The sequence below is a fragment of the Sinorhizobium sp. P24N7 genome, assembly GCF_042436655.1.
Lineage (GTDB): Bacteria > Pseudomonadota > Alphaproteobacteria > Rhizobiales > Rhizobiaceae > Sinorhizobium > Sinorhizobium meliloti_A.
This window is the reverse complement of the sequence record NZ_JBHMIW010000018.1, coordinates 1-112,125: the sequence shown is the minus strand read 5'-3', so window position 1 is coordinate 112,125 and position 112,125 is coordinate 1. Positions and strand designations below refer to the sequence as shown.

At 62.1% G+C, this 112,125-nt stretch carries 112 protein-coding genes and 4 tRNA genes (1 of these 116 only partly in view); 41 read left to right on the top strand and 75 right to left on the bottom strand.

Translation table 11 applies throughout. From position 1 onward, the window contains the following. The 7 genes from rplD to rpsL form a co-directional block, all read right to left on the bottom strand. Window positions 1-379, bottom strand: the 5' portion of a protein-coding gene (gene rplD / locus ACFHWW_RS27560; RefSeq protein ID WP_029964936.1) for a 50S ribosomal protein L4. It extends 242 nt beyond the left edge of the window; only the first 379 of its 621 coding nucleotides appear in the window; it begins with the start codon at window positions 377-379; its stop codon lies beyond the left edge, outside the window. 12 nt (window positions 380-391) lie between these two features. Continuing rightward, window positions 392-1,078, bottom strand: coding sequence for a 50S ribosomal protein L3 (rplC, locus tag ACFHWW_RS27555; RefSeq protein WP_010969195.1), 687 nt, complete (start codon window positions 1,076-1,078; stop codon window positions 392-394). A 122-nt stretch (window positions 1,079-1,200) separates the two neighbouring features. Further along, entirely contained in the window at window positions 1,201-1,509 is a 309-nt protein-coding gene (gene rpsJ, locus ACFHWW_RS27550; RefSeq protein WP_003507767.1) for a 30S ribosomal protein S10, read from the bottom strand. 142 nt (window positions 1,510-1,651) lie between these two features. Continuing rightward, window positions 1,652-2,827, bottom strand: a complete 1,176-nt coding sequence (gene tuf / locus ACFHWW_RS27545; protein ID WP_100672242.1) for an elongation factor Tu — start codon at window positions 2,825-2,827, stop codon at window positions 1,652-1,654. Window positions 2,828-2,898: 71 nt separating this feature from the next. Beyond that, window positions 2,899-4,998 (bottom strand): elongation factor G, encoded by a 2,100-nt coding sequence (gene fusA, locus ACFHWW_RS27540; RefSeq protein WP_018099708.1) that lies wholly within the window; start codon window positions 4,996-4,998, stop codon window positions 2,899-2,901. Between the two features lie 29 nt (window positions 4,999-5,027). Then, entirely contained in the window at window positions 5,028-5,498 is a 471-nt protein-coding gene (gene rpsG, locus ACFHWW_RS27535) for a 30S ribosomal protein S7 (RefSeq protein WP_003536198.1), read from the bottom strand. 57 nt (window positions 5,499-5,555) lie between these two features. Beyond that, window positions 5,556-5,927, bottom strand: coding sequence for a 30S ribosomal protein S12 (gene rpsL, locus ACFHWW_RS27530; RefSeq protein ID WP_003507760.1), 372 nt, complete (start codon window positions 5,925-5,927; stop codon window positions 5,556-5,558). 707 nt (window positions 5,928-6,634) lie between these two features. On the opposite strand from rpsL, the gene ACFHWW_RS27525 reads away from it, so the two are divergent. Next, window positions 6,635-6,931 (top strand): hypothetical protein, encoded by a 297-nt coding sequence (locus ACFHWW_RS27525; RefSeq protein ID WP_010969192.1) that lies wholly within the window; start codon window positions 6,635-6,637, stop codon window positions 6,929-6,931. A 121-nt stretch (window positions 6,932-7,052) separates the two neighbouring features. Here ACFHWW_RS27525 and rpoC read toward each other — a convergent pair whose 3' ends face one another. The 14 genes from rpoC to ACFHWW_RS27455 all read right to left on the bottom strand — a co-directional run bounded on the left by rpoC (window position 7,053) and on the right by ACFHWW_RS27455 (window position 23,347). After that, entirely contained in the window at window positions 7,053-11,258 is a 4,206-nt protein-coding gene (rpoC, locus tag ACFHWW_RS27520) for a DNA-directed RNA polymerase subunit beta' (protein ID WP_018099707.1), read from the bottom strand. Between the two features lie 184 nt (window positions 11,259-11,442). Beyond that, entirely contained in the window at window positions 11,443-15,585 is a 4,143-nt protein-coding gene (gene rpoB, locus ACFHWW_RS27515; protein ID WP_018099706.1) for a DNA-directed RNA polymerase subunit beta, read from the bottom strand. A gap of 265 nt (window positions 15,586-15,850) precedes the next feature. Next, the gene (gene rplL / locus ACFHWW_RS27510) at window positions 15,851-16,231 is read right to left on the bottom strand and encodes a 50S ribosomal protein L7/L12 (protein WP_014328058.1); all 381 of its coding nucleotides are present in this window, start codon (window positions 16,229-16,231) and stop codon (window positions 15,851-15,853) included. Between the two features lie 58 nt (window positions 16,232-16,289). After that, window positions 16,290-16,808 carry a 50S ribosomal protein L10 gene (rplJ, locus tag ACFHWW_RS27505; protein WP_026169172.1) on the bottom strand — a complete coding sequence of 173 codons (519 nt, stop codon included), beginning with the start codon at window positions 16,806-16,808 and terminating at the stop codon, window positions 16,290-16,292. A 332-nt stretch (window positions 16,809-17,140) separates the two neighbouring features. Next, window positions 17,141-17,839 carry a 50S ribosomal protein L1 gene (gene rplA, locus ACFHWW_RS27500; protein ID WP_018099704.1) on the bottom strand — a complete coding sequence of 233 codons (699 nt, stop codon included), beginning with the start codon at window positions 17,837-17,839 and terminating at the stop codon, window positions 17,141-17,143. A 4-nt stretch (window positions 17,840-17,843) separates the two neighbouring features. Next, window positions 17,844-18,272, bottom strand: coding sequence for a 50S ribosomal protein L11 (gene rplK / locus ACFHWW_RS27495; protein WP_018099703.1), 429 nt, complete (start codon window positions 18,270-18,272; stop codon window positions 17,844-17,846). 216 nt (window positions 18,273-18,488) lie between these two features. Then, window positions 18,489-19,019: a transcription termination/antitermination protein NusG gene (gene nusG / locus ACFHWW_RS27490; protein ID WP_003536182.1), complete on the bottom strand. Its 531-nt coding sequence runs from the start codon at window positions 19,017-19,019 to the stop codon at window positions 18,489-18,491. Between the two features lie 16 nt (window positions 19,020-19,035). Beyond that, the gene (secE, locus tag ACFHWW_RS27485; RefSeq protein ID WP_003536180.1) at window positions 19,036-19,236 is read right to left on the bottom strand and encodes a preprotein translocase subunit SecE; all 201 of its coding nucleotides are present in this window, start codon (window positions 19,234-19,236) and stop codon (window positions 19,036-19,038) included. A 183-nt stretch (window positions 19,237-19,419) separates the two neighbouring features. Then, window positions 19,420-19,495 (bottom strand) — tRNA-Trp (locus tag ACFHWW_RS27480). Window positions 19,496-19,719: 224 nt separating this feature from the next. Then, window positions 19,720-20,613, bottom strand: a complete 894-nt coding sequence (locus tag ACFHWW_RS27475; protein WP_379942272.1) for an NAD-dependent epimerase/dehydratase family protein — start codon at window positions 20,611-20,613, stop codon at window positions 19,720-19,722. Window positions 20,614-20,737: 124 nt separating this feature from the next. Continuing rightward, window positions 20,738-21,403 carry a hypothetical protein gene (locus tag ACFHWW_RS27470; protein ID WP_379942270.1) on the bottom strand — a complete coding sequence of 222 codons (666 nt, stop codon included), beginning with the start codon at window positions 21,401-21,403 and terminating at the stop codon, window positions 20,738-20,740. 325 nt (window positions 21,404-21,728) lie between these two features. Beyond that, window positions 21,729-22,904 (bottom strand): elongation factor Tu, encoded by a 1,176-nt coding sequence (gene tuf, locus ACFHWW_RS27465; protein ID WP_100672242.1) that lies wholly within the window; start codon window positions 22,902-22,904, stop codon window positions 21,729-21,731. A gap of 261 nt (window positions 22,905-23,165) precedes the next feature. After that, window positions 23,166-23,239: transfer RNA gene (locus ACFHWW_RS27460), tRNA-Gly, on the bottom strand. Window positions 23,240-23,262: 23 nt separating this feature from the next. Then, window positions 23,263-23,347, bottom strand: a tRNA-Tyr gene (locus tag ACFHWW_RS27455). 215 nt (window positions 23,348-23,562) lie between these two features. Here ACFHWW_RS27455 and ACFHWW_RS27450 point away from each other — a divergent pair. Continuing rightward, window positions 23,563-24,438, top strand: a complete 876-nt coding sequence (locus tag ACFHWW_RS27450) for a TrmH family RNA methyltransferase (RefSeq protein WP_379942268.1) — start codon at window positions 23,563-23,565, stop codon at window positions 24,436-24,438. Here ACFHWW_RS27450 and ACFHWW_RS27445 read toward each other — a convergent pair. Both ACFHWW_RS27445 and ACFHWW_RS27440 read right to left on the bottom strand, forming a co-directional pair. Further along, a complete protein-coding gene (locus ACFHWW_RS27445; RefSeq protein ID WP_100672240.1) occupies window positions 24,428-24,712 on the bottom strand; it encodes a hypothetical protein in 285 nt (94 codons plus the stop codon). The genes ACFHWW_RS27450 and ACFHWW_RS27445 overlap by 11 nt on opposite strands. A gap of 108 nt (window positions 24,713-24,820) precedes the next feature. Beyond that, window positions 24,821-25,441 carry an FMN-dependent NADH-azoreductase gene (locus ACFHWW_RS27440; protein WP_379942266.1) on the bottom strand — a complete coding sequence of 207 codons (621 nt, stop codon included), beginning with the start codon at window positions 25,439-25,441 and terminating at the stop codon, window positions 24,821-24,823. 206 nt (window positions 25,442-25,647) lie between these two features. Between ACFHWW_RS27440 and ACFHWW_RS27435 the strand changes: the two genes are divergently transcribed. Next, the gene (locus tag ACFHWW_RS27435; RefSeq protein ID WP_379942264.1) at window positions 25,648-26,589 is read left to right on the top strand and encodes a LysR family transcriptional regulator; all 942 of its coding nucleotides are present in this window, start codon (window positions 25,648-25,650) and stop codon (window positions 26,587-26,589) included. 230 nt (window positions 26,590-26,819) lie between these two features. Here ACFHWW_RS27435 and ACFHWW_RS27430 read toward each other — a convergent pair whose 3' ends face one another. The 5 genes from ACFHWW_RS27430 to ACFHWW_RS27410 all read right to left on the bottom strand — a co-directional run bounded on the left by ACFHWW_RS27430 (window position 26,820) and on the right by ACFHWW_RS27410 (window position 32,120). Continuing rightward, window positions 26,820-27,110: a hypothetical protein gene (locus tag ACFHWW_RS27430; RefSeq protein ID WP_379942262.1), complete on the bottom strand. Its 291-nt coding sequence runs from the start codon at window positions 27,108-27,110 to the stop codon at window positions 26,820-26,822. 144 nt (window positions 27,111-27,254) lie between these two features. Next, window positions 27,255-27,494: a hypothetical protein gene (locus tag ACFHWW_RS27425; RefSeq protein ID WP_379942260.1), complete on the bottom strand. Its 240-nt coding sequence runs from the start codon at window positions 27,492-27,494 to the stop codon at window positions 27,255-27,257. Beyond that, window positions 27,491-27,721: a hypothetical protein gene (locus ACFHWW_RS27420; protein ID WP_379942258.1), complete on the bottom strand. Its 231-nt coding sequence runs from the start codon at window positions 27,719-27,721 to the stop codon at window positions 27,491-27,493. Before ACFHWW_RS27420 ends, ACFHWW_RS27425 begins: the two co-directional genes overlap by 4 nt. After that, a complete protein-coding gene (locus tag ACFHWW_RS27415) occupies window positions 27,718-28,431 on the bottom strand; it encodes a hypothetical protein (protein WP_379942256.1) in 714 nt (237 codons plus the stop codon). Before ACFHWW_RS27415 ends, ACFHWW_RS27420 begins: the two co-directional genes overlap by 4 nt. Before the next feature lie 182 nt (window positions 28,432-28,613). Beyond that, the gene (locus ACFHWW_RS27410) at window positions 28,614-32,120 is read right to left on the bottom strand and encodes a hypothetical protein (RefSeq protein ID WP_379942254.1); all 3,507 of its coding nucleotides are present in this window, start codon (window positions 32,118-32,120) and stop codon (window positions 28,614-28,616) included. 167 nt (window positions 32,121-32,287) lie between these two features. Here ACFHWW_RS27410 and ACFHWW_RS27405 point away from each other — a divergent pair, with 167 nt between their 5' ends. After that, a complete protein-coding gene (locus ACFHWW_RS27405; protein ID WP_379942252.1) occupies window positions 32,288-32,512 on the top strand; it encodes a hypothetical protein in 225 nt (74 codons plus the stop codon). 231 nt (window positions 32,513-32,743) lie between these two features. Here the strand turns inward: ACFHWW_RS27405 and ACFHWW_RS27400 are convergent, their stop codons facing one another. The 14 genes from ACFHWW_RS27400 to ACFHWW_RS27335 all read right to left on the bottom strand — a co-directional run bounded on the left by ACFHWW_RS27400 (window position 32,744) and on the right by ACFHWW_RS27335 (window position 50,808). Further along, window positions 32,744-32,983, bottom strand: coding sequence for a hypothetical protein (locus ACFHWW_RS27400; protein WP_379942250.1), 240 nt, complete (start codon window positions 32,981-32,983; stop codon window positions 32,744-32,746). 12 nt (window positions 32,984-32,995) lie between these two features. Continuing rightward, window positions 32,996-35,830 carry a hypothetical protein gene (locus ACFHWW_RS27395; protein ID WP_379942248.1) on the bottom strand — a complete coding sequence of 945 codons (2,835 nt, stop codon included), beginning with the start codon at window positions 35,828-35,830 and terminating at the stop codon, window positions 32,996-32,998. A 66-nt stretch (window positions 35,831-35,896) separates the two neighbouring features. Continuing rightward, the gene (locus ACFHWW_RS27390; RefSeq protein ID WP_379942246.1) at window positions 35,897-38,395 is read right to left on the bottom strand and encodes a hypothetical protein; all 2,499 of its coding nucleotides are present in this window, start codon (window positions 38,393-38,395) and stop codon (window positions 35,897-35,899) included. Then, window positions 38,392-40,083, bottom strand: a complete 1,692-nt coding sequence (locus ACFHWW_RS27385; RefSeq protein WP_379942244.1) for a hypothetical protein — start codon at window positions 40,081-40,083, stop codon at window positions 38,392-38,394. Before ACFHWW_RS27385 ends, ACFHWW_RS27390 begins: the two co-directional genes overlap by 4 nt. Continuing rightward, a complete protein-coding gene (locus ACFHWW_RS27380; protein ID WP_379942242.1) occupies window positions 40,080-42,878 on the bottom strand; it encodes a glycoside hydrolase family protein in 2,799 nt (932 codons plus the stop codon). The genes ACFHWW_RS27385 and ACFHWW_RS27380 overlap by 4 nt, the downstream gene beginning before the upstream one ends. Window position 42,879: 1 nt before the next feature. Next, window positions 42,880-43,437 (bottom strand): hypothetical protein, encoded by a 558-nt coding sequence (locus ACFHWW_RS27375; protein WP_379942240.1) that lies wholly within the window; start codon window positions 43,435-43,437, stop codon window positions 42,880-42,882. Further along, window positions 43,434-45,521 (bottom strand): hypothetical protein, encoded by a 2,088-nt coding sequence (locus ACFHWW_RS27370; RefSeq protein WP_379942238.1) that lies wholly within the window; start codon window positions 45,519-45,521, stop codon window positions 43,434-43,436. Before ACFHWW_RS27370 ends, ACFHWW_RS27375 begins: the two co-directional genes overlap by 4 nt. Next, window positions 45,514-46,167 (bottom strand): hypothetical protein, encoded by a 654-nt coding sequence (locus tag ACFHWW_RS27365; RefSeq protein ID WP_379942236.1) that lies wholly within the window; start codon window positions 46,165-46,167, stop codon window positions 45,514-45,516. Before ACFHWW_RS27365 ends, ACFHWW_RS27370 begins: the two co-directional genes overlap by 8 nt. Before the next feature lie 75 nt (window positions 46,168-46,242). Then, window positions 46,243-46,524, bottom strand: a complete 282-nt coding sequence (locus ACFHWW_RS27360) for a hypothetical protein (RefSeq protein ID WP_379942234.1) — start codon at window positions 46,522-46,524, stop codon at window positions 46,243-46,245. 69 nt (window positions 46,525-46,593) lie between these two features. After that, entirely contained in the window at window positions 46,594-47,523 is a 930-nt protein-coding gene (locus ACFHWW_RS27355) for a phage capsid protein (protein ID WP_379942232.1), read from the bottom strand. Window positions 47,524-47,684: 161 nt separating this feature from the next. Next, a complete protein-coding gene (locus ACFHWW_RS27350) occupies window positions 47,685-48,602 on the bottom strand; it encodes a hypothetical protein (protein ID WP_379942230.1) in 918 nt (305 codons plus the stop codon). Next, window positions 48,599-48,979: a hypothetical protein gene (locus ACFHWW_RS27345; protein ID WP_379942228.1), complete on the bottom strand. Its 381-nt coding sequence runs from the start codon at window positions 48,977-48,979 to the stop codon at window positions 48,599-48,601. The genes ACFHWW_RS27350 and ACFHWW_RS27345 overlap by 4 nt, the downstream gene beginning before the upstream one ends. Beyond that, window positions 48,980-50,596, bottom strand: a complete 1,617-nt coding sequence (locus ACFHWW_RS27340; RefSeq protein WP_379942226.1) for a portal protein — start codon at window positions 50,594-50,596, stop codon at window positions 48,980-48,982. Further along, entirely contained in the window at window positions 50,596-50,808 is a 213-nt protein-coding gene (locus ACFHWW_RS27335) for a hypothetical protein (protein ID WP_379942224.1), read from the bottom strand. The genes ACFHWW_RS27340 and ACFHWW_RS27335 overlap by 1 nt, the downstream gene beginning before the upstream one ends. On the opposite strand from ACFHWW_RS27335, the gene ACFHWW_RS27330 reads away from it, so the two are divergent. Further along, the gene (locus ACFHWW_RS27330; protein ID WP_379942222.1) at window positions 50,807-50,947 is read left to right on the top strand and encodes a hypothetical protein; all 141 of its coding nucleotides are present in this window, start codon (window positions 50,807-50,809) and stop codon (window positions 50,945-50,947) included. The two genes, ACFHWW_RS27335 and ACFHWW_RS27330, sit on opposite strands and share 2 nt — an antisense overlap. Window positions 50,948-51,183: 236 nt before the next feature. Here the strand turns inward: ACFHWW_RS27330 and ACFHWW_RS27325 are convergent, their stop codons facing one another. From ACFHWW_RS27325 to ACFHWW_RS27250, 16 genes are all read right to left on the bottom strand, one after another. Further along, a complete protein-coding gene (locus tag ACFHWW_RS27325) occupies window positions 51,184-52,785 on the bottom strand; it encodes a hypothetical protein (protein WP_379942220.1) in 1,602 nt (533 codons plus the stop codon). Window positions 52,786-53,140: 355 nt separating this feature from the next. Beyond that, window positions 53,141-53,860, bottom strand: a complete 720-nt coding sequence (locus tag ACFHWW_RS27320; protein WP_379942218.1) for a hypothetical protein — start codon at window positions 53,858-53,860, stop codon at window positions 53,141-53,143. 541 nt (window positions 53,861-54,401) lie between these two features. Then, a complete protein-coding gene (locus tag ACFHWW_RS27315) occupies window positions 54,402-54,641 on the bottom strand; it encodes a hypothetical protein (protein ID WP_379942216.1) in 240 nt (79 codons plus the stop codon). 388 nt (window positions 54,642-55,029) lie between these two features. Then, window positions 55,030-55,317, bottom strand: coding sequence for a hypothetical protein (locus tag ACFHWW_RS27310; protein ID WP_379942214.1), 288 nt, complete (start codon window positions 55,315-55,317; stop codon window positions 55,030-55,032). Continuing rightward, entirely contained in the window at window positions 55,314-57,227 is a 1,914-nt protein-coding gene (locus ACFHWW_RS27305; RefSeq protein WP_379942212.1) for a hypothetical protein, read from the bottom strand. Before ACFHWW_RS27305 ends, ACFHWW_RS27310 begins: the two co-directional genes overlap by 4 nt. Window positions 57,228-57,288: 61 nt before the next feature. Continuing rightward, a complete protein-coding gene (locus tag ACFHWW_RS27300) occupies window positions 57,289-57,684 on the bottom strand; it encodes a hypothetical protein (RefSeq protein WP_379942210.1) in 396 nt (131 codons plus the stop codon). A 46-nt stretch (window positions 57,685-57,730) separates the two neighbouring features. Further along, window positions 57,731-58,021: a DUF2158 domain-containing protein gene (locus ACFHWW_RS27295; RefSeq protein ID WP_379942208.1), complete on the bottom strand. Its 291-nt coding sequence runs from the start codon at window positions 58,019-58,021 to the stop codon at window positions 57,731-57,733. After that, on the bottom strand, window positions 58,021-58,299 hold the full coding sequence (locus ACFHWW_RS27290) for a hypothetical protein (protein WP_379942206.1): 279 nt from the start codon (window positions 58,297-58,299) through the stop codon (window positions 58,021-58,023). The genes ACFHWW_RS27295 and ACFHWW_RS27290 overlap by 1 nt, the downstream gene beginning before the upstream one ends. Before the next feature lie 173 nt (window positions 58,300-58,472). Further along, window positions 58,473-59,141, bottom strand: a complete 669-nt coding sequence (locus ACFHWW_RS27285) for a hypothetical protein (protein WP_379942204.1) — start codon at window positions 59,139-59,141, stop codon at window positions 58,473-58,475. After that, window positions 59,142-59,357: a hypothetical protein gene (locus ACFHWW_RS27280; protein WP_379942202.1), complete on the bottom strand. Its 216-nt coding sequence runs from the start codon at window positions 59,355-59,357 to the stop codon at window positions 59,142-59,144. Window positions 59,358-59,386: 29 nt separating this feature from the next. Then, window positions 59,387-59,674 carry a DUF2312 domain-containing protein gene (locus ACFHWW_RS27275; RefSeq protein ID WP_379942200.1) on the bottom strand — a complete coding sequence of 96 codons (288 nt, stop codon included), beginning with the start codon at window positions 59,672-59,674 and terminating at the stop codon, window positions 59,387-59,389. Further along, on the bottom strand, window positions 59,671-59,961 hold the full coding sequence (locus ACFHWW_RS27270) for a hypothetical protein (RefSeq protein ID WP_379942198.1): 291 nt from the start codon (window positions 59,959-59,961) through the stop codon (window positions 59,671-59,673). Before ACFHWW_RS27270 ends, ACFHWW_RS27275 begins: the two co-directional genes overlap by 4 nt. 1 nt (window position 59,962) lies before the next feature. Then, window positions 59,963-61,072, bottom strand: a complete 1,110-nt coding sequence (locus ACFHWW_RS27265) for a toprim domain-containing protein (RefSeq protein WP_379942196.1) — start codon at window positions 61,070-61,072, stop codon at window positions 59,963-59,965. Then, on the bottom strand, window positions 61,072-61,389 hold the full coding sequence (locus ACFHWW_RS27260) for a hypothetical protein (RefSeq protein ID WP_379942194.1): 318 nt from the start codon (window positions 61,387-61,389) through the stop codon (window positions 61,072-61,074). Before ACFHWW_RS27260 ends, ACFHWW_RS27265 begins: the two co-directional genes overlap by 1 nt. Then, window positions 61,386-61,937: a hypothetical protein gene (locus ACFHWW_RS27255; RefSeq protein ID WP_379942192.1), complete on the bottom strand. Its 552-nt coding sequence runs from the start codon at window positions 61,935-61,937 to the stop codon at window positions 61,386-61,388. Before ACFHWW_RS27255 ends, ACFHWW_RS27260 begins: the two co-directional genes overlap by 4 nt. Before the next feature lie 81 nt (window positions 61,938-62,018). Then, complete coding sequence (locus ACFHWW_RS27250) at window positions 62,019-62,228, bottom strand: hypothetical protein (RefSeq protein WP_379942190.1); 210 nt, start codon at window positions 62,226-62,228, stop codon at window positions 62,019-62,021. 139 nt (window positions 62,229-62,367) lie between these two features. Here ACFHWW_RS27250 and ACFHWW_RS27245 point away from each other — a divergent pair, with 139 nt between their 5' ends. From ACFHWW_RS27245 to ACFHWW_RS27195, 11 genes are all read left to right on the top strand, one after another. Beyond that, window positions 62,368-62,943 (top strand): hypothetical protein, encoded by a 576-nt coding sequence (locus tag ACFHWW_RS27245; RefSeq protein ID WP_379942188.1) that lies wholly within the window; start codon window positions 62,368-62,370, stop codon window positions 62,941-62,943. A 308-nt stretch (window positions 62,944-63,251) separates the two neighbouring features. Further along, a complete protein-coding gene (locus ACFHWW_RS27240; protein WP_379942186.1) occupies window positions 63,252-63,548 on the top strand; it encodes a hypothetical protein in 297 nt (98 codons plus the stop codon). Beyond that, on the top strand, window positions 63,545-63,721 hold the full coding sequence (locus ACFHWW_RS27235) for a hypothetical protein (protein WP_379942184.1): 177 nt from the start codon (window positions 63,545-63,547) through the stop codon (window positions 63,719-63,721). The genes ACFHWW_RS27240 and ACFHWW_RS27235 overlap by 4 nt, the downstream gene beginning before the upstream one ends. Beyond that, the gene (locus ACFHWW_RS27230; protein ID WP_379942182.1) at window positions 63,718-63,981 is read left to right on the top strand and encodes a hypothetical protein; all 264 of its coding nucleotides are present in this window, start codon (window positions 63,718-63,720) and stop codon (window positions 63,979-63,981) included. Before ACFHWW_RS27235 ends, ACFHWW_RS27230 begins: the two co-directional genes overlap by 4 nt. Beyond that, window positions 63,978-64,256, top strand: coding sequence for a hypothetical protein (locus tag ACFHWW_RS27225; protein WP_379942180.1), 279 nt, complete (start codon window positions 63,978-63,980; stop codon window positions 64,254-64,256). Before ACFHWW_RS27230 ends, ACFHWW_RS27225 begins: the two co-directional genes overlap by 4 nt. After that, window positions 64,253-64,426 carry a hypothetical protein gene (locus ACFHWW_RS27220; protein ID WP_379942178.1) on the top strand — a complete coding sequence of 58 codons (174 nt, stop codon included), beginning with the start codon at window positions 64,253-64,255 and terminating at the stop codon, window positions 64,424-64,426. The genes ACFHWW_RS27225 and ACFHWW_RS27220 overlap by 4 nt, the downstream gene beginning before the upstream one ends. Window positions 64,427-64,526: 100 nt before the next feature. After that, window positions 64,527-65,723 carry a tyrosine-type recombinase/integrase gene (locus tag ACFHWW_RS27215; protein ID WP_379942176.1) on the top strand — a complete coding sequence of 399 codons (1,197 nt, stop codon included), beginning with the start codon at window positions 64,527-64,529 and terminating at the stop codon, window positions 65,721-65,723. After that, window positions 65,720-66,133 carry a hypothetical protein gene (locus tag ACFHWW_RS27210; protein ID WP_379942174.1) on the top strand — a complete coding sequence of 138 codons (414 nt, stop codon included), beginning with the start codon at window positions 65,720-65,722 and terminating at the stop codon, window positions 66,131-66,133. Before ACFHWW_RS27215 ends, ACFHWW_RS27210 begins: the two co-directional genes overlap by 4 nt. Further along, window positions 66,133-66,552 (top strand): hypothetical protein, encoded by a 420-nt coding sequence (locus ACFHWW_RS27205; protein WP_379942172.1) that lies wholly within the window; start codon window positions 66,133-66,135, stop codon window positions 66,550-66,552. Before ACFHWW_RS27210 ends, ACFHWW_RS27205 begins: the two co-directional genes overlap by 1 nt. Then, on the top strand, window positions 66,549-66,743 hold the full coding sequence (locus ACFHWW_RS27200; RefSeq protein ID WP_379942170.1) for a hypothetical protein: 195 nt from the start codon (window positions 66,549-66,551) through the stop codon (window positions 66,741-66,743). The genes ACFHWW_RS27205 and ACFHWW_RS27200 overlap by 4 nt, the downstream gene beginning before the upstream one ends. Continuing rightward, on the top strand, window positions 66,743-66,946 hold the full coding sequence (locus ACFHWW_RS27195; protein WP_379942168.1) for a hypothetical protein: 204 nt from the start codon (window positions 66,743-66,745) through the stop codon (window positions 66,944-66,946). Before ACFHWW_RS27200 ends, ACFHWW_RS27195 begins: the two co-directional genes overlap by 1 nt. 78 nt (window positions 66,947-67,024) lie before the next feature. On the opposite strand, the gene ACFHWW_RS27190 is transcribed toward ACFHWW_RS27195, so the two are convergent. After that, window positions 67,025-67,100, bottom strand: a tRNA-Thr gene (locus ACFHWW_RS27190). A gap of 194 nt (window positions 67,101-67,294) precedes the next feature. Here ACFHWW_RS27190 and ACFHWW_RS27185 point away from each other — a divergent pair. Beyond that, complete coding sequence (locus tag ACFHWW_RS27185; RefSeq protein WP_018094900.1) at window positions 67,295-68,068, top strand: NAD kinase; 774 nt, start codon at window positions 67,295-67,297, stop codon at window positions 68,066-68,068. A gap of 87 nt (window positions 68,069-68,155) precedes the next feature. Beyond that, complete coding sequence (locus ACFHWW_RS27180; protein ID WP_324763264.1) at window positions 68,156-68,656, top strand: hypothetical protein; 501 nt, start codon at window positions 68,156-68,158, stop codon at window positions 68,654-68,656. Window positions 68,657-68,901: 245 nt separating this feature from the next. On the opposite strand, the gene prfB is transcribed toward ACFHWW_RS27180, so the two are convergent. The 3 genes from prfB to ACFHWW_RS27165 form a co-directional block, all read right to left on the bottom strand. Continuing rightward, window positions 68,902-70,033 (bottom strand): peptide chain release factor 2 gene (gene prfB / locus ACFHWW_RS27175; protein WP_100672234.1). Its coding sequence is split into 2 segments (ribosomal slippage): window positions 68,902-69,963 and window positions 69,965-70,033, totalling 1,131 coding nucleotides; the frame shifts between segments, so codons are not numbered across the junction. Between the two features lie 97 nt (window positions 70,034-70,130). Further along, window positions 70,131-72,584, bottom strand: a complete 2,454-nt coding sequence (locus ACFHWW_RS27170) for a penicillin-binding protein 1A (RefSeq protein WP_379942165.1) — start codon at window positions 72,582-72,584, stop codon at window positions 70,131-70,133. A 364-nt stretch (window positions 72,585-72,948) separates the two neighbouring features. Continuing rightward, window positions 72,949-74,181, bottom strand: coding sequence for an N-acetylmuramoyl-L-alanine amidase (locus ACFHWW_RS27165; protein ID WP_379942163.1), 1,233 nt, complete (start codon window positions 74,179-74,181; stop codon window positions 72,949-72,951). A gap of 758 nt (window positions 74,182-74,939) precedes the next feature. Here ACFHWW_RS27165 and ACFHWW_RS27160 point away from each other — a divergent pair. Then, a complete protein-coding gene (locus tag ACFHWW_RS27160; protein WP_100672231.1) occupies window positions 74,940-77,723 on the top strand; it encodes a ribonuclease E/G in 2,784 nt (927 codons plus the stop codon). Window positions 77,724-77,886: 163 nt separating this feature from the next. Next, window positions 77,887-78,102 (top strand): hypothetical protein, encoded by a 216-nt coding sequence (locus ACFHWW_RS27155; RefSeq protein ID WP_100672230.1) that lies wholly within the window; start codon window positions 77,887-77,889, stop codon window positions 78,100-78,102. Window positions 78,103-78,521: 419 nt separating this feature from the next. Here ACFHWW_RS27155 and ACFHWW_RS27150 read toward each other — a convergent pair whose 3' ends face one another. Then, window positions 78,522-79,679 carry a pyridoxal phosphate-dependent aminotransferase gene (locus tag ACFHWW_RS27150; protein ID WP_379942160.1) on the bottom strand — a complete coding sequence of 386 codons (1,158 nt, stop codon included), beginning with the start codon at window positions 79,677-79,679 and terminating at the stop codon, window positions 78,522-78,524. Between the two features lie 227 nt (window positions 79,680-79,906). Between ACFHWW_RS27150 and ACFHWW_RS27145 the strand changes: the two genes are divergently transcribed. The 5 genes from ACFHWW_RS27145 to aat all read left to right on the top strand — a co-directional run bounded on the left by ACFHWW_RS27145 (window position 79,907) and on the right by aat (window position 83,730). Beyond that, window positions 79,907-80,674, top strand: coding sequence for a DsbA family protein (locus ACFHWW_RS27145; protein WP_379942158.1), 768 nt, complete (start codon window positions 79,907-79,909; stop codon window positions 80,672-80,674). A 129-nt stretch (window positions 80,675-80,803) separates the two neighbouring features. Beyond that, window positions 80,804-81,250, top strand: a complete 447-nt coding sequence (gene aroQ / locus ACFHWW_RS27140; protein ID WP_018094891.1) for a type II 3-dehydroquinate dehydratase — start codon at window positions 80,804-80,806, stop codon at window positions 81,248-81,250. A gap of 23 nt (window positions 81,251-81,273) precedes the next feature. Next, window positions 81,274-81,750 carry an acetyl-CoA carboxylase biotin carboxyl carrier protein gene (gene accB, locus ACFHWW_RS27135; RefSeq protein WP_379942156.1) on the top strand — a complete coding sequence of 159 codons (477 nt, stop codon included), beginning with the start codon at window positions 81,274-81,276 and terminating at the stop codon, window positions 81,748-81,750. A 12-nt stretch (window positions 81,751-81,762) separates the two neighbouring features. Further along, window positions 81,763-83,106 carry an acetyl-CoA carboxylase biotin carboxylase subunit gene (accC, locus tag ACFHWW_RS27130; RefSeq protein WP_100672224.1) on the top strand — a complete coding sequence of 448 codons (1,344 nt, stop codon included), beginning with the start codon at window positions 81,763-81,765 and terminating at the stop codon, window positions 83,104-83,106. A 9-nt stretch (window positions 83,107-83,115) separates the two neighbouring features. Further along, window positions 83,116-83,730, top strand: coding sequence for a leucyl/phenylalanyl-tRNA--protein transferase (gene aat / locus ACFHWW_RS27125; protein ID WP_018094889.1), 615 nt, complete (start codon window positions 83,116-83,118; stop codon window positions 83,728-83,730). Window positions 83,731-83,827: 97 nt separating this feature from the next. Here the strand turns inward: aat and ACFHWW_RS27120 are convergent, their stop codons facing one another. The 4 genes from ACFHWW_RS27120 to gatB form a co-directional block, all read right to left on the bottom strand. Further along, window positions 83,828-84,280, bottom strand: coding sequence for a DUF2155 domain-containing protein (locus ACFHWW_RS27120; RefSeq protein WP_018094888.1), 453 nt, complete (start codon window positions 84,278-84,280; stop codon window positions 83,828-83,830). A 119-nt stretch (window positions 84,281-84,399) separates the two neighbouring features. Further along, window positions 84,400-84,795, bottom strand: coding sequence for an NADH:ubiquinone oxidoreductase subunit NDUFA12 (locus ACFHWW_RS27115; protein WP_018094887.1), 396 nt, complete (start codon window positions 84,793-84,795; stop codon window positions 84,400-84,402). Between the two features lie 172 nt (window positions 84,796-84,967). Beyond that, window positions 84,968-85,465 carry a GNAT family N-acetyltransferase gene (locus tag ACFHWW_RS27110; RefSeq protein ID WP_275596406.1) on the bottom strand — a complete coding sequence of 166 codons (498 nt, stop codon included), beginning with the start codon at window positions 85,463-85,465 and terminating at the stop codon, window positions 84,968-84,970. 2 nt (window positions 85,466-85,467) lie between these two features. Further along, entirely contained in the window at window positions 85,468-86,970 is a 1,503-nt protein-coding gene (gatB, locus tag ACFHWW_RS27105; RefSeq protein ID WP_018094885.1) for an Asp-tRNA(Asn)/Glu-tRNA(Gln) amidotransferase subunit GatB, read from the bottom strand. A gap of 332 nt (window positions 86,971-87,302) precedes the next feature. On the opposite strand from gatB, the gene ACFHWW_RS27100 reads away from it, so the two are divergent. Further along, the gene (locus ACFHWW_RS27100; RefSeq protein ID WP_018094884.1) at window positions 87,303-87,557 is read left to right on the top strand and encodes a YjhX family toxin; all 255 of its coding nucleotides are present in this window, start codon (window positions 87,303-87,305) and stop codon (window positions 87,555-87,557) included. A gap of 102 nt (window positions 87,558-87,659) precedes the next feature. Here the strand turns inward: ACFHWW_RS27100 and gatA are convergent, their stop codons facing one another. The 3 genes from gatA to ACFHWW_RS27085 form a co-directional block, all read right to left on the bottom strand. Beyond that, the gene (gene gatA, locus ACFHWW_RS27095) at window positions 87,660-89,141 is read right to left on the bottom strand and encodes an Asp-tRNA(Asn)/Glu-tRNA(Gln) amidotransferase subunit GatA (protein WP_379942152.1); all 1,482 of its coding nucleotides are present in this window, start codon (window positions 89,139-89,141) and stop codon (window positions 87,660-87,662) included. Window positions 89,142-89,190: 49 nt separating this feature from the next. Further along, window positions 89,191-89,478, bottom strand: coding sequence for an Asp-tRNA(Asn)/Glu-tRNA(Gln) amidotransferase subunit GatC (gatC, locus tag ACFHWW_RS27090; RefSeq protein ID WP_003533050.1), 288 nt, complete (start codon window positions 89,476-89,478; stop codon window positions 89,191-89,193). Between the two features lie 104 nt (window positions 89,479-89,582). Continuing rightward, window positions 89,583-90,287, bottom strand: a complete 705-nt coding sequence (locus ACFHWW_RS27085) for a metal-dependent hydrolase (protein WP_379942149.1) — start codon at window positions 90,285-90,287, stop codon at window positions 89,583-89,585. A 123-nt stretch (window positions 90,288-90,410) separates the two neighbouring features. Here ACFHWW_RS27085 and ruvX point away from each other — a divergent pair, with 123 nt between their 5' ends. Beyond that, the gene (ruvX, locus tag ACFHWW_RS27080; RefSeq protein WP_018094881.1) at window positions 90,411-90,908 is read left to right on the top strand and encodes a Holliday junction resolvase RuvX; all 498 of its coding nucleotides are present in this window, start codon (window positions 90,411-90,413) and stop codon (window positions 90,906-90,908) included. Here the strand turns inward: ruvX and ACFHWW_RS27075 are convergent. After that, entirely contained in the window at window positions 90,842-91,177 is a 336-nt protein-coding gene (locus ACFHWW_RS27075; protein ID WP_275596409.1) for a DUF6105 family protein, read from the bottom strand. The genes ruvX and ACFHWW_RS27075 overlap by 67 nt on opposite strands. Further along, on the bottom strand, window positions 91,174-91,329 hold the full coding sequence (locus tag ACFHWW_RS27070; RefSeq protein ID WP_080636428.1) for a hypothetical protein: 156 nt from the start codon (window positions 91,327-91,329) through the stop codon (window positions 91,174-91,176). Before ACFHWW_RS27070 ends, ACFHWW_RS27075 begins: the two co-directional genes overlap by 4 nt. Before the next feature lie 201 nt (window positions 91,330-91,530). On the opposite strand from ACFHWW_RS27070, the gene ACFHWW_RS27065 reads away from it, so the two are divergent. Then, window positions 91,531-92,466: an AEC family transporter gene (locus ACFHWW_RS27065; RefSeq protein ID WP_100672217.1), complete on the top strand. Its 936-nt coding sequence runs from the start codon at window positions 91,531-91,533 to the stop codon at window positions 92,464-92,466. On the opposite strand, the gene ACFHWW_RS27060 is transcribed toward ACFHWW_RS27065, so the two are convergent. Further along, window positions 92,448-94,100, bottom strand: a complete 1,653-nt coding sequence (locus ACFHWW_RS27060) for an acyl-CoA dehydrogenase family protein (RefSeq protein ID WP_018094879.1) — start codon at window positions 94,098-94,100, stop codon at window positions 92,448-92,450. The two genes, ACFHWW_RS27065 and ACFHWW_RS27060, sit on opposite strands and share 19 nt — an antisense overlap. A gap of 142 nt (window positions 94,101-94,242) precedes the next feature. Here ACFHWW_RS27060 and ACFHWW_RS27055 point away from each other — a divergent pair, with 142 nt between their 5' ends. From ACFHWW_RS27055 to rpmG, 10 genes are all read left to right on the top strand, one after another. Then, the gene (locus ACFHWW_RS27055) at window positions 94,243-95,184 is read left to right on the top strand and encodes an aspartate carbamoyltransferase catalytic subunit (RefSeq protein ID WP_003533035.1); all 942 of its coding nucleotides are present in this window, start codon (window positions 94,243-94,245) and stop codon (window positions 95,182-95,184) included. Further along, window positions 95,181-96,473 carry a dihydroorotase gene (locus ACFHWW_RS27050; protein WP_379942145.1) on the top strand — a complete coding sequence of 431 codons (1,293 nt, stop codon included), beginning with the start codon at window positions 95,181-95,183 and terminating at the stop codon, window positions 96,471-96,473. Before ACFHWW_RS27055 ends, ACFHWW_RS27050 begins: the two co-directional genes overlap by 4 nt. A gap of 29 nt (window positions 96,474-96,502) precedes the next feature. Next, window positions 96,503-97,114 carry a glycerol-3-phosphate 1-O-acyltransferase PlsY gene (plsY, locus tag ACFHWW_RS27045; RefSeq protein WP_100672215.1) on the top strand — a complete coding sequence of 204 codons (612 nt, stop codon included), beginning with the start codon at window positions 96,503-96,505 and terminating at the stop codon, window positions 97,112-97,114. Next, a complete protein-coding gene (dprA, locus tag ACFHWW_RS27040) occupies window positions 97,114-98,262 on the top strand; it encodes a DNA-processing protein DprA (RefSeq protein ID WP_379942143.1) in 1,149 nt (382 codons plus the stop codon). The genes plsY and dprA overlap by 1 nt, the downstream gene beginning before the upstream one ends. Window positions 98,263-98,472: 210 nt before the next feature. Beyond that, a complete protein-coding gene (gene topA, locus ACFHWW_RS27035; RefSeq protein WP_379942141.1) occupies window positions 98,473-101,157 on the top strand; it encodes a type I DNA topoisomerase in 2,685 nt (894 codons plus the stop codon). 2 nt (window positions 101,158-101,159) lie between these two features. After that, window positions 101,160-103,529, top strand: a complete 2,370-nt coding sequence (gene rnr / locus ACFHWW_RS27030; protein ID WP_275596415.1) for a ribonuclease R — start codon at window positions 101,160-101,162, stop codon at window positions 103,527-103,529. 36 nt (window positions 103,530-103,565) lie between these two features. Then, window positions 103,566-104,021: a DUF983 domain-containing protein gene (locus ACFHWW_RS27025; protein ID WP_275596416.1), complete on the top strand. Its 456-nt coding sequence runs from the start codon at window positions 103,566-103,568 to the stop codon at window positions 104,019-104,021. Continuing rightward, entirely contained in the window at window positions 104,018-104,734 is a 717-nt protein-coding gene (locus tag ACFHWW_RS27020) for an NUDIX hydrolase (RefSeq protein ID WP_275596417.1), read from the top strand. Before ACFHWW_RS27025 ends, ACFHWW_RS27020 begins: the two co-directional genes overlap by 4 nt. A gap of 12 nt (window positions 104,735-104,746) precedes the next feature. Then, window positions 104,747-105,931: an MFS transporter gene (locus ACFHWW_RS27015; RefSeq protein ID WP_100672209.1), complete on the top strand. Its 1,185-nt coding sequence runs from the start codon at window positions 104,747-104,749 to the stop codon at window positions 105,929-105,931. Between the two features lie 94 nt (window positions 105,932-106,025). After that, on the top strand, window positions 106,026-106,193 hold the full coding sequence (gene rpmG, locus ACFHWW_RS27010) for a 50S ribosomal protein L33 (protein ID WP_003537640.1): 168 nt from the start codon (window positions 106,026-106,028) through the stop codon (window positions 106,191-106,193). 458 nt (window positions 106,194-106,651) lie between these two features. On the opposite strand, the gene ACFHWW_RS27005 is transcribed toward rpmG, so the two are convergent. Both ACFHWW_RS27005 and ACFHWW_RS27000 read right to left on the bottom strand, forming a co-directional pair. Continuing rightward, window positions 106,652-108,019, bottom strand: coding sequence for a PleD family two-component system response regulator (locus ACFHWW_RS27005; RefSeq protein ID WP_100672208.1), 1,368 nt, complete (start codon window positions 108,017-108,019; stop codon window positions 106,652-106,654). A 17-nt stretch (window positions 108,020-108,036) separates the two neighbouring features. After that, entirely contained in the window at window positions 108,037-108,408 is a 372-nt protein-coding gene (locus ACFHWW_RS27000; protein WP_003537642.1) for a response regulator, read from the bottom strand. Window positions 108,409-108,564: 156 nt separating this feature from the next. On the opposite strand from ACFHWW_RS27000, the gene ACFHWW_RS26995 reads away from it, so the two are divergent. The 3 genes from ACFHWW_RS26995 (at window position 108,565) to ACFHWW_RS26985 (ending at window position 111,684) form a co-directional block, all read left to right on the top strand. Further along, window positions 108,565-108,837: a DUF3572 domain-containing protein gene (locus tag ACFHWW_RS26995; RefSeq protein WP_026168581.1), complete on the top strand. Its 273-nt coding sequence runs from the start codon at window positions 108,565-108,567 to the stop codon at window positions 108,835-108,837. A 206-nt stretch (window positions 108,838-109,043) separates the two neighbouring features. Further along, window positions 109,044-110,336 carry a DNA polymerase IV gene (locus ACFHWW_RS26990; protein ID WP_379942135.1) on the top strand — a complete coding sequence of 431 codons (1,293 nt, stop codon included), beginning with the start codon at window positions 109,044-109,046 and terminating at the stop codon, window positions 110,334-110,336. A 130-nt stretch (window positions 110,337-110,466) separates the two neighbouring features. Next, on the top strand, window positions 110,467-111,684 hold the full coding sequence (locus tag ACFHWW_RS26985; RefSeq protein WP_379942133.1) for a L,D-transpeptidase family protein: 1,218 nt from the start codon (window positions 110,467-110,469) through the stop codon (window positions 111,682-111,684). The last annotated feature ends 441 nt before the right edge of the window (window positions 111,685-112,125 follow it).

The window sequence follows — 112,125 nt, the reverse complement described above, 5'->3', positions numbered from 1 at the left end:
CGTCGATGACGATGATGTCCTCGGCCTTCAGCTTGGCAGACAGCGCATGGCGCAGGCCCAGTGCGCGGATCTTCTTCGGAAGATCGTGCGCATGGCTGCGGACGACCGGCCCGTGAGCCTTGCCGCCGCCGCGGAACTGCGGAGCACGAGCCGAATGGTGGCGGGCGCGGCCCGTACCCTTCTGCTTGTACATCTTGGCGCCGGTGCGGGAGACTTCCGCACGGCCCTTGGCCTTGTGCGTACCCTGCTGGCGCTTTGCGAGCTGCCAGCGAACGACGCGGGCAATGATGTCTTCACGAGGCTCGAGACCGAAAATGGCGTCGGAAAGGGAAACCTTTCCCGCGTCCTTGCCCTCGAGGGTTTTGACGGTGAGATCCATTATTCGGCTCCCTTACTTCGATTCTGCGGCGCGCACTGCGGCAGGGCGCGGTGCGCCTTCCGGAGTGCCCGACTTGATGGCGTCACGGACGACGATCCAGGAACCCTTGGAGCCGGGAACTGCACCCTTGACCAGGATCAGACCGCGGTCTTCATCGGTCGATACGACTTCGAGGTTCTGCGTGGTGACGCGCGTCTGGCCCATGTGACCAGCCATGCGCTTGCCCTTCCAGACGCGGCCCGGGTCCTGGTTGGAACCGGTCGAACCATGCGAACGGTGCGATACGGACACGCCGTGCGTTGCACGCAGGCCGCCGAAGTTGTGGCGCTTGATCGCGCCGGCAAAACCCTTGCCGATGGTGGTGCCGGTAACGTCCACGAGCTGCCCGGCGACGAAATGGCCCGCCGTAAGCTCGGCGCCAATGTCGATCAGGTTGTCGGCGCTCACGCGGAACTCGACGAGCTTTGCCTTCGGCTCAACGCTGGCAGCGGCAAAATGGCCGCGCATGGCCTTCGGCGTATTCTTGACCTTCGAACGGCCGGCACCCAGCTGAACTGCGGTATAACCGTTCTTCTCTTCCGTGCGGTGGGACACTACCTGGCAGTTCTCCAGCCGCAATACTGTTACCGGGATATGCTCGCCGGCGTCGTTGTAGACGCGGGTCATTCCCACCTTCTGTGCAATCACACCTGAACGCATCGGTTCACGCCTCTTGTTTAGGGTTCCCGTCCGGCGCTTCACACACCTTCCGGTTTCCTGTTCCTGGAAGCCGTTGGAGAAACTCCACGTACCTTCCTTGTTATTTCGGCTTGCGCCGGGTCTTACAGCTTGATCTCGACGTCTACGCCGGCGGCCAGATCGAGCTTCATCAGCGCGTCCACCGTCTGCGGGGTCGGATCAACGATATCGAGAAGACGCTTGTGCGTGCGCATCTCGAACTGTTCGCGGCTCTTCTTGTCGACGTGGGGCGACCGGTTGACCGTGAATTTCTCAATCCGGGTCGGAAGCGGCACGGGCCCGCGCACACTCGCACCGGTGCGCTTGGCCGTCGACACGATTTCGCGCGTGGAGGCATCGAGGATCCGGTGATCAAACGCCTTGAGGCGGATGCGGATATTCTGGCCGTTCATTCGACTTGTCCTTGCTCGTGTTTTCCGGTGTGCTCACGAAGCACACACTTGAAGTATTCGTTTCGCTTAGCCGCTTCTTTTCAAAAATCGCAGGGACATGGCCGACCATGTCCCTGCCGAAACGGCTCAAGCCGTTTTCTTGTTACTCGACGATGGAGGCGACGATGCCTGCGCCAACGGTGCGGCCGCCTTCGCGGATAGCGAAGCGCAGCTTTTCTTCCATCGCGATCGGCACGATCAGCTCGACGTCAACCGTGACGTTGTCGCCCGGCATGACCATTTCCGTGCCTTCCGGAAGCGTCACGATGCCGGTCACGTCCGTCGTGCGGAAGTAGAACTGCGGACGGTAGTTGGTGAAGAACGGCGTGTGACGGCCACCCTCTTCCTTCGTCAGGATGTAGGCTTCGGCCTTGAACTTGCGGTGCGGCTTGACCGAACCCGGCTTGCACAGAATCTGACCGCGCTCGACGCCGTTGCGGTCGACACCGCGAAGCAGCGCGCCGATGTTGTCGCCGGCCTGGCCCTGGTCGAGCAGCTTGCGGAACATTTCAACGCCCGTGCAGGTCGTCTTCGTCGTCGGACGGATGCCGACGATCTCGATTTCCTCACCGACCTTGACGATGCCGCGCTCGACGCGACCGGTCACGACCGTACCGCGGCCCGAGATCGAGAACACGTCTTCGATCGGCATCAGGAACGGCTGGTCGATCGGACGCTCAGGCGTCGGGATGTAGGCGTCAACCGCAGCCATCAGCTCGCGGATCGCGTCTTCGCCGATCTTCTTGTCGGAATCCTCAAGCGCGGCCAGAGCCGAACCCTTGATGATCGGAATGTCGTCGCCCGGGAATTCGTAGGACGACAGCAGTTCGCGCACTTCCAGCTCGACCAGCTCGAGCAGTTCAGCGTCGTCGACCTGGTCGACCTTGTTCAGGAACACCACGATCGCCGGAACGCCGACCTGGCGAGCGAGCAGGATGTGCTCGCGCGTCTGCGGCATCGGGCCGTCAGCGGCCGAAACAACCAGGATCGCGCCGTCCATCTGCGCCGCACCGGTGATCATGTTCTTGACGTAGTCGGCGTGGCCGGGGCAGTCGACGTGCGCATAGTGACGGTTCGGCGTCTCGTATTCGACGTGCGCCGTCGAAATGGTGATGCCGCGCGCCTTTTCTTCCGGCGCAGCGTCGATCTGGTCATACGCCTTGAACTCGCCGAAATACTTCGTGATCGCTGCCGTCAGCGACGTCTTGCCATGGTCAACGTGGCCAATCGTGCCAATGTTGACGTGCGGCTTATTGCGCTCAAATTTGCTCTTTGCCATTTCCGGCTCTCCGTTTCCTGTCCCCTAGAGGGGAAATCTTTTCATTCTGTTTCAGCGCGAGGCTATTCCGGTCACTTCTGACCGGAATATTTCGCCTGGATTTCCTGCGCGACGTTCGACGGAACCGGCGCGTAGTGATCGAACAGCATCGTGTACTGAGCGCGGCCCTGCGACATCGAGCGCAGGTTGTCCACGTACTTGAACATGTTCGCGAGCGGCACGTGGGCATTGATCACCACGGCGACGCCGCGTGCTTCCTGACCCTGGATCTGGCCACGGCGAGAGTTCAGGTCACCGATAACGTCACCGACGTAATCTTCCGGCGTCACGACCTCGACCTTCATGATCGGCTCGAGGAGCTGAGCTCCAGCCTTCTTCGCGGCTTCACGGAAGCATGCACGGGAAGCGATTTCGAAGGCCAGGACCGACGAGTCGACGTCGTGGAACGCACCGTCGATCAGCGTCGCCTTGACGCCGAGCATCGGGAAGCCCGCGAGCGGACCCGAGGACAGGACGCTTTCGATACCCTTCTGAACGCCGGGGATATATTCCTTCGGAACAGCACCACCGACAATCTTCGATTCGAATGCGAAGTCTTCGCCTTCCGGGTTCGGTTCGAAGACGATCTTGACGCGCGCGAACTGGCCGGTACCACCGGACTGCTTCTTGTGCGTGTAATCTTCTTCGTGCTTGCGCGTAATGGTCTCGCGGTAGGCAACCTGCGGAGCACCGACCGAAGCTTCGACCTTGAACTCGCGACGCATGCGGTCGACGATGATGTCCAGGTGAAGTTCGCCCATGCCGGCGATGATCGTCTGGCCGGACTCCTCGTCGGTCTTGACGCGGAAGGACGGATCCTCGGCAGCCAGGCGGTTGAGCGCGAGGCCCATCTTTTCCTGGTCGCCCTTGGTCTTCGGCTCGATCGCGATCTGGATGACCGGCTCGGGGAATTCCATGCGCTCGAGGATAACCGGCTTCAGCGGATCGCAAAGCGTATCGCCCGTGGTGGTTTCCTTGAGGCCGGCCAGAGCAACGATGTCGCCGGCGAAGGCTTCTTCGATGTCTTCACGCGAGTTGGAATGCATCTGCAGCATGCGGCCGACGCGCTCGCGCTTTTCCTTGACCGTGTTCATCACCGACGTGCCCTTTTCGAGCTTGCCGGAATAGATGCGCGCGAAGGTAAGCGAACCGACGAAGGGGTCGTTCATGATCTTGAACGCGAGCATCGAAAGCGGCTCGTTGTCGTCGGCCTTACGGGTGATCTCGCCTTCGGTCTTGACGTCGATACCCTTGATCGCCGGAATGTCGATCGGCGACGGCAGGTAATCGACAACGGCGTCGAGCAGAGGCTGAACGCCCTTGTTCTTGAAGGCGGTGCCGCAGAACATGGGGTGGAACTTGACGTCGATCGTACCGCGACGGACCAGTTCACGGATCTTGTCGTTATCCGGATAGGTACCTTCCAGGTAGGCTTCCATCGCCGCTTCGTCGATCTCGACAACCGTCTCGATCAGCTTTTCGCGGTATTCTTCCGCCTTTTCCTTCATGTCGGCCGGAATTTCGACGACGTCCCACTGGGCGCCGAGCGATTCGTCGCGCCATACGAGAGCATTCATCTCGATCAGATCGACAACACCCTTGAAGTCGCTTTCAGCGCCGATCGGCAGCTGCATAACGACGGCCGTCGCGCCGAGGCGCGTCTTGATCATCTCGACCGAGCGGTAGAAGTCCGCACCGGTCTTGTCCATCTTGTTGCAGAAGATCATGCGCGGAACATGATACTTCTCGGCCTGGCGCCAGACGGTTTCCGTCTGCGGCTCGACACCGGCGTTGGCGTCGAGAAGCGCGATCGCACCGTCGAGAACGCGCAGCGAGCGCTCGACTTCGATGGTGAAGTCGACGTGGCCGGGAGTGTCGATGATGTTGAAGCGCCGCGTCTTGCCGTCGCGACCTTTCCAGAAGGTCGTGGTCGCAGCAGACGTGATCGTGATGCCGCGCTCCTGCTCCTGCTCCATCCAGTCCATCGTCGCGGCGCCGTCATGGACTTCGCCGATCTTGTGGGACTTGCCGGTGTAGTAGAGGATACGTTCGGTCGTCGTCGTCTTGCCGGCGTCGATGTGCGCCATGATACCGAAGTTTCGGTAGTCTTCGATTTTATATTCGCGAGCCATGAGAGACTGCCTTTCGGAACCTGTTCTGATTACCAGCGGTAGTGCGAGAACGCACGGTTGGCATCAGCCATCTTGTGGGTGTCTTCGCGCTTCTTCACTGCGCTGCCGCGATTGTTCGCTGCGTCCATGAGTTCGCCGCACAGGCGATCGACCATGGTCGTTTCATTGCGCTTACGGGCAGCTGCGATCAGCCAGCGGATAGCGAGAGCCTGACGGCGCTCCGGACGAACGTCGACCGGCACCTGGTAGGTAGCACCACCGACGCGGCGCGAACGCACTTCGACATGCGGAGCGATGTTGTCGAGCGCGGAGTGGAACACGGCGACCGGCTCCTGCTTCAGCTTCGACTGGACCGCATCGAACGCACCGTAGACGATGCTTTCCGCAACGGACTTCTTGCCGTGCAGCATGATTGCGTTCATGAACTTCGTGACGACCAGATCACCGAACTTCGGATCCGGGTTGATCTCACGCTTTTCTGCTCTGTGACGTCGGGACATACTTCTCGTCTCTCAACTTTAAATCTTATGACCAGCGAAATGGCGCCGGTTGCGATGTTATTTCGGACGCTTCGCGCCGTACTTCGAGCGGCGCTGCTTACGGTTCTTCACACCCTGCGTATCGAGAACGCCGCGGATGATGTGGTAACGAACACCCGGAAGGTCCTTCACGCGGCCGCCGCGGATCATGACCACGGAGTGCTCCTGAAGGTTGTGGCCTTCACCCGGAATGTAGCCGATCACTTCGAAGCCATTCGTCAGGCGGATCTTGGCGACCTTACGGAGAGCCGAGTTCGGCTTCTTCGGGGTCGTCGTGTAGACGCGGGTGCAAACGCCGCGCTTCTGCGGGTTCTCCTGCAGTGCAGGAACCTTGTTGCGCTTTACCTGTGCCTGACGCGGCTTGCGGATCAGCTGGTTTACGGTAGGCATCTAACCATCCCTTACAAAAACTTGTCTCGTTACCCTTTCGGGCGGATCGCTTGCCGTCGCCGGCAACAACGAACGCCTATGAAATGCGCAAAACGAGGGCCGATCCGCTTTTTCGCAGATGGCCCCACAAAAAGCAGAGGACGCACTATCTCGCGCGTCTTGCGTGCAGCATTATGTCGTCAGCGTGCGTTTTGAACCTTGTTTGAGGCGAACTCCAGAACGCGTCGTTCCGAACCAGCCAGCCTCACATGGGCTCTGATGCGGCGGGGTGTACTGATTTCGGGGCGATCCGTCAAGGGCAATTAAGAAATATCTGGGCGTTGCAGCCCTGATATGCCCGAGAAACAAGGCTTTGAGCGCTTGCCGTGCCCTAGGTCCGGCCGAATGTCGGCCCGCGTCGTCGCATAGTCGTTCCCACTTAAGGAATCAGCAACCTCTTTCTGTCGTTTTCCACGACCGCGAGTCGCGCCGTGCCCGATATTCTGTCTCGACGTCATCCCTGACCAAAAATGTTTCGGGCCATCGTACGATTCGTGGAACGGGTTTCGGTCTGGCGCAATATGCAGTAGAGCAGGATGAGGCAAAGTGTATCCGGTTTCCCCGCATCCCGCGTCTCAACGCTTGAGAATCGATCGCGCCGGTTTCGGCCTCTTTCGACTTAAAAGAAACGCGATCGCCCGTTACTATTCTTCAAAGAGGATGTTTCCATGTCTGTCACACCGGATAACGACAACGCACCCGACGAACCGCTGATCTTCATCGTTATCGGCAAGGCCTACGAGACCGACGGCGATGCCGAGGGCGTCGACATCCATGTGATGCTGCGGGCGCCCGATGACGATACGGCCGTGCGCGAGGCGCTGAACGCACTCGCCGAGGAAGGCTTCCTTGAAGCCGATCTCGACCAGATCGGCACCTTGGACGGCATACCGGACGAGGAGCCGCACGCTTCCGCCTATCAGGGCGCCCTCGAGGGCGAAGTCGCCATCATTCGCTTCGGTTGAGAGATCGCGCGGCATCTGGAGCCGCATCGACGCCAAACACATCGACCTGAAAAAGCCGCCCGGATCGCTCCGGGCGGCTTTTTTGTTTCGCCAGGGAGGGCAGATACCCTCCCCTTTTCGCTTATTCCGCCGCGGCGGGATCGTTTGCCATGTCGGCGAGCATCGGCGTGGCGCTTTCCGCACCGGTGCCCTTGCGGCGCTCTTCGAGGATCAACTCGTCGCGGGCCGTAGCGATACGGCGGATCTGCGTCATCGTGCCGCCCGTACCGGCCGGGATGAGACGACCGACAATGACGTTCTCCTTCAGACCCTGCAGATTGTCCGTCTTGCCTGCGACCGCAGCTTCGGTGAGGACCTTGGTGGTCTCCTGGAACGAAGCGGCCGAGATGAAGGACGGCGTCTGCAGCGATGCCTTGGTGATACCCAGCAGCACCGGCTCGCCAAAGGCGGGCTTCTTGCCTTCGGCAAGCAGAGAGTCGTTGACGTCCTCGAGTTCGATGCGGTCGACGTTGTCGCCGACGATATAGGTCGAGTCACCGGCGTCGGTGATTTCGACCTTCTGAAGCATCTGCCGGACGATCACCTCGATGTGCTTGTCGTTGATGACAACGCCCTGCAGTCGGTAGACTTCCTGGATTTCGTTCACGAGATAGGAAGCAAGTGCTTCCACGCCCTTGATTGCCAGGATGTCGTGCGGCGCCGGATTGCCGTCGAGGATGTAGTCGCCCTTCTCGATGTAGTCGCCATCCTGAAGATGGAAGGGCTTGCCCTTCGGGATCAGGTATTCGACCGGTTCGACACCGTCTTCCGCCGGCTCGATCATCACGCGACGCTTGTTCTTGTAATCGCGGCCGAAACGGATCGTTCCATCGATCTCCGCGATGATGGCGTGATCCTTCGGACGACGTGCCTCGAACAGTTCGGCAACACGCGGCAGACCACCGGTGATGTCCTTGGTCTTGGCGCTTTCGAGCGGCGAACGGGCAAGAACGTCGCCCTGGCTGACCTTTTGTCCCGGCTCGACCGAAAGGATCGCGTCGACCGAGAGCATGAAGCGGGCTTCGCCGCCGCGGGCAAGCTTGGCGATGTTGCCATTCTTGTCCTTGATGACGATCGCCGGCTTCAGGTCGGTACCGCGTGGCGTCGAACGCCAGTCGATAACCTGGCGCTTGGTGATGCCGGTCGACTCGTCGGTCGATTCCAGAACCGAGATGCCGTCGACGACGTCTTCGAAGTGAACGGTACCTTCCACTTCCGTCATCATCGGACGGGTGTAGGGATCCCACTCGGCGAAACGCTGTCCGCGCTTCACCTTGTCGCCATCGTCGACGAAGATCTTCGAACCGTAGGCAACGCGCTGCGAGGAGCGCTCGACACCGCGTTCGTCGAGGATCTGGATCGCCATGTTGCGGCCCATGGCGACGAGTACGCCATCGGAGTTGCGCAGCATGTTGCGGTTCTTGATCTGAACCGTGCCCTCATAAGAGGCTTCCAGGAACGACTGGTCGACCACCGTTGCCGTACCACCAAGGTGGAACGTACGCATGGTCAACTGCGTGCCCGGCTCGCCGATCGACTGAGCCGCGATGACGCCGACGGCTTCGCCCATGTTGACAGGCGTGCCGCGGGCGAGGTCCCGGCCGTAGCAAACGCCGCAGACGCCGGTCTGGATCTCGCAGGTCAGTGCCGAACGAATGCGGACGGACTGGATACCGGCCTTCTCGATCGCGACGACGTCCGGCTCGAGAATCATCTTGCCGGCATCGACGATGCGTTCACCGGTGACCGGGTTGTCGATGTTGTCGAGCGCCGTACGGCCGAGGATACGCTGGCCGATCGAGGCTACGACCTGCCCGGCATCGACGATCGCAGTCATGGTGAGGCCCTTGTCGGTGCCGCAATCCGTATGCGTGACGATGCAGTCCTGTGCCACGTCGACGAGACGACGGGTCAGGTAACCGGAGTTCGCAGTCTTCAAGGCGGTGTCGGCGAGACCCTTACGGGCACCGTGCGTCGAGTTAAAGTACTCGTTCACGGTCAGGCCTTCCTTGAAGTTCGAGATGATCGGCGTTTCGATGATCTCGCCCGAGGGCTTTGCCATGAGGCCGCGCATGCCGCCAAGCTGACGCATCTGGTTCGGCGAACCGCGGGCGCCCGAGTGCGACATCATGTAGATCGAGTTCATCGGCTTCTGGCGGCCGCTGTCGTCGAACTCGACGGCCTTGATGCGCGCCATCATCTCTTCGGCGACCTTCTCGGTCGCCTTGCCCCAGGCGTCGACGACCTTGTTGTACTTTTCGCCCTGGGTGATGAGGCCGTCATTGTACTGCTGCTCGTATTCCTTCACGAGCGCTTCGGTGTCGCCGACGATCTTCACCTTCGTGTCCGGAATGACCATGTCGTCCTTGCCGAACGAAATGCCGGCGCGGCAGGCATGCGAGAAGCCGAGCTGCATGATCCGGTCGCAGAAGATGACCGTGTCCTTCTGACCGCAATGGCGATAGACCGTGTCGATCATCTTGGAGATGTTCTTCTTGGTCATTTCCTGGTTGCAGATTTCGAAGGGGACGTTCGGGTTCTTCGGCAGGAGTTCGCCGATGATCATGCGGCCAGGCGTCGTTTCATAGATCTTCGAAACCGGGTTGCCCTCGGCATCGACGGTCTTGTAACGGCCACGGATCTTGGCGTGCAGGGTGACGGCCTTGGTCTCCAGCGCATGGTGCAATTCGCCCATGTCCGAGAAGGCCATGCCTTCGCCCGGCTCGTTCTGGTTCATGATCGACAGATAATAGAGGCCGAGAACCATGTCCTGCGACGGCACGATGATCGGGGCACCGTTTGCCGGATGCAGGATGTTGTTCGTCGACATCATCAGCACGCGTGCTTCGAGCTGTGCTTCGAGCGACAGCGGCACGTGAACGGCCATCTGGTCGCCGTCGAAGTCGGCGTTAAAGGCCGTGCAGACGAGCGGGTGCAGCTGGATCGCCTTGCCTTCGACCAGGATCGGCTCAAAGGCCTGGATGCCCAGGCGGTGCAGGGTCGGCGCGCGGTTCAGAAGGACCGGGTGCTCGCGGATGACCTCGTCGAGGATATCCCAGACTTCCGGCTTTTCCTTCTCGACCAGCTTCTTCGCCTGCTTGACGGTCGAGGAGTAACCCTTGGCGTCGAGGCGGGCGTAGATGAACGGCTTGAAGAGCTCGAGCGCCATCTTCTTCGGCAGGCCGCACTGGTGCAGCTTGAGTTCCGGACCGGTCACGATGACCGAACGGCCGGAATAGTCGACGCGCTTGCCGAGCAGGTTCTGACGGAAGCGGCCCTGCTTGCCCTTGAGCATGTCGGAGAGCGACTTCAGCGGACGCTTGTTCGCACCCGTGATGACGCGGCCGCGGCGGCCGTTGTCGAACAACGCGTCCACGGATTCCTGCAGCATCCGCTTTTCGTTGCGGATGATGATGCCCGGCGCACGCAGCTCGATCAGCCGCTTCAGGCGGTTGTTGCGGTTGATGACGCGGCGATAGAGATCGTTGAGGTCCGACGTCGCGAACCGGCCGCCGTCAAGCGGCACGAGCGGACGCAGGTCCGGCGGGATCACCGGAACCACCTTCATGATCATCCATTCCGGACGATTGCCGGATTCCATGAAGTTCTCGACGATCTTCAGCCGCTTCATCAGCTTCTTCTGCTTCAGATCGGACGTCGTCTCGGCCATCTCCGAACGCAGATCACCCGCGATCTTCTCGAGATTCATCGATGCGAGCATCTCGTAGATCGCTTCGGCGCCGATCATCGCGGTGAACTGGTCCTCACCGAACTCGTCGACCGCGATCATGTATTCTTCTTCGCTCAGGAGCTGATTTTCCTTGAGCGACGTCAGACCCGGCTCGGTGACGATGTAGTTCTCGAAATAGAGAACGCGTTCGATATCCTTGAGCGTCATGTCGAGCAGCGTTGCGATGCGGCTCGGCAGCGACTTCAGGAACCAGATGTGAGCAACCGGCGCGGCGAGCTCGATATGGCCCATGCGCTCGCGGCGCACGCGCGACAGCGTGACTTCGACGCCGCACTTTTCGCAGATGATGCCCTTGTACTTCATGCGCTTGTACTTGCCGCACAGGCACTCGTAGTCCTTGATCGGACCAAAGATGCGGGCGCAGAAAAGACCGTCGCGTTCCGGCTTGAAGGTACGGTAGTTAATCGTCTCCGGCTTCTTGATCTCACCGTAAGACCAGGAAAGAATCTTCTCCGGGGACGCTATCGAAATCCGGATGGAATCGAAGGTCTGTGCAGGCACCTGCGGATTGAAAAGATTCATGACCTCTTGGTTCATGCCTGTCTCCTTTGCGGGCATTTAAGCCCTGAGCTTGGCGAGGGTGCCGGCAATCCCGGGCGCCGGCCCCTGCCCCATAAACAGCTAAAACCGCATCGGGTGCGGCCCTTTTCCTGCCGCGGACAATCAGGTGCCCGACGGCGGAAACGGTGCGCGCCGCTTAGCGGCACGCACCTGATGACTCTTACTCCGCCGCGTCCGGCAGTTGCGCCGTGCTACCGACGTCATCGACCTTGGAATTCTCCAGCTCGACCGAAAGGCCCAGCGAGCGCATTTCCTTGACGAGAACGTTGAAGCTCTCCGGAATACCCGCTTCGAAGGTATCGTCGCCGCGGACGATCGCCTCGTAGACCTTGGTGCGGCCGGCCACGTCGTCCGACTTGACCGTCAGCATTTCCTGCAGCGTGTAGGCGGCACCATAGGCTTCCAGAGCCCAGACCTCCATTTCGCCGAAGCGCTGACCGCCGAACTGCGCCTTGCCGCCCAGCGGCTGCTGGGTAACGAGCGAGTAAGGACCGATCGAACGGGCGTGGATCTTGTCGTCGACCAGGTGGTTGAGCTTCAGCATGTAGATGTAGCCCACGGTCACCTGGCGATCGAAAGTCTCGCCGGTACGGCCGTCATAGAGCGTCGACTGACCGGTTACCTTCAGGCCAGCCTGCTCCAGCATCTCGTTGACGTCCGCTTCGACAGCACCGTCGAAGACCGGTGTCGCGATCGAAACGCCGCGGCGGGTCTGCTCGGCAAGCCGAACGATCGATTCATCGTCGTACTGCTTGATCGGCTCACCCTTCGGGCCAGATCCGATGACGCTGTCGATGGTATCGCGCAGCGGCTGAATGTCAGCGCCCGCCTTATATGCATCGAGCATCGCTCCGATCTTCTTGCCCATGCCGGCGCAAGCCCAACCGAGATGGGTCTCGAGGATCTGGCCGACATTCATGCGCGACGGCACGCCCAGCGGGTTCAGAACCACGTCGACATGCGTACCGTCTTCGAGGAACGGCATGTCTTCGATCGGGACGATCCGCGAGACGACACCCTTGTTGCCGTGGCGGCCGGCCATCTTGTCGCCCGGCTGGATCTTGCGCTTAACGGCGACGAAGACCTTGACCATCTTCATGACGCCCGGAGGCATCTCATCGCCGCGCTGCACCTTCTCGACCTTGTCCATGAAGCGCTGTTCAAGGCGCGACTTGGATTCGTCGTACTGTGCGCGAAGCGCTTCGATCTCGCCCTGAGCCTTCTCGTCCTCGATAGCGAACATCCACCACTGCGAGCGGGGATATTCACTGATGACGACGTTGGAGAGCTCGGTGCCCTTCTTGAAGCCCTTCGGACCGGCAACGGCGACGTGGCCGCGAAGCATGTCGACCAGACGCGCATAGACGTTGCGGTCGAGGATCGCCTGTTCGTCGTCGCGGTCCTTCGCAAGACGCTCGATTTCCTCGCGCTCGATCGCCATCGCGCGCTCGTCCTTCTCGACGCCATGGCGGTTGAAGACGCGCACTTCTACGACCGTGCCGAAGGTGCCCGGCGGCATGCGCATCGACGTGTCGCGAACGTCCGACGCCTTCTCGCCGAAGATGGCGCGCAGAAGCTTTTCTTCCGGCGTCATCGGGCTCTCGCCCTTCGGCGTGATCTTGCCGACGAGGATGTCGCCCGGCTGAACTTCGGCGCCGATGTACACGATACCGGCTTCGTCCAGGTTCTTCAGCGCTTCTTCCGAAACGTTCGGAATGTCGCGGGTGATTTCTTCCGGACCAAGCTTGGTGTCGCGCGCCATCACTTCGAATTCCTCGATGTGGATCGAGGTGAAGACGTCGTCACGCACGATCCGCTCGGAGAGCAGGATCGAGTCTTCGTAGTTGTAGCCGTTCCAGGGCATGAACGCGACGAGCGCGTTGCGGCCGAGCGCCAGATCGCCGAGGTCCGTCGACGGACCGTCCGCGATGATATCGCCCTTGTTGATCACGTCACCGACGGTGACGAGCGGGCGCTGGTTGACGCAGGTGTTCTGGTTGGAGCGCTGGAACTTCTGCAGGCGGTAGATATCGACGCCCGACTTGGACGGATCCAGGTCTTCGGTGGCGCGGATAACGATACGGGTCGCGTCCACCTGGTCGACGATACCGCCGCGGCGGGCAGCGATCGCAGCACCGGAGTCGCGCGCGACGACCGGCTCCATGCCGGTACCGACGAAGGGAGCTTCCGCACGCAGCAGCGGCACGGCCTGACGCTGCATGTTCGAGCCCATCAGCGCGCGGTTGGCGTCATCGTTCTCGAGGAACGGAATGAGCGCGGCCGCGACCGAGACGAGCTGCTTCGGCGAAACGTCCATCAGGTTGATATTGTCGCGCGGTGCCAGCATGACTTCGCCGGCGTGGCGGCAAACGACGAATTCTTCGGAGAAGGAGCCGTCGTCGTCCAGAACCGAGTTTGCCTGTGCAACGTGATACTTGGCTTCTTCCATCGCCGACAGATAGACGACGTCGTTCGTCACCTTGCCGTCCACGATCTTGCGGTACGGGCTCTCGATGAAGCCGTACTTGTTGACGCGGGCGAAGGTCGCAAGCGAGTTGATCAGACCGATGTTCGGGCCTTCCGGCGTCTCGATCGGGCAGATACGGCCGTAATGCGTCGGATGCACGTCGCGCACTTCGAAGCCGGCGCGCTCGCGGGTCAGACCGCCCGGACCCAGTGCCGAAAGACGGCGCTTATGGGTGATTTCCGAAAGCGGGTTCACCTGGTCCATGAACTGCGACAGCTGCGAGGAGCCGAAGAATTCGCGAACGGCCGCGGCAGCCGGCTTCGCGTTGATCAGGTCCTGCGGCATCACGGTGTCGATCTCGATCGAGGACATGCGTTCCTTGATCGCACGTTCCATGCGCAGGAGACCCAGACGATACTGGTTCTCCATCAACTCGCCGACCGAGCGGACGCGACGGTTGCCGAGATTGTCGATGTCGTCGATCTCGCCCTTGCCGTCACGCAGCTCCACGAGCATCTTGACCACGGCCAGGATGTCTTCCTTGCGCAGCGTGCGAACCGTGTCCGGAACGTCCAGATCGAGGCGCATGTTCATCTTCACGCGGCCGACGGCCGAGAGGTCGTAGCGCTCCGCATCGAAGAAGAGCGCATTGAACATGGCTTCGGCCGAATCCATGGTCGGCGGCTCACCCGGACGCATGACGCGGTAGATGTCGAACAGCGCGTCCTGACGGTTCTCGTTCTTGTCGGCCGAAAGCGTGTTGCGGATATAGGCGCCGATATTGATGTGGTCGATGTCGAGCACCGGGATCTCATCGAAGCCGGCGGAAAGGATGACCGGAAGCGTCTTCTCGTCGATCTCGTCACCGGCCTCGAGATAGATCTCGCCGGTCTCGAAGTTGACGACGTCCTCGGCGAGATAGTTGCCGTAGAGATCGTCGTCGGTCGCCTTGAGTGCCTTCAGGCCCTTTTCCTGCAACTGCCGGAGCAGGCGCGGGGTCAGCTTCTTGCCGCTCTCGACGACGACCTCGCCGGTATCGGCGTCGATCATGTCTGACAGAGTCTTCTGGCCCTTGAGCGCATCCGGCTGGAACGGCACGCGCCAGCCCTCGCCGTCGCGCTGGTAGAGCGACTTCGTGTAGAAGGTGTCGAGGATTTCCTCGCCGTCCATTCCCAGCGCCATCAGAAGCGAGGTCACCGGAATCTTGCGGCGGCGGTCGATGCGCGCATGGACGATGTCCTTCGCGTCGAATTCGATGTCGAGCCACGAGCCGCGATAGGGGATCACGCGCGCGGCGAAGAGCAGCTTGCCGGACGAGTGGCTCTTGCCCTTGTCATGGTCGAAGAAGACACCCGGCGAACGGTGCATCTGCGAGACGATGACGCGTTCCGTGCCGTTGACGATGAAAGTACCGTTGTCCGTCATGAGCGGCATGTCGCCCATATAGACGTTCTGTTCCTTGATATCCTTGATGGACTTGGCGCCGGTGTCCTCGTCGATATCGAACACGATCAGCCGCAGCGTCACCTTGAGCGGCGCCGCATAGGTCAGGTCGCGCTGACGGCACTCCTCGACGTCGAACTTCGGCGCCTCGAATTCGTAGGAAACGAACTCGAGCATCGAAGCGCCGGAAAAATCTTTGATCGGAAATACCGATTTGAAAACGGCTTGAAGCCCCTCATCCGGCCGCCCGCCTTGGGGCTCGTCGACCATGAGGAACTGGTCGTAAGACGCCTTCTGAACCTCGATGAGGTTCGGCATCTCCGCGACTTCGGGAATTTTACCAAAAAACTTGCGTACGCGCCTACGACCGTTAAACGAAAGGGTCTGAGCCATCGTCGCTCCTTGTCAATCTTGCATCCGGGCCTGCAACGGACGGGAACCGATGGCCAGTCGACCCCGTCAATCAATGGGTAGTTCAATCTCGTCCAGCATTCGAAAGACGCCAGCGCGGAATGCTGTGCTGTCCTTCGATGGAGACCATCCTCTTGAAGAACCCATTACCCAAAAGCCGTTTTCGACAGGCTTTTGGGTAATATGTTCTAAAAACGGTCAAAGAGAGGCGGCCACGAAGGCCACCTCCCTTTCGCATTTCGTCGAATTACTTGACGTCGACCTTCGCGCCAGCGTCTTCGAGCTTCTTCTTGAGGTCAGCAGCTTCCGCCTTGGAAACGGCTTCCTTGACAGCCTTCGGAGCGCCTTCGACCAGGTCCTTGGCTTCCTTGAGGCCGAGGCCGGTGATGGCGCGGACTTCCTTGATGACGTTGATCTTGTTCGCGCCGGCATCCGTCAGGATGACGTCGAACTCGGTCTTTTCTTCTTCAGCCGGAGCAGCAGCGCCAGCAGCGCCACCGGCAGCAGCAACGGCTACCGGAGCAGCGGCGGAAACGCCCCACTTTTCTTCGAGAAGCTTGGAAAGCTCAGCAGCTTCCAGGACGGTCAGCGAGGAGAGGTCTTCAACGATCTTTGCGAGATCAGCCATTTTACTTTTCCTTTTGTTCGGTTCGAACTGGTTTTAAATACAACAGCGAAATTCCGCCTCAGGCGGCTTCGTCCTTCTTGGCATAGGCCGAGAACACGCGGGCAAGCTGGCTTGCCGGTGCTGCGACAACCGTCGCGACGCGGGTTGCCGGGGCGTTGAGAAGGCCCAGCAGCTTCGCGCGCAGCTCGTCGAGAGAAGGCAGGGTCGCAAGCGACTTGACACCTTCGGCGTTGAGCGTGGTTGCCCCCATGGCGCCGCCCAGAACAACGAGCTTGTCGTTGGTCTTGGCGAAATCCACGACGACCTTCGGAGCCGTTACGGGGTCTTCGCTGAAAGCGATCAGCGTCTGACCCTTGAAGAGATCGATCATCCCTTCAGACTCCGTGCCCTGAAGAGCGATCTTGGCCAGGCGGTTTTTCGCGACTCTGACGGTGCCGCCAGCAGCGCGCATCTTCGAACGGAAGTCGTTCATCTGCGCGACTGTGACACCAGCATAGTGGGCCACGACAACCGAACCGGAAGCCTTGAAGACTTCGTTCAGCTCCGTGACGAATTCGCGTTTTTCCGCTCTTTCCACTGTCTGTCTCCAGTTGGCAGGGTTGCTCATCGCAGCCCTGCCGGGTTTGCCTTTGTCACCCGGGATCATTCTCGATCCCAAGCAACGCTTGAGGATCCTGTCCCTTGGCGTTCCCGGAAAGCCGGGTCTGACACAAGGCAAGCGAGGTTCGAACCGAATTCCGACGCGTCCGCGTCTTCGTGAAATTCAGATCTTACCCGTCTCATGCGGGCCAGGTGATTAAGGTAAAACCACCCGCAATCTCGGACAGGAGTTCCGGGCGGTAGGCCCGGAATTTCCGGCCCCGAAAGGCCGGAAATCTGGTTACGGGCCGAAGCCCGTCAAATCATCAATCAGGCAGCGCTGATCGTTGCCGGGTCGACCTTGAGGCCGGGGCCCATCGTCGAAGAAACAGCCACGCGCTTGACGTAGTTGCCCTTGGCGCCGGTCGGCTTTGCCTTGATCACGGCATCTGCAAAGGCGCGGATGTTCTCTTCGAGCGCCTTGGCATCGAAGGAAGCCTTGCCGATGCCGGCGTGAACGATACCCGCCTTCTCAACGCGGAACTCGACGGCGCCGCCCTTCGAAGCCTTGACTGCTCCGGCGACGTCCATGGTGACGGTGCCGACCTTCGGGTTCGGCATCATGCCACGCGGGCCGAGAACCTTACCGAGACGGCCGACGAGCGGCATCATGTCGGGGGTCGCGATGCAGCGATCGAAGTCGATCTTGCCGCCCTGTACGATTTCGACGAGCTCTTCCGCACCGACGACGTCGGCGCCGGCAGCCTTGGCTTCGTCAGCCTTCGCGCCACGGGCGAAAACGGCGACGCGAACCGACCGGCCGGTGCCGTTCGGCAGATTGACCACACCGCGGACCATCTGGTCGGCATGGCGCGGATCGACGCCGAGGTTCATAGCGACTTCGATCGTTTCGTCGAACTTGGCCGTCGCACGCTCCTTGACCAGCGTTACGGCCTCGGTAAGGCCATAGAGCTTCGCCGGATCGATGCCCTCGCGGGACTTCTGTACACGCTTTGCAATCTTCGCCATGGTCTTAGCCCGTCACTTCCAGGCCCATGGAGCGGGCCGAGCCCTCAACCATCGCCATTGCGCCTTCGATATCGGCCGCGTTGAGGTCCTTCATCTTGGCCTCTGCGATCGTGCGGATCTGAGCCTTGGAGATCGAGCCGGCCTTGGCCTTGCCCGGGGTCTTGGAGCCCGCCTGGACCTTCGCTTCGCGCTTCAGGAAGTAGCTGACAGGCGGCTGCTTCATGACGAATGTGAAGGACTTGTCCTGGTAATAGGTGATGACGACCGGGATCGGCATACCCTTTTCCATTTCCTGCGTGGCGGCGTTGAACGCCTTGCAGAATTCCATGATGTTAATGCCACGCTGACCAAGCGCAGGACCGATCGGCGGCGACGGATTCGCCGAGCCGGCCTTCACCTGCAGCTTGAGCTGGCCTGCAACTTTCTTAGCCATTTCTCTCTGCCTTTCACTGCTCCTTTGCGGCGAGGCCGAAAAGGGAGCTCATCAGCCGGCTGCCCGGCCATTTGCCGATCGATCGATCGGCGGCTGCGGTTGCGTGGTGCGGATGAACCGACCCGGCTTAAGGTCGGAAACCTCCCACGCGATGCGGATCGCTCCGCCGAACAAGCCGATAAATCGACCTGCCCATTCGTATTCGCTTACGCTCTATCAGACCTTTTCGACCTGGCCGTATTCCAGCTCGACAGGCGTCGCGCGGCCAAAGATCGATACCTCGACCTTCAAGCGCGACCGCTCTTCATCGACATCCTGAACGGTGCCGTTGAACGATGCGAACGGGCCGTCGGAAACGCGGACCTGCTCGCCGATCTCGAAGGAGACCGAAGGCTTCGGGCGCTCGACTCCGTCCTGCACCTGACCGAGAATACGGTCGGCCTCGTGATCCGGAATCGGCACCGGCTTGCTGTCCGTGCCAAGGAAACCGGTCACTTTCGGCGTGTTCTTGATAAGGTGATAGGCCTCGTCGGTCAGATCGGCGCGAACGAGGACATAACCCGGAAAGAACTTCCGCTCCGCATCGACTTTGCGCCCGCGACGTACCTCGACCACCTTCTCGGTCGGGACGAGAATCTTCTCGAAGAGATGGGTGAGGCCCTTCTGCTTGGCCTTCTCCTCGATCGATTCGGCGACCTTCTTTTCAAAATTCGAATAGGCGTGAACAATATACCAGCGCGCAGCCATGCTACTCTCCACCCAATCAAGCGCCAACGTTGAGGATCAGGCTCATTACCCAACCCAGCAACTGGTCCGCACCAAAGAAAAAGGCGGCGGCAAAAGAGACCATGACGAAAACCATCAGCGTCGAGATCGTCGTCTCGCGCCGCGAAGGCCAAGTCACTTTCGACGTTTCAGCGCGCACCTGCTGCAGAAACGCAAATGGATTTGTTTTGGATGCCATATAATGCTCACGCCATTACGGCGCGTAAAGCCGACATGTCAGCCCCACGCACCGCGTGTCTGTTTGGACCCTACATAAAGACCGATTGCGAAAACCACAAGAGCCAATCAGCCTTTTTTGTGAATATACAAAGACGGCAATGCCGCCTTCCCCACGCATCCCAACACGGCAGGATCGGGAGAATGGCAGGGGCAGAGGGGCTCGAACCCCCGACCTGCGGTTTTGGAGACCGCCGCTCTACCAACTGAGCTATACCCCTACGGTGCCGCGACGCAACCGAACCGGCTGCATCCCAAGTCAGCGGCTTAATATTCAGTTTGCCGGACGCTTTCAAGCGCATTCGCAGCAAAAGAGAAAAAAGAATCAACAAAATTTCGGCCGCCCTCTCCGCGGGTGCCCGAACGGCGGCTGCGACGCCGCTCGAGGGACGAGGAAAGTGTGAGCGGCATTCCGCCCGCTACACGCGCCTCAACTCATCGTGATCTACTCGTTCAGCCGTACATATTTCCGCCAATCGTGCTCTTCCTTGAAACCGAGGACCTCGCGGATCTTGCGATTGGAAAGCAGCCCTTCGAATTCGCCGATCTCGCGCGTGAAGGGAACATTTGGATAGAACTGCCTGGCCAGTTCGCGCGAAGGCGTGTTGGCCGATACCGTGTCGTTCGCGGCGTTGAATATCGCGAAGCCGAGACCATCCTTCTCAACGCAAAGCTTCACGATCTGGCCGAGGTCACGGGCATCGATATAGCTCCAGGCGATCCTTTTGCGGATCTCCGGATGGGCGAAATAGTGCGGGAAGTCCGCATATTCATGCGGTTCGACCACGTTGCCGATGCGCAAAGCGTAAATATCGAAGCCGGAGCGCTCGGCGAAGGCCCTCGCCGTCTTCTCGTTCACCACCTTGGAAAGCCCGTAGGAATCCATCGGATCGACGTCGTAATCCTCTTCGAGAGGAAAGTGATGGAAGTCCCGGTGCCCCTCCGCAAAGCAGACGCCATAGGTCGTCTCGCTGGAAGCGACGATGATCTTTCGGATGCCGAGCTTTACCGCCGCCTCGATGACGTTGTAGGTACCCATCACGTTGACCCGGAAGGTTTCGTTGTCGGGTTTGATGAGAATGCGCGGAATGGCCGCGAAATGCACGACGGCGCCGAAGGGCTGCATGCCCTGGTCGAGATCGGGGAAGTCCCGGTGCATCGACAGCGCATTGAACATCTGGCCGCTGTCGGTGATGTCGGCGATCAGATTGGTGACGCCGGGGCTGTCGAGCGGCACGAGATCGACATTGTGCACCTCATAGCCGGCCTCGATGAGGTAGGGCACGGCGTGCCGCCCGGCCTTCCCCGAGCCGCCGGTAAACAGAATTCGCTTTTTCATGATATATCCCCACGCAGAAGAAGACGTGCTGCAGCGACTTTGCTGTATGCGCCGCTCTGTAGGTTAGGTACTTTGCGCCCTTGCGCAAGATCGATCGTGCGTGGCGCCGAGTGTTCCTGCCGATTCACCACTTCAGACTATAGCGGACATCGACCACACTGCGCGGCTCCAGCAACGGATCGGCGACGGCCGCGCCGAGGCGCAGATTTCCGAAATTCTGTTCCACCCCAATCCGGCTCACACCGCTGACGCCGTCACGCGAAACCTGGCTCTGCACGGTGAGCGACGTTCGGCTTGCGGGAGACACGAGCTTGGCGGATTGAGTGAGCTTCGGTTCGCTGCACCGGCTCTCATAGGCGTTGCATTGGATAGCGATGCTCCGGTGGACCTCCGCATCGAGCGTGGGCGTGACGATCCAGCTGCGCGCGGTACCGGCGCCGAAGTTGCCGGCCCCTCGCAAAGCATTGTAGTCCACGCTGACCTGAGAGGAACGCGTGACCGCCCCTCGCCCGCTTCCGCGCGAAGCCGTTCCCCAGAGGCGGACCGGCGCGCCGGGTGGATTGATCTTGCCAGAGCGTGTGGCGTCCATCGAGACTTCGGCACCGGCGGACGTGTTCCACCGGCCCGTCCGGCGAACGCCGAACCGGAACTTGTAGGAGTTGGCTCCGGTCTTGGAAGGCGACCAGATAAGCGGGCGGTCATCGGCGGCCGAGGCAAATTGCGGGGACTTCCCGACGCAGATCAAAACGATGCCAGCCGCGGCAAGCCGCGTGGGAATACGTCTTTTCATTGGCTTCCGATCCTGCTGCATATTTCCGCCAATCGGAGCCGATTGATGGACAAACATGCTGCAATTCAAGCGCTTAAGCGGTCTTTGCGCGCCTAAAACGCGCGGCGCCGTAGGTCGCATTCGGCAAATCGTCAGGACCGGAAGGTAACACGGACCGGCGGCAAGGTCCCGTAATATTCGGGCGATGCGTGCGGGACTATGCAAGCACTGTTGCAGACATCACACGCGAAAGAGATTGCCCGCCGCTTCAAAAGTTGATTGGTAAACGGCCAAAAAGAAAAACCCCGCGGTTGCCCGCGGGGTTCGAAGTCCGGTCCGACCGGAATTACTCGACGATGGAGGCGACGATACCTGCGCCGACGGTGCGGCCGCCTTCGCGGATAGCGAAGCGCAGCTTTTCTTCCATCGCGATCGGCACGATCAGCTCGACGTCAACCGTGACGTTGTCGCCCGGCATGACCATTTCCGTGCCTTCCGGAAGCGTCACGATGCCGGTCACGTCCGTCGTGCGGAAGTAGAACTGCGGACGGTAGTTGGTGAAGAACGGCGTGTGACGGCCACCCTCTTCCTTCGTCAGGATGTAGGCTTCGGCCTTGAACTTGCGGTGCGGCTTGACCGAACCCGGCTTGCACAGAATCTGGCCGCGCTCGACGCCGTTGCGGTCGACACCGCGAAGCAGCGCGCCGATGTTGTCGCCGGCCTGGCCCTGGTCGAGCAGCTTGCGGAACATTTCAACGCCCGTGCAGGTCGTCTTCGTCGTCGGACGGATGCCGACGATCTCGATTTCCTCACCGACCTTGACGATGCCGCGCTCGACGCGACCGGTCACGACCGTACCGCGGCCCGAGATCGAGAACACGTCTTCGATCGGCATCAGGAACGGCTGGTCGATCGGACGCTCAGGCGTCGGGATGTAGGCGTCAACCGCAGCCATCAGCTCGCGGATCGCGTCTTCGCCGATCTTCTTGTCGGAATCCTCAAGCGCGGCCAGAGCCGAACCCTTGATGATCGGAATGTCGTCGCCCGGGAATTCGTAGGACGACAGCAGTTCGCGCACTTCCAGCTCGACCAGCTCGAGCAGTTCAGCGTCGTCGACCTGGTCGACCTTGTTCAGGAACACCACGATCGCCGGAACGCCGACCTGGCGAGCGAGCAGGATGTGCTCGCGCGTCTGCGGCATCGGGCCGTCAGCGGCCGAAACAACCAGGATCGCGCCGTCCATCTGCGCCGCACCGGTGATCATGTTCTTGACGTAGTCGGCGTGGCCGGGGCAGTCGACGTGCGCATAGTGACGGTTCGGCGTCTCGTATTCGACGTGCGCCGTCGAAATGGTGATGCCGCGCGCCTTTTCTTCCGGCGCAGCGTCGATCTGGTCATACGCCTTGAACTCGCCGAAATACTTCGTGATCGCTGCCGTCAGCGACGTCTTGCCATGGTCAACGTGGCCAATCGTGCCAATGTTGACGTGCGGCTTATTGCGCTCAAATTTGCTCTTTGCCATGGGTACGCTTCCTGTGGTCAAATCGGATGGATCAGCCGGCGGGGCCGGTTTGTCGAGCCGTTTAAGGGTTTCGTCGCATTTGCGCAAGACTTAATTGCGTGCGCCGGAACGGCAAGGTCTCGCCTCTTCAGAAAGGCAGCGGCAAGCGGCGGCAGAAGTACCCAAAGCGCTACGCCTCGGGCCGGAAAATAGAACGTAAACAAGCGCGTGCGGCACAAACCTGAAGTGCAGCGGATTTTTTTGATGCTTTGAAAAAGAAGCTGGAGCGGGTAGCGGGAATCGAACCCGCGTATTCAGCTTGGAAGGCTGCTGCTCTACCATTGAGCTATACCCGCGGGCCTTCGATCCTGAAGCAGAATGGTGGAGGGAGTTGGATTTGAACCAACGTAGGCTGAGCCAACGGATTTACAGTCCGTCCCCTTTAACCACTCGGGCATCCCTCCATTTTTCTGTCGGGATCAATCGACCAAGCATTTGAGATCGCGTAAGAACCGGCGTCGTTTGTCGCCGCCCCGCGATCTGCGCCGGGTATATGACCGCCTGCATTCGTCCTGTCAACACGGCGAAATGCAAATTCTCAGAATTTCTCCACTGCCGGCCGCAGCGGCGATTTCCGAAATCAGTTTCAACCGGAGGCGAAGCTTACTATAAGACCGGCATGAGCAAGGACAAGACCGGCGACAAGAGCGCCAAAGACACCCATTATGCAAATCTGCGCCGTGCGCACCGGGACGCCCGGCGCGAACGCGGGGAGATTCCGACTCCGCGCCAGGACAAGCGCGGAAAGCTGCCCGCCGACTGGAAGCCGCCGGCGCTCGCCCCGGACCAGGTGCTCCTCTACGGCCTGCACACGGTCCGCGCCGCCCTCGACAATCCGGAACGCCGCATCATCCGCCTCTCGGTAACGCAGAACGCCGCCGCCCGCCTGGAGCTCGGCGATCTGGCGGCGCTCCCCTTCCCGGCCGAAACTGTAACGCCGCAGGAGCTCGACCGCATGCTCGGGCCCGATGCCATTCACCAGGGCGTGATGCTGGAGACGCAGCCTCTGCCGCACCGCAAGCTCGAGGCTCTTCGCGACTGCCCCTTGATTCTCGTTCTCGATCAGGTGACCGATCCCCACAATGTCGGAGCGATCATGCGCTCGGCGGTCGCCTTCGACGCAGGCGCGCTCATTACGACGATGCGCCACAGTCCAACCGAATCAGGTGTGCTGGCGAAATCGGCCTCGGGTGCGCTGGAGCTCATTCCTTATATCCAGATCACCAATCTCGCCGACACCCTCGAAGAGCTCCACGAACTCGGCTTCATGACGATAGGCCTCGATTCGGAGGGGCCGCAGCCGCTCGAAGGCACATTCGTCGGCGACAAGATCGCGCTGGTGCTCGGTTCGGAGGGTAAGGGCCTGCGCCAGAAGACCCGGCAGACGGTCAAGGCGCTCGCACGGCTCGACATGCCCGGCGCGATCAAGTCGCTGAACGTGTCGAATGCCGCCGCCATCGCAATGTACGCGGCAAGACATCATCTTAGGGGATAGGAGCCGGCGGGACGATCGTCACGGCGAGCCCCGCCGTCGGACAGCCGTCCTGCAATCTTTTCCAAGTCGTGACGTTGAGGTTCATTTCGCAGCGCGCGAGATAGGAGACGTCGCCGATGCGGATGCACGCAGTCTGGCCGAGTTCGTATTTGCCCCCATCGCGGTGACGACAGGTGCACCGCCCGCCCGGCGCAGACGCGGAAACACTTCCGGCCACCAGGGCGACGGCCGCGAGCGACAACGCCAGAAACCGCAGGGCGCGCACGCATTTCATGCCCGACAGAATAGCGCAGTTTCGACCCGATCAGAAACGGAGAATGCCGGCTGATTGCTCGGCCGGCATCCTCCGCAACGAACCGGCGCCACGGCGCCGGCCGAATGATTAGCTTGCGAGCTTCAGAACGTTGCCCTGAGCAATCGTCTTTTCGGCTTCGGCTATGGCGAACTGCTTCTGGTCGGGGCCGAGATTCAGACCCTCTGCGCGGATGAACTCGATGTCCGTTATGCCGAAGAAACCGAAGACCGACCGCAGATAGGTTTCCTGGTGGTCCATGGCGGAAGCCGGGGCGACCGAATAATGACCGCCACGGGTGGAGGCGATGATCACCTTCTTGCCCTTGGCGAGGCCTTCCGGTCCTGCTTCGGTATAGCGGAAGGTTTTGCCGGCAACGGCCAGACGGTCGATCCAGGCCTTGAGCTGGCTCGGGATCGAGAAGTTATACATCGGCGCACCGACGACGACCGTGTCGGCAGCCAGGAATTCCTCGAGCATCTGGCGGCCGATACGCACATCGGCGGCCAGAGCGGCATCGACACCCTCGAGGTCTGCAGGCGCCATGATCTGTGCGCCGGTCAGGTGCGGAACGCGTTCGGATGCGAGATCCCGATAGGTGATCTCCGCATTGGGCTGGTCGGCCTTGAGCTGCGACACGATTGCCGACGTCAGGCGGCGGGAGACGGAGTGTTCGCCGAGAATGCCGGAGTCGATATGGAGGATTTTCATGGGAAGCACCTTTGCTTACGTTGCGGTGCATCACATATGATCTGCAAACAATCATTCGATAAGTCAGCGAATATTTGACATTCCGTTTCCCCAGGGAAACAATTCGGCATATATCGCGGCAGATGGCCCCCTGAGCTCCAATCGTCACCCTCCAATCGACGGGGAGCCGCACCGAACGTCGATACCGCCTTTGATGGGAGGCACTCATGCAGGATCTCAACGATATCGCGCTCTTCGCCGCAGTCGTCAAACACAATGGCTTCAGCGCCGCCGCGCGCGACCTGAACGTGCCGAAATCCAAGCTCAGCAAACATGTCGCACGCCTGGAGGAGCAATTGGGCGTGCGTCTGCTCGAGCGCTCGACGCGCAAGCTTCGAATGACCGAAATCGGCCGCGTCTTTTACGAGCACGCCCAGGGGCTGCTCGACGGCGTGGCCGCCGCCGAAGCCGAGATCGCCGCAGTGCGCGCCGAGCCGACGGGCGTCGTCCGGCTCGCCTGTCCTATCGGCTTCACACCGATGCTCGCCGACATCCTGCCCGCCTTTCACCGCCGATATCCGGGTGTCCGCCTGTTGATCACCGCCTCCAACCGGCGGATCGATCTCATCGAGGAACGGATCGACGTGGCCTTGCGCGCACGCGACCAGCTCGACACCGACAGCCAGCTGATCGTCCGCAAATTCGGCGAAGTGCGCCAACGCCTCGCCGCCAGCCCGACGCTTCTCGCGCGCCTCGGTGAGATCACGACCGACAATCTTTCGCAAATGCCGACGCTGTCGATGAATGAGCAGCACCCCAATGATGTCTGGCGGCTCGTACACGCAACCGGGGGAGCGATCGAGATCGCTCACCGGCCCATCGTCGGCTGCAGCGATTTTCTCATCCTCGAACGCGCAGCCATCGAAGGCATGGGCATAGCGCTGCTGCCCGACCACATCTGCGAGCGCGCCTTCCGAACCGGCGCCCTCGTTCCGGTCCTGCCGGAGTGGACCTCCGGCAACGTCATGGTTCACCTCGTCTTCCCCTCGCGCCACGGCCTGCTGCCCGCGACCCGCGCCCTCATCGACTTTCTGGCGGAAAATCTGATCAAGGCGCTGAAGCGCTGCCGCGAGGTCGACCCGAGGCCGGCCGCGTCGTTCGAGATTTGATGCGACGGTTGGATGGCTGCGCCACTTCGATGCCGATGAAACCTTGCCGGAGCGAAGGGGGCAACCGGAAGGAAGCGTGGGCGACGGATTGTTTTCAGGGTTTTCTGGTGCCCCCAGAGAGACTCGAACTCCCGACCTACTGATTACAAATTATCTCAAATTTGAGCCTTTACAACCATTTAGCTCAAATCCCTTGTCCGACTTTGCGACGATGCTACGCGCCGTTGACGCTACTTCTCCACGGCGCGGAGTATCCGGTCGCTGGTGTCGCCGAGCTGCTTGATGGTGACCTCGATGCGGGTCAACCGGTCGCGCGTGTCGTCGCGTTCGTTCTCCATCTTGACCAGGCGCGCTTCGAGGCGTGCCCGTTCGGAAGCTTCAGTCAGGAGCGCTGCCGCCTGCAGGGCCAGATCTGTCTTGAATTGGTACCAGGAGCCGAAGAGGCCTGCCATCACGACGAAGATAGTGATGATATTGCCGATCGAGAGCCGTCGATCAAACCAGCCGGTATTTTCATTCATTCAGCTGATACCTATTTGCGGCAGCCGGGATCCAGCCGGCACTGCCTGTTGTTGGAAGAGATCGCCGGCCCTGCCGTCGCATCCTGCGATGCCGCCCTGGCTGCCTCGGGATTCGAGAAGCGAACGAACTGGTAGCCGGAGCCCTCAGTGGCAGGCACTGTCTGGCAGGCCGCTGTCACGCATGAAGATAAGGCAGCGATCGCGATCCGAAAGTTTCTTGAAGTTCGCATTGCTCTTCTCCAGATGCTGGATCCGCTCCAGCGCGTTCTTGCCGGCCTCTACGGCCAGCGACTGGCGCTCGATCCGCTGGCCGTATATGCAGGAGGGCACTGCCATCAGGGCCGCGCCGACGATCGCGCCGATGCCTCGGTTGATCCAGTTCATTGGCGATCGCCTTTAGCCTCGGGATCGCTCGGCAGGACTGCCGGCCGCGGCCGCATCCAGATGTTGATGAGGAAGGCTGCGGCGAGCACCCAACGCTGATATTCGGCAGGCACAAGCGCCAGCATCTCCGGAGAGTTGAGAATGTCCGGCGCGACGATCGCCAGCGTCAGGAGAAGATTGAGGATCCACGTGCGGAAGCGGATGATACGTTCGACCAGCTTCTTCATGCCCGGCGACCTCCGAAGAGTTTCGCCAGCAGCTGCGCGAGTATCACCCGGATCGACGGCTTGGCGGCAGGGACAGGCTGAGGCGCCGGCGCCGCGGTCGGCGGCTTCGGCAACGGCGCCAGAGGCTCAGCGTCCACCACTGCAAGCACCTGCCGCAGGACCGCCTCGACGCGCTCCGGCTTCACCAGCGCCTTGTTGAGGCCGTCGCCGGCATAGTAGCTTTGGCCGCGCCTCAGATCGCGATGCGCGCCCTTGCAGGCCGCGAGCACCGGGAAGCTCGCCCATTCTTGCGCGAGGGCTTTTCCGAACGCCGCAATGGACATGTCGCCGGCGACGAACTTGTCGTAGCCGCGGCGCAGCAGCAGATGGTAGCCGAGCTTGTCCTGCAGATCCGCATCGAACAGCATGTTGCCGGAGAGCGTCGGGATCTCCTGCGCAATGCCGATGAGGGTCGCGCGCATGAACTGATAGCGGCCGGCCGCGCTCGACGCGGTCAAAAAGCCCCAGTGCCTCTTCACCCAACCTTTGTTGTTCCAGTTCGCCTGCGCATCTACGATGTCACCATAGGTCATCATGGTGAGCCGGACGGGCAGCCGGTCCTGCCGGTTGCCGAAGATTGTGTCATAGCCCTCCGGCGCCTCGGTATCGCCGATGAAATTGAGCAGCAGCTTCGCGTGGGCGGGCACGAAGGCGGGCAAGGTCTTGCGCATGAAAAGGCTCCAGCATCCTCGAATAGCTGAAGCCTAAGACCGAACAAGCAGGGTCAAATGGGATCGCCCTGTAGAAGATGGTCGGATAAGGCGCGGGAGGAAAGCGGCGCAAAGCACATACAGGAGGCAACAAAAAACCCCGCCGAAGCGAGGTTTCATGAAATTCTACACGGGCGATCCCCTCAACCAACGTCGGAAAGCCGGTCCGCATCGGCAAAAAACTCTGTAAGAGCGCGCCGAAGCGAAGAAACGAGTGACTTTTTATCTCCTCGAATACTCCCCTCGATGTGGATCATGCTGTTGTGCCAGATGTCGACCAGGCTGTCTTCGCGGACCTTCCGTCCGTCCAACTCAACCGTGTTTGACAGGAGCCAGGTGTTGACGCCGCATGCGCCGGCCAACTCAGCCACGGTCGTTGCCGGCGCGATGACGAGATCCAACTCGGACATCAGAGCGGCCACGCCGTCGATATCATCAAACTGGTCGAGATCCGAGAAGTTGATCAGCTTGCTGGGGAAGCGCTCTTCTACCCACGCCAGTTCTTCGCTGCACTCATCGTATTGCAGATTGACGAACTGAACGCCCTCGATTTCGAAGATCGGCGCAAGTTCCTCGATATTCAGATAATGCAGGTTTCGAGAGAACGTTGAAACGCTGCTGCGCCAGTTGATCCCGACAAGCAGCCTTTCCTGAGGCAATCGGCGCCTGAAGCCTTCCGCCCTGCCAGAGTCAACAATCAGATACTTGTCGCCATGGAAGTCAGAATAGTCACGTCGGTATTTCGCCAACAAGTCGACTGTGAGTATCGTCCGGTCGCTCGCGACAAGATGCTCGTGACCAACATTGTCGAGGACGTGCCTCAGATCGGAGGACGGAAGTCGAGAATACAGGTTGATATCGCGCAGAACGCCGTGACGGAGTACACGCGCCACCGGAACGAAGTGCAGATCGGGGAAGGAGCGCTCCATGATGCCTTGAAGTCGCGGATCGCACGCGATCGAGAACCTCCCAAAATCCGGATCTTTGGCGATATCAGGATAGATTTGTGCCGCTCTGATCTCATCCCCAGGCCCGAACACGCTCAGGAAAAACACGTTGTCGGCGCTGAAATCGCCTTCGACGGTCTCAGGGTCGGTGTATTGGATCGGGTAGTTCTTCCGAATATCCTTGTGCGGCGATATATCCCGCTGCGACAGAAGGGCTTCGTGAATTCTCCGGGCGCCATTGAGGATCTTCCGCAAGGACATCTCGCCCACGTCAAGCTCTCTCGCCTTGGCAGCCTCGATCAGTTCCTCTCCCCACGCGATATCGCCGGCAATAACAGCTACCCTCATGGCCTCACGGTAGACATTCACATGCTCGTATCGAGAGATAGCCCGGAGGCAGACCGCTCTCGCCTTGTCGAACTCGCCCTGATACGAATAGGCTTGGCTCAGCGCCACGAGCAGGCTCATGTTTTCGCCGGTCGTTTCGATCAACTCGTGGATGATGGGGAGGGCTTTCTCCGGGCGCTCAAGTATGATCCAGGCCTTCGCCTTCTCTAGGGTCACATCGTTGTCCAGAGACATCATCGAGAAGAATATCTTCTCGAAATTCTCCACGCCGCACTGATCCTCCAGGCGCTCGGCCAGCATCATCGTATTCCCCAAGCTTTCCGGAGAGGCGACGGCGGCAGCCATTACGGACCACAAAAACTTCTCACGGTCGAAGGGCTCCACAAAGCGGATATCCTCGGCGATCCTCGCCAAGTCCCTACCTTTATTTCGGGGCGCGCCGGTCTTGAAGTCGAACTCCGCTAGCGCCACGGAAGACGAGAAGTCAAACGTCAGGCTCGCGGCCCCGATGAGCAGCTGAATGGCATCGTCCCGGTGCTTGTCGTCCAGCAAGAGCTGATAGCAGCCATCAATGACACTGGAGAGCTTGCGCGTGCGAAATTCGTACTGCAGCAGCGCGAGCAAGGCTGCCGCCTCATCATCGCCCATTCTGGGTACTGTGTTTCCCGCCGCCTCGTTGCTCTCATCACGGCTCAATGCCAACCCTTGCTTCAGGATTTCGTGAGCGTCTTCATCGTCATCGTGGTTTTCAAGGTGCCAGGAGAAGTGTTGCAGCAGCTGAACGGCACCCTGCCTCACCCAGGGCATGTTGAGGATAAATGAGAAGACCTCAGCAGGCACGACGGCTCGCACCCGGGACAAGAAAGCGGACACATCATTCCAGGTCGTGAGCAAGCCCAGGACGCGGCAGACAAACGCGATCTGGAATATTCTTGCGCTTTTGTCGGCGAGAATGACGTGAAGGTTTAAGTTTCTCACCACGACCAGTACGTCACGCGCAGTCAATTTTGGCAGCACTGCATGGCCAAGCGCCATATGCCAATCGTCGGACTTGGCTACCCTTCTGAGCAAATCCTCTCGATCCCTCTGCGCATTAGGGATTGTTAGCGGTGCTCGGCGAAGTTGCCGCTCGCCAATAATCTTCATGCAAGCTGCTCTTAAGCCTTCGTCGCCGTCGTCGCTTGCCAAATACTTCGCATAGAGAAGGTAGGTTCCGGCAAAGATCTGTAGCGATGTCAGCTCGACCCTGCGTCTCCGAAAAACATGGCCGCCCCGACGTTGAGAGCACCTGTCGTCCGTGGCGCCCCACCCAGCATAGAAGGGAAGACCGACCGTAGTTACCCGGATACCCCGCATAACGGCTTCCATGCCGACCAGGGAGGAGATCGTATATACGCTCTTTACAGATTTCAGGAGGTCCAAGAGGCCAACCGATGGCGGGACGATGGTCGCCATTTTGGCAATTTTCCGGCGCCGCTCCTTGTATTTCTCCGGCTTGTTGTAAACGTCTGGGTGCGGGCGATAGATGATATCGCATCCTGGATTCTCGCTCCTCGCCAGCGCCACCAAGGATTCGGAAGTCCACCCATCGGGGTTGCCGTAAACGATGGAGGCATCCCCGGGAACCTGACCGATAACGAGCACGACATCTCTTCGCCTGATTGACAGGAACTCTTCTGCAGCCCCTGGAAGGCCATTGTATTTCGTGAGGTTGGTTTCGAGGATGAAATCAAGATGCTTTTGCGCTTTCGCCAGAAACTCTGGGTCGCGAAGGCGTTGATCCGAGTTGAGAATGTCTTCCAACTCGGAAGGCTGGCGCGGGTTGAAATACAGCCCCTTGTTGTCCACGACCAGGGAATATGGCGTCGAATGGTTCGCGCCGAGTTCGACCGACCGCACGAAACCGTCTTCCATCCGGTAAACGTTGTAGCCCAATCTCCTCGCAAGACGCGTTACTGCGGGGCTCGCATCATTGAAGCCCCAAATCATCAGGTCTCGCGACAGCCCTCGGCATTCCCAAAGCAACTTGGCCGCCGCGACTGAGCTAATTTTTCTCGGCAGGTACGCAGTCCGGAAGCCCGCCATGTAATCGCTGACGAAGCCTAGTTTCCAGTGATTGAAGCCCATCATCAGCATTATCGGGAGGCCGGAATTTCCCCTTCCAATCTCCCAATTTTTGCCTACAAGGGCGGTTCGCGTCAGGGGATTCTCTTCAGCAAACACTTCATCGTGGGGGACGACCCGGTATGGGTAGGCCAGTCCGGGTTTCTTCGGTGGCGCCTTCTTGGGAGTGGCCTTGATGGCCTTTGAGAAACCCTTGGCAATATCTGCGACGTGTGAGAAAACCGCTGGCACTTCGACCCCGACCGCTTCAAAGTTTAAGGAATGCGGGGTTTAAACAAGGATACTCTACGTTGTCAAACGCGCGATATAGACGACCACCGCATACAACGACTGCGAGAATTGCCCCCGTCCGGTATATGCGATGGCATCCGCCATTTGAAGACGATGAAGGGGTTGAGGTGATCGACGCCCTCGACAACTACCTCAACGATGCTCGATGGGATGAGCCCGCAGCGAACCGCGAGCCCCCTTTATTGCCGATAGCCGGGAACATCCTCCTCATGCGACGGGGAGAGAACGCGCCGTGCGAACCTGACGACGACAACAGCTTTGAGGAAGAGATGGAATTCCTCAGAGAGGTAGACGCCATGGACGCTTTCGTATCCATGACGCATCCGGGTTAGGCACTATTGGCTGGAGAGGAATTTCCTATCCAAGGCTTATCCGTCGGAGGAACACACGCCGCGTGATAGTGGCGGCCCGGATCGATAGCTCTGTCATTCTCAATGACTACACCGACAAGAACCCAGTCGCTGTCGCATATTATATGGTTTCCGGAGAATCGAGTTCTCTGACTGATCGAACCGCCGCACCCCGCGCAGAAGCCCACTTCCTGCAGTATCTCACCCATGTCTTCAAACGTCCTTGCCGCCGGCAAACAGGTCACTGCGGTCGGTTTGGCTTTTCGCCGCGTTCTCGATAGCAGTATCCCGGACGGCCTCCAGCTTGGCAAGCGCGGCAAGGTGATCGCCCAGAACCTGCTCCATCTTATCGTCCGGTTGAGCGATAAGCCGAGCGTGAAGGCCTTCGGCCGCCGCCGATACTTCGTCACACAAAGCCGAGATGCGGGCGAGGACTTCAGAATTAATAGGCATACCGTGTTCTCCTTACGGTGCTGTTGCGAGGACGACCCAGGCACCGGCGCTCTTGCGCCAACGCTCCGGCTGCCCGCTGACGATAGTTTCAAGGATTGCTTCGTCGCCATTGCTCCCGAGGGAGGCAACGGGTGCGGAAGTCACGAAGTAGGTTTGCTTGTCTCCAATGGTCGCCCCCTTCGCGACGCCGGTGCCTGTGATCCTGTTCGGGAGCAACGGGCCGAAGTATGCACCGACGAACGACGGCTGCATTTCGCCCGATACGGACGGCGCAAAATAGTTCACCGCTGAAAGCTGAGCGTTGAAAAACGCGGGTGCGACAGCTCTAAACGCCACGGTATCCCCAAACAGATAGATGTTGCGGCGGGCCTTCGTGGAGGCGTCGTCATTGTCCTCAAAGGAAGGGGCGTTCACGACTACGTCGCTACAGCCGTTGATCAATCGCATGTTGTCGCCATTGGCATCGTCGAGCTGATTGCCTTCCTTGAAGGAACCATCGACCCGGAGACCGCGCACGGCTCGGCCATAGATGTCGTAGAGACCGGAGCGGCGGAAATTCCTGCTGGAAACTACGCCGCGCGCGCGGCCGGAGGTCGTGTTATTGCAGAGCAGCCCCACGTAAAATCCCTCGGCATAGCCATCGAGATCGATATCTCCGGTATATTTCTCGACGGTCGCTGGCGCGAGCGCTGCGGCAGCAACGAAGCTGGGAGTGATAGACAGGACGACCGGTGTTGCAGATTGCGCCGCCGCTTTTGTCAGTACCATCGTCCGCCCTCCGACCGCGATGGTTGAACCCGCCACGACATCGAAAGCCAAACTCTGCAGGGTTACGGTCTGATCACCAATCGAAAGTGCAGCCCCGAGCGCATGAGCCCCGCTCTGGCCCGTGAGGCGTGTTGCATAGCAGGCCGTATTGTAGTCGGTGCGCAGGCAATCGTCGTTGGTGTCAATCTTCACCTTCTTGCCGCACCCTACAAGTTCCGTCGCGAACGGAACCTTCGTCCTTCCGGAGATCTCAGTGTCGTCGCAGGCCTGAAGGAATATTGCCGGCGTCAGGATATCCTGGAAGGCATCATTCTCGTGCGTAATTTCGAGCCCCTTAATACGAAGGCCGGTCATCAGTCTCGCATCGATAGCGCGAGCCGACGCACTCAATGCCCCGCGACGGATCACGAGGTTGTTGAATGTGACCAAGGAGCCTTCGTTAATGGCGAGCCATAGAGCACCCGCGCGTGTTCCCGACACTCCGGACATGAGAACGCCAGCAGTCTGGTAGTTGAGCAGCGTACAGTTATCGAAGCTGATGTTCTTCAGGACTTGGCCGACGCTATCTCCCTGCGCTACCAAGCCGCCGACATCGCCGGCCGCGACGACAATCGGGGTCCTTACGCCGTTGATGAAGACATTCCGGATATCGTAATCGTGAACCCCGGAGAGGTAGATACAGCCTAGGCCGGCATCGGGCGCCGGGTTCTCCATGAAGACGCCATCTATCTTGATCCGTCTGGGATGCCATGACGCCGTGACGGACGAGGTATCCGGGGCAGCAGGATCAAAGTTGCCTCCCCAGTGATTCATGAATGCATAGGAGATAAAGCCTTTGAACTTGAAGTTCTTGAAAGTGCAGTCATGAACATTTCCATAGAGGCCGAAGATGCTTCGCCGACCCACACCGGCATCCACGCCGATCATCGTGATGTTGCTCATATGGATGTTCGAGTATTCTGTTCCGTGGGTGTAATATTCGCCGATTACAACCGCATTGTTGAATTCACCGCTTATGGAACCAGCTGTAACGCCGCGCTCAAATATAATGTTATGCATCTGACCTTTGTCTTTGAGCCAGAAGCCACGATCCGAGTTCATATCGGTGCCGCCGTTTACGGTGACTTTGAAATGAACGTCACCAACGACCCCGATAAATCGATTGTTGACCGGCAAAGAGCCCTGTACGACGCACGTTTTAGGGGGAAACCGGATCTCTTTCCCGGCGAATGTCGGTGATCCGGCCTTCACCACAGCTGCCGTGTCGTCGGTGACACCGTCAAGTTTCGCTCCGAAAGAGCGGATATTCAGGACGTCACCTACGATGTACCAAGCTCTCGCCGTGCTCCCACCGCTGCTGAAAAGCGTAGAGGTTCCATTGCTGGTCTGGGTGAACTCACCGCCGCCGCCGTCACCTTCCTCATAGTATCCGTTGACGCGAATGGTCTTGATGCCTGCAGGCACTTCGACTGTCGGCATACTGACGACGGTCGCATAGATCGGTACGCTGCCTTGACTGACAGCATTCGACGCAGCGGCAACAGCTATGTCTCGTGCAGCCTCGGCTTGGGCTACGGCGTCCAAGAAATTCGGCCCTGTGACGAGCCGTTCACCTTGCTTCATCAACGTATCGCCGTCATTCAGATCGCTCGCGATCGACAGCGGTGGAGCACCAAATTCGATCCTTGCGGCCCGATCGACGTCCCGCCGCAGTTCTTGGTTCGTCGTTGCAATCTTGGAAAGCTCTTTCTCCAGTGCCGTCATGTCGAGCATCGTGCCCTTCTTCACGCCGGCAGAGCGTTCGGCTACCCGTTCGGAGGAGACTACGAACTCTGTCGTCGAGGGCACATCCTCAGGAAATTCAATCGTGAAGAAATCGAAGGAAAGCCCGCTCACTTTGACGACCGTGACGGCCACGGGCGTAAACGGCTGGCCGGCAGCCGTCCGCGTGTATACAACCACGTCCTCATTGTCGAAAATCTGGAGGCCGTCAAACGGACCGTAGATCTTGCCGCCGTTGCCGACGAGAATATCGGTCTGGCGGGTACTGCGCGGAACGGGATACGGAGTGGTGCTCATAACGGCGCTGCCCTGATTTGTCGGATCAGAGCAGAGCCTACGGGCGGGGTGGACCCGTTCAGTGCGTCACGGTTCGCCCAGAACCGCTTCGGGCGCAGGCAGGCGCCGGAAATGCAATTCGCCGGGCTCCCACCAGGAGCTATTCGCCCGTTTCTGCGCCTGAAAACTCTTGTCGGCGTCAGGATCGGTCAGCCACTGCAGCTGATCGACGAAGGCGCGGCGGTACCACATGCGCGTCGCCGGATGCGAGGCGAGGACCGGCGTGTACCGGCCGACATATTTCGAGGCGTTGCGGCCAAGCTTCTGATCCTCGCCGCCGGGAACGATCGAACGGATTGTGCGCAGCGTCAGATCCAGCGTGTCGCCGATGAAGGCGGCACCTGGTCCCGGCAGGGTCTCGGCGAAGCTCTGCCCGAAGCGATTTTCAGCCCGGTTGACGAAATCGGCGAAGAGACCACCGCCGCCGCCCTTGACGAAGGCGCGGCCCCAGAAATCGAACGTGGTCATATCCTCCGGATCCTTGCCGTTGAGCACGTTCAAAACCTGCTGGTAGAAGGCCGCGCCGATCGTCAGCGGGATAGCCATGGCGGCAAAGTACCAGGCGCCGCGGGCGATCTTCCCGCGGCTCGATCGAGCGAGCATCGAATAGCGATAGATCGCCTCGAGCTGGCGGGCCGTGAAGCTCATCCCGAAGGACAGGAACTGCGAGCCGAATTCGCCGATCTCGCCGAGGATGGTGCCGCGCGGCACGCCGCCGGTCAGCACGCTCTTGATGCGCGGATCTCCGGCGGGAACGGAGCGCTCCGACCATTGCAGGATCATCTCGGCATATTTCTCGGCGAGCGCCCGATCGCCGGTTCTTGCGAAAACACCGCCGGGATCGAGGAAGCCCATGTCGTCGACGCCCACGCGCATCTTGTGCCAGTCGTCGGCGGTGATGCCGAAACCTTCCATGGCATTCTTCAGCAGCGGGTGAAGGTCGATCCAGTCGGTGTTTTTCTCGGCATAACCGCCCAGCGTCTCATGCCAGGCGCCCGCCTCGACGCGCTTTCGGGCATCGGTGAGCGGCGAAAGCGCGTTCCACGTCAGCGATCGGTCGACCAGGTAGCGGCTCCATTCGTGCCCGAACATCTGGTCGACGAAGCGGGCGCTTTCGTTCATTGTGTGCAGATAGTCTTCCCAGATCACCGCCCGTCGCGCCATCGCGCGCCGATCGCCGTCGCGGGCGAACCGCTTCAGCATCGGCACGAGCGTCGAGGTCACCGGCAGGCCGGCCAGGCGCCGCGCGGCCGCAGAGACGAAGGGATCGGTCGAGGCTGCTAGAATACCCGTGGAACCGAGCATGGCAGAGGTAGCGAGGTTACGAACATCGCCGGCGAGCTTCGCCGGCGCGTCGAGCACCGTTTCCCGGCCACGCAGCGCCCGCCAGAGGCTGTCGACGCGATATCCGGCCCACTTAACGGCCGACATGCCCGGCGGCTTTCCTTGCGTGTCTATGGCCCCTGCCTGGCGTTTGCCGATATCGACCTGCACCGCCTGTTTCAGCCATTCGATAGTCGCGTCCGGATTTGGGCCGAAACGCTCCATCGAGGCGATATCGCGGGCAATGCCGTTGATGTGGTTGAAGATCGAGCCGATGGCGTCCTGGTTGCCGAAGCGCTCATTGTATGCCAGCCAGCTTTGCGCATCGCGGAAGACGAGGAACCGGCTGTCCTGGTACCGGCTCGCCGTCTTGCCCTGGCCGAAGCGCCGAGCTTCCGGCCGGCGATGCGCCCAACCGTCCGAGGTTATGGTCTCGAACACATAGTCTAGCGAAGCGTCGAGGCCGTCGGCCCCGATGACCTCCCCCGTGTTCGGATTGCTCATCTGGTCGGGGTCGAGCAACGGCCGGATGAAGTCTTTCCAGGCCGCCCGCGCCTCCTCCGGCGTGCGGCCGAGCTTGCGGATCTCGCGGCGGTTATGGCTATGAACAATGCCCCAGTCCTGCCGCTTCGGAATATTGCCGCCGGCGGCGTTGAAGCGCAGGCGCAGATCTTCGAGCACGCCGGAAAGTGCGCCCGCCAGGGCCTTCGCCGTTTCGTTGCTTGTCGGCTCGCCGTGCATTGCCTTGATCAGGTCCGGCAGATCCGTCTTGTTCTGCCGCAGGCCGAGCCCCTTGGATCTCCGGAAATGATACATGACCTCCGACAGATCCCGATGCGCCATCGCGATGATGGCATTGGCCTTGCCCGCCATGGACTGGGTGCCTTTGAAGCCGTTGTGGATCATCAGGGACATGACCGCGTCGAGCTGGTTGGGATTGCCGTTCCGGTCGCGATAGTTCTCGATGAAGCTGGCGAGTTCCTTGCGCCGCGCCTCGTTAAGCTTTACCTGGCGGCGCAGCTCTTTCGCCTCAGCGCGCAAGGCCTCGACGACTTCCTCCCGCGCGGCCGCCGCCGCTTCCCGCTCCGTCAGGGCGCGCTTGCGGTTGAACCGCGCCTCGTAATAGCGGTGCAGCTCTTCCGCCTGGCGGGAGTTGATGGCGCCCTGCTCAACGGCGGAATTCAGGCAATCGCGTAGGCTCATAGCTTGCAGGCCTCCAGAAGGTCGGCGAAGAATTCGGGTTCATCGGCCATGGCAAGCGCCTCGGCCGTTGACATGATTTTCACATTGCCGTCGCCATCCTCGACGCCGACGAAATCGAGGAAGTTTTCCGGGTTGCCGTTGGCATCGCGCGCGGGCTCGATGATCTCACCGGCCTGCACGTCGGCAATGCGCTCGGCCGCATTGTCGAGCGGTTCCGGCGCTTCGCGCGGCCGGATGGTTTGCCCCTGAATAGGATCCACCGACGCGCGAGTATTCGCAGGAGCGCGCTGATCCCCCGCTACCGGCTCGCGCGCCGATGGACGAGCCGGACCCGCCGTTTCGCGAACGGGCGCGGCCGGTGATGCTGGCCCGGGCGCCTGCTCAATTGTCACGCCATCGGCGTCGACAAAGTCGCCACGAGATCGGGCTGCCGCAATTGAGCCGGCCTGGTCGACACGGTCGGCCAGCTGATCCACCCGATCGGCGACAGCATCGATCCGCCGCGCGGCATCGTCGATCGTCCCGACCAGGAACGTGTCGGAAATGTCGTCGATCGCATTCAGATCGCCGGCAAACATCCGCTCGTATTCGTCCGGTGAAAACCGCATGCGCAAGGCGCCTTCATCGGCTAGCAGCCGCTCCACCAGCTCCGGCGGCGGGCTGTTGTCCGGATCCTCGGCATAGCGCATTGCCGCCTCGAAAACGCGCAGCTGCCCGGGATCCGCATCCGCCGGCACCATCACCTCGTCAAGAACCCGCTCCTCGAAGGAACGGTTCAAGAGATCGAGCCTGTCCGGGGTAAGCTCGACGTTCATCGCCTGGGCGACGGCCTCGATGTCGCCGGGCTCCGGACGTCCATCGATGACGCGTGCCGCCCTCTCGGCGCCGCCTTCCCCCAGTTTGAAGATCCGCGCCAGCTCGGCGCCGCCCTGCACCGTGCCGCCGAAGAGCGCGCCGAAAACACCGGCGATACCTATATTCGCCAAAGCGTCGTTGAGGCCGTGCTCCAGCCCGGCCGCGCGTTTGCGCTCCTGGCTCGCCGCCTGCAGGATCGCCTCCGTCCCGCTGTTGACAAGAAATTCCGTCAGCATGGTTTGGCCAATGCGGCCGGCAACGGTCTTGGCTCCTGACGTGCCAATCCCGCCGTAAGCCGCCATCTGCCACTGATAGGGATCGCGGGCGGCGCCCGCCAAGCCGCCGGCCAGGTGCGCCGTCAACCGCCCGACTGCGCCCAGCTCCGGCGCCTCAGCAGCGCGAGCAGCGGTAGCCTGGCTCTCCCGACGGCGCCGCGCCATTTCGGCCTCGACGGTTTCGCCGACTATGCTTTCGATCTGCGGAAATTGCTCCGCGAGCGCCGCCGCGCGCTGGTCGAAGGCCTCGATCGTCTCTGTCGGGTCGAACTCCGGCACGGTCGCCGCCATGCTCCGACCCAGATTGAACCTTGGCCGCCGGGCCAGCGGCGCGATTTCGACAGGGTTCGCCAGCCGCGTTCCCGTGAGGCTTTCGATCCGCTCGATACGATCGGCATAGATCTCGCTCATCAGGACCTGGTCGGAATTCAGGTTCTCGACGATACGACTGGCGTCGGCGTCTCCGGAGGCAAGGCGCGTCCAGGCTTCACCCCAACTCTCCGGCCCGTCCGAGACGCTGTCCTTCGGAAGCGCCGAAGGCTCGATCAGGTCAATCATCGATACGCTCCCGGCACTCGCGGTTCCAGCACTGGCCGCAGAGCCTCAAGATCCAGCACGACGGGTTGTCCGTTTTCGTCGGCAATGAACATCGGCGCGGATCCGTCGACATCGCCAAGGGCAAAGGCAAAGCCGCCCCTGACTGCAACCGGCATCGCCTTTTGGAAATCCTTTGCGGTCCAGGTGCGGCCGTTCTTGGCCTTGACCTCGCCGACGTCCTTATCCGTCAGTGCTTCCATCAGCTGCGGGAAACGATCGGCGCGGACCGTCGGCGGCAGCAGCACCTTCTGGGGGCTGTACCAGAGGCCGCGATCATAGTCGGCAATGCCGCCAAACTGCACGCCATTGGCAAAGCTGGCGCCGGCCGCCTCCTGGTAGGCCCGCTCATAAATCGGCTTGGCATCATCCTTCTTCGGATCGATGCCGGCATCATAGAGGCGTTTGCGGGCGATCGAGGCGGCGGCCTGGTCGAGGCGGTTCACCTGGTCGGGGGTGAAGGCGAGCGCCGTGCCGGTCGCAGCCTGCGCAAGCGGCAGCCGCTTCGTGTTCGGCATGTCGGTATAGGCCTTGCCGTCCGGCGTCTTGCCGAAACCGGAAATCAGATCCAGCGCCGCCTGGCGGTTGCCGCCGGAGGCGATCAGCCCACCGGAGAGCGCGACGGCCGGCGCCGTCTCGCCGAGCTCGCGGAAGACCTTGTCCGTATTTCCGCCGGCAGCGCTGACCAGGCCGGCCGCGATGTCGAGCCCGCGTGACGGATCCGCCTTCACCGCCGCCTCGATCGCTTCCGCCTCCCCCGGCCGGAAGAATTTCGGCTGCACACCGAAGTGCTTCGCGGCCGCGTCGGCCGCGTTGATCCGCTCGGCAAAGGCGCCTGCAACGCTGGCCGGGTCGATATCGCCGTCGAGCGGCAGCCCCGGAGAAACCGGCAACACCCCGAACCGCTCGGCGACCCCCAGCGGATCCGTCTGCAGATCCTTGCGATGCTCGGCGATCGTACGGCGGGCGAAGTCTACGTCGTCGCTGGTCGCACCATCGCCGAGCAGCGCCTTGACGTTTTTTTCCACGGCGCCGATCGGCTGGGTGCGGATCGCTTCGGAGATCCGCATACGGGCAAGCGTCGAGGTCGCGATCTCTTTCCCCTTCGGCGCCGTACCGGCATCGAGCTGAAAGCGTGCCAGATCCTCAGCCGTCACCGGCAGGCCCCGCGCGACGCGTTTCGCCAGATCCTCGCCGCGCTTGGCGAAATCGGCATTCGCCTTCTCGTCCTGCGTCCGACGCGCGCTTTCGGCGCCGGCGAGCCCCTTTTCGATCTTGTCCCAATCGTCGGCTGAGACGCCGGCGAGATTGCCCGCAGCATAGTCCTCGGTCATCCTGGCGCGCATCGACTTGATGTCTTCGGCCGGCATTGTCGCCGCCTGGCGGACGTAGAAGCCGACGGTAGCATCCGAACGGCTTTGCCGCTTGAACCTCTCCGCATCGTCGAGATCGACGACGCCGCGCGCGACCGCGCTATCCCAATGAGCATCGATCGAGGCCTGCAGATCCGCCAGCTCCGCTCCCGCGGACGGATTGCTGAAATCGATGCCGGCGAGCTGCTGGCTCTTCTGGTTTTCCAGCTCCTCCATGCGCCCGAGGAAATCGACGCGGTTCTGCATCAACTCGCGTTCGCGCCGGGCGCTTTCCGCTTTTTCGAGGAGATTGGAGGCCCGCTTGCGGTAGGCAAGCGAGTATTCCGGCGCGATCTCCTCGAAAACGTTGTCGCGCAGATCCGCCTCGAGCCCTTCGTCGAGCGCCTGGCGCAGCTTGGCCGGATCGTCCTTGTACGCCTCGAAAATGGCGCGTTGGTTTTCCACCATCGCGAGATCGGCCATTTCGAGATAAGTGCGTGTTCCGGCGACATCATAGGCACGACCATAGACCGTGTCGCGGCCCGTCGGGCGAAAAGTACCGGCCCGCCCGGGCGTCACGGTCACGGGGTCGCTGATCGGCGTTACCGAGATCGGCGCAACCGATGAAGCAGACGGCAGGCGGGAATAGGCGTCACCTCGGGCGCCACCACCGGCACGAATGAGCGCAGCTTCGCGCTGCCGGCGTTCCGGGTTCGACGAGAGGCCAGCCACCGCCGAGGCGATCGCATCGATGCCGCTGCGCGCAGCCGAGATGACGCCTTCCGGCAGGGAGCCGTAATTATACGCAACTGAGAGGAGGCCGGCCTGCACGTTCGCCGGCAACGTGTTCCAGAGATCGCCTAACTGCTGGCGCGCGCGGGCGCCCTCCACATTCGAAAGGCGATGGTCGAGATCACGCTCGGCATCGTCGCGGGTAATCCGCATCCCGGGCCTGACCCGAACGACCCGCCCGTCGGCAAGTACCGTCGTATCGGAACCGTATCCGACACGGTGCGCATTGACGTCGAAATACGGCGTCTCTCGGAAGCCCTCTTCCTTCCTCAGCACCGATTTCGCCAGATCGACGGCCGAGCCGGACGCCGTTGTCACCACGCCGCTCGGCGCGGCCGTGACACTACCTGTCGCACCAGGATCCGTCGCGGCGCTGGTCACCGTGGCGCCGATCGGAGCGCCTGCCATGGCATCGCGCGCGCCAGCCAGCTCGCCGGCGCGCTGTGCCTGCCGATCGGCGCGGCGACCGAACTCGTCGGCGACGCGGGCAAGGCCCATTGCTACCTTGCGCTCAAGGTCGCCATTGTCGCGGGCAACCGAAAGCAACCCCTCGGCAAGCAGCGGCTGCGCTTCGAACCGGCGGTAGGAAACGGGGTCAAGTCGACGATTTGCCATGTCAATACCTGTCTGCCAGAGAGGTCGCGCCCTTGAGGCCGATCGTGAGCGCATCGAGCCTGCCCGCCGATCGCGCCCGCTTCGCCCGCTTGCGGTAATTCGCTTCCCGCTCGGTAAGGCGCGCGATGCGCGTCTGCTCGGTACCGACGTCGGTCGCGAGCGCTAGATCGCCCTCACGGAAGGCGTCGCTTCGCGCCTGTGTCGGCGTGCCGAACGACAGGTCGACGCCGGAAGCGGCGTTGGCGACGTCCTGTTCGGCGATGCGGTTCATCATCTCCGCCTTGATGCCGGAGCGGCGGTTGATCCCCTGCAGGGTTTCGAGCGGCTTTTCGCGCGCCGCGTCGTCGGCAGCCAGCTCCAGCTGCTCGGCATCGGCGTTGCCGGCGCCCAATGCCGAAAAGGCTGAGAAGACGGTTGCCGTTCCCTGCAGCAGCGAGGAGAGCGAGAAGCCGCCGGTAGCGGCGGCACCTGCCCCTGCCGCCGCTCCCGTCGTCGCCGCCGATGCTGCAGGAGCTGCAGGTGCAAAAAGGCCCGCAAGGGCCGCAGCAAATTCGGTCACAGTTTCACCCCCGGAATATAGTCGCGCACCCTTATCCGCCCTGGTCGCACCTGGCTGATCGTTAATGTCGGGTCCATGCAGGCACCGGCGAGGCCGGCAATCGGCTTGTGACCCGTGAAATTCTTCTTCGGCTGATCGAGATCTTCATTCGCCAAAGTCAACGAGACGTCGCGCACCGGCCTGCCGTTGGCGCCGATCGCGATCGAGGCGGTGTCTTCGAGATAGAGCCGGACGGAGCCGACCTTGCCGGGACGGCGCACAACATCGTCATTCTGGAGCACCTGCACATAGGGCATGCTTACGTAGAGCGGAGCGGCCCATATGCCGATCTTCGCCGGTCGCGAGGCAACACCCGTCTCGACGACGCCGCCGGCGACCGTGAAGGGGCCGTGGATGTCGTTGTCGATCAGAGCCCAGACCGTGCGGCCGTTGAGCGCCGAAAGCCCGCTTGCCTGCCCGGCCAGATCCGTCGTCACGCTGATTGCCATCTGGAAGAGATTGATGCTTTCCTCTTCGAGCACTTCCTCGACGATCGCGCCGTCCCGCTCGATCGTCAGCCACACCTGATCCTGTCCGTCGACGGAAAGGCCATGCGCCATACCGCCGCCGGCGATCGGCCATTCGCAGGCCGCCATGATTTCCTGTGTCTTGTTGATGACGCAGACGACGACGCGCCCGTCTTCGCGCAGAAGCCAGAGCCGGTCGCTCGGCATGCTTCCCGTCTTGTGCTGCACCCACATCGTCTTGATGTTCCGCACCAGGTCGGCCGGGTCGACCCCGTTGAGATCGTTTTCCGGGGTCGGCGCGAACATCTCGCTGACGGCGTCGTATGTGATCGAATAGAGCCGTCCGCCGTCGTTGGTGACGAAATAGACCTTGCCTTCGAGCTTCACCGGCTGGCAATTCTGCTTGATGCCGACTTCGATCGCATTGACCCAGTTCAGCGGCTTGTTGCGCTCGATCGTACGGTTCGAGGCGAAATAGACGCCCTTGTTGGTGAACGCGATCAGATAGGTTGCGTCCATCAGGTAGAGGATCTGCTCGCTCGTTTGCGAGCGCAGAGCTTCGAGGCGCGCTGCATTGTCCTGCTGCCCGGCAATGTTCAGGTCGAAATACTCGCCGATCCGCGACATGGCCGTGGCCGCCGTCTTTGCCTTCGGCGCGAAATAGCAGGCCCTGTCCTGAAACAGCGACATGCCGGCAAAGCCGCCCCGGCTTGCGGAAATCAGCGGCTCGCCTTCGGTCTTGCCCACCTGCGTATGGCTGGTGAGTGCCGAAGCGTTGGAGGTGTTGGTGATCTGCGCATCGAGCTGATATTCGGCCCCGGACAGGACACCGCCGAAGGTGATCGTGAACTCGGCGTATTCGCCCGACTGGCGCACAAAGGCGACAGTCACGCCAGAGGAGAACCCTGGCAATGTCGAGATTTCAGCCTGAATGTTCGCGGCAACGACGGTCATTCCGCCCCCATCGAACAGCGAAACCGCGTCTGTCGTGTTGCCCTCGACGGTAAACGCGCCGATCAGTTCCGAAAGACCGTCCGCCCACCGGATGTAAAGCGTCCAGATATCGTCCGTCTTCGTATAGCTACCGCCGAGATCCACTTCCGGCAGTTCGCCATATGGCCAGGCCGAGACCGTCCACGCGGTATCGTCCCAGGCATTGCGCAGGAGACGGATGCCATCCCAGAGATCCACATGCCAGATCCCGACCGTATTGGCCTCGCCGTAGAAGCGAAGATCCGGAACCATGGCGGCCGTGATCGAGGCCACCGCCCCCGTCGTCACCGTCGCGACCTTCACGACGTCGTTGCGCCAGATCTCGACGCGTCCCGGGGTGACGATCAGCGTGTAGGAGAGCGCGTCCGAGATCCGGAGAACCGCCTGGTTGCAGACCGTCGACGCACCCGCGCCGGCATAGCGTGATCCAGGCAGCAGCGTGAAGCCCGACTGGGGGATCGGCTCGAAACCGAGCATGCGCGAAGCGCCAGAATAATACTGTTTCAGGTTGACCTTGCCGAGCAAGCTCTTCGAGAGCTGCCCGGCATTGGCGCTGCTTTTCAAAGGTCCGGAGATCCTAGTCAAAGGCATACCTCCCCGCCCAATGATCGCGGCCACTGTTGAACCGGGCATTCGAAAGCGGTTCATCCCACGTTTGAGGATCGCCCTGGGGCTGGCTTGCCGCGTCCTGCGCCATCAGCCGGCCGAAGACGCCGCCGGCGCCGTCGCGCGACGTGGTGCCGAAGGCTTCAACCAGCATGTCGTCGCGCATCTGGCGGTCCTGCCAGACGGGCACTGCGAGGTAGGCGCCGAGCGCCGTAATGAAGGCCGCGCGCCATTCCGGCGGCCAGTGCGTCGGCGCGACATAGACGCGGCATTGCGACCAGACGTCGGCCTGGTCGCAGAAGAATTGCCCCGCCTCGAGGGTGAAATCGCGGATCGGGGAACGGCAACGAGCATCGGCGGCATACCTCAGAGGGTTGCCGATACGCCCACCCGGCAGCTCGAAGCCATAGGAAAAGCCATTTCCCGGCGTGGCCGAGAGCCGCGTGAGGCGGTATGTTTTCCGGGCGAAGCTCCAATAGTGCATGCCGAAACATCGGTCGACGACTGGCTGCCACACATGCTGGATCTGCTCGGCAAGCTCGCTGTCGTCGTCGATCGAGAACATCGGCCCGGCGCCGATATCAGTCAGCGCATAATTGATGATCGTAGCTTCGTCTTCCGTCATCGCCGTTCGCCAAAAAAGAGAGACCGCGGCCAGATTACGGGCCGCGGTCCAGCGTTGAGTGCGAAGCGAAGCTGATCAGTCGGCGGTGGTGTCGCCGGTGACATCGGTCACCGTGACGTCGCCGCTCGACGGAACGGTCGCAACCTTGATCCGGACATACTCGGACGTGCCGTCGACGTCGGCGACCGCGTTGATAATGGACGAGACCGAAAGCGCGGCACGGCTGGCATTGAAATAGCCGGCAGCCAGCATTTCCGCTTTCGTGTGGTCGGTCGCATAATCGAACGTGTGAACTTTTCGGTTGCCGGACAGCGTGATCGAATTCGAGCGCCGGAGCTGGGTAGGCACGTGAGCCATGGTGATAACCTCTGGACCTGAGAACGTTGCTGCTGAAATGGCGGCCGCCGCCGAAGCGGCGGAGCGCCGTTAGACGCGGATCGCCGACTTGATGGCGAGGTTGCGCACACGCTTGACGCCTTCCGGCAGGATGCCGATAGAGGCGCTGGAGAGCTGCACCTTGCAGACGTAGGGGGTGCCTTCATAGTCGGGCAGCGGTTCCATCGTCATGTTCTCCTGGTCCCACCAGGTTTCCGAGCCGATGGCTTCCTTCGTGTACATGAAGGTGTCGAGATAGCCGGCTCCGGTAAAACCAGGCGTGCCGGGCACGAAAGCGCCGGTTCCATAGGTGAAGTACTCGTCCGGAATGGTGAACATATGAACGCCGCGGAACGTCTTGCGGATCACCTTGCTCGCCTTGGCGAACGGCAGGTCGCTGGGGCCCATATAGTCGGAATTTGCGAACTCCTTGTACATCAGGAGCTGCGACATCCAGACGTTGGGGATCGGCCAGAAGACCTCATCATCGGATCCGGCGCCGGAAATCTGGTCAATCGCTTCGATCGCGTTCAGCAGGTCGACGCGCTGCGTACCGTCGCCGATCGTCTGCACCGCGTTCGGCGCATCGCTGAGAGCTGCGCCGCCCGTGGCGAAGAGATCCAGGGCGTCGAGCTTGATCCTATCCTTCTTCCGCCGCTGCGCTTTGGTGAGATCGTCGGCGAGTTTTGCCTTGAGGCTGGGCCCCATGCGCTTCTCGTCCTGCATGCGGAAATAGACGGCCGCCTCGTAGTCCTTCGTGACCAGCGTCACCATGTCAAGGCTGACATTGCTCGGCGAAACCTTGTTGATGGCGCCGGTCAGTTCGTACATCTCGACGCGGCCGCCCCCTACCGGGTACTTCACGGTACCGGCAGAGCTTTCGCCCTTGAGCATCGTGTCGTCGAGATAACCGCCCTTGGCCTGGTAGCGGGCACGGACGAGACCCTTAATCTCTTCGCGGAACCAATTGGAAACAGGCATGTGATAGACCCTCAAAGATTGGAGTGATGGACGAAATCACCGTGAGGGCCGATTAGCCGGAGCCGCCGGGTCCGGTGAAGGATAGCCAGCGGTTGTTCCAGGTCGCTCCCGTCCGGTAGCGCTTCGAATGCTGCCACCGGCCGGGAGCCGTTCAGTGCGGTCTATTCGCCAAAGATACGGCGGAGATCCGCTTGCAGCTGGTCGTAGCTCCTCTGATCGAACTTGGGGTCGCCCCATGTGTTCTCCGGAAGCGCCTGACGCCGCTGAATTTCGAGCTTGGGATCGACGCCGCCAGGCTGGGTGCCGCCAAGCGCGGGGCCGCCACCGTCCCCGCCGCCGGCGAGCTTGCGCATCGCCTCGAAGAAGCGATGCCCCTTGGAGCTATCGCCGAGCATAGCCTTGGCGAATTCGGCATCCTCTTTCGCGAGCCCCTTGGAGACCATGCCATCGACGAAGGCATAGTTGTCGTTCATCCGCTGCTCGCGCGCCCGTTGCTGTTCCGGCTCGGGCAGATGTTTCGCAGTGTCCGGCGTCAGCGCCTCCCGCTCTGCCTTTTCGTCGACGATGGGCTCCATCATGCCCATCTCATGAGCGACAGACAGGAATTCCTGTGTCAGGGCCTGGTATGCGGCAACCGGAACTTTCATTTCGAGCGCCTTGGCGGCAACCCGGCCGAAGAGAGGATCCCCCTTCAGCGTATCGAGATGCGGCTTGATCGTCTCCGGGATCTCGCCGGAGAATTCGCCATAGGCATCCGGCTTCTCGGGAACGCCGTTCTGGGCGTCGCGGGCGCGATAGCCTTCGAGGGCCTTCGCCATCTTGTCCATGGTCTCGTTCTGGTCCTTGCCGAGCAAATGCTCGGCAATTCCCTGCGGACGATAGAACTCTCCTCCGGCGGGCGGATCGCCGGCGCCCGCCGGAGGAGCATCACCCGCCGATGGAGCCGGCGGGTTTTCCGTGCCAGCGGGAGGAGGAGCACTGGCACTGGAAGGAGGCGCGCTCGCGTCGGCGGCCGGCGGTGCACCGCCACCGCCACCATCGGGCACGTTGAAAGTCAGGCGATCAAGAAAACGTCTCATTCTCCAGCTCCATTCTGGGTTTTCGATTGCATGAGCAGTTTTTCGCCGTGTGCGATCGCATTCAGGATCGCCTCGGCGAAGCCGTTGATGGCCTGGCGGGTAGCCGCCTGCAGGGCCGTCTGTTCGAAAGTGGCGCCCGTGAGGCGCAGCGGCTGCCGAATGGAGATGTCCATCATCCATTCGAACATCGCCTGCCCCTCGGGCGTGCGCCGAAGCGCCGCCATGAACTTGGCGACGTTGTCGGCCGGCTGCAGCTCACCCGCCTGCAGGAACGGCTTGAACAGTTCCTCGACGCCCTCCCAGCCATTGCCTGCTGCCCCTTGTTCGAGCAGATCCAACGGCTGCCCGGCTCGAGCCGGAATGAACGGTCCCGACACTTAAGCTGCCCTCCGCATCTCGGCGACGGCGACGTCCTTGATCGCGCCGGGCGCCTGCTTGGCCGCCTCGGCCGCCATCATCATCGCCATCTGCTCTTTCCGCCTCTCCTCGATCTGCACCACGATCGCCTGGCGTTCATCGGCATCAGGCACCAGGTCCTTGTCGATCTGGAAGCCGTCAGCGACGCGGTCGAGCACCGCGTCCTGCTTGATGTAGAGTTCTTTGGCCTCCGGTCCGGCGAAGGCCAGCACGAAATCGTGATAATTGGCGATCGCCGCGATTCGGTCTGCGTTCAATGCCGCCTGCATCGGCGATTTGACCTTCACCGAAACGAGGAGATCGTCGACCTCGCGGACCATCGGCAGCATGTTGAACTCGTAAAGGATCTCGGCGACGCGCGGCACGATCACCGGCATGATCTCGTTCACCAGGCGTCCGAAGGCGCCGATATGGATATTCGCCCGCTGCTGCAGCCGCGCCGCCATTTCCGAAGCGGAACGCGGTGTGCCCTCGTAATCCGGTAGGCGCGTGTCGAACATCGCCGCTTTGATCTGGTTTTGCAGGTCGCCAATCAGGAGCTGAGCAACGTTGAGATTGCCGCTCGCCGTGTCGAGGCGGGTGACATCCGCACCAAGCATGCCGCCGGTAGCCTGCATCGCCCAGAACTCTCCGGGGCCCAGTCTCACCGTGTTCGGGTTGAAGGTGCCGCCGGCACGATAGCCCCAGATGCCGAGCATGGCGATCGCGGCGCTTTTCAGAGCCAGCTCTTGCGCCTTGTTAACGGTCTTGATCGACGGCAGCGCCGTCAGCACGACACCCCGGCCATAGGCCTCACCCGGCACGCGATAATAACGGGGAATGGCGATCGGCTGGGTTCGGTACCGCTCGTGCCACAGAAGCTCGGTCGAGGTGTCGAGCAGCACCCCAAAGTGCCAACCTGCGCGCGGATCCTTCCACCAGGTCTGGTGGACCGTGTACGTATCCGACGGCTTAGTGACCGCCTTTTCCTTGAAGTCAGCCGGAAAGCGGCCGGCGGGCCATGCATCGACGATCTGGTCGGCCCGCATCGTCGTTTGCCAGTCGACGAGATCGACCGCGCCGAACCCATCGGCCGAGATCGCCAGCTCGTCGAAGGGAAGGCAGGCAAAGCGGATCGGTTCGTTTGGTGATTTGCCCTTGACCGGCAGCAACGCGCCGGTACCGACCGCCAGGTCGACGCACATCTCGTGGATGGCCGTGTCCCAGTCGCCCGCCAGGAAGAAGGGATGGATCAGGGTCGAGGTACGTGCCAGTTCCCGATCGAAGCGTTTCTTGTCGTCGGCCGAGAGCAACATGGCAGCAAGCGGGCCGGTTTCCAGCTCGAAAGCCGGCTGGCCGGCCGGGAAGAGATCGCGCTGCAGGTTGCCGGCGAAATACATCGCGGACATGGGAGCCGTCATGTCGAACAGCCGATCGGGCTGTTGGGGCCGCCCGTTAGCGCCGCCAGAGGGACGCCGCATCGGGATCGCATAATCGTAGGCGTCCTGGTAGATCCTAGTCCAGCCCGATCGGGCGCCCCAGGTATTGGTGACCCGCGTCCGGTGCTTCTGGATGTCAACGCGAAAATCGCCCTGCATCAGGCGAGCGTCCCGGCAAGAGCCTCGGAACCATCCTCGAAGAGCCGGCGGCCGCGAGGCGCCCGACGCGTCGCGGCAACCGCCTTGTCATTCCGGTTCAGCTCCGCAAGCTGGCGATCGTTCGCCACCTGCTGGAGCTGCCGGCTCTTCTCCGCTTCCCGCTTGGCACTGTCGTCGCCGCCGCCGAACAGGTTCTTCACGACACCGCTCATGACCATCCCCTTCGAAAATCCATTCTTCGCCCGCGGGCGCGAAGCCCGTCAGGTGCGCCATCCGCGTTCCCGTCCGGTTGCCCGGCATCACGCGGCAGAACACCACGACGCCATGATCGGCGATGGCCTTCAGCGTTGAGTGCGCCAGCTTGCAGAGTTTGCCGATATGAGCGCGAGCCGCCGGACGGATGACCAGGCAGAATTCCCGACGCCCCTCCCGATCGGGCACCAGATAGGCGACGGCTAGCAACTCGCCGTCGTGAAAGATCGCAACGCTGTCGCCGTTGTTGCGCATCCAGATCGCCGCCTTACGCGCGAGCGCGCGCCCGCCCGCGCACGTGAGGCAGTCCGAATAGTCCGCCGGCGACTGTACCGTCAGACGTCCCATACGTTGAAGTCACCCGGCCGCGACTGTGTCTCCTGACGGCGTTGCCGTTGCGCCTGCAGGCTCGCGACATTGGCCGGAAGCGCAGCCTGGGCGGCCCTGGTGATGACATTCGCCAGGCCGCGATAACCGAGGATCCGGTACTGCTCGGCATCATGCGGGTGCGAATATTCGTTCTTCACGACGGCGAGTTTGTCGGTACCGCTGGCGCTGGCGAGCTTGGTCAGCTTGTAGTGCGCAGCGAAGCCGCCGACGATCTTTTTGCAGCGTGGATCCACGAGATAGCGCGGTGCCAGGCCATCGATCATTCCCGTGAGCCCCCAGCGCACCGCCTCTTGCCGGATGCCCGGTTCGTTCGAGGGCGCCGGATTGATCGGCATGCGCACGATCTCCTGCACCGTGCGCACCCAGTTGAACTCGCCGGTCACTGTGTCGCCGCCCATGAAGGCGGCTGGGTCCGCCCAGATCCCGAGGATCGGCAGGCCGGAGAAGCGCTGCAGCAGCAGCTCGATCAGCAACGTGCCAAAGCGCGACGGCCCGGTACCGGGTTCGGTGACCAGCTCGGCGAGCAAACGGTCCTGTCCGTTCGGTTGCGGCTGGCCGATCGTCGCGGCCGGCGAGCCGCCGGCGTCGATGCCGATCGTCAGGCCTAGGCCCGGCGTCGGATCGATGTTCTGCTGGGAGACGTGGATCCGCTGATTGAACTCCGGGTAGACCGGCTTTCCGTCCTGGGCGTAACCCGGAAGCCCGTGCACCATGCGCCGCACGATGTGTTCCGGCTGCGTCTTGGCCTCCAGCTCGTAGGAGGAGCGCGGCTTTCCGATCGGGTTTTCCGCCTCAGGGTCGAGGCCACCCGGCTGGTGGAAGAAGTTATAGGCCGGGTTTTTCTTATCCTTGTGCTCGCCGTAGCCGCAGTTGACCAGGAGCGGATGATCGATGTCCGGCGGGTTCATGTCGCCGAAGAACACGCGCGGCAACACGATTTCGCCGTCGGCGACCGTCAAGCCCATCTTGCGCATTGCTTCGCGGCCCTCACGGGAGACGCGCTCAAGCTCGCGATCGGCGATGTCCTTGACCGGCGGAAAGCGCCCGGTTCGCTGAAACATCAGGCCCGGCACACGGCTATCGAGCAGATCGACTTCGTTGCCCCAGCCGGCCGACAGCTCATAGCCCTTGATGTAGGCCTCGACGTTGTGATCGCCGACGGCGCCGGTTTCCAGCATGAAGTCGACCTTCACCAGGTCGCGGCCGCGCAGCACCTCGAAATGCATGCGATGCTTGATCGGCCGGTCCTGGCCGCCCTCATAGCTCACCTGAAACGGGTTCCCGATCGGGAACATCTCATGCCACGAAGCGAGAGCCGTTCTGGCGAAGTCGCGATAGGTGTCACGCACCACGGCGATCTTGAACCGCACCCAGCCGTCGCGGCAGACCGGCATGTATTCGCCGGCGAGCCGCACCGCCTTCTCGCAGCTCGCCACCGTCTTGCCCGAGCCGGCCGGCCCCATGATGATATCGATCGGCCCGCGAGCCCGCGAATAGGCCGCCGCCACCGGCCCGGCCGGTTTGCGAAATTCAACGTTGAAACCCATAACCCGATACCCTTGCGATCTGGCGGGGCCCCGCGCCCGCGCCCCTCCGGTCCAAGTAAGGTTAGGTTCGGCCGCCAGCAGTTCAGTCGGGCAATGGCAAAAGGCTCGTGTGTGTGAGACACGAGGCCCATACGGGGGGTTCGCTGCTGGATTTTCAAACCGCTCGGCCCGCGCTCGCGCCGCCCGCCCGCGACGGCACCCCCTCCTGGGGGCGACACGCCAGCCGGTTTCCCGCCGGAAATCGGCCCGGGCTGGAATGCCGCCAATGATTTATCATCATTCGCGGCCTAGCGATTTCAGGGACTTAGGCGGGGAAAAGTCGGATTGCCGAATGTCGGACGGACGGCCATTGATTTTATTGGCCTTTTTCGCCGCTGCCGACCGGCCGGAGATCGAGCGTTTCGCGCGGCCGCTCCGCCTCCGGCATCTCGCCGAACACCATGAAGCCGCGCACGTTCTTGTCGACCTGTATAGCCTGCGGCTTCTTCGGGTGGAAGTAGGGCATCAGCTCGGCATTGGCGTCATCGATCATCTGGGTCGCCTTCGCCATCAGGCCGATGACTTGGTCGCGCGACAGCAGCCCCTGACTGACGGCCGCCGCCAGGTAGGTGTGCGGATCGAGGTCCGGACGCGGCGGCAGCGCCGACAGCTCCAGCGCCAGCCCCACCGGACTGGCGTTCGCAAGGTCCGCGAGGTTTAAGGCCGGATCGCGGTAGCCCATGGATAGCAAGTAGTTCGACAGATCGGCGGAGCGCTTGTTCTGGCTGCCGGGAGGCCTTCCCCGCCCCCGCTTGGCGGCATCCCTGATATTCGCGACATGCGCCACGGGGCCGCGAAAGAGACAACCGGGCTCATCCTCGTCGAACAAGAGCGATGGCTGCTCGGCCTCGGGCTCGGCGCCGGCGAGCTGCTGCGCCAGGCCGGCCATCGCCGCTTCTGCGATCGCTTTCGTCGCCCCGACCTTCGCCGCGCGGTCCGGATCCACGTCGAGGCCCGGCCGATCGCCCGCGCCGGATTTTTCGGCCGGTGGGTGTGCCACTAGAAGCCCCTGATTTTGCTGGTTTTCGTCGCTCACGGCTATTTCCCTATTTCTTTATTCCGGTTACCGGCGTTGGCCGAATTCCGATGCCGGTAACCGTTGCGGCAACCGCGATCTACGAATGATATCAGGAGTTTATACCCCTTGGTTACTCGGTTACCGGTTACCCGTTTCACGCCTAATGCGCACGCGCGCGCGTGAAAGAGCCTATATTTCTCGGTAACCCGGTAACCGACACAACAACCCCCTGATTTCGTTGATGGATCGCGGTTACCGCTGCGGTAACCGATGGGTAACCGGTGGTAACCACCCGCACCCGTCGCGGCAGACGAACCGCCACGGCCCATGCTGCACACGTTCCCCGGGGCGTTAAGTGCCCGCGCCTCAATTCCGCTGACATCTCGTGGCGAGCCCGCAAGGCGGACGCGACTAGCGGTCGCCGATGCCGCTCGCTGGCTCCGACGCTGGCGCGGGCTCCGCTTTTCTTCGCTCCGGGGCGGGGGAAGAGGGTTAAGTGTGAATGGGTCGATTTGGCGGAAACAGCGCCGCAATCAGAACAGGGCGTGGGCGCTAAGCTTTACGGTTTGGGCCCGGGAGCCTGGAGACGCAGCTCTATGTTCTTGCCGCCGCATTTGCTGCATTTGATGTGGTCGGCGACATAAAGCTCGTGATCGCGGCCGAGCTTGTCGACGAAGGGCTGCACCGGCAGAAGGCCACCGCGCTTGCACTTCAGGCACCAGACATTGAAGCGATAGCCGTCGTCGAGCATGTCGCCCAGCGTCTCAATGACGACGGTCCCGTTCGGATAGACAGTCATCGGCTACCTTCCCTGAAATTCACGCTGGGGCGGCAGATAGGCGAGCAGCGGGGCGCGGGCAAGGGAAGATAAGGAAAAGCCCGCCGGAGCGAACTGGCGGGCTGCTATGGGGCCTCGACGCGGCGCTTGAACTCGCCAAGCCACACGGCCCAGCTGGGCGGCCTGGTGCCCGCGGTAATGTACAAATCCTCGCGCCCGCTCAAGGCGCGGCGCATGCCCACGGCATGATCGGAGATCCTGACCTTCCAATAGCGCCGCTGGGCCTGGTCGCGAATATGGACATAGTTTGAGCGGCCATGGGCGTTCTTCGATCGCTCGACACGTATATATAATGTAGGGATGGCCTCTCTAAGCGCCGCGACGAACTGCCGGGTTGTCCGCTCGATCGCTAGCATAGTCCCTGCATCGCCTGGCGCTTGCGGCGGCGCTCCTCGGCGGCCGTCCACTCTGCGGCCGATTGTTCCTGAAAGGCGCGTTCTTCCACCAGGCCGGGATGAGCTGCCTTTATACGCGCGACCTCGCGAACGTAGCTTTTGCCACGATCGACGGCGCATCGGCCGCCTGCGATGTCGCCATCCATGCAGCCGAGCCAGCTTCCGTCGACCGCCCGCATGCTGTGACTGGCAACGTAGACCGGGCAGAAGCGCTTTTCCTTATGCGGGCAGCCCTTCTTCATGCTCTATCCACCCATTCGTCATAGGCCTGCAGATCGACCAGCACGCATGTCTTGGTCGCCCGGTTGATCTTCACCTTCTTCATCGTCTGCGTCAGGCCACGGGGGATTATCTCTCCCGGGCCCAGATAGAGCGCATCGGTCCAGCCGCCCCGAGCGAATTCGCTGTCGGCGAAGAGCCGGTTCAGGTTGTCGTCGCTCATAGGCACGGCCAGCGCATAGCCGGTACAGGGGTTATTGGGGTCGTTCTTCGGCACGTCGCGCACGCCGAGGCCGAGCAGCGCCAGGCGGGCGCGGGCCTCGACGATGTCCATGTCGGTCCTGTCTTTACTCTCCAGCGCCTCGATGACCCCGCCGACGGTCAGCCGTTCCCCGCTCTTGTAGGCGTCGAGCTTGCAGCCGAGCAGCCGCTCGATGACGTCCTGCCATTTCGGTGTCTGGTTGGCGCGCTCGGCGGCCGTCGCGAATTCCAGCGTGTCTTTCAGCGCATCGATGTCGAGTTCGCTGCTGCCGGCGGATTTCGCCATCAGGCCGCCGTCGATCATGCCCGGCTCGCCGACGGCCAGCTCCGCGCAGGCGAGCAACGTGCCATAGGTGTCGATCGCGCGGCTGTCGAAGTGCAGCCGATCGTCGGAAAGGATCTGCCGCCATTTCGGCAGGATCCGCGCGACGAAGTCGTGGTAGCCGTCCATCACTTGGCGCAGCAGCTGCCGGCCCCAATAGTCCTGCACCACAGGGCGCTCGCCATGGGCTTTCAGCGGGTTCAGCTGCATGATCGCCATGCGCGTCTTGTCCTGCTGCTCCATGTGCGGTTTCAGGATCGCGGTGAACATGAAGGCGTTGTGCAGTTCGAACTGGCTGGAAGCGCCGTCCGAGCCGCCGCGATAGCCCTTGTCGCCGGAATAGGCCTGCCGGGCGATTTCGATGATGGCCGTTTCTTTCGTCGCATTGGCCTTTCGCTCGAATTCGTCGACGGCGATCGGCCGGCTGTCATGGCCCATTGTTTGATAGATGCCGGCGGCCGTCGTGTTTGAGGTCGCAAAAATCGTGTTCTCGAAGAGCGATCGCACATAGCGCTGCAGCGCCGACTTTCCGGTACCAGGTCCGCCGGTCACGAAAATGATCGGCCGCTGTTCGAGCGCGCCGGAGAGAAATGCCGCAATGATCCAGCCGAGCGTGAAGATGGGATCGATGTAGCCGCGCTCCCAGTTCCACGTTTTCAGGTCCTGCAGGATCTGATGCGCCGGGCTCTCGCCAACCTCGATCGGCGTCTGCCAGGGCCGCATCGTGTCGCTGTCTTGGGCGTAGAAATAGCCGTCATGCTCGCCGGGGCGCATCCGCAGCACGTCGGGCTTCGGGACGATGCCAGGCTTGATGTCGGTCGAGAACAGATATTTGCCGGAGTGCCAGATGAAATTGTCGCCGCTCTTCCAACCGCCGCGGCCGCGCACGTTTTCGGACGGATCGAAGGTGCCGCGTCGGCCGGCCTCGGCAATGATCGCCTCGACGGCCTTGTCGCGGGCAACGCGGTCGACTTTCGGCGGGATGATCGCGCCGGTCTCCGGATCTTCCTTGGCCTTGGTGAAGGCCGGCCAAGCCCATTTCAGATAGTTGACATAGGGCGAGAACAGTTTGACCAGCGTCGGGTGATCCCAGCGCGAAACCTCATAAAGAAAGCCCGTCGCCGAAATCACATAGACCGTCTCGCCCTTCATGCCGAGCACGGTGATCGGGCAGCCAGGCGGCATCTTGTCGTGAGGGAACCCCTCCCACTGGCCAGCCTTGACACCGTTGCGGAGCAGATTGGCATCGGGATCGGAGAGGTCCCTCGCCTCTTCGAGATCCGTGAGGCCATCGAGCACCTTGGCACGGACGGCCGCGAGGCCACGTTGTTCTTTCGGTTTTCTGGTCATTGTCCGCCCGCATATAATAAAGAGTACCGCCGCGCCGTCTCACCAGCGCGGCGGGCATGGGTCAGGCCGCGTGAGTGCCTTCGACACCGCGCTGCATGCGGGCCAACGTGCGGGCGTGCAGCCAATGCATCGCCTCTTCGAGCTTCGTCAGCGCGAGCGCGTTTTCCCGGCAGGCATACGGCCCGGCCTGAAACGAACGCAGCCGATCGGCGACGATCGCCAGCAGCACTTCCTGCGTCACACCGTTGACGCCGGCCTCGTTGATGGGGCCGTTCTGAAACAGGATCTCGATCGACGTGTCAGCCTGCCGGCCTTCCGGGCGCGATGGGTTCGACAGATCGTGGTAGCCGAGAACCTTGTATCGATGGTAAGCGCCGCCAGCGCCAGGCTGGTCGAGAACCTGAATTTCAAGGCGGTCATTGGCGGGATTTACCTTGTGTTCCGTCAGTACTCGCATGCTCTTCTCCTCGTGTTGCCGCCGGCGGGATTGCCGGCCGGGTTGGTCAGAACGGGATGTCACGTGCCCAGTCGAGCAGCGGCTCATAAGGTTGCAGGCACGCCAGAGGGATCTGGTTCTCTTCAATCGTCGAGCCGGAGCAAAAGAGGCACGCGGCCGAGAACCCGCTGCACGAAATGCTTTCGATGACCATCCGAAATCCGCCGGACTTCAGCTGCACCAGGTCACCGATTTTGAAGGGCACGGGGTCGGGACCGGGTGCCGGAGGAAAGGGATCTCTTTGCTCTTCGGCCGCTCGCACGGTTTGAGGCTTGGCTGCTGTTTTCCTCGCCGCCATCAGCTCCGCCCTCCGAACGTGCCGAGCGTGTCGTCGACCAACTCCATCGTGGTGTCCTCGATCGGGATCGGCTTGCGCACCTGGGGCTTCGCGGCGGCCGCCTCGAGGCGGGCAACCTCGGCCTTCTCGAAGGCATCAATGCCGGCAAGCACGTTGACGAAGGTCTGGACGATCAGCGTCTCGACATCCGAAAGCTCCGGGGTGTCGATCAGCTTGAGGATCTTCAGCTGCTGACCGCAGACGGCGGGTGTGGCGCGATCCCTGCCGATCTCGCGCACCAGCGAGGCGATCGCGTTCGTCGCCCTGGAATTCTTCCAGCCGGCAAGCAGCGCAAGCCGCTGCTGTTGCGCCTGATCGAACTCCCAGAACTCGACCAGGTGATCGCCAACGGCAAAGCATGCCTCCTCGGCCGCCTGGACAATGCCGTCGATCGGCGAGAGCGACGGATCCTCTAAGTGAGTTTCCCGCCCCAGATCGCCGTCATCATCATCTCCTCCTCGATCCTGCGAAGCTTCTGCCGCGCCTTCATCATGTAGGCCATCGCGTCCGCCGCGTCGTCCGTCGTGTGGCTGAAGTCCGTCGCCGTTTTCCCCTCCGGCGGCAGGATCTCCCCCTCCAAGGGCGCCGGTTCCGGTTTCACCACCATCACCGCCGTCCCGAAGGTGCAGGCCAGCTCCGCCAGCTCCTGCGGCGTCTCCGCTATCGGCAGCTCCATCAGCGCCTGATACTGCGCTTCTGTCACCTCGATCGGCTCCCGGATCGGCACCGGCGTTTCCGTCAGCAGTCGAACCATCCGCGCGATCGCCGCCGCCGTCATTCCCGGTCCGACGATCATCGCCACCGTCGACGTCGCTCTCATGTCCGGATGATCCTGATCCGGAACCGTAAGTCTGTAGTTCGTCAGATCGTTCGGCAGCGTCATTGACATGGGCAACTCCATCGGTTCCCCCCGAGGATAAAGCCCCTTCGAGATCGCCAACCGATATTCCTGCTCCTGGCGACGCTCCACCGCTTCCTTTTTCGGCTTCGGTCCCGGTATCGGCTGCACCGGCGCCCTGCTCTTCGGCGCCGGCGTCAGATGCCTTCCCCGCGGCCAAACCACCTTCGACACCTTCCCCATCTAAAAGCCCCCCGTCCACCGTACCGCCTTCATCGTCGAGCAGTTCGCTCGCTGGCCGGCCTTCGCTATCCGCCGGAACACCTTCGCCGCGTGGCCCTGCCTGATCATCGATCTGCGGTTCAGCATCACCCAGCGGCCGAAGAGCCACCGCCCCCGTATCAACCTGCGCAGCCTGGCTGCCCGTTTGCGGCTGATCTGCTGCTGGATTTTGCGCATTCTCTTTGCCCTTCTTTGCCATGCTTCCTTCACTCCTCTTCTGCCGCCGGCACCATGCCGAGGGCCTGCAGGTACGTGTCGAGAAGCGCCTCCTCTTCCATGCGCTGGTCATGGTCCTGTCGGCGGATCGCGATCACTTTCTTCAAAATCTTGGTATCGAAGCCCATTGATTTGGCCTCGCCGTAGACGTCCTTGCGATCGTCGTTGAGGGCTTTCGCCTCTTCGTCCAAGCGCTCGATACGCTCGACGAAGGCGCGCAGCTGGTCACGGGCAATGCCGTGCACATCATCGGTGTCGCTGTTTTTGGGGTAGCTCATGGGTGCGGCTCCGGTTCGACCGCTTCGAACAGCCGATCGAAGATGCCGGCCGGCACGCGGCAATAGCCGCCGTCCTGACGCGTTGTAATCCAATCGCCGATTTCGAGCTCGATTTCGCAACCGTCGCCGTCGTTGACGATGAGGCGAGGCAAGTAGCCGTCGCCGGTTACGACGGGTCGCTTTGTAAATTCAGCGATCGCGGAGGCGCGGCCTGGTCCGCCCGTCCATTGCAGTGCTGTGATTTCCTCCGGGCGACGCCGAAAGACCCTTGGACCGTTCATGGTCACTTCAATCCTCCTGTATCAGGTCGTTGAAATCTTTCCCGATGTGGCTCTCGATGATCGTCATCGGCTTGCCGGCCCTCGAAAGGGCCTCCCACACCTGGTCGAATTGCTTGATCGCGGTCGCCTTCTCCCAGTCGTTGTCGCGGGAAATCACCACGGCCGAGATGCAGGGAAGGTCGATCGGCGCCGAGCCCATGGCGGAAAGGCTTCCGGCCGCCCAGACGCGGGCTTCTGGACAAGCGCGGGCCAGCGAAAGCCCGTCCTCGATGCCTTCGCAGAGGATCAAGGGGCGCGGCCTGGTCGCGGTCTCCGGCGGCTCGCCTTCCGGGCCGTGGGAGATCCGGATCATCGCGCCGCGCGCCTCGCCGAACATGATTTTGGCGTTCTCGTTCTGGCTGACGGGCAGCTTCTGGGGGCCGAGCGGTGACAGGAATGTCATGTGTACGGCCGCCACCTGGCCGGTCGCGAGCCGCATGGCCGAAAGCACGGCCGGAAACTTCGGGCCCGTTTGCACCTTGATCCGCCGGCCGTTCTCGTGGCGAAACTGTGCCCGAGGCCAGAATTCCTGTCCGGAGGAGAAACGGAAGGTGGCGAGATCGCGGTTCTCGATCCCTTCGAGCGGGCAGTGCCTGACAGCAAAATAACGCCGGGCATGGGTCTCGGCCGTCGAGGCCGAGCCGTCCTGATAGCCGGTGAGCCAGATCTTTTCCGCATCCGCCATCCGCTTAAGGCGGCGCTGCTCGGCGGTTTCGTCGGCCCGCTTGCGCTCGACCTTGGCACGCTCCGCCAGCTCGCGGCGCTGCGCCGGCGACATGTTGCGCATGCCGAGGAAATCGCGGGCCCAGTCGAGCGCTTCCTTGAAGTCGCAGCGGTTGACGTATTCGATCAGGCCAATCACGTCGCCCTTGTCGCCGGTGCGCCAGTCCTTCCAGGCGCCGACGTCGCGGTTGAGCGGCACCTTAAATTCCGGGCTCTGGGAATAGTCGCCGGTCACCGGATTGTGCGCGATCCAGAGCCGCCCCTGCCGACGGCCGTCGGGCAGCAGCTTGGTGCAAAGGCTCTCAATCCGCCGCTTCAGTTCTTCCTTGATCAGGGCGGTGTCGTTGTCGCGCATTATGCCGGCACCACGTCTTTAGGTGCTGGCGTCAGCATCCTCTTGAAGATGGAGATGTCGGTTTTTCGCTTCGTCAGCGGCCGGAAGCACTCGACCGCGTATCGGGCTTCCGCACTGAGCGGTCCGTCGCACTGCCGCACCGGGATTTCTTCGAACGATAGGAAGACACCCCGCTCGTCCGCGATGACCGCAGATACTGTCAGGATCTCGCCCATCATCGGCACGCGGACAGGCACGATGTAGCCCATAAACTCGACATGTCCGAATTCATCTTTGATGCAGACGCATTGCGCGCCCGGTACTGCCCAGTTGCTCATCCCTCAAAAGCCCCCTCTACGGCGGTGATGATGGCCTCGATCTCGGCATCGTTCTGCCGATCGTCCTCGACCTGTTTCATGGTGATGGAGACGTTCGCCTTGCTCATGCAGGCGGCTCGGGCGAGATCGGCCTGGTCGACGTGCAGATACTGGTTGGCGATGTAGAGGGCGATGCGGCGCAGCCTGGCAGCGCGCAGCCATTGCGGATCCGCGGTTGCCCGGCGCTGCGGATCCGCGTCGAGGATGAAAGTTGGCTTGACGTTGGCCGCCAGCGCCACAAAGGACACGGCGATGCGGTATTGTGCCGCCGATCGGCTCTCCCAAGGGCGCCTGCCGTCGGTCGACTTTTCTTTTTCCTCCATGCGCCGCTGGCGCTTTAGCTCGGCAATGGCGAGCTTGATGCGGTTCGCAGTCTTCTGTGTCAGCGGCCGATAACCGGACCGGATATTATACAGATATCGCGAGGCGAAGCCGGCAGCGCGCAGCACTTCGTTCTCCTGAAGGCCGGCTGCTCGAATGGCCTCGTCGATGTCGGCAATACAATTCATGATCAGCCTGCGAGTGAGGCCGTACGCGGTACAAATCGGCATGTGAAGGAAGGTCATAGGATTGGTCGGCGTCGGTGGCGCTCAGCCATCGCGCCGCACCTCCCCCTTGTCGTCGAACTTCTCTGGGAAGATCGAGCGCATGATCTTTGTGGTTGCAGCCTGCAGGCGCGAGTTCTTGCGGAGACCGGCGTAGATTGTCCGCTCCGGAATGCCGGCTATGCGGGCCAGCTCGGAGCGCTGCATGCCCCGCTCCTCACGCCAGTTGTCGATAACTTTCCATGTGAGTGTCATGGGCGATTCCCTTTTCACGTAATTCATGAAAAGAGTGATTTGCGTGATTTCGTCAAGTGAACGTTGCGCAATTTTTTAGTGAACGGCCTCACCTTAGTTTTGCGTTGTGGAAAATGGTCGTAGACAGCAGCTGCAGTGGTTGAACTTCGTCCTTGAAGCCAAGGGCTGGAGGGTGGCGGAGCTTGCCCGGCGCACAAAGACCAACCCGGCGACCTATTCGAAATTCCGAAACGATCCCGACAACAAGGCAATGCTGGAAGATGCGACCATCGCGCGCATCGAGGAAGCGACAGGGATCAAGGCCTATGAGCGTTCCGTCACCGGCAAGCCTCGCGGCCTGGCCGAGCAGGAAAGTGCCCGGTATGATGCCGAGCCGGTGCAGTCGATCGACGGCGCCGTGCAGGCGCTGAAGGCCGGGCGGAACGGCGTTGATCCATGGGTTCTCCGATCGCGCTGCCTTGAAAATATCGGCTATATGCCGGGCGACGTGATGATGGTCGACCTCAACGCCCGGCCGGAAGCCGGCGACGTCGTTTCCGCGCAGGTCTACGACCGCACCGGACGCGCCGAGACCGTCTTCCGGATCTTCGAGGATCCCTTCCTGATCGCAGCGACGATGGACGCCAACCTGATGAAGCCGCTCCTGATCGACAACGACCGCGTGATTGTCCGCGGCGTCGTCATCGCGTCTTTCCGCGAGCGGCGTGCCGCCTGATCGATTTCCGACATACACACTGAACTGAGGAGCGCTCCGGCGCTGCCTTCTCACACTCAACTGAGGAGCGCTCCTTTGCGTCTGGTCGCACTCAACTGAGGAGCGCTCCCAAGCTCGGAGGCACACTCAACTGAGGAGCGCTCCAATTTCGCGCGCCTTATCCCCAGTTTTAAAGCCGCCAGTTGATCGCCACTTCACCAATTCACTTCCACGAGTTTCACCGATTTCATGAATTAACGATTGCGAAGTCACTTTTTTGATGACATCTTCACCGATGCAGTGATTTGGCACTGATGGAGACGCGAACCATGAAATCCGAAATCAATGACCAGCTGCTGAAAGGCAAGGAAGTCGCTTCCCTGCTCGGCTGGACGCCGGAGACCTTCTCCCGGCATAAGAAGAGGCTGATTGCTACCGAAGGTTTTCCGGCGCCCCTGCCGTCCCAGTACTACTGGCGGTCATCGGTGATGCGCTGGCTCGAAACCTACGGCGACAAGAAGGCCGCGGCGACCGCGTCTGCACTGGGTAAAAGTATTGCGTCCATCCGTGTGCACGACGACCGCCAGGCGCTCACCGAAAAATATGTCGGGAGCAACGCCGCATGAGCATCAACATCGCATGCCGCTGCGGCCAGCACCGCAAGGATTACGCCGCCTACCTGCTGATGCCCGCCGTCGCACGACACGCCTTCCGGATCGAGATCGAGACATGCCGCGGCTGCGACGATGTAGATCGCGCGCCGGCCGCCCGCGTACACGAGGAGGCACGCCCGCAATGAGCACCCCCCTCTCCGAAAACCCGGCCGTGCTGAACCCGCGCAAGACGCTGTCCCAGGCGGAACAGAACGCGCTCGGCGCGATCAACTTCTTCAAGCACCAGTCGCCCGAGGCCGGAGGCTGGCGCATCGGCAACAAGCGCGTTCATGTCCGCACCATCACCGGCCTGCAGCGCCACGAGCTGGTGAAGGTCGGCAGCCGGATCTCGCTCACGCAGGCGGGCCTGGTCGCGGCCGAGCGGCTGAAAGGCGGCGGGAGATGACGGCCGCCAACGAGGATCCGCACGCGCTGCTGTGTGCGCTCGAGGCGCAGGGCGCCAATCACGACGCCTTGACGCATCAGCTGATCGCGCACCTGCGCGACATGGTCGAGGCCCGGGAGGATCTGGAGCGCCTGACCCGCATGCAAACGATCGGCCGCGCCGCCCGCACGGCCCTGATCGCCGAGGCGGCCGCGCTCCTCGTCGAGCACGGAGAAGCGGGCGAAGTCGTCACGCTGGCCCGCTACCGCCGACCGAAACTGAGGCTCGTGCAATGACGGATCTGCAGATCATCCTCGTGATGCCCTTCGCCGTTCTCGCAGGCCACGGTCTCGGCTTCGGCTTCATCTTCCTCGTCTCACGGCTCGACGCGGCGTCGCGCGCGCGCCAGCCGTCGAGGGTCGCCCCGCCCGCCGCCTCGCGGGGCGACCACCCTTCCCTGCCCTGACCGCTCCCCCAGTTCGCCCAGCGGTCAGGATTGAGCCCGGCGGTTTTTGTTTCGCGTAGCCGCCGGGCTTCCCGTGTCAACGCGTATGGAGCACGCGCTCATGAGTACCAAGAACAACACCCCAAGGATCAAACACGTCGCCTGGCGCGATGGCCGCCCGCGCTTCGAGCCGTCGCCGACGCTGCGCAAGCTCGGCTACAAGGGCGAGGATCTGAAAGTCGAGGGCCGCTGGATGACGGCCGGCGAGGCGCTGGACTGGTCGAACGCCTTCGCCAAGCAGCTCGCCGGCGAGAAGCGCAAGGCGCGCATGAAGAAGACCGGCCGGCACGAGCCGACGCCGGTCCCGGCCGCGCCGGCGTTGAAGCACACCTATCCCGTCCGGCAGCTGTTCGACGACTGGCTGAACGTGGAAAAGAACCCATCGCTCGCCGATCTCGCTGAAAACACGGTGCGCGACTATCGGCAAAAGGCGCGGGTTTTCGAAAACCACCTGCCGGACGTTTGGGGATCCGAGGCCGAGGCGCTGACGAAGCCGATCTGCATCGGCCTCTATGACGTGCTGCGCGCCAAGGCCGGGATCGCCAGCGCTGCCGGCGCCATGCGGATCCTCGGCATTGCGCTGCAATGGGCGATGGACCGCGGCCGCTTTCCGGAAATGCACGTCAACCCGGCGCATAAGCTCCGGATGAAGGTGCCGGATCCGCGCATCCGCTTCGCCACCAAGCAGGAAATGAAGGTCCTGGTCGAGACCGCCGACGCCATGGGCGCTCACGAGATGGGCGACATGTACACGCTCGCCGTCTGGTCGGGCCAGCGCCAGGCCGATCGCCTCGAATTCCAGCTCGCCGGCCGCGAGCGTGGGCGCATCACATTTCGCCAGGGAAAGACGAAAGTCATCGTCTCGATGCCAGAGGCGCCGGAACTGCGAAAACGCCTCCTGGCGGCCGAGCAGAGGCGAAAGACGGCCGAAGTAATCTCACCCTACGTCATTCTCAACGAGGAAGACTGGAAGCCTTTCAAGGCCGACCGCTACCGCCGGCGCTACGAGGACATCCGCCGCGCGGCCGCCAAGATCCTGCCGAGCCTCAAGACGCTCCGCGACCAGGACTTCCGCGACACGGCCGTCACGTGGCTTGCAATGGCCGACTGCACCATCCCGCAGATCTGCGCCATCACGGGCCACAGTTTCAAGACGGCCAACGACATCCTGAAACACTATCTCGCCATGAACCCGGAACTGGCCGACAGCGCCATGGCGAAGATGATCACCTGGTTTGAAAAGGAGGAAACGAAGTGAGCCTGCAACACTTAGCGCAGCGACTGGCGACGGCCAGCAGACCGTCACGGGTGATCGACGCGGAACTCGCTTGCTTTTTCGTGTTCAAAGATCTCCGCCCGGCAGAGCCGAATGACTTCGATGGCAAATACGGTTACAGCGCCGGCAACATCAAGGTCGAGCACGGGTTCCTCCAGGCGGATGCCTACACCTCCAATATCGACGAGGCAATCGCGCTCGCCGACCGTCTCTTGCCTGGCGTGTGGTACCTCATGGCAAGGGGGAAGATGCGCGCTCACGAGCCGCTATACGGCGCCCGCCTGATGTTCGGAGACGAGGTCATAGGCGAAGGCGAGAGCGACCACAGCCAGGCGCTGGCAATCTGCATCGCCATCATCGACGCTCTAAAGAAACAGGGGGAAACGAAGTGATGACACTAACCGACGCGATACCGGAAGACGTGATGAGCGTGGGGGAGGCGGAGCCGGAGAGCTGGACCCAGTTTCTCGATGAGCTGGAGACGTGGTGCTGCGAGCTACCAGATCGAACTTCGCCGGCAGACGCTCCGGAAATGATGCTAATCGATCGCGAAGAGCTTCACATGATCGCTGGGAAGGTTCGCGACCACCTCTACGCCGCCCTTCCATCCGAGCCAGCGGCCGTCGCGGACGTGGTTGCTTGGATCTACGAGGACGAACTTCCGAAAAGCTACCCTTACGACGCGATGTTCCCGTATTCGAAAGTGGACGGAGTGCGACTGTTCCCCGTGTTCGCGCCACCAGCCCCGCAGCCAGTGCCAGGCGAGAGCGATCCTCTCGGTTTCCTTGACTGGCGGAGGTACCTGAAATGATCAACGTCACGATCGAAGACGAGCTGATCGGCCATATCGAAAAGTTCCCCGGCAACCGTCCGGCAGAACGCTGGATGGCATACCGGCCGCGCGAGGCCGGTGACAACGGGACTTATCCCGCCCGCCGGCGCGGTTTCCCGACCAGAAAGGCAGCCGTCGATTGGCTTCTAGAAAAGGCGCCGGCGGCCTGATGAGCGCGCCTCTTCCCTACGTCTATCGGTGGGATCGACAAGGCCGCAAGGGCGAGCCTTGCGAAGTACTCATCCGGGCGAGGGCCATGAACAGTTGCCTGGTCTGTTTCGCCGACGGCTACACGATGGTGACCAGCCGCAACGCGATCCGGAAAAGCCGAGAAACAGTGGCGGCAGAACTGCCGTCCGACATGTCCGACTAAATCAAGTCGGAAAAATCGGACGGCATGTCGGAAGAAAAGTCGGAAACTATGTGAAAACGTTGCGCACCAAGCGTTTGATGGTGCCCCCACCAGGACTCGAACCCGGGACCTACTGATTACAAATCAGCCGCTCTACCAACTGAGCTATAAGGGCATATTAGGGCTGGGAGTTACCATATTCTCTCCCGGTGTAAAGCAAAAATGCGGCTTCTCCCAATTTTTCGGATGCGTTCGTGCCGAGGCCGTGCCAGAAAAAGCGACCGTGGCGTCTACAGCGCCGCCCGCCTAAATTGACGCGAAAACAAGCGGAAGCGCCCCTGCCCCCGCAATGACAGACGGACTGAGTTCATGGCCCGCAAGTTCAACTCCCTCGCCTTCATCGCATCGCCGGCAGAGGAAGCGCAGAAGGCGGCCGAGGATCTCCGGGCCCTCTACGGAGATCATGATGCGGACAAGGCCGAAGTGATCGTCGCGCTTGGCGGCGATGGCTTCATGCTGCACACGCTCCACAGGACGATGAATACCGGCAAGCTCGTCTACGGAATGAACCGCGGCTCGGTCGGGTTCCTGATGAACCGCTACAGCACCGAGAACCTGCATCAGCGCATCGCCAATGCGGACGAAAACGCATTTCATCCGCTCGAGATGCGCACCACGGACGTCAACGGCGACAAGTTCACCGCGCTTGCCATCAACGAGGTCTACCTTTTCCGCCAGTCCTACCAGGCCGCGAAGTTGAAGGTCATCGTAGACGGAAAGACGCGGCTCGACGAACTGACCTGCGACGGGCTGCTTCTGGCGACGCCTGCGGGCTCCACCGCCTATAATCTTTCTGCGCACGGGCCGATCCTGCCGTTGGAAGCGCCGCTCCTGGCGTTGACGCCCGTCAGCCCTTTCCGGCCGCGGCGCTGGCGCGGGGCGCTGTTGCCGAATCACGTGACGGTGGACATCGAAATCCTCGAGGCCGACAAGCGCCCGGTCAACGCCGTGGCAGACCACCAGGAAGTCAAGTCCGTCGTGCATGTCCGCATCGCCGAATCGGAGAAGCTCACGGCGCGGATCCTTTCGGATCCGGATCATTCCTGGTCCGATCGCATTCTCGCCGAGCAGTTTTCCAATTGAAATCTCACGTTGCAAGGCCGATATGGTATGATCACGGGCGGTAGCGTGCCTCGCGGTCCCGGCGTTCGGTTGCGAAGGATATCCACAATGCACAAGGCCCTGCTGATAGCGCTCTGCCTGACCCTGCCCTCAAGCGCGCTTTTCGCTCAGGACAATGGCCTCCTGCCCCCGAACGTCATCTTCGTGACGAGCACGGGCTTTTGGGAGGAGAGCGGCGGCGCGCCGCAGCCGGACGAAAGCAGGGATGGCGAAAAGGGTGCGAAGACTGCGGCGCCCGGTGGGCGGCGCGGCTATTATAAACTGATTGCCGTTCGACAGGAGGACGGCACCGCGCAGGTCCATCTGCAGCAGATCGCCTCCACTCCGACCGGTCCCGAGGTGGTTTCCTCCGCGGAACTGGAGGAATTCACGGCGCTGAAGCCCTATGTCACCGATATTCGCCCCGAAACCTCGACAGGGATCACGCCGCAGCCGGGAATGTTCGCGACGGTTTATCTGAAGACCGAAGCGGGCGCGACCGAGCCCGAGTCCTGGACGGTCCTCATCGACGAGCTCGGCGACATCAAGATCGAGCGCGCGACGAATTGAGGGTCACTGAACTTCGCCCCCTCATCCGCCTGCCAGCACCTTTATAACTTGTCATTAGCCAAATCCGCCATGCTTGTGGATGCGGTGGCGAAGGGGACTAGGGCCTGCCGCGAGCCCCCTTCGCCCCGCTTGCGGGGGAGAAGGTGGCCGGCAGGCCGGATGAGGGGCGGCTTTCAGCGCAGACCGCACACCGCCCATCCCGAAAGGAATTTCCCCTCGCCCCCTCAATACCGGGGCAACGGCAATCAGCTCAGGTCGTCGACGGCCGCATCCGCGCCACCGCTGACGCGATGTGCAAGGGCTGCCTCCATGAACTCGTTCAGTTCACCGTCGAGCACGTCGCCCGGGCTGGTGCTTTCGACACCCGTCCTCAAATCCTTGACCAACTGATAGGGCTGAAGGACGTAGGAGCGGATCTGGTGACCCCAGCCTATATCGGTCTTCGACGCCGCCTCGACGTTGGCGGCCTCCTCGCGCTTCTTCAGTTCAGCCTCGTAGAGCCGCGCGCGAAGCATGTCCCATGCCTTGGCGCGGTTCTTGTGCTGCGAGCGTTCCTGCTGGCACTGCACCACGATGCCGCTCGGCATATGGGTGATGCGCACGGCCGAATCGGTCGTATTGACGTGCTGACCGCCGGCGCCCGAGGAGCGGTACGTATCGATCCGGCAATCGCTTTCGTTGATGTCGATCTGGATCGATTCGTCCACGACGGGATAGACCCAGATGGACGAAAAGGACGTATGGCGGCGAGCGTTGCTGTCATAGGGAGAAATCCGGACGAGGCGATGCACGCCCGATTCCGTCTTCAGCCAGCCATAGGCATTATGCCCCTTGACGAGAAGCGTAGCGGATTTGATGCCTGCTTCTTCCCCGTCCTGGATTTCCATGAGCTCGACCTTGTAGCCCTGGCGTTCGGCCCATCGCGTATACATGCGAAGCAGCATGTTCGCCCAGTCCTGGCTTTCCGTGCCGCCGGCGCCCGAATGGACTTCGAGATAAGTGTCGTTCTGGTCGGCCTCGCCCGAAAGCATGGCCTCGACCTGCTTCTTCGCCGCCTCGCCACGCAATTGGCGAAGCGCTTCCTCGGCCTCGGATACGATCGCCGAATCGCCCTCCTCTTCACCGAGTTCGATGAGCTCGATGTTGTCGTTGAGCTGCTGCTCGAAGCGGCGCAGGCCATTGATGCCATCGTCGAGCTGCTGGCGCTCGCGCATCAGTTTCTGCGCCTCGGCCGCATCGTTCCAGAGCGACGGATCTTCCGCCTTGTTGTTCAACCAGTCCAGTCGTCTTACCGCCTGATCCCAGTCAAAGATGCCTCCTCAGCAGGCTTATGGCCTGCTTGATTTCGTCGACGATGTTCTCGATTTCGCTGCGCATGATCCTGCTTCTTCAGGTGACTTTTCCAACGTGACCGTCAAATAGCGGTGCCCGCCGCCGATGTAAAGGCGACGGGCACCACGCGCAATGGAAAGGGTCAGAACAGTCCGTTGGAGCCGGAGGTTACCGCCTGGTTGGCCTGCGGAGAGGTTCTCAATATTTCTTCCGGCGGCGCATATTCGTCGAGGTCGCCGATGACCGAGAAGGTGTCCGCAGGACCGGTGCCCGGCTTGAAGGCTTCGATGATCGTGTCCGGCTCGCCCTCGACGGCCGCCATGCCGGTCTTGCGGTTGACGGGAATAAGGCTCATGCCTTCCGGCACCACGAACTTGCCGGGACGGGTACCCTCCACCGCCTTCTGCATGAAGGCGTTGAAGATCGGCGCCGACAGGCCGCCGCCGGTCGACCCGCGCCCGAGCGGTGCCGGGTCGTCGAAGCCGAGATAGAGCCCCGCGACGAGGTCGGGAGTGTAACCCACGAACCAGGCGTCCTTCTCGTCATTGGTCGTGCCGGTCTTGCCCGCGACAGGGCGATCGAGTTTGATCTTGCCTGCCGCGGTCCCCCGCGCGATTACGCCTTCCATCATGGAGGTGATCTGATAGGAGGTCATCGGGTCGAGGACCTGCTCGCGATTGTCGATCAGCACCGGCTCTTCCTGAGCTTCCCAATGGTCGGCATTGCAATTCTCGCAGGCCCGGTCCTCGTGGCGGAAGATGGTCTTGCCGTAACGGTCCTGGATCCGGTCGATCAGCGACGGCTTGATCTGCTTGCCGCCATTGGCGATGACGGCATAGGCGGACACGAGACGCAGCACCGTCGTTTCGCCGGAACCGAGCGACATCGCAAGAAGCGGCGCCATCTTGTCGTAGATCCCGAAACGCTCGGCATATTCGGCGACGATGTTCATGCCCAGGTCGTTGGCAAGCCGGACCGTCATCAGGTTGCGCGATTTTTCGATGCCGAGGCGGAGCGTCGACGGTCCGGCAGAGCCGCCGCCGTAGTTTTCGGGCCGCCAGACCTGACCGCCCGCGACGATCTCGATAGGCGCATCCAGAATGACCGATGCCGGGGTATAGCCGTTGTCGAGGGCGGCCGCGTAGACGAAGGGTTTGAAGGCGGAACCGGGCTGGCGCATCGCCTGAGTCGCGCGGTTGAACTCGGACTGTCCGTAGGAAAACCCGCCGACCATCGCCAGCACGCGGCCGGTATGCGGGTCCATCGCGACCAATCCGCCCTGAACCTTCGGCGGCTGGCGCAGCCGATATTCGCCGGCCTCTTGCAACGGCTCGACATAGACGACGTCGCCCGGCCCGAAGACCCCCTCCGGCGACTTGGCGTTCTTGCGCTTTCCGCCCGCGGAGCGATAGGCCCACTGCATGTTCTTGGCGGCAATCCGCCCGGTCACCCGTTCAGGCACGATCTTGCCCGAGACTTCCTTTTCCGGCTGGACGCCGATTTCGGCGCCTTCGCTGTCTACAGAGAGCACGACCGCCAGTTTCCATTCCGGCACGTCGCTGAGCATGGGGATCTTGCTCAGCGGCTCGCCCCAGTCGCCGCCGATCTCGATTGTCTTCACCGGACCGTGAAAGCCTCGCCGCTCGTCGTAGTTCAAAAGCCCGTCCTGAAGCGCCTTGCGCGCCGCAATCTGCAGCCGCGGATCCAGCGACGTACGCACGGAAAGCCCGCCCTCGTAAAGGGCCTTGTCGCCGTATTTCTGGATGATCTGACGACGCACTTCTTCGGCGAAGAAATCGGAGGCGAAGAGGTGCGCGCCGCCGCGCCGCGGCTTGACGCCGAGCGGTTGTTGCTTTGCCTCCTCGCCGTCAGCCTTGGTGACGTATCCATTTTCGACCATCCGATCGATCACCCAGTTGCGGCGCTCGATCGCAGCCTCGACCTCGCGGAACGGGTGATAATTGGCCGGCCCCTTGGGCAGGGCCGCAAGATAGGCGGTCTCGGCAATCGTCAGTTCCGTCACCGACTTGTCGAAATAGGTCAGCGCCGCCCCGGCGATGCCGTAGGAATTCAGCCCGAAGAAAATCTCGTTGAGATAGAGCTCGAGAATGCGGTCCTTGCTGTAGGCCTGTTCGATGCGGAAGGAGAGGATCGCTTCCTTGATCTTGCGATCGAGCGTCTGGTCGGAGCTCAGAAGGAAATTCTTGGCGACCTGCTGGGTGATCGTCGACGCTCCGACCGGGCGCCGACCGGAGCCGAAATTCTGCACATTGACGACGATGGCGCGCGCAAGGCCCGTCACGTCGACACCCGGATGCCGGTAGAAATTCTTGTCTTCCGCCGAGATGAATGCGGCCTTGACGCGATCGGGTATCGCCTGAATAGGCAGATACAGCCGGCGCTCGCGCGCATATTCGGCCATCAGCGCGCCGTTACCCGCATGGAAGCGCGTCGTCACCGGCGGTGCATAATTGGCCAGCACCTCATAGTCGGGCAAGTCCTTGGTGATGCCGCCGAGATAGATCGCGACGGCCGCGGCTGTGCCAAGCAGCAGAAACGCACCAATGCCAAAAAAATATCCAATCAGTCTGATCATCAGTCAGGTACCGGTATCTAATTATCGTCCCATTGCGAGGTCGCCGAGTGCCCGAACGCTCGTTTTCCGCGAAAGGAAGCCGACTTCGCCAAACTCTTCCGAAGAAATCGTCCGGCATTTTCAGTTACACGCGTTTGGGCTCCCTCATATGGCCAGGAACCTGAAGCATCAACACCGTTTCCCACAAATCGGGACGCCCTCCCCCTAAGGGGCCCGGATTGTGAGTAAAATAGGGCTGTTACCGGATTATACAGTGCGCATCCGCTGAAAAGCATATCGCTGTTACCGGCTCGACACAAATCACATCCCCATTCCGTGGCGCCGGGCTGGGACGAGATCAGCGATCCCGGAATGCCCTGCGCATTCAACCGCCGTTTGCAACCGCGGTGTTCCGGTAGCGCTGAACGGCGTCCGCAAGCAGCGCGGATACCTTCTTCCGCCATTCCGCATCGAGCAGTTGCTTCTCATCTTCCTTGTTCGACAGGAAGCCGAGCTCGAGCAGCACCGAGGGCACGTCCGGCGCCTGCAGGACCCGGAACCCCGCATGGCGGTGCGGATTGTTGATCAGCTTGATCTGCCCTTCGAACGAGGAAATGACGCTTCGGGCGAGGTTGACCGAGAAAGCCTGCGTTTCGCGGCGGGTGAGATCGATGAGGATATCCGCGACTTCGGCCGGCTCGCTTTCGAGCGGAATCCCGGCAATCTCGTCGGAGAGATTCTCGCGTGCGGCAAGATCGGCTGCGAGGTGGTCGGACGCCTTGTCGGAGATCGTGTAGACCGTGGCTCCCCGAATATCCTTCTGCCGTAATGTGTCGGCGTGAACCGAAATGAACAGGTTGGAGCCTCGCTGGCGTGCAATCTGCACGCGTTGAGGGAGGGAGAGAAATTCGTCGCGCTCCCGCGTCAGAAACGCCTCGATGCCGGGTTCGTGATTGAGCCGTTCCACCAGCTCCTTCGCGAAGGCCAGGGTCACGTGTTTCTCTTCGGTTTTCGTGACGCCACCGATTGCACCGGTATCGATTCCGCCATGGCCGGCATCTATCGCAACCACGAAGACGCCGGCCTTCGGGGGTGGCGCGGCGGCCGGCCGGTCGGTCTTGGCGGAGGGCACCGTGCCGGTCCACTGCTGCTCGGCCAGGAGCTTGTCGAAGCGGTCCTGGCCGATCCTCTCCGCATCGAGCACGAGGCGAAAGCCCTTCCCGTCCTCCACCGGCTTCACTTCCGCATGGGTCACCTCCGTCGGCCCCTTGGCGGAGAGCACAAGCCGCGAGGCCCCTGCCCCCATTCCGCCGTAGCGGATGGCGTCGAACAACCCGCGAGGCTGCAGGCTCTCCGGTTTCAGTCCGAACGACGTTTCCGGCAGATCGACGATGACGCGAAAGGGATTGGCGACGTAGTGGATGGAGAAGGCCGGCTCGCGATCGAACTCGATGACCAAGCGCGTGCGGGCATCGTCGCCGGCAATCCGCGCGGCATAGGCGAGGAAAGGCACCGGCTCGCCGGCGCGCACGCCCGCTACGGGCGACAAGAGAAGCAAAACGGCACCAAAGGCAGCGACGAGCGCGCGCATACCGCGACGACGCCCGATCGCCTCCATGGAACACAGCCTAGTCGCCGAACGCCTCACCTGAAACCCCGCATTCATCCAATCAATGTACCGGCGAAGGTCTCCCCGGCACCCCCTATCCGCCCCTCAACCAATGAACCCTCAGGGTTAACCAAAGCTTGACGCGGAGGCCGTGGCACCGCCCGTCAGCCGGCGATGTCTTCTCCTGAAGGTCCGGTTACACCCGCGCAAGCGAATCGATCAATATTGTGGCGGCAAAGGCTTTTCCCTTGCCAATGTGACATGGAAAACATAAAAGCGTCACAAGGAGAAAGTGTTGACGGGATAGAATCGTCGGCCGGGCAGCCGGAGCTTTTAGACGAGCTTGGCGCCAGGGAGTGATCGAGCCGGAACAACCGGTTGCAACCGTATCAAGCTTCCGCGGCCGCAGGAATTCATCCGCCGTCGCCGCATTTCCTCCTCCGTATACTGGTTCGCAAATTTCCGGCGGTGGCCGGAGTTCTTGATGGTGAATTTCACCGGATGCCCGCAAGCGGGCGCATTCATCGGGCCTCTTCCAGAGGTCCAGGACATTGGCATTCTTGTTTGGTCTTTGATGTGACTCAGCAGTATCGGTCAGAAGTAGAGCGGCCCCGGGACCCCAGCGTTCCGGCTGCCGTCTGGCTGCTGCACCATCGCCTGCGCCAAACAGGACCTTTCATATCCGGCGCAGCCTCCGACGTCTTCGACAGCCTTCTTGAAAAAGGCACTCTGTCTGTCGTCCCGCCGCGCCGAGGAGCACAGCTTAGATGGCAGAGAAAATGCTTATCGATGCGTCTCACTCAGAGGAGACGCGCGTCGTTGTCGTACGCGGGAACCGCATAGAAGAATTCGATTTCGAATCGGAACATAAGAAGCAGATCCGCGGCAATATCTACCTGGCGAAGGTAACCAGAGTGGAGCCGTCGCTCCAGGCGGCCTTCGTCGATTACGGCGGCAATCGCCACGGGTTTCTGGCCTTCGCCGAAATCCATCCCGACTACTACCAGATCCCCCTCGCCGATCGTCAGGCCCTGTTGAAGGCGGAAGCCGAAGAGGCCCGCCGCGACGATGACGAGCCGAACGACACCGTGGCGGAACAGAAATCCGCGCCGGCCGGCGATACGGTTGCCGAAGTCGTGGCACAGGCCGAAGCCGCCGAGGCAGCCGGAGAAGCCGCCGAGGCCGCCGAGGCCGCTGCGGAGAAGCCGAAGGCCAAGGCCAAGCCGAAGCGTACCCGCCGCGCAAAGCCGAAGGCCGGCGAAGAGCCCGTGGCGCCTGAAGGCGGCCCGTCGGAAGACGGTGAAGGCGACAAGAACGAAATGGCCGCGGTGGTCGATACCGATTCGATCTCCGAGGATATCGACGCGCGTCGTCAGCGTGACGACGACGATGACGACGACAATCACGACGGCGAAAAGGAAATCATCGAATCCGTCGGCGCCGAAGATGCCATGGAAGAGGTGGCGGATCGTCATATCCGCAAGCCGCGCAAGCAATACCGCATTCAGGAAGTGATCAAGCGCCGGCAGATCCTGCTGGTTCAGGTCGCAAAGGAAGAGCGCGGCAACAAGGGTGCGGCACTCACGACCTATCTTTCGCTCGCAGGCCGCTACTCCGTTCTCATGCCGAACACGGCGCGCGGCGGCGGTATTTCGCGCAAGATCACCAACCTGCAGGACCGCAAGCGTCTGAAGGAAATCGCCCGCGGTCTCGACGTGCCGCAGGGAATGGGTGTGATCCTGCGCACCGCCGGGGCCAATCGCACGAAAGTCGAGATCAAGCGCGACTTCGAATACCTCATGCGGCTGTGGGAGAACGTCCGCACGCTGACGCTGAACTCTACTGCCCCCTGCCTCGTCTACGAGGAGGGCAGCCTTATCAAGCGATCGATCCGCGATCTCTACAACAAGGACATCAGCGAGATCGTCGTTTCGGGCGAGGAAGGCTACAAGGAAGCCAAGGGCTTCATGAAGATGCTGATGCCGAGCCACGCAAAGGTCGTGCAGCCCTATCGCGACGTGCATCCGATCTTCTCCCGCTCCGGCATCGAAGCGCAGCTCGATCGCATGCTGCAGCCGCAGGTGACGCTGAAGTCTGGCGGCTACATCATCATCAACCAGACCGAAGCTCTGGTTTCCATCGATGTGAACTCCGGTCGTTCGACACGCGAGCACTCGATCGAGGATACGGCTCTCCAGACGAATCTCGAGGCAGCCGAGGAAGTAGCGCGGCAATTGCGCCTTCGCGACCTTGCCGGCCTGATCGTGATCGACTTCATCGACATGGAAGAGAAGCGGAACAACCGCTCCGTCGAGAAGAAGCTCAAGGATTGCCTGAAGAACGATCGGGCCCGTATCCAGGTCGGCCGCATCTCGCATTTCGGCCTGCTCGAAATGTCTCGCCAGCGCATTCGCGCCTCGGTGCTGGAAAGCACGATGCAGACCTGCCCGCACTGTAACGGTACGGGCCATATCCGTTCGCAATCCTCCGTTGCCCTGCATGTCCTGCGCGGCATCGAGGAACATCTGCTCAAGAACACCACGCACGACATCAGCGTGCGCACGACACCCGATATCGCGCTCTACCTGCTCAATCAGAAGCGCAGTTCGATCACGGACTACGAACAGCGCTTCGGTGTCTCCATCTTCATCGAAGCGGACGCCCATGTCGGTGCGCAGCACTTCGCGATCGATCGCGGTGAACCGGTCGAAAATCCGGTGAGGATCGACCAGATCCTGCAGTTCGAGCCGGAGCCGGAAGACGAAGAAGAGGTCCTCATCGAGGAGGAGACCGACGAAGAGGAAGCGGAAGAGATTGCTGCCGAGCGTCAGGACCAGAAAAAGGGTCAGACCGACGAACAAGGCGGCCGCAAGCGCAAGCGTCGTCGCCGCCGGCGCGGCAAGGGCACGGGTCAGGGGGCGGACGAAGCCTTCGCTGAGGCCGCCGACGCGGCTGAGGACGAGACCGGCGATGAAGGCGCAGTGGACGATGCCGAGGATGAAGGCGACGCCACGGATGCCCTGAATGGCGATAGCGAGCAGAAGCGCAAGCGTCGCCGCCGCGGCAAGCGTGGCGGCCGCCGCAGTCGTCAGGATGAACTTGCTGAAGCCGAGGGCGAGGCCGGCGTGGCTGCAGAAGCCGGCGAAGCGGCCGGTGACGACGCAGAGGCGGAAGTCCTCCCAGCCGCGGCAGCCGAGGAGACGTCGCCGGATATCGCGGCAGCCGCTGCCGTCGAGGCAGCAGCGGAGGAGCCGAAACCGGCAAAACCCCGGCGCAGCCGCAAGAAAGCAGTCAAGGCCGAGGAGCCGGCCGAGAGTGTCGACGAAGGAGCCGAAAAGGCCGTTGAGTCCCAACCCGAAACACCCGAAGCCGCCCCTGAGGCGGTGGAGGAAGCTGTTGCCGATCTGGAAGGCGCAAAGCCCGCGCGCGCAAACCGGGATCTGTCGGCGATCGCTACCGAGCCGGTCGTGACGTCCAGCAAAAGCGAGGGCGAAGAGGAGCCGGCAAAACCCAAAAAGGGCGGCTGGTGGCAGCGCCGCGGTTTCTTCTAAGAAGCAAAGAAATAGCCCGGAGCGATCCGGGCTTTTTCATGGCCGGGACGTGTGGCGGCTCAGGTGTGAGCTGCCCCATTGAAAAACTCCGCCCTTTCCGGACGGAAAGCCGCACATAGTTTTCCTTATCCCGCTCTATACTTTCCAGAGGGAGGACGAGGCCATGCACAAGTTCACAGTCATCGTTACGGAAGAGTTTGAAGCCGACACTGCCGAGGAAGCTGCCTTGCTCATGTATCAGCAACTGACCAACGGGCCGGCCCCTTTGCATTATTCGGTCACGGATGAAACGAAGCTCGCAACCAACCTGACACTGGACCGGAAAGAGGCAGATGAGTTTGCCAGTGTCGATCACACCGCAGACCCCGGCAACTGGTAAAACCCGGCGCAACTACCCGCGACGGCTTGTTTGATTTCCTCATTTCTGTGCTTGTCACAGGAATCCAGCCAGCCCAAGTCCTTGGGCTGAAAGAACGCTTCCCGCGCCGCAGACGCGGCGCTGCTGGATCCCTGTGACGAGCACAGGGATGAGGGTAGAGAGGGTGCCGTGAAGATAGCGAGGCGGCGCGGAGGTCCCGGGTCACGCCCGTATACAGCGTCCCGCTTCGCTTCGATGTAGTAGCCGCACATCCCCGGTCCCTCATTCCTGTGCTCGTCACAGGAATCCAGCCAGACCAAGTCCTTGGGCTGAAAGAACGCTTCCCGCGCCGCAGACGCGGCGCTACCCTCATTCCTGTGACAAGCACAGGAATGAGGAAATCAAACAAGCGCCGCGGGCGGCCCGAATCTCGATATGCCTTAGGCCAGCCAGCGCGCGATGCGGTTCATCGCCTCCTCCATCTCGATAGCCGCGCCCGCATAGGAAAAGCGCATGGTGCGATGCCCTTCGACGGGATCGAAGTCGAAGCCGGGCGTTGCCGCGACGTCGATCTCGGCCAGCATCCGACGGGCGAAGGCCATGCTGTCATTGGTGAAGCGGCTGACATCCGCATAGGCGTAAAATGCGCCGTCCATCGGCGAGGCGATCGAAAAGCCGATCTGCGGCAGCCGTTCGAGCAGCAGTGCCCGGTTCGCGGCATAGGCACGCTTGTAGCCGTCGAGCTCCTCATACGCGCCGAGAGCCGCCTCCGCGGCAATCTGTGACAGCTCCGGCGGCGAAATATAGAGGCTCTGCGCGATGCGCTCGAAGGCACGCACCCGCGCCTCGGGCAGAACCATCCAGCCGATGCGCCAACCGGTCATACAGTAATATTTGGAGAAGGAGTTGATCACGACGGCGTCGTCGGCGACTTCAAGCGCCGTCGTCTCCTCCCCGGCGAAAGTAAGGCCGTGATAGATCTCATCGGAAATGAAGGCGATCGAGTAGTCCCGGCAATAATCGGCGAGCGCCTTCAGCTGCGCCTTGCCGGTCACCGTTCCCGTCGGGTTCGCCGGGCTTGCGAGAAGCACGCCCTTCAACGGTTTTCCGCCCCGTGCGGCGGCGCGCTCCAGGCTGTCCGGGGTCAAAGTGAAGCCGGCATCGGCATTGGCTTCGATCTCGACCACTTCGAGCCCGAGCGCGGCCATGATGTTGCGATAGGCGGGATAGCCCGGGCGGGCGATAGCCACGCGATCGCCCGGATCGAACAGGGCGAGAAAAGCGAGATTGAACCCGGCCGACGATCCGGTCGTCACCGCAATCCGCTGCGGATCGAACGTGATGCCGTGTCGGCTGTGATAGTGAGCGGCAATCGCCCTCTTCAGGGAGAGTGTGCCAAGAGCGTCCGTATAGCCGAGCCGACCGTGATCGAGTGCCCTCCTTGCTGCATCGAGTGCCGCTTTCGGGGCCGGATGCGCGGGCTGACCGACCGCCATGGATATGACCGGATGGCCGGAATCGCGCCGCCGCGTGGCCTCGGCCAGCACATCCATGGCGTGGAACGGCTCGACTGCGCTACGTTTCGACATCTGTGCCAAAGGAAGGTCCTCGCGAGTTTCTTGATGCCCTTTGCCCCATCGCTCGCGGCTTCACAAGTCCGCGAACGCCGCAATTCGGCCGATTTTGCCGTTTCGTTTCCCTCCGCCACGCCCTATGCTTCAACCAGTCGGCGCAAGCCGGGACTTGTCGTCGTCTTCAAACTGGCGCATTGACGCAAGCGTGCGGAGCCTACGACCGACATAGAACAGCAGACCACGAGGAAAGAATGACGCTCAAGATGAAGATGATTGCCGCAGCATCCCTGATCGCGCTTGCTGCCGGCGTCGCCCTGCCCGGTCCCGCGGCGGCGCTCGATGCCAAGCAGAAGGAGGAATTCGGCGCCTTCATCAAGGAGTACCTGCTCGCCAATCCGGAGATCATGCTGGAAGTGCAGGAAGCCCTCACCTCCAAGCAGCGGGCCAAGCAGCAGGAAACCGCTCAGGCGGCAATCGCCGACAACAAGAAGGCGATCTTCAACTCTGCCTACGACATTGCCCTCGGCAATCCGGACGGCGATGTGACGATCGTCGAGTTCTTCGATTACAACTGCGGCTATTGCAAACGGGCTCTCTCCGACATGGACGACATCCTCGCCAAGGACAAGAATGTCCGCTTCGTTCTCAAGGAGCTCCCAATTCTCGGGCCGGACTCGCTCGCGGCCCACAAGGTCAGCGCCGCCTTCCGCGTGATCGCACCAGAGAAATACGGCGATTTCCATCGCGCCCTGCTCGGGGGAGAGGAGCGCGCGACGGAGGAAACCGCGATCGCCGTTGCGGCCAAGCTCGGCGTGACGGAAGCGCAGTTGCGCGAAAAGATGGATGACGGGCCGTATGATGCCTCGATGCGCGAAGCCTATACGCTCGCCAACGAGCTCGGCATCACGGGAACGCCTTCCTATGTCGTCGGCAACGAGGCGGTCTTCGGCGCTGTCGGGGCGCCAGAGATCGAACAGAAAGTCGCCAACATGCGTGCGTGCGGCAAGACCGTCTGCTGACGGCCGGCCGGCCACAACCCCTATCGGAACAGCACGACTTGTGGACAAAGCCCGCTGGTACCCAGGGGGCTTTTCCTCGGGGAACCATCAGTCTATAGGTAACCCTCCATCACCGGACCGGATTCCCTTATGCCTTCGACTATCTTTGTGCTGAACGGCCCAAACCTGAACGCGCTCGGCAAACGCGAACCGGGTATCTATGGCGGCAAGACGCTTGCCGACATCGAAGCGATGTGCAAGGAGGAGGCCAGACACCTCGGCTTCGACGTCGACTTCCGGCAGTCGAACCATGAAGGCACGTTGGTCGACTGGTTACACGAGGCTGGCGAAAAGGCAGTCGGCATCGCCATCAATCCCGCCGCCTACGGACACACCTCCATCGCCATGCACGATGCCATTCGGGCGATCACCGTCCCTGTGGTGGAGCTGCATCTTTCCAATATTCATGCGCGCGAAGAATTCCGGCACAAGTCGATGATCGCGCCAGCCGTCAAAGGCGTTATCTGCGGTTTCGGCGCACAGAGTTACATTCTGGCGCTGCATGCGTTAAAGAACCTGACGGAAAAATCCAAATAAGAAGAACACGAGGCTCATATCCCATGGCTGAAAAGAAACCGGGTATCGATCAGGCGCTGATCCGTGATCTCGCCAATATCCTTAACGATACCGACCTCACCGAGATCGAAGTGGAGCAGGACGATCTGCGCATCCGCGTTTCGCGGAACGGCACGCCTGTTGCCATGTCCATGCCGGCGATGCCCGCCTACCAGGTGCCGCCCGCCGTCGCCGCCGGCCAGCCGGCTGGTGCGCCCCAGGGTGCCGCCGAAGGCGGTCACAATGCCAAGAACGCAGTGACGGCCCCCATGGTCGGCACCGCCTATCTCGCCCCGGCTCCGGGCTCCCGCCCCTTCATCGAAGTCGGTGCGGTGGTAAAGGAAGGTCAGACGATCCTGATCATCGAGGCAATGAAGACGATGAACCAGATTCCGGCCCCCCGCTCCGGCAAGGTGACGGAAATTCTCGTGCAGGACGCCGCTCCGGTCGAATATGGCGAACCCCTGATCGTGATCGAATAGGGCACGGTGGCGATGATCTCGAAAATCCTCATTGCCAATCGCGGCGAAATTGCTCTGCGCGTCCTGCGCGCCTGCAAGGAGCTCGGCATCGCGACCGTGGCCGTGCACTCGACGGCGGACAGCGACGCCATGCATGTCCGGCTCGCCGACGAGAGCGTCTGCATCGGCCCGCCGCCTTCGCGCGAGAGCTACCTGAACATCCATCAGATCGTTGCCGCCTGTGAGATCACCGGTGCGGATGCGGTGCATCCGGGTTACGGCTTCCTCTCGGAGAACGCCAAGTTCGCCGATATCCTCGATGCGCACGGCATCACTTTCATCGGACCGACTGCCGAGCACATCCGCCTCATGGGCGACAAGATCACCGCCAAGAAGACGGCGGAAGAACTCGGCATTCCGGTGGTTCCGGGCTCCGATGGCGAAGTGAAGCCGGAGAACGCCCTGGAGATCGCCCGCCAGATCGGATTCCCCGTGCTGATCAAGGCGACGGCGGGTGGCGGTGGCCGCGGCATGAAGGTCGCCCGCACCGAGGAGGAACTCGAAAACGCGGTTGCGACGGCACGTTCCGAAGCGGCAGCCGCATTCGGCAACGACGCGGTCTACATGGAGAAGTTTCTCGGCAAGCCGCGCCATATCGAAATCCAGGTCGTCGGGGATGGCGAGGGCAATGCGATCCATCTCGGTGAACGCGACTGCTCGCTGCAGCGCCGCCATCAGAAGGTCTGGGAAGAAGCCAATTCCCCGGCCCTGAACGTCGAACAGCGCATGAAGATCGGTCAAATCTGCGCCGAGGCGATGAAGAAGTTGAAATATCGCGGCGCCGGCACGATCGAGTTCCTCTACGAGAACGGCGAGTTCTACTTCATCGAGATGAACACGCGCCTGCAGGTCGAACACCCGATTACCGAAGCGATCACCGGGATCGACCTCGTGCACGAGCAGATTCGCGTGGCGTCCGGAGCCGGCCTCTCTGCCAAGCAGGAAGATATCGTCTTCTCCGGTCACGCCATCGAATGCCGCATCAATGCCGAAGATCCGCGCACCTTCGTTCCTTCTCCGGGCACGATCACGCATTTCCACGCCCCGGGTGGCCTCGGTGTGCGCGTCGACAGCGGCGCCTATCAGGGTTACCGTATCCCCCCCTACTATGACAGCCTGATTGGTAAGCTGATCGTCCACGGCCGGACGCGCGTCGAATGCATGATGCGGCTGCGCCGCGTACTCGATGAATTTGTCATCGACGGCATCAAGACGACTCTTCCCCTTTTTCAGGACCTGATCAACAATCAGGATATCGCAAACGGCGATTATGATATCCATTGGCTGGAGCACCATCTGGCCACAACATCCGCATAGGATACGACATTGAAGGAGACGCGCAGCAAACAACCGGATATCACGCCGGACATGTTGTTGCGCGCCTACTCGATCGGCCTCTTCCCCATGGCCGACTCGGCCGACGATCCTGAACTTTTCTGGGTCGAGCCCGAGATCCGCGGCATCATCCCGCTGGACCGGTTTCACGTCTCGCGCAGCCTCGCCAAGGCGATCCGCAGACGTCCCTTCGACATTCGCTTCGATACGGCCTTCGCCGAGGTCATGGAGGGGTGCGCTCAGCCCGCACGGGACAGGCCGACGACCTGGATCAACGACACGATCCGCTCCCTCTATGCGGCCCTGCACCAAATGGGCCATGCGCACAGCGTCGAGGCATGGGAGGGAGACGTACTCGTCGGCGGGCTCTACGGCGTTTCACTCGGCGCAGCCTTTTTCGGCGAGAGCATGTTCTCGCGGCGCACCGACGCATCGAAGATCTGCCTCGTCCATCTGGTCGAGCGATTGAGGTCCAAGGGATTTCGGCTCCTCGACACGCAATTCACGACCGAACACCTGAAGTCCTTCGGCGCAGTCGACGTGCCCAAGGCTCAGTACGAAGTTCTGCTCGCGAAAGCCATAGCTTCGCCAAATCTCGAATTCTGAGGATCATGCCTTCTCAAGGAAAGGCTTACGCTTTGCGTCGCTCCGGTGAGTGGCAGGCAAAGAGAGAAGGATCGCAGGAGGCGCCTTGCCAAGTGCTCTATTGCTTTGCCGCCGTGTCCGGCGGGGGGACGTCCGACGAGGTCTTGCAGGACTGCAGCCAAACGTCATAGACGGGGTGCTCGACCGCATTGAGCCCCGGGCTGTCGGCAAACATCCAGCCGGTGAAGATGCGGCGGATCTTCCGGTCGAGCGTGATTTCGTCCACCTCCACAAAAGTGGTCGTCTTCGGCGCTTCCGTTTCGTCGCGGCTGTGGCAGACGCGCGGCGTTACCTGCAGCGCACCGAATTGCACCGTTTCGCCGATATAGACGTCAAAACTGGTGATGCGGCCGGTGATCTTGTCGATGCCGGAGAAGACCGCGACGGCGTTGGAAAGGCGCGCCGCCTGCGCAGTTTCGACGGCAGACGTCACCGGAGCGGCAAGGAGAAGGGCAATGGCAGCAAACCGCCCTCCCCGGCCAATCAAATCCCGCAGACAGAAACCCGCCATTACCGCCAATCCCCCGCACATTGCTGTTAGTCCCGGATGGACTTCAGGCGCTAAACCCGAAATGTGGCTGCGCCGTGATCGTCCCGCATGTCGCGGGATGATACCCAAAGAGCCCAGGCTCAGGAGCGCGGCGTCCAGGCGTCGTAGTCGCCGGTCACACGCGGGCGCTTACCGGCGCCGGCAATCGACCCCTTCGGCCGATAGGCACCGGGCGTGCCGGTCGGGTTGGCGCGGTGGGGCTTCTGCCACTCGCGTACGACATATTTCTCGTCGGCGGGGGAGACGTCGGTGCGGTGGTGCATCCAGCCATGCCAGCCCGGCGGGATCGCAGACGCCTCGGCAGGGCCGTTGTAGATCACCCAACGCCGCGTCCGGCCCTCGGAGTCCGTGCCGCCCTGATAGTAGACGTTGCCGAACTCGTCTTCCCCGACGCGCTGGCCATGGCGCCAGGTGTGAAACCGGGTACCGATCGTCTGTCCGTTCCACCAGGTGAAAATCTGCAGCAGGAGCTTCATAGGCATCGTCCTTTACCGGCCGATGGGAGCCAGCCGGATGTCAAAATCTCGCCCCCGCTTATGCCGTGCCGCTTCCGGCTTGTCCAGTGATTCCGCTCTTGGCTGCGGGGCATTTCACCTGCATCTGGCGGCCGAAGCGGGTGTGTCGCATCGATGCGAGCGGCGTCAAAGGTCAGGAAAGACGCTTTTCGAGGATGAGCGCCGGTATGCCGGACTGCTCGTCGCCGCAACTGGATGTTTTTGCGACTTCCACAAATCCGTGCGCGCGATAAAAGGCGAGCGCGTGCAGGTTCTGCGGCTCCACTTCCACCCGCATGCGTTCCGCATCCGGGAAGCAGGTCTCGAGCTCGGCGAACATGTCGCGACCGACGCCATGGCGTTGATACTTCGGCAGCACATAGAGCTGGTGCAACACGGCTGTCTTTTCCAGCGACTCGGACATGGCGGCATAGCCCATCCCGGCAAGTTCGCTGCCGTTGTCGGCGACGACAAACTCGGAGTGCTTGCGCTGCAAGCGCGCGCGAAGGGCCTCGACGGAATGCCACTTCGCCGTCAGTTCATTGACCTTTTCGACACCGTAGAACGTATCGTAGGTCGCGTGCCACGTCTCGGCAAGCAGAGCGCGAACCTTTTCGAGGTCGCGCTCGCTCGCGGTACGGACGAAGAACATCGTCACTCCTCGATGCCGAGCTTGGATTTTACGAGGGCCTGCACCGCCTGCGGATTGGCCTTGCCGCCGGTTGCCTTCATCACCTGCCCGACGAACCAGCCGGCCAGCGACGGCTTCGCCTTGGCTTTTTCAACCTGGTCGGGATTGGCGGCGATGATCTCGTCGACCGCCTTCTCGATCGCACCGGTGTCGGTGACCTGCTTCATACCGCGGCTCTCGACGATCTCGGCCGGATCGCCTCCCTCGCTCCAGAGGATTTCGAAGAGATCCTTTGCGAGCTTGCCGGAAATGGTGCCGTCCTTGATGAGATCGATGATACCGCCGAGCTGCGCCGGCGAGACCGGCGTTTCCTCGATGGTCTTTCCGGCCTTGTTCAGCGCGCCGAGAAGATCGTTGATCACCCAGTTCGCCGCCGCCTTGCCGTCACGGCCTTCGGCCACGGCTTCGAAGTAATCGGCAATCGCCTTTTCCGAGACGAGAACGGACGCATCGTAAACGGACAGACCGAGATCGCGAACGAAGCGTTCCTTCTTGTCGTCCGGCAATTCGGGAAGATCGGCCTTGAGAGCTTCCACGAAGGCATCGTCGAACTCGAGCGGCAGGAGATCCGGATCGGGGAAGTAGCGGTAGTCGTGCGCCTCTTCTTTCGAACGCATGGAGCGGGTCTCGCCCTTGTTGGCATCGAAGAGACGGGTCTCCTGGTCGATCGCGCCGCCGTCTTCGAGGATGGCGATCTGGCGACGGGCCTCGTATTCGATCGACTGGCCGACGAAGCGGATCGAGTTGACGTTCTTGATTTCGCAGCGCGTGCCGAAAGCTTCGCCCGGGCGGCGAACCGAGACGTTGACGTCCGCGCGCATCGAGCCCTCGTCCATATTGCCGTCGCAGGTGCCGAGATAACGCAGGATCGAGCGGAGCTTGGTGAGATAGGCTTTCGCCTCGTCCGACGACCGCAGGTCCGGCTTCGAGACGATCTCCATCAGCGCGACGCCCGACCGGTTGAGGTCGACATAGGACATGGCGGGATGCTGGTCGTGCATAGACTTGCCGGCATCCTGCTCCAGATGCAGGCGCTCGATGCCGATCTCGACGTCTTCGAACTGCCCCTGGCGATCCGGACCGACGGAAATGATGATCTTGCCTTCGCCGACGATCGGATCCTTGTATTGCGAGATCTGATAGCCCTGCGGCAGGTCCGGATAGAAATAGTTCTTCCGGTCGAAGATCGAGCGATTGTTGATCTTTGCCTTCAAGCCGAGGCCGGTGCGCACGGCCTGCTTGACGCATTCCTCGTTGATGACCGGAAGCATGCCCGGCATTGCGGCATCGACCAGCGACACATTGGCGTTCGGCTCGGACCCGAACTCGGTCGACGCACTGGAGAACAGCTTCGAATTGCTCAGCACCTGCGCATGGACTTCCATGCCGATGATGACCTCCCAGTCGCCGGTGGCGCCTGGAATGAAGCGTTTCGGATCAGGAGTGCGGACGTCGACGATGCTCATGTCATGCTCTTCTTTGAAGCCTGAATTCGTGGTTTCTCGGTAGAGCAATTGATCCCACGGTGCAAGCTTGTAAGGCGCGGCCGCACATGGGGCACTGGACAATGCCGGCTCTCGCAGCCGGTCATTGCAACCTTGACGATTGCGCGGCGATCTCCTAGAAAGCGCGATATCCGACAGGAGTCTTTATGTTCCATCAGTCTGAGTCCCGGTAAGGGCCCTGCCCGCTTCCACTGAAAAGCGTGCATGGGCCGGAAACGTAAACCCCGCTCTTCTCACGAAGAACGGAACGTTTTCCTGCGTTCTGACGAACGCCATTCCGGAACACTCCAACGATGGACATTTCACGCGCCGAACAGCGCATTCTTCACCATTTGGCCCAGGGCGGCCGCATTGAAATCACCCGCGAAGGCAAGGCGATCGCGGACGTTCGCTGCTTTACGAGAGACGGCTGGGTCTATCCCGGTGTCGATCTCGAGCTTTTCCGTAAGCTGAAACGAAAGAGAGCGATCAAGTCGTCGGCCGGTAAGCCCTATCGCATCACCGAACGCGGACTGCATCTGGTCAGATCGGAGCTCAACAACCGCTGAGCGTCGGCGATCCGAATTGCACCGGATGCCGGAGATATCGTCTCCGGTGTCCGATGCGGTCGGTATTGCCGCGATTTCGACGGCTTACGCCTCTTTACGCCGTCACCACCATTTGGACGGCGTGAAGCGGCCGGCTGCCTGTTCGATGACATGGGCCGTCTTGAACAGCGTTTCTTCCTCGAAGGGCTTGCCGATGAGCTGCAGACCGAGCGGCAGCCCCTTGCGGTCGAGCCCGCCCGGCACCGCAATGCCCGGAAGGCCGGCCATGTTCACCGTCACGGTGAAGATGTCGTTCAGGTACATCTTCACCGGATCGGATGCGAGGTCCTCGTCGGCAATGCCGAAGGCGGAGGACGGCGTGGCCGGCGTCAGGATCGCATCGACACCCGCCCGGAAGGCGAGCTCGAAGTCGCGCTTGATCAAAGTCCGGACCTTCTGCGCGCGCAGGTAATAGGCATCGTAATAGCCGGCGGAAAGCACATAGGTGCCGATCATGATACGACGCTTGACCTCCTGCCCGAAGCCGGCGGCGCGCGTCTTCTCATACATGTCGATGATGTCCTTGCCGTCGACGCGCAGGCCGTAGCGAACGCCGTCGTAACGCGCGAGGTTGGACGACGCTTCGGCCGGAGCGACGATGTAGTAAGCGGGCAGCGCGTATTTCGTATGCGGCAGCGAGATATCGACGATTTCGGCGCCTGCGTCCCTGAGCCAGGCGATGCCCTGCTGCCAGAGCGCCTCGATATCCTCCGGCATGCCGTCGACGCGGTATTCCTTCGGAATGCCGATCCGCATCCCCTTGATCGACTGGCCGATCGAGGCTTCGTAGTCCGGCACCGGCAGATCGACGGAGGTCGTGTCCTTCGGATCGATGCTCGCCATCGACTTCAACAGGACCGCCGCATCGCGCACGTCGCGGGCGATCGGGCCCGCCTGGTCGAGCGACGAGGCGAAGGCGACGACGCCCCAGCGCGAGCAGCGGCCATAGGTCGGCTTGATGCCGACGGTGCCGGTGAACGCCGCCGGCTGGCGAATCGAACCGCCGGTATCGGTCGCGGTGGCGCCGGCGCAAAGGCGCGCCGCGACCGCGGCGGCAGACCCGCCGGAAGAGCCGCCCGGAACCAGGTCCAGATTCGAGCCTTTAGCGCGCCACGGGTTCTTGACAGGTCCGTAATAGGAGGTCTCGTTAGACGAGCCCATGGCGAACTCGTCCATGTTAAGCTTGCCGAGCATGACGGCGCCGTCGTTCCAGAGGTTCTGGGTCACGGTCGACTCGTAGCGCGGCTCGAAGCCGTCGAGTATGTGGCTGCATGCCTGCGTGTGGATGCCCTCCGTGCCGAAGAGATCCTTGATACCAAGCGGGATGCCCTCGAGCGCGCCGGCCTTACCGGCCGCGATGCGGGCGTCCGATGCCTTCGCCATCTCGCGCGCCTTTTCCGGCGTGACGGCGACATAGGCGTTGATCGTCTGGTTGGCTGCCTCGATCGCGGCAAGATAGGCGTCGGTCAACTCGACCGCGGTGATCTCCTTGGCGGAAAGCTTCGCGCGGGCTTCGGCGATCGTGAGGCTCGTAAGGTCGGTCATGGTGCAATCGGACTTTCGCATTCAAAACGGCGGGGCGGACGGCGGGTGGTTATTCGACCACCTTCGGAACGAGGAAGAAGTTGCGATCCGAGTTCGGCGCGTTGGCGACAATGTCGTCCGCCTTGTCACCATCCGCGACGATGTCGTCGCGCTTTTTCATCTTCATCGGCATCACCGACGTCATCGGCTCGACTCCGTCGACATCCACTTCGGAGAGCTGCTCGACGAAGCCCAGGATACCGTTGAGTTCGCCGGTCATCCGCTCGGCTTCCTCATCGCTGACGGCGATGCGGGCAAGGCGCGCGACGCGCTTCACGGTGGCAAGGTCTACGGACATGATCGTCTCCGGTATCGCAAAGTTTCCCCCGCTATAAAGGCGAGTTGCACAACGTGCAACTCGCGAATAGCGCTGACCGGTTTCCGGTTCGGCCGCGCTCCTCTTCAGAGGGTTACTGCGCCACCGACCTCGGGGGTGGCGACCAATGTCGAGGCGCCGTCCATGCCCGCAACGAAGGTCTCCGGCGTCTGGTCGATGATCGGGAAGGAGCCATAGTGGCAAGGGATCGCCGTGTTGAACTTGAAGTAACGCTGGCATGCGAGCGCGGCCACGGCACCGCCCATGGTGAAACGGTCGCCGATCGGCACGATGCCGATTTCCGGCTCGTGCAGTTCCTGCACGAGCGCCATGTCGGAGAAGATGTCCGTGTCGCCCATGTGATACAGCGTCGGCTCGTCGTCGAAATGGAGAACAAGGCCATTGGCGTTGCCGAGCGAATGCGAAACGCCGTCGTCGGTGATCTGCGCCGACGAGTGCAGCGCGTTGACGAATGTGGCCGTGAAGCCCCCGAGCCGGATGGTTCCGCCCGTATTGCCCGGCTCCAGCTTCGAAATACCCTGCCGGCCGAGCCACATGCAGAGGTCGAAATTGGCAAGGACCGTCGCCCCCGTTTCCTTGGCTATGGCAACGGTGTCGCCGACGTGGTCGCCGTGGCCGTGGGTGAGCAGAATGTGGGTCAGTCCCGCCGTTGCGGCCTTGCGCTCCTCGTCCCGAAAGGCGGGATTGCCGGTGAAAAACGGATCTATCAGGATTTTGGCTTTCGCCGTTTCGATGTGGAAGGCGGAATGTCCCAGCCATTTGATGTTCATGATGTTCTCCTCAGATCGCGCGCGGCACCCCGGACGAGTCGGGCGATAAAATCGTTCGATTTATGTCTAGGACAAGCATATGGATCAGACCAGCGCACTGGAAAGATCGAATCGGTAAATCCCATGGCAATTCTCACGATGGAGGAACTCGCGGAGCGGCTGCCGCCCTATCGGTCGGTGGCCGGCCTGGATCTCGGGACGAAAACGATCGGCCTTTCGGTTTCCGATCTGGGGCGGCGCTTTGCGACGCCGCGCGATGTGATCCGCCGCGTCAAGTTCGGCGCCGACGCGCAGGCGCTCCTGGCCTTTGCGGAGAAGGAAGGGATTGCGGCCTTCATCATCGGCTTGCCGGTGAACATGGACGGATCCGAGGGGCCGCGCTGCCAGGCGACGCGTGCCTTCGTGCGCAATATGGGGGAAAAGACGGACATCCCCTTCGTCCTATGGGACGAACGCCTGTCGACGGTGGCAGCCGAGCGGGTACTGATCGAAATGGACGTATCGCGTAAAAAGCGGGCCGAACGTATCGACTCGGCAGCCGCTTCCTTCATTCTTCAGGGGGCGCTCGATAGATTGGCATCGCTGGCGAGAGGCGCTTCCGGCGATCGTGACGCACCGTAACGGCGCCGATACCAGGCCGCGATCTGCCGCCGCTTCCTGAGCGCGACAAGTCCGAACACGATCAGGCTGTCGACGATCATGGCCCGGGCGACGAGCGGCGGAATGGTTTCCGGCGGCATTCCCAGGATTTTCCCGTAAACCCGGAAGACGAGCTCATGCGCCTCCCGCGTCAGCATGAAGACGCCGAAGCTCATGTCGTAATAGGAGAGCCCGTACCAGCCCGTAAGCAGCATCACGGGACCGCCCCAGAAGATGAGCAACCACTTCATGAAGCGCCCCTCTCCGGCTGATGGCCGCGCAGAAGCGAGCTGATCGCACGATCAAGCAGGACGAACGTGGTCAGGACGGCCGCGAGGCTCGCTATGTCGAGCGCCAGGCCGGCAAAAAACATCACCATGATGATCAGCAAGGCAGCTCTCACCGGCCGCTCCGTTCCATCCTTGAAAAAATCGCACCGCCAGTATCTCCGCCTCGGAGGCAGAAGCGCAACGTAAACCATTTGTTAAGGTTAATATTCACGGTGAAAGGCGGCTTGCGGCCGCCGGTCCAGCGGCCTACAGCGAGTTCTGCGCACCTCATAAGAACGCGCGGCGCTACGTGCGTGAACCTGCCTGGAGCCCTGATGACCATCGTCTTCGAAAGCATTCTGCCCGTCTTCCTGCTGGTGATCCTTGGTGTCGCGCTCCGGCGCTCTACGCTTGTCGACCAGGGGCTATGGATCGGGCTCGAGCAGTTCGGCTATTATTTTCTCTTTCCCGCGCTGCTCTTCTCGACGCTGGCGAAGGCGGACTTGGCCGGGCTCGAGGCCGATGCTACGGCCGTCGCTACGGTCGGCAGCGTGACATTGATGTCGGCCGCCCTCCTCTCGGCCTGGCCTCTGCTGCGTCGGAGCGGCATTTCGGGCCCCACCTTCACGTCGGTCTTCCAGACGGCCACGCGATGGAATGCCTTCATTGCACTGGCGGTCGCTGAAAAACTCTTCGGCGCGGTTGGACTCAGCCTGACGGCCCTCGTCATGGCACTGCTCATCATCCCGATCAATTTCTACAATATCGCCGTTCTGACCTGGTTCGGCGGCGGCAGCCGTGGCATCGGTTTTTTCTTTTTGAAGATCATCACCAATCCCCTGATCATCTCGTCGGCGCTCGGGATATTGTTCAATTTGACGGGCATCGAACTCTATGAGCCGGTGATGACGGCGGTCGACATGCTGGCGAGCGCTTCGCTCGGGCTTGGTCTGATCCTGGTCGGGGCCGGCCTCAAGGTCGCCGACGCCTTGAGCCCGAGCATCCCAGCCCTCTTCGCGGTCGTGCTCAAGCTGATCGTCATGCCGGTGTTCATGGTGGGCGGCAGCGCGCTTCTCGGCATCCGGGGGGATGCCCTGCTCGTCATCGCCGTGGGTGCGGCCGTCCCCACCGCCATGAACGGCTATCTTCTGGCCAAACAGATGGGGGGTGACGCGGAGCTTTACGCCTCCGTCGCCACGATCCAGACGGCGGCCTCCTTCCTGACGATACCGCTCGTGCTCTTCGTTACGGGCTATGTCGCGGCCGGATAGAGCAAATCGAGGACATAGGCCGAATCGAAGCGCGAATCGAGCATGCCGTAAGTCGAGCGCCAGCCGGCGGCCAGGCGCGATTCCAGAAACGCATCGGCGATGCGCCCGGCCCCGAGCCTGTAGAGTTCGGCAGCCGCCGCCGCCAGCGCCAGTTGCTCGACCAGCATGCGTGCCGCGCCCTCGTCGCGCTCGCAGAGCGACATGGCGGCACGCAGAACCTCGATCGTCTTGCGCCCGGCGGGACCCAGATCGCGGCCGATCGTTGCGAAGAGCTGCTCGAACAGTTCCTTGCGGCGCCCGAGCACCCGCAGGACGTCGAGCGCCATAACGTTGCCGGAGCCTTCCCAGATCGCATTGACCGGCGCTTCGCGGTAGTGGCGCGCAAGCGCCCGCTCCTCGACATAGCCGTTGCCGCCCATGCACTCCATGGCCTCGTAGATCAGCGCGGGGGCGATCTTGCAGCACCAGTATTTCGCGACCGGCGTCATGATGCGGGCGTAAGCGGCGTCCTCGGCGCTGCCATGGGCATTATCGAAGGCTTCGGCCAGGCGGAACGACAGCGCGCTTGCGGCCGCGACATCCAAGGCCATGTCAGCGAGCACTCTGGTCATCATCGGCTGGCTGACAAGCGCTTTGCCGAAAACCTTGCGGCCGCGGGTATGATGGACGGCTTCGGCGAGCGATGCGCGCATCATGCCGGCCGAAGCCAGCGCGCAGTCGAGCCGTGTCAGCGTCACCATGTCCAGGATCGTACGGATACCGGCATCCGGCGTACCGAGCAGGAAACCGAAAGTGTCGGAAAACTCGACCTCGGAGGACGCATTGGAACGGTTGCCCAGCTTGTCCTTCAGGCGCTGGAAACGCAGACCGTTGGCCCCACCGTCCTCCAGCAGCCGTGGGACCAGGAAACAGCCGAGCCCCTCCCGGGTCTGTGCCAGCATCACGAAAGCGTCGCTCATCGGCGCGGACATGAACCATTTGTGTCCGGTGAGGCGATAAATGCCCTCCCCCACCCGTTCGGCCGTGGAAGTATTGGCGCGCACATCCGTGCCGCCCTGCTTCTCGGTCATGCCCATGCCGATCGTGACCGCGGATTTCTGCATCCACGGCCGATTGGACGAATCATATTTGCGCGAGAGGATCTTCGGCGCCCATTCCTTCTGGACGGCGGGGGAAGCGGTAATCGCCGCGACCGAGGCACTCGTCATCGTCAGCGGGCAGAGATGGCCGCATTCGAGCTGCGCGGTCAGATAGAAACGGATCGCCCTTACCTTGTGCGAGCGGCCGCGCTCATCGGGCAGGTTCTCCCAGGCGGAAGAATGCAGGCCGGTCGTCATGGATCGGCGCATCAGCGCATGCCAGGCGGGATGGAACTCGACGACGTCGAGGCGCTCCCCGCGCGGCCCGTGCGTCTTCAGCTTCGGCACGCCTTCATTGGCCATCCGGGCCAGTTCCTGCGCCTCGGGCGAAGTCACATAGCGCCCAAGCCCATCGAACTCGTCGCGCAGCGTCTTCGGCATGCTGGACGTAATGTCGACCACCAGCGGGTCGGAGCGAAAGGCGTTGACACCGGACCAGGGCTTGGGCTGGTTCAGTTCTGCAAGTTTTTGTTCTGTCCGGTTCATCTGATTCATGGGCCGGTTTTAGAGCCTTTCCTGTCCAAATGGAAACAATTCTGTCGGCCCAAGTTTTCTTCGGAACGGGCGGCGCGCCGCTTGCCGCGCCGGGGTCCACGTTCTATAGAGCGACCGAATTCCAGAAATGCAAGGGCGGCCCATGATCACCTTCCCGCATCGCCACCTGCTCGGCATCAAGGGGCTGACGGAACAGGATATCACGCTCCTGCTCGATCGCGCCGACGAGGCCGTCAAGATCTCTCGACAGAGGGAGAAAAAGACCTCCTCGCTGCGCGGGCTCACGCAGATCAATCTGTTCTTCGAAGCCTCGACCCGGACCCAGTCTTCATTCGAGCTCGCCGGAAAGCGGCTCGGCGCCGACGTCATGAACATGTCCGTCGGCAATTCCTCGGTGAAGAAAGGCGAGACGCTGATCGATACGGCGATGACGCTGAATGCCATGCACCCGGACGTGCTGGTCGTTCGCCACTCGTCGGCCGGGGCTGCCTCGCTGCTTGCCCAGAAGGTCTCCTGCTCGGTCGTCAACGCCGGCGACGGCCAGCACGAACACCCGACGCAGGCGCTGCTCGACGCGCTGACGATCCGGCGCGCCAAAGGCAAGCTCTCGCGGATCATCGTGGCGATCTGCGGCGACGTTCTCCACTCGCGCGTCGCCCGCTCCAACATCCTGCTTTTGAACCAGATGGGCGCCCGCGTGCGGGTCGTCGCGCCGGCGACGCTGCTTCCCGCCGGCATCGCCGAGATGGGCGCCGAGGTCTACCACTCCATGGCCGAGGGCCTCAAGGATGCGGACGTGGTGATGATGCTGAGGCTCCAGCGCGAGCGCATGGCCGGCTCATTCGTGCCTTCGGTGCGCGAATACTTTCATTACTACGGGCTGGACGCCGAGAAGCTCAAGGTCGCGAAGGACGACGCGCTCGTCATGCATCCGGGGCCGATGAACCGCGGCGTCGAGATCGCCTCGGAGATCGCCGACGGGCCGCAAAGCGTGATCGAACAGCAGGTCGAGATGGGCGTCGCCGTGCGCATGGCCGTGATGGAAACATTGCTTCTCTCCCAGAACCAGGGGCCGCGCCTATGACCAGACCACTCGTTCTGCAGAACCTCCGCATCGTCGATCCTTCGCGGAACCTGGACGAAACCGGCACCGTCATCGTCGGGGACGACGGCCGTATCCTCGCGGCGGGGAAGGATGCGCAGAACCAGGGCGTACCTGCGGACGCCTTCGTCAAGGACTGCGCCGGTCTCACCGCCGTTCCGGGCTTGGTCGATGCGCGCGTCTTCGTCGGCGAACCGGGCAGCGAACATCGCGAGACGATCGAGTCGGCCTCGCGTGCCGCGGCGACCGGCGGCGTCACTTCTTTCATCGCCATGCCGGACACCGATCCGGTGATCGATGATATGGCGCTGGTCGAATTCGTGCGGAAGACCGCGCGCGACAAGGCGCTCGTCAACGTCCATCCGGCGGCGGCCCTGACCAAGGGACTGCTCGGCCAGGAGATGACCGAGATCGGGCTGCTTCGCGATGCGGGCGCCGTCTGCTTCACCAATGGGCGACAGCCGGTGCACGATACGCTCGTGCTTCGCCGCGCGATGACCTACGCGCGCGAGTTCGGTGCCGTCGTCGCGCTCGAGACCCGAGACAAGTATCTCGGCGCCAACGGCGTCATGAATGAAGGGCTGCTGGCGAGTTGGCTCGGCCTTCCCGGCGTTCCGCGCGAAGCCGAGATCATTCCGCTCGAACGCGACCTGCGCATCGCCGGCCTGACGCGTGCGGCCTATCACGCAGCCGAAATCTCCGTTCCCGAATCGGCGAAGACCATTCGCATCGCCCGCGAGAACGGCACCAACGTCACCTGCGGGATCTCGATCAACCACCTGACCCTTAACGAGAACGACATCGGCGAGTACAGGACATTCTTCAAACTCTCGCCGCCTTTGCGCACCGAGGACGATCGCGTCGCAATGGTCGAGGCGCTGGCCGACGGAACGATCGATATCATCGTCTCGTCCCATGATCCCCAGGATGTCGACACCAAGCGCCTGCCCTTCGCGGATGCCGCAGACGGGGCGATCGGTCTCGAAACCCTGGCGGCAGCGGCTCTGCGGCTCTACCACAGCGGCGAAGTGCCGCTGATGCGGCTGATCGATGCTCTGTCCACCCGCCCGGCCGCGATCTTCGGCCTGGATGCCGGCACGCTGAAGCCCGGCGCCCGGGCCGACATCGCCGTCATCGACCTTGACGAGCCTTGGGTTCTCCACAAGGAGACACTCGTCTCACGCTCCAAGAACACGCCTTTCGAAAATGCACGCTTTACCGGACGGGTCGTCCAAACCTATGTTGCGGGCGAACTCGTGCATTCGGCATAACCGGCGCGAGTCAGCGGAAGGGGGGACCGGTGGACATGTTTTCCTGGCAGTTGGGGCTGCCTTCGACGCTCGCATGCCTTGTTTTCGGTTATCTGCTGGGCTCGATCCCGTTCGGCCTCATCCTGACGCGGATGGCCGGCCTCGGTGACGTACGCAAGATCGGCTCCGGCAATATCGGCGCGACGAACGTGCTCAGAACCGGCAACAAGAAGCTTGCCGCCACGACGCTGCTGCTGGATGCGCTCAAGGGCACGGCTGCCGCGGCGATCGCATCCTACTGGGGTGTCGAAGCGGGCATCGCCGCCGGTTTTGCCGCCTTTATCGGGCACTTGTTTCCGGTCTGGCTTTCGTTCCGGGGCGGCAAGGGCGTTGCCACCTATATCGGCGTGCTGCTCGGCCTCGTGCCGGTGATGGTGCTCCTCTTCGCAGTCATATGGCTGGCAATGGCAAAGATCACCCGCTACTCATCCCTGTCGGCGCTCGTCGCTACCGCTGTCGTCCCCATCGCGCTCTATGCAGCCGGCCACGGCAAGGTGGCCGTGCTCTTTGCGGTCATGACGGCCATCGCCTGGATCAAGCACCGCGCCAACATCCAGCGCCTTCTGAGCGGCACCGAAAGCCGGATCGGAGAAAAGGGCTGATGCCGCCGGGCGCTCGACGTGCCGGGATGGCGCTGAGCGAACGGCAGAAAATCGCATGGTTGCGGCTGATCCGAAGCGACAATGTCGGCCCCGCAACCTTCCGCGATCTGATCAGCCATTTCGGCAACGCAGAGAAGGCGCTCGAGGCGCTGCCGGAACTTTCGCGTCGAGGCGGGGCGGACCGGTCCTTCCGCGTCGCCACGGTGGAAGAAGCCGAGCGAGAACTCGAGGCCGCACACCGGTTCGGCGCCGTGTTCGTGGGCATCGGCGAGCCCGATTATCCGGATGCGCTCAGACAGATCGACGGCGCCCCGCCTCTTCTCGCGACGAAGGGCAATTTGAAGGCGGCGGCCCGCCCCTCGCTCGGGATCGTCGGCTCACGCAATGCCTCGGTCAGCGGCGCGAAGTTCGCGGCGATGGTCGCCCGCGACGCCGGAGCTGCCGGCTATGTCATTACATCAGGGCTCGCCCGCGGCATCGACACGGCCGCCCACCGCGCCAGTCTGCGGACAGGCACGATCGCCGTGCTCGCGGGTGGCCTCGACCGCCCCTACCCGCCGGAGAATCTCGGCCTGCTGCAGGAAATCGTTTCCGGCGAGGGGCTGGCGGTCAGCGAGATGCCCTTCGGCTGGGAACCGCGCGCCCGGGACTTCCCGAGGCGGAACCGGCTCGTCGCGGGCATCAGCCTCGGTGTTGCGATCGTCGAAGCCGCGAGCCGCTCAGGGTCACTGATCACTGCGCGTTACGCGGCCGATTTCGGCCGGCTGGTCTTTGCCGTGCCCGGGTCGCCTCTCGATCCGCGCTGTCACGGCACCAACGATCTCTTGAAACAGGGCGCGACCGTCACGACCTCTTCGGCGGACGTGATCGAGGCATTGGCGCCTCTCAGCCGCGACGATCTTTTCTCGCGGCTGGACGTGAAGGAACCGGGAATCGAGGAACCGCGATCGACGCCGCCGGCCCCGGACGATACCGATCGCGCTCGCGTCGTCGAGGCTCTCGGGCCGACGCCGGTCGAGATCGACGATCTCATTCGGTATACGGGGCTTGCCGCACCGCAGATCCATATGGTGCTCGTCGAACTGGATCTTGCCGGTCAGCTCTGCCGGCACGGAGGCAATCTCGTATCGCTCGCGACCGCCGAATGACGGCCAGGATCCGCCGCTCCGCCGCGCCAAAGACAACGGCAAGAATGACGACCACCGGTTGAGCCGATTCGAATGTTGCCGCTTGGTTGCGGTCGAGCGCGATATAGCTATTTTCGATCAAACCCCTTGACCGCGCCCGAATCCCTGTCCATGTCGTGGCGTCGGTATTGGCGCGCAGGGTCGCCAAACAAGTTGTCTCAGAGAATGTCGATGAATGTTGTAGTGGTGGAATCGCCTTCCAAGGCCAAGACGATCAACAAGTACCTGGGCCCAGGCTACAAGGTGCTTGCCTCGTTCGGCCATGTGCGTGACCTGCCTGCCAAGGACGGATCGGTTCGCCCCGACGAAGACTTCGAGATGTCCTGGGAGGTCGACGGCGCCTCCGCCAAGCGGATGAAGGACATCGCCGATGCGGTGAAATCGTCCGACGGTCTCATTCTCGCAACCGACCCCGACCGCGAGGGCGAGGCGATCTCCTGGCATGTGCTCGACCTTCTCAGGAAGAAGAAGGTCATCGGTGACAAACCGGTCAAGCGCGTCGTCTTCAATGCGATCACCAAGAAGGCCGTGCTCGATGCGATGGCCGAACCCCGCGACATCGATGCCTCGCTGGTCGACGCATATCTCGCACGCCGCGCTCTCGACTACCTCGTCGGCTTCAATCTTTCGCCCGTGCTCTGGCGCAAGCTGCCGGGCGCACGCTCCGCGGGCCGGGTGCAATCGGTGGCGCTGCGCCTCGTCTGTGACCGCGAGGCGGAAATCGAGCGCTTCGTCACCGAAGAATACTGGAACATCTCGGCGCTTCTGAAGACACCGCGCGGCGACGAATTCGAAGCGCGCCTCGTTTCGGCCGACGGCAAGCGGCTGCCGCCGAAGGCGATCGGCAATGGCGAGGAAGCCAACCGGTTGAAGTCCCTGCTCGACGGCGCGAGCTACGTCGTGGAGAGCGTCGAGGCAAAGCCGGTCAAGCGCAACCCCTCCCCGCCCTTCACCACTTCGACGCTGCAGCAGGCCGCCTCCTCGAAACTCGGCTTCTCGGCATCGCGCACCATGCAGGTTGCGCAGAAGCTCTATGAAGGCGTCGATATCGGCGGAGAAACCGTAGGTCTCATCACCTATATGCGTACGGACGGCGTGCAGATGGCGCCGGAAGCGATCGCCGCCGCGCGCCAGGCGATCGGCAGCCAGTTCGGAGAGCGCTATCTTCCGGAAAAGCCGCGCTTCTATTCCACCAAGGCAAAGAACGCCCAGGAAGCGCACGAGGCCATTCGCCCGACGGATTTCGACCGCACGCCGGACCAGGTTCGCCGCTTCCTCGACGGCGACATGCTCAGACTCTACGATCTCGTCTGGAAGCGCGGCATCGCGAGCCAGATGGCATCTGCGGAGATCGAGCGCACCACCGCCGAGATCGTTGCCGACAATGCCGGCAAGAAGGCGGGCCTCAGGGCAACCGGTTCGGTCATCCGCTTCGACGGCTTCATCGCAGCCTATACCGACATGAAGGAAGACGGCGAGCAGTCGGATGACGGCGACGAGGGCGGCCGCCTTCCGGAAATCAACGCGCGCGAAAATCTTGCCAAGCAGAAGATCAACGCCAGCCAGCACTTCACCGAGCCGCCGCCGCGCTATTCGGAAGCGACGCTCATCAAGAAGATGGAAGAACTCGGCATCGGCCGTCCGTCCACCTATGCGGCGACCGTCACGACCCTCATCGACCGCGACTATGTGGAAATCGACAAGCGCAAGCTGGTGCCGCAGGCGAAGGGCCGTCTGGTCACGGCGTTCCTCGAAAGCTTCTTCACCCGCTATGTCGAATATGACTTCACCGCGTCACTCGAGGAGAAACTGGACCAGATTTCGGCGGGCGAGCTCAATTGGAAGGACGTGCTGCGCGACTTCTGGAAGGACTTCTTCTCCCAGATCGAGGACACCAAGGAACTGCGCGTCACCAACGTGCTCGATGCGCTCAACGAGGAATTGGCACCGCTCGTGTTCCCGAAGCGGGAAGATGGCGGCGACCCGCGCCTTTGTCAGGTCTGCGGCACCGGCAAACTGTCCCTGAAACTCGGAAAGTACGGCGCTTTCGTCGGATGCTCCAACTACCCGGAATGCAGCTACACGCGCCAACTCTCCTCCGACAGCAGCGGTGACGCCGAAGCAGCCGCAGCGAACGAGCCGCAAAGCCTCGGCAAGAATCCGCATACCGGCGAGGAGATCACGCTACGCAACGGCCGCTTCGGCCCCTATGTTCAGCGCGGCGACGGCAAGGAGGCGAAACGCGCCAGCCTGCCGAAGGGCTGGACGCCTGCAGCGATCGATCATGAGAAGGCCCTGGCTCTTCTCTCCTTGCCGCGCGACATCGGGCCGCATCCGGAAAGCGGAAAGATGATCTCCACCGGCATCGGCCGTTATGGCCCCTTCGTGCTTCACAACGGCACCTATGCCAATCTGGAGTCGGTCGAAGACGTCTTCTCGATCGGTCTGAACCGCGCGATTTCCGTCCTTGCCGACAAGCAGTCCAAGGGCGCCGGCGGCGGTCGCACCGCCGCGGCGGCCCTCAAGGAGCTTGGGGAACATCCGGACGGCGGCGCGATTACTGTTCGCGACGGACGCTTCGGACCCTATGTCAACTGGGGCAAGGTGAATGCCACGCTGCCGCGGGGCAAGGACCCGCAATCGGTGACGGTCGAGGAAGCGCTTGCGCTCATCGCCGAGCGCGAAGCGAAGGGCGGCGTGACCAAGGGCAAGGCGGCAAAGGGAAAATCGGCCGCGGCAAAATCGGCCGGAGCGAAGTCTGCCAAGGCTGCATCGGCCGGAACCGCGAAAGCGGAGAAGCCGAAATCAGCAGCGAAGACGAAAACGAAAGCGGCCGCGAAGGCCAAGAAGGACTGACTTTGACCAGGATTCCGCGCGACCCGACCGAAACGCCCGCAAAGGGCGCAGGCAAGAAGTCCGGCCGCGCGGCCAGGACGGCACCGGCCGGAGAAAAGGAGACGATCGTTCACGGCGTCGTTCCTTCCCGCGAGGTGCTGATGCGCTTCATCGCCGAGAACCCGCAACACGCCTCGAAGCGCGATATCGCCAAGGCGTTTGGCCTGAAGGGCGAAGCACGGGTAGAGCTCAAGCGATTGCTGCGCTCGCTCGAGGAGGACGGACTCCTCGAGAAGAAGCGCAAGTCGCTCGTTCGTCCCGGCGGGCTCCCGCCCGTCACCGTTCTTGACATTACCATTCGCGATGTCGATGGCGACCTGATCGGCCGCCCGGCCGAGTGGCTCGACGACGACGGCGTCGCGCCCGCAGTCCTGATCAAGCAATCAAGCGTCGCCAGGGCCAAGGGCAAGACGCCCGTAGGCGGTCTCGGCGACCGGGTGCTCGCAAAGATTTTCCCGGCCAAGGAACGCGGCGGCCCCGCCTATACCGCGCGTATCATCAAGGTGCTCGACAAGCGCAAGGACGCGGTGCTCGGCGTCTTCCGCGCCACGCCGGGTGGTGGCGGCCGACTGATGCCGATCGACAAGCGGGGCGAGGAACTCCTCATCGATCCGGACTTCACCGGCGACGCCAAGGAAGGCGATCTCGTCGAAGCGCATCTCTCGCGGATCGGCCGCTACGGTCTGCCGCGCGCGCAGGTGCAGAACGTCATCGGCTCGGTCGCATCTGAAAAGGCGATCTCGATGATCGCCATCCATGCGCATGGTATCCCGCACGTCTTTCCGGAGAAGGTGTTGCAGGAGGCGGAAGCCGCGCGTCCTGCAACAATGGCCCATCGCGAGGATTGGCGCACCCTGCCGCTCATCACCATAGACCCGGCAGACGCCAAGGATCACGACGACGCGGTCTACGCGGAGCCGGATCCGTCGCCGGACAATCCCGGCGGCGTCATCGTCACCGTCGCGATCGCCGACGTCTCCTGGTACGTCCGGGCACGCTCGGCACTCGATCTCGAGGCGTTGAAACGCGGCAACTCGGTCTATTTTCCGGACCGGGTCGTACCGATGCTGCCCGAGCGTATATCCAACGACCTCTGCTCCCTGAAGGAAGGCGTCGACCGCCCGGCGCTTGCGGTCCGGATGCGCTTTTCCAAGGAAGGCCGCAAGGCCGGCCATACGTTTCACCGCATCATGATGCGGAGCGCGGCCAAGCTCTCGTACCAACAGGCGCAGACCGCGATCGACGGTGCTCCCGACGACAAGACCGGCCCCATACTGGATACGATCCTCAAACCGCTCTGGGAAGCCTATCGTATCCTCACACGCGGAAGGGAGCGCCGTCAGCCGCTCGAACTCGACGTGCCGGAGCGCAAGATCATCCTGAAACCGGACGGAACGGTCGATCGGGTGTTCGTGCCGGAACGCCTCGATGCGCACAAGCTCATCGAAGAGATGATGATACAGGCGAATGTCGCCGCCGCCGAGACGCTGGAACAGAAGCGTCAGGTTCTGATCTATCGTGTCCACGACCAGCCGTCGCTCGCCAAGCAGGAGAGCCTTCGCGAATTCCTTGCGACACTCGAGATCGCGCTCGCCAAAGGTGGCAACATGCGGGCGAACCATTTCAACGGGATTCTCGCGAAGGCCGACGGAAAACCTTACGAGACGATCGTGAACCAGATGGTACTGCGCTCGCAAAGCCAGGCGATCTACAGCCCGGAAAATATCGGTCATTTCGGCCTGAACCTGCTGCGCTACGCCCACTTCACCTCGCCGATCCGGCGCTACGCGGATCTGATCGTGCACCGCGCGCTCGTTTCCGCGCTCGGGCTCGGCGAAGGCGGCATCATGCCCGAGGAAGAAGCAACGCTCGACGATATCGCCGCCGAAATCTCGACCTTCGAGCGGCGCGCCATGGCGGCTGAACGCGATACCATCGATCGGCTGATCGCCCATCATCTGAACGGCCGCGTCGGCGAGGAGTTCGACGGACGGGTTTCCGGCGTCACAAAGGCGGGACTATTTGTCACTCTCCCCGCCTATGGCGCCGACGGATTCATCCCTATATCTACGCTCGGGCGCGACTATTTCATCTATGATGAAGCGCATCAGGCCCTTTCCGGCGAGAAGTCCGGGCTGGGCTACCGTCTCGGAGACCCGGTGCAGGTCAAGCTTGTAGAAGCGGTGCCGTTGGCCGGTGCACTCCGTTTCGAAATGCTGAGCGAGGGACGAAAGATGCCGACGGCAATGCGTTCCTTCCACAAGGCCGGCCGCCGCGACCGGACGGGTGCACGCAAACGGCCGGGGACGCGACCGCCCCGCGGCAGGCACTGACAGCCGGACGCGCGACGTCCGGCACGAGGATTGGACATGAAGGCAACGGCGACAGACATGCTTCAGCTCGGCGGAGCGGAGGGCGACAAAAGGCCTGTCGGCCGCTCGATCAAGCGTGGCCTTTTCGGATCCTGTCCGGCCTGCGGCCGCGGTCGGCTGTTCCGCGCCTTCCTTAAATCGGTGGACGCCTGCGAAGCTTGCGGCGAACGCATGGATCACCACCGCGCCGACGACTTCCCGCCCTACATCGTCGTCACGATCGTCGGCCATGCCGTGCTCGGCGGTTATATGATGACCGATCTCGTGCTGCCGCTTACGACATGGCAGCATCTCGCTATATGGGCGCCGGTCACGCTTGCCAGTTCGCTCGCCCTGATGCAGCCGGTCAAGGGCGCGGTCATCGGCCTGCAGTGGGCGTTGAGAATGCACGGTTTCGGCGGTCACGACGATCTGCCGGAAGACGTCCTTCCGCCGCGAGATCCTTCGGCATGACCCCGGAGCGGCTTGGCGGCCGCGCTTTCGCACTCGACGCCGAAGCGGAGAGTTGTCCGACGGTCAGGACGCGCGATGCGGCCTCCATCATGCTTCTCGACAGATCGGGCAAGGACATTCGCGTGCTGATGGGCAAACGCCACAGCGCCCACGTCTTCATGCCGGACCTTTACGTCTTCCCGGGTGGCCGCCGCGATCCCGGCGACCATCGCCTGAGATTTGACGGCGATCTTCATCCGGCGGTTCTGCGATCTCTCAGGGCAGGCGAAGGGCGGGCTATCACGGTGGCTCGCGCACGCGCGCTAGCACTTGCGGCCGCGAGAGAGCTCTACGAAGAAGCCGGAATAAGCCTCGGCCGGACGCACGAGCGCCAAGGCTCGGCGCTTCCGTTTCTTCCCGATCTTTCGAATTTGCGCTATATGGCGCGGGCCATTACTCCTCCGGGACTGCCGAGGCGATTTGACACGCGGTTCTTTGCCGTTTTCGCGGACGAGGCTGAGATCGATCCCTCACTGGTGGCGGAAAGCCGGGAGCTTCAGGATTTGCAATGGATCGATGTCAACGACTTTTCCGCGCTTCGCGTGCCGGAGATCACCGCGATCATCCTCTCGGATCTGAGAAACGATCTCGAATCGGATCCTTCGCTTCCGCCTGAAAGAACCGTTCCATTTTATTTTACGCGCCATGGGCGCTTTCACCGTACGCTTCTCTGAGGGCCCTATCGCATGTCGAAGCCGCCGCCCGGTACGTCAAGACCGGTTGACGAAATCCACTGGCCTTCATTGATCGCCGCGCTCGCGTCGATCACTGCCGTCGGCATCGCGATCGGTCTGGGGCTCCCGCTGCTCAGCGTCATCATGGAAAAGCGGGGCATCGCGCCCACGCTGAACGGGTTGAATGCAGCAATGGCCGGCCTCGCATCGATGGCCGCCGCCCCGTTCACCATGAAATTCGCCCATCGTCACGGCGTCGCTCCGACCATGCTGCTGGCAATAGTGTTTGCGGCGGCGAGCTCGCTCGGTTTCTACTACCTCACGAATTTCTGGCTCTGGTTTCCCCTGCGCATCGTCTTTCACGGCGCGATCACTGTCCTCTTCATCCTTTCGGAGTTCTGGATCAACGCCACCGCGCCCCCCAACAGGCGCGGCTTCGTGCTCGGGATCTACGGCACGGTACTCTCGCTCGGCTTCGCGAGCGGTCCCCTGCTCTTTTCGATCCTGGGCAGCGAAGGCTTCCTGCCCTTCGCGGTCGGCGCGGGCGTCATCCTGCTTTCCGCGATTCCGATCTTTCTCGCGCGCAATGAGAGCCCGGTGCTGGACGAAAAGCCGAAACGCCATTTCATGCGTTATGTCTTGCTGGTGCCGACCGCGACGGCCGCCGTCTTCATCTTCGGGGCGGTGGAATATGGCGGCCTTTCGCTGTTTCCAATCTTCGGGACGCGCGCGGGCTTCAGCGAATCGCAGGCAGCGCTGCTGCTGACGGTCATGGGCGTCGGCAATTTCATCTTTCAGATCCCCCTCGGTATGCTTTCCGACCGCGTGAAGGACCGCCGTACGATCCTGTCGGCGCTGACCCTGATCGGGCTCGTAGGCGCCCTGTTCCTGCCTATGCTGGTCGAAAACTGGTTTCTGATGGCGCTTGTTCTTCTGTTCTGGGGCGGATGCGTCTCCGGTCTCTATACGGTCGGCCTCAGCCACCTCGGCTCCCGTCTCCAGGGATCAGACCTTGCGGCCGCCAACGCCGCCTTCGTGTTCTCCTACGCGGTCGGTACGGTAGCGGGTCCGCAGGTGATCGGGGCGGCCATGGATGTGACGGGCAATGACGGATTTGCCTGGGCAATCGCCGGCTTCTTCGGGCTTTATGTCGTACTTTCCCTGGTCCGCATCGTTTTGAAACCAAAACGGTCTTGACTTTTCGATCGTGATTTGTAGTTTCGCGGCAACTTGACCGTGGCCCGCAACAGGTTGTCCACGGCTTTCAATTTTTCATAAAGGCAGGACGACCATGGCGAAAGCTACCACCATCAAGATCAAGCTGCTGTCGACGGCCGACACCGGTTACTTCTACGTCACCACCAAGAACAGCCGCACGATGACCGACAAGATGACGAAGACGAAATACGATCCGGTCGCGAAGAAGCACGTCGAATTCAAGGAAGCCAAGATCAAGTAAGGTCGCCGCTTTCTTCGATCCAGAAGCGCCGCCCGCGGGGCCGGCGCTTTTTCTTTGCCCTCTCCGGAGGGACGGAACGAAGGGATAAAACGAAAACGCCGCCTCTTTCGAAGCGGCGTTTTCGAATGGGGGTCGACTGGTCCGGTTGCAGCACGAGGAATCCGCAAGTCCGAGGCCAGCCGACCGACCCCACGACCCAGGAGATGCGGCGGACCTGAGCATCATGGGGTAACCGAATTCTGTGGAAGTTTCCTTCCTCGCTTATCAGCATTGCCTGAAACTAAAAAAAAATCAACGCATTCTTAATCGCCGAGCAGGGGTTGCTCGGCGTTTGGTTAATTCTGTTCCAAAATCGGACAGTGTCGCCTGCGGATGTGCTTACTCCGGCACGGCCGCGCGAAGAAGAGCGCAACTGGAAGAGCCCGCGAGGCCCTGAATAGCACAGCATGTGCGGCGGATCAGGCCGCGGCAGCGACAACCCGGTTCCGTCCGCCGTTCTTCGCCTGATAGAGCGCCATGTCGGCGCGCTTCAGCAAAGCCTCGGCCGTATCGCCATCCGGCCTCAGGGTTGCAATGCCGAGCGACGCCGTGACGTTCAGGACCGTCGCGGCCTGCGGAATGTCGAAGCCACGGCTCTCGACCGCCAGTCGGAGTCTCTCCGCAACGATCGCTGCCATTTCGGGCGTCGTATCCGGCATGACGACCACGAACTCCTCCCCGCCGAAACGGCAGGCGAGATCCGCGCCGCGCACCGTGGCGCGAACGCGGTTGGCAAATTCGCGCAGTACATCGTCACCGGCATCATGACCGTAGGTATCGTTCACACGCTTGAAGCGATCGATATCCGTGATGCAGATCGACAGCGGACGCCCCCTTGTGGTTGCGCGATCGATCAGCAGCTTCAGGTGGTTTTCCAGATAGCGCCTGTTGTGGAGGCCGGTGAGATCATCGGTCACGGCCAATTCGATCGTCTGTTGTACACTGGCGCGCAGGCGATCGTTGCAATGCTTGCGCCGGATCTGCGTTAGGCAACGGGCGACAAGTTCGTTCGGATCGACGGGGCGCATGATGTAGTCCGTCACGCCCAGTTCGAGTGCGCGGACGATTCTCTCATCGTTTCCCTGCTCGGTTACCAGCAGGATCGGAATGAAGCGGGTCCGCTCGAGCGACCGCAATTGCGAACACAGACGCAAGGGGTCGTAATCGTCGAAATTCGCGTTGACGATGATCAGGTCGAAACTGCTTTCGGCAGCCTCGAACAGAGCGGCCTGCGGGTCCGATATGACGGCGACATCGGCGATCGGCTTCAGGGCACGCGTCAGCCGCTCCTGTGAGGAAGCACGGCCATCGACGAGCAGAACGCTGCCGGGCTCGTCCGGCCGATCGACGCGGGCCGTCTCCTGCAGCCCGATCGTTTGTGCCGTCTGAGCTCTGAGACGCAGCTCGTCGCTGACGTTCTTCAGGCGTACGAGACTCTTCACGCGCGACATCAGCTGCAGATCGTTCACGGGCTTGGTCAGGAAGTCGTCCGCGCCGGCCTTCAGCCCGCGCACGCGATCGGACGGCTGGTCGAGTGCCGTTATCATCACGACCGGAATATGCGCGGTCCGGCTGTTCGCCTTCAATCTTTCACAGACCTCGAAACCGTCCATCCCCGGCATCATGACATCGAGCAGGACCAGATCCACCGGCGTCTTTTCGCATGTCGCCAAGGCGGCATTCCCGTCCGGAGCCGTCAGCACGTCGAAATATTCGGCCACCAGCCGCGCTTCCAGGAGCTTCACATTGGCTGGTACGTCATCAACGACGAGGATGCGCGCAGTCATATCGATCTTTCTGGCAGTCAGGCATCGCCCAGATATGTTTTGATGGTCTCAATGAATTTTGGAACGGAAATCGGCTTGGAAACATAGGCCTCGCATCCCCCTTGGCGGATGCGCTCCTCGTCGCCCTTCATGGCAAAAGCGGTTACGGCAATAACCGGAATCACGTGAAGCTCATCGTCTTCCTTGAGCCATTTCGTGACCTCGAGGCCGGAAACCTCCGGCAACTGGATGTCCATCAGAATCAGGTCGGGACGGTGCTTGCGCGCGAGTTCGAGGGCTTCCATGCCGTTGCGCGTCTGGATCGTCGCGTAGCCCGAAGCCTCAATCAGGTCGCGGAAGAGCTTCATATTCAGCTCGTTATCCTCAACAATCATCACCTGTTTGGGCATGTCGATCCCTTGCTGTCTGCCGCCGCCTTGCAAGTCTCCGGGAGAGATTTAAGTTGCAACAACGGCGACTCGACCCTTTTCGTCGATCGCCAGGCTAGCGCGATTTGGTTGAAAAATAGGTAATTGCGGCCGGCAAACGAGAAGAGAGCGGATATCATGAAGAACGCTGAGGATACGGCGATCGCCATCCTGACCTGGCTCGCGAACGAGCCTGAGCTGATGTCGCGCTTTCTGGCGCTCACCGGCACCGATCCCGCCTCCCTGCGCGGCGCCGTCGGCGAGCCGGGCTTCATGGGGGGCATCGTTGCGTTCCTGATGGAGCACGAGCCGACGCTGATGGCCTTCTGCAACGAAACGCAAACCTCGCCGGACGAGGTCGTCCGGGCGCACCATGCCCTCTCCGGCCCGCGCGATTTCGAGGAAGGCTGAGTGCTGCCGGCACGCGGCGTGCGCAGCGCGGTGCACCGCCCGGTGCCGAGTGCGCCGTGCCGACTAAGGAGCATCCCGAAGTCCGGCCGGCGATCGGCCGGCACCGTCTCAAATTTAACTGCGATATCCAAAACAGCCTCCAGCCGCCGCCTTGAGACTCAGCAGCGTAGAGCGTAAAGTCGCCGCGTTCAACATTTGTTCCGGATATGATCGACAGCGCCGCCCCACCCTCCGGCTTCTGCCGTGATTGCCTCAAGGAGCAAGCCGCCCAGGCACGGCGGTGCCTCGCCTGCGGAAGCCCGCGGCTCCTCCGGCACCCCGAACTCTACCGGCTGACCCTGGCGCATATCGACTGCGATGCCTTCTATGCCTCGGTCGAGAAGCGCGACAATCCGGAGCTCGCCGACAAGCCCGTGATCATCGGCGGCGGTAAGCGTGGCGTCGTCTCCACGGCCTGTTACATTGCCCGCATCCACGGCGTGCGCTCCGCCATGCCTATGTTCAAAGCTCTCGAAGCCTGTCCGCAGGCCGTGGTGATCAGGCCCGACATGGAGAAATACGTGCGCGTCGGGCGGGAAGTCAGAGCGATGATGCAGGAGCTGACGCCTCTCGTGCAGCCGCTGTCGATAGATGAGGCCTTTCTCGATCTGAGCGGCACCGAGCGGCTTCATCACGATCCGCCCGCCCGAACGCTTGCCCGCTTCGCCAGGCGTGTGGAGCGGGAAATCGGCATCACCGTCTCCGTCGGGCTCTCCTACTGCAAATTCCTGGCCAAGGTTGCCTCGGACCTTCAGAAGCCGCGCGGCTTTTCGGTCATCGGCCAGGCCGAAGCCATCGACTTCCTGAAGGCCAAACCCGTTACTCTCATCTGGGGCGTCGGCAAGGCCTTCGCCGCCACGCTCGAAAGGGACGGAATCCGCGCGATCGGGCAGCTCCAGACGATGGAAGAGGCGGACCTCATGCGCCGCTACGGCACGATGGGCCGGCGGCTCTACAGGCTCTCGCGCGGCCTGGACGAAAGATCCGTCGAAATCGAAGGCGAAGCGAAGAGCGTCTCCTCCGAGACGACGTTCAACGACGACCTGGCGCGCCAGGAAGACCTCGTAACGCATCTGAGGGGCCTCAGCGAACAAGTGGCATTCCGCTTGCGAAATTCCGCCCTCGCCGGACAGACGGTGGTGCTGAAGCTGAAGACCGCGGACTTCAAGACCCGCACGCGCAACCGCAGGCTGGAAAGCCCCACCCGCCTTGCCGACCGCATCTTCCGCACCGGCCTGCAGCTGCTCGAGAAGGAGGTCGACGGGACGAAATACCGGCTGATCGGGATCGGCGTCAGCGATCTGGCCGATCCCGACCTCGCCGATCCGCCGGATCTCGTCGATCCGCAGGCGTCCCGGCGTGCCGCCGCCGAGGACGCGATCAACAAGCTGCGCGACAAGTTCGGCAGGACGAGCGTCGAGACCGGCTACACGTTCGGCAAGGGGCGGCGCCGGCAATAGCCGTCACGGTTGCCCGACCGGACGGCTGACGCATCGTATGGGGCAATTCCTTAAATATTGGACGCTAGCCTGCTTCCACGGCTCCGTCGTCCGTTTTGCGGTGCCGCCACTGTCTGAACGAGGGTAGGTGTTGCGTTTCGCTCTCCGGATGGGATTCGCGGTTTTCGTCATGGCGTCGCCGTCCGCGCTTGCGGCCGGCGCCAAGGCGCCGTTGCAGATCGTCGTATCGAGGGAGCAGCAGTCCCTCGTCGTCTATGACGGCGACACGGTCGTCGCCACGTCGAAAGTGTCAACCGGCAAGGCCGGGCACGCGACGCCGACGGGCATTTTCTCGATCCTGGAGAAGCGCCGACGTCACGCGTCGAACATCTATTCGAATGCGCCGATGCCGTTCATGCAGCGGCTTACCTGGTCCGGCATTGCGCTGCATGGCTCAAACCATGTACCGGATTATCCGGCTTCGCACGGTTGCGTGCGGCTGCCGAGCAAATTCGCGGCGAGCCTGTTCAAGATGACGGGCTACGGCATGCATGTGGTCATATCGGATCGGCAGATCGCCCCGGTCGAGGTCGCGCACGAAATGCTTTTCCAGCCGAGCCAGTCGCGACCGCAGGGACCTGCCCTGTCGGACGTCCCCCTGCGGCCGGCGATCGGGGAGTTCAACCGGAGCGCAGTTGAAGTCGCCATGACCGACAAACGCCCCTCGCCCGTCACATCCGACGAGGCGAAGGCCCCGATACGTATTCTGATTACCCGGCGCGGTACGCAAGAGAGCGTGCGCGACCTCCAGACGCTCCTCAATACGCTCGGCTACGATGCAGGTCTGCCGGATGGATTCAGCGGTCCGGCAACGGCCGCCGCAATCGAAGCGTTCCAAAGGGCCGAAGCTCTGCCCGACGATGGCAAGATAACGCCGGAGCTGATCGAAGCCGTCTTTCGCAAGGCGGGCCGCAGTGCACCGTTGAATGGCGTGTTGCGCGTGCGCCGGCAATTCCAGCCGCTTTTCGAAGCCGAGATTGCCATCGCGGAGCCGGAAATGGCGCTCGGGACACATCTGCTGCAGTTCCAGGATCTCGACACGAAAACCGGACAGGGCAAGTGGTTCGGCATGTCGCTCGAGAACAAGCTGCCGAAAACGACCAAGAAGCGACTTGGCATCACAGCGGAAGGCGAGCCCGACACGCTGGAGCGAACGCTGAGCCGCCTCACCGTGCCCGAAGACGTCCGCGAACGCCTCGCCGGCCTCCTTGCAAACGGCTCGTCACTCTCGATCACCGATACCGAATCGGGGCTGGAGACGGGCAAGGGAACGGATTTCATCACCGTGACGAGGGAGCGGCGCGGGTGAAAGGCATGGGGTGATTTCCGCACCCCGGTTTGCCCTTATCGCCCTGCCTTCTCCCGGCAAGCGGGGCGAAGAGACAAGCGGCAAAGGCCCGCTCTTCGAGCGGGTGATATAATAGCCTGTCAATGGACAAGACATAGAGCAGCTCAAAGTGCTGCAGCGACCTTTGCGTGTCTGATAAGACGCGGCGGCGCTGTAGGAAACTTTTCGGAGAGCTGCAATCTCTCCTCATCCTCATCTCTGTCCTTGTCACAGAGATCCAGCAGCGCCGCGTCCGCGGCGCGGGAAGAGTTCTTTCAGCCCAAGGACTTGGTCTGGCTGGATCCCTGTGACGAGCACTGTTGGGGTGGACGGCTCCCAACGGCATCGCAATGTGCCAGAGTGAGTCGTTAAGATATCAATCGAGGGAGACCGTCCGTGGAGCAGATTATCCGAATTGGCATG

Excerpts from the sequence above, each read along its gene's own strand:
- topA (WP_379942141.1), top strand. The coding sequence starts at position 98,473 with ATGAATGTTGTAGTGGTGGAATCGCCTTCCAAGGCCAAGACGATCAAC.
- ACFHWW_RS27435 (WP_379942264.1), top strand. The coding sequence starts at position 25,648 with ATGCAGGATCTCAACGATATCGCGCTCTTCGCCGCAGTCGTCAAACAC.
- ACFHWW_RS27160 (WP_100672231.1), top strand. The coding sequence starts at position 74,940 with ATGGCAGAGAAAATGCTTATCGATGCGTCTCACTCAGAGGAGACGCGC.
- ACFHWW_RS27185 (WP_018094900.1), top strand. The coding sequence starts at position 67,295 with ATGGCCCGCAAGTTCAACTCCCTCGCCTTCATCGCATCGCCGGCAGAG.
- accB (WP_379942156.1), top strand. The coding sequence starts at position 81,274 with ATGGCTGAAAAGAAACCGGGTATCGATCAGGCGCTGATCCGTGATCTC.
- rplA (WP_018099704.1), bottom strand. The coding sequence starts at position 17,839 with ATGGCGAAGATTGCAAAGCGTGTACAGAAGTCCCGCGAGGGCATCGAT.
- ACFHWW_RS27365 (WP_379942236.1), bottom strand. The coding sequence starts at position 46,167 with ATGACGGAAGACGAAGCTACGATCATCAATTATGCGCTGACTGATATC.
- ACFHWW_RS27115 (WP_018094887.1), bottom strand. The coding sequence starts at position 84,795 with ATGAAGCTCCTGCTGCAGATTTTCACCTGGTGGAACGGACAGACGATC.
- ACFHWW_RS27170 (WP_379942165.1), bottom strand. The coding sequence starts at position 72,584 with ATGATCAGACTGATTGGATATTTTTTTGGCATTGGTGCGTTTCTGCTG.
- ACFHWW_RS27075 (WP_275596409.1), bottom strand. The coding sequence starts at position 91,177 with ATGAAGTGGTTGCTCATCTTCTGGGGCGGTCCCGTGATGCTGCTTACG.
- gatC (WP_003533050.1), bottom strand. The coding sequence starts at position 89,478 with ATGTCCGTAGACCTTGCCACCGTGAAGCGCGTCGCGCGCCTTGCCCGC.
- ACFHWW_RS27285 (WP_379942204.1), bottom strand. The coding sequence starts at position 59,141 with ATGGGGAAGGTGTCGAAGGTGGTTTGGCCGCGGGGAAGGCATCTGACG.
- ACFHWW_RS27110 (WP_275596406.1), bottom strand. The coding sequence starts at position 85,465 with ATGTTCTTCGTCCGTACCGCGAGCGAGCGCGACCTCGAAAAGGTTCGC.
- ACFHWW_RS27440 (WP_379942266.1), bottom strand. The coding sequence starts at position 25,441 with ATGAAAATCCTCCATATCGACTCCGGCATTCTCGGCGAACACTCCGTC.
- ACFHWW_RS27055 (WP_003533035.1), top strand. The coding sequence starts at position 94,243 with ATGATCACCTTCCCGCATCGCCACCTGCTCGGCATCAAGGGGCTGACG.
- ACFHWW_RS26990 (WP_379942135.1), top strand. The coding sequence starts at position 109,044 with ATGATCGACAGCGCCGCCCCACCCTCCGGCTTCTGCCGTGATTGCCTC.
- ACFHWW_RS27050 (WP_379942145.1), top strand. The coding sequence starts at position 95,181 with ATGACCAGACCACTCGTTCTGCAGAACCTCCGCATCGTCGATCCTTCG.
- ACFHWW_RS26995 (WP_026168581.1), top strand. The coding sequence starts at position 108,565 with ATGAAGAACGCTGAGGATACGGCGATCGCCATCCTGACCTGGCTCGCG.
- ACFHWW_RS27385 (WP_379942244.1), bottom strand. The coding sequence starts at position 40,083 with ATGATTGACCTGATCGAGCCTTCGGCGCTTCCGAAGGACAGCGTCTCG.
- ACFHWW_RS27205 (WP_379942172.1), top strand. The coding sequence starts at position 66,133 with ATGACACTAACCGACGCGATACCGGAAGACGTGATGAGCGTGGGGGAG.
- ACFHWW_RS27225 (WP_379942180.1), top strand. The coding sequence starts at position 63,978 with ATGACGGCCGCCAACGAGGATCCGCACGCGCTGCTGTGTGCGCTCGAG.
- ACFHWW_RS27020 (WP_275596417.1), top strand. The coding sequence starts at position 104,018 with ATGACCCCGGAGCGGCTTGGCGGCCGCGCTTTCGCACTCGACGCCGAA.
- accC (WP_100672224.1), top strand. The coding sequence starts at position 81,763 with ATGATCTCGAAAATCCTCATTGCCAATCGCGGCGAAATTGCTCTGCGC.
- rpsL (WP_003507760.1), bottom strand. The coding sequence starts at position 5,927 with ATGCCTACCGTAAACCAGCTGATCCGCAAGCCGCGTCAGGCACAGGTA.
- ruvX (WP_018094881.1), top strand. The coding sequence starts at position 90,411 with ATGGCAATTCTCACGATGGAGGAACTCGCGGAGCGGCTGCCGCCCTAT.
- ACFHWW_RS27390 (WP_379942246.1), bottom strand. The coding sequence starts at position 38,395 with ATGAGCCTACGCGATTGCCTGAATTCCGCCGTTGAGCAGGGCGCCATC.
- ACFHWW_RS27450 (WP_379942268.1), top strand. The coding sequence starts at position 23,563 with ATGAGCAAGGACAAGACCGGCGACAAGAGCGCCAAAGACACCCATTAT.
- ACFHWW_RS27470 (WP_379942270.1), bottom strand. The coding sequence starts at position 21,403 with ATGAAAAGACGTATTCCCACGCGGCTTGCCGCGGCTGGCATCGTTTTG.
- ACFHWW_RS27145 (WP_379942158.1), top strand. The coding sequence starts at position 79,907 with ATGACGCTCAAGATGAAGATGATTGCCGCAGCATCCCTGATCGCGCTT.
- ACFHWW_RS27525 (WP_010969192.1), top strand. The coding sequence starts at position 6,635 with ATGTCTGTCACACCGGATAACGACAACGCACCCGACGAACCGCTGATC.
- gatB (WP_018094885.1), bottom strand. The coding sequence starts at position 86,970 with ATGAGCATCGTCGACGTCCGCACTCCTGATCCGAAACGCTTCATTCCA.
- dprA (WP_379942143.1), top strand. The coding sequence starts at position 97,114 with ATGCCGCCGGGCGCTCGACGTGCCGGGATGGCGCTGAGCGAACGGCAG.
- ACFHWW_RS27235 (WP_379942184.1), top strand. The coding sequence starts at position 63,545 with ATGAGCATCAACATCGCATGCCGCTGCGGCCAGCACCGCAAGGATTAC.
- ACFHWW_RS27240 (WP_379942186.1), top strand. The coding sequence starts at position 63,252 with ATGAAATCCGAAATCAATGACCAGCTGCTGAAAGGCAAGGAAGTCGCT.
- ACFHWW_RS27085 (WP_379942149.1), bottom strand. The coding sequence starts at position 90,287 with ATGAACATCAAATGGCTGGGACATTCCGCCTTCCACATCGAAACGGCG.
- ACFHWW_RS27380 (WP_379942242.1), bottom strand. The coding sequence starts at position 42,878 with ATGGCAAATCGTCGACTTGACCCCGTTTCCTACCGCCGGTTCGAAGCG.
- ACFHWW_RS27165 (WP_379942163.1), bottom strand. The coding sequence starts at position 74,181 with ATGGAGGCGATCGGGCGTCGTCGCGGTATGCGCGCGCTCGTCGCTGCC.
- ACFHWW_RS27360 (WP_379942234.1), bottom strand. The coding sequence starts at position 46,524 with ATGGCTCACGTGCCTACCCAGCTCCGGCGCTCGAATTCGATCACGCTG.
- ACFHWW_RS27120 (WP_018094888.1), bottom strand. The coding sequence starts at position 84,280 with ATGGCGGGTTTCTGTCTGCGGGATTTGATTGGCCGGGGAGGGCGGTTT.
- ACFHWW_RS27250 (WP_379942190.1), bottom strand. The coding sequence starts at position 62,228 with ATGACACTCACATGGAAAGTTATCGACAACTGGCGTGAGGAGCGGGGC.
- ACFHWW_RS27445 (WP_100672240.1), bottom strand. The coding sequence starts at position 24,712 with ATGAAATGCGTGCGCGCCCTGCGGTTTCTGGCGTTGTCGCTCGCGGCC.
- ACFHWW_RS27100 (WP_018094884.1), top strand. The coding sequence starts at position 87,303 with ATGGACATTTCACGCGCCGAACAGCGCATTCTTCACCATTTGGCCCAG.
- ACFHWW_RS27355 (WP_379942232.1), bottom strand. The coding sequence starts at position 47,523 with ATGCCTGTTTCCAATTGGTTCCGCGAAGAGATTAAGGGTCTCGTCCGT.
- rpoB (WP_018099706.1), bottom strand. The coding sequence starts at position 15,585 with ATGGCTCAGACCCTTTCGTTTAACGGTCGTAGGCGCGTACGCAAGTTT.
- tuf (WP_100672242.1), bottom strand. The coding sequence starts at position 22,904 with ATGGCAAAGAGCAAATTTGAGCGCAATAAGCCGCACGTCAACATTGGC.
- ACFHWW_RS27220 (WP_379942178.1), top strand. The coding sequence starts at position 64,253 with ATGACGGATCTGCAGATCATCCTCGTGATGCCCTTCGCCGTTCTCGCA.
- rplC (WP_010969195.1), bottom strand. The coding sequence starts at position 1,078 with ATGCGTTCAGGTGTGATTGCACAGAAGGTGGGAATGACCCGCGTCTAC.
- nusG (WP_003536182.1), bottom strand. The coding sequence starts at position 19,019 with ATGGCTGCGCGCTGGTATATTGTTCACGCCTATTCGAATTTTGAAAAG.
- ACFHWW_RS27315 (WP_379942216.1), bottom strand. The coding sequence starts at position 54,641 with ATGACTGTCTATCCGAACGGGACCGTCGTCATTGAGACGCTGGGCGAC.
- ACFHWW_RS27015 (WP_100672209.1), top strand. The coding sequence starts at position 104,747 with ATGTCGAAGCCGCCGCCCGGTACGTCAAGACCGGTTGACGAAATCCAC.
- rpsG (WP_003536198.1), bottom strand. The coding sequence starts at position 5,498 with ATGTCCCGACGTCACAGAGCAGAAAAGCGTGAGATCAACCCGGATCCG.
- ACFHWW_RS27430 (WP_379942262.1), bottom strand. The coding sequence starts at position 27,110 with ATGAATGAAAATACCGGCTGGTTTGATCGACGGCTCTCGATCGGCAAT.
- gatA (WP_379942152.1), bottom strand. The coding sequence starts at position 89,141 with ATGACCGACCTTACGAGCCTCACGATCGCCGAAGCCCGCGCGAAGCTT.
- ACFHWW_RS27395 (WP_379942248.1), bottom strand. The coding sequence starts at position 35,830 with ATGAGCACCACTCCGTATCCCGTTCCGCGCAGTACCCGCCAGACCGAT.
- ACFHWW_RS27060 (WP_018094879.1), bottom strand. The coding sequence starts at position 94,100 with ATGAATCAGATGAACCGGACAGAACAAAAACTTGCAGAACTGAACCAG.
- ACFHWW_RS27065 (WP_100672217.1), top strand. The coding sequence starts at position 91,531 with ATGACCATCGTCTTCGAAAGCATTCTGCCCGTCTTCCTGCTGGTGATC.
- ACFHWW_RS27180 (WP_324763264.1), top strand. The coding sequence starts at position 68,156 with ATGCACAAGGCCCTGCTGATAGCGCTCTGCCTGACCCTGCCCTCAAGC.
- ACFHWW_RS27275 (WP_379942200.1), bottom strand. The coding sequence starts at position 59,674 with ATGAGCTACCCCAAAAACAGCGACACCGATGATGTGCACGGCATTGCC.
- tuf (WP_100672242.1), bottom strand. The coding sequence starts at position 2,827 with ATGGCAAAGAGCAAATTTGAGCGCAATAAGCCGCACGTCAACATTGGC.
- ACFHWW_RS27200 (WP_379942170.1), top strand. The coding sequence starts at position 66,549 with ATGATCAACGTCACGATCGAAGACGAGCTGATCGGCCATATCGAAAAG.
- aroQ (WP_018094891.1), top strand. The coding sequence starts at position 80,804 with ATGCCTTCGACTATCTTTGTGCTGAACGGCCCAAACCTGAACGCGCTC.
- ACFHWW_RS27025 (WP_275596416.1), top strand. The coding sequence starts at position 103,566 with ATGAAGGCAACGGCGACAGACATGCTTCAGCTCGGCGGAGCGGAGGGC.
- rpsJ (WP_003507767.1), bottom strand. The coding sequence starts at position 1,509 with ATGAACGGCCAGAATATCCGCATCCGCCTCAAGGCGTTTGATCACCGG.
- ACFHWW_RS27330 (WP_379942222.1), top strand. The coding sequence starts at position 50,807 with ATGACCATCCCCTTCGAAAATCCATTCTTCGCCCGCGGGCGCGAAGCC.
- ACFHWW_RS27305 (WP_379942212.1), bottom strand. The coding sequence starts at position 57,227 with ATGACCAGAAAACCGAAAGAACAACGTGGCCTCGCGGCCGTCCGTGCC.
- ACFHWW_RS27300 (WP_379942210.1), bottom strand. The coding sequence starts at position 57,684 with ATGCGAGTACTGACGGAACACAAGGTAAATCCCGCCAATGACCGCCTT.
- ACFHWW_RS27295 (WP_379942208.1), bottom strand. The coding sequence starts at position 58,021 with ATGGCGGCGAGGAAAACAGCAGCCAAGCCTCAAACCGTGCGAGCGGCC.
- ACFHWW_RS27000 (WP_003537642.1), bottom strand. The coding sequence starts at position 108,408 with ATGCCCAAACAGGTGATGATTGTTGAGGATAACGAGCTGAATATGAAG.
- rplK (WP_018099703.1), bottom strand. The coding sequence starts at position 18,272 with ATGGCTAAGAAAGTTGCAGGCCAGCTCAAGCTGCAGGTGAAGGCCGGC.
- ACFHWW_RS27195 (WP_379942168.1), top strand. The coding sequence starts at position 66,743 with ATGAGCGCGCCTCTTCCCTACGTCTATCGGTGGGATCGACAAGGCCGC.
- ACFHWW_RS27335 (WP_379942224.1), bottom strand. The coding sequence starts at position 50,808 with ATGAGCGGTGTCGTGAAGAACCTGTTCGGCGGCGGCGACGACAGTGCC.
- ACFHWW_RS27325 (WP_379942220.1), bottom strand. The coding sequence starts at position 52,785 with ATGGGTTTCAACGTTGAATTTCGCAAACCGGCCGGGCCGGTGGCGGCG.
- ACFHWW_RS27005 (WP_100672208.1), bottom strand. The coding sequence starts at position 108,019 with ATGACTGCGCGCATCCTCGTCGTTGATGACGTACCAGCCAATGTGAAG.
- ACFHWW_RS27475 (WP_379942272.1), bottom strand. The coding sequence starts at position 20,613 with ATGAAAAAGCGAATTCTGTTTACCGGCGGCTCGGGGAAGGCCGGGCGG.
- ACFHWW_RS27260 (WP_379942194.1), bottom strand. The coding sequence starts at position 61,389 with ATGAGCAACTGGGCAGTACCGGGCGCGCAATGCGTCTGCATCAAAGAT.
- ACFHWW_RS27340 (WP_379942226.1), bottom strand. The coding sequence starts at position 50,596 with ATGCAGGGCGATTTTCGCGTTGACATCCAGAAGCACCGGACGCGGGTC.
- ACFHWW_RS27215 (WP_379942176.1), top strand. The coding sequence starts at position 64,527 with ATGAGTACCAAGAACAACACCCCAAGGATCAAACACGTCGCCTGGCGC.
- ACFHWW_RS27265 (WP_379942196.1), bottom strand. The coding sequence starts at position 61,072 with ATGCGCGACAACGACACCGCCCTGATCAAGGAAGAACTGAAGCGGCGG.
- rpmG (WP_003537640.1), top strand. The coding sequence starts at position 106,026 with ATGGCGAAAGCTACCACCATCAAGATCAAGCTGCTGTCGACGGCCGAC.
- secE (WP_003536180.1), bottom strand. The coding sequence starts at position 19,236 with ATGGCATCCAAAACAAATCCATTTGCGTTTCTGCAGCAGGTGCGCGCT.
- ACFHWW_RS27425 (WP_379942260.1), bottom strand. The coding sequence starts at position 27,494 with ATGAACTGGATCAACCGAGGCATCGGCGCGATCGTCGGCGCGGCCCTG.
- rpoC (WP_018099707.1), bottom strand. The coding sequence starts at position 11,258 with ATGAACCAAGAGGTCATGAATCTTTTCAATCCGCAGGTGCCTGCACAG.
- ACFHWW_RS27310 (WP_379942214.1), bottom strand. The coding sequence starts at position 55,317 with ATGAAGAAGGGCTGCCCGCATAAGGAAAAGCGCTTCTGCCCGGTCTAC.
- ACFHWW_RS27350 (WP_379942230.1), bottom strand. The coding sequence starts at position 48,602 with ATGAGACGTTTTCTTGATCGCCTGACTTTCAACGTGCCCGATGGTGGC.
- ACFHWW_RS27155 (WP_100672230.1), top strand. The coding sequence starts at position 77,887 with ATGCACAAGTTCACAGTCATCGTTACGGAAGAGTTTGAAGCCGACACT.
- rplL (WP_014328058.1), bottom strand. The coding sequence starts at position 16,231 with ATGGCTGATCTCGCAAAGATCGTTGAAGACCTCTCCTCGCTGACCGTC.
- ACFHWW_RS27420 (WP_379942258.1), bottom strand. The coding sequence starts at position 27,721 with ATGAAGAAGCTGGTCGAACGTATCATCCGCTTCCGCACGTGGATCCTC.
- fusA (WP_018099708.1), bottom strand. The coding sequence starts at position 4,998 with ATGGCTCGCGAATATAAAATCGAAGACTACCGAAACTTCGGTATCATG.
- ACFHWW_RS27230 (WP_379942182.1), top strand. The coding sequence starts at position 63,718 with ATGAGCACCCCCCTCTCCGAAAACCCGGCCGTGCTGAACCCGCGCAAG.
- ACFHWW_RS27415 (WP_379942256.1), bottom strand. The coding sequence starts at position 28,431 with ATGCGCAAGACCTTGCCCGCCTTCGTGCCCGCCCACGCGAAGCTGCTG.
- ACFHWW_RS27255 (WP_379942192.1), bottom strand. The coding sequence starts at position 61,937 with ATGAATTGTATTGCCGACATCGACGAGGCCATTCGAGCAGCCGGCCTT.
- ACFHWW_RS27400 (WP_379942250.1), bottom strand. The coding sequence starts at position 32,983 with ATGCCTATTAATTCTGAAGTCCTCGCCCGCATCTCGGCTTTGTGTGAC.
- ACFHWW_RS27280 (WP_379942202.1), bottom strand. The coding sequence starts at position 59,357 with ATGCGCAAAATCCAGCAGCAGATCAGCCGCAAACGGGCAGCCAGGCTG.